The following is a 115,343-nucleotide window of genomic DNA, read 5'->3' on the forward strand; positions in this document are numbered from 1 at the left end:
CTCGCAGGCGAAATAGATGATCGCCGCGGCCAGCAGAAACAGAAATATCGAGAGAAACATGATGGGCAGCCGAGCGAGCAGACAACTTTGGCGCAACAAAGCGGCTCGCCCGGCTGGGGTGAACGCCATGTGGCCAAAGGTCTCGCCGGGCCCGAAGCACGCACCGGTTGACGGTGCTGCCAGGCTGCCAGCGCCATGGGGATAATCCACCAAGTTTGTTGACGCTGACTCCTTTGGGGAAACAAAGGATGGCTACTCCCCAATGACAGTGGCGCGATTGTAGCAGCGCCGCGCCAAACCGCCAGCGATGCCCATCCTGCCCGTGGGGTACAGTAAGCGAGTTGCCGCCTGCCCCTGTCTGCCCGCGATTATGAGCCTGCCTGCCGCCGATATTTCCGCCTTCGTGGCCCGCCGCCGCCGTGTCCTTGAGTGGATGCAAGCCCAGGGCGGCGGCGTGGCCGTCATCGCCACCGCACCCCAGGCGCTGCGCAATCGCGACGCCGACTACCCCTACCGCCACGATAGCGACTTCTACTATCTGACCGGGTTCATCGAGCCCGAGGCGTGGCTGATCCTGATTGCCGGCGCCGACACGCGCGCCGTGCTGTTTTGCCGCGCACGCAATGAGGCGCACGAGATCTGGGAAGGTCTGCGCGTGGGCCCGGAAGCGGCGGCGCAGCGCTTTGGCATGGACGACGCCCATCCGGTCGACAGCCTGGATGAGCTGGCGCCGCAATGGCTGCTGGACCAGCCCAACCTCTGGCTGTCCCAGACCGCCGGCGCCGCCGTCGGCGCGCGGGTGCAGTCCTGGATGCAGGCTGCGCGCGAGCAGGGGCGCTTTGGCGCCCGCCCGCCCGCGGCGCTGCGCGACCTCAATCCGCTGCTAGCCGACATGCGCGTGGTCAAGGATGCGGCCGAGATCGCCAGCATGCGGCGCGCCGCCCGCATCTCGGCCGGCGCGCATGCGCGCGCCATGCGCGCCGTCAGGCCGGGGATGCGCGAATACGAGCTCGAAGCCGAGTTGCTGTACGAATTCCGCCGCCATGGCGCCCAGGGCGTGGCCTACAACAGCATCGTGGCCTCCGGGGCCAATGCCTGCATCCTGCACTACCAGGCGGGCGATGCCGAACTGGGCGATGGCGAGCTCGTGCTCATCGATGCCGGCTGCGAGTACGACAGCTATGCCTCCGACATCACCCGCACCTTCCCGGTCAATGGCCGCTTCAGCGGCGCGCAACGCGCCCTCTACGATCTGACCGCTGCCGCGCAGCAGGCGGCGGTGGCCGCCACCACCCCCGGCCACAACTGGGACGATGGCCATCAGGCGGCGCTGCGCGTACTGGCCCAGGGCATGCTCGACGAAAGGCTGCTGCGCGGCAGCCTGGACGGCGTGCTCGAATCCGGCGCGTACAGCCGGTTCTACATGCATCGCACCGGCCATTGGCTGGGGCTGGATGTGCACGACGTGGGCGACTATCGAGAAGCGCCGACCTCGCCCGGGGTCCCCGGCCCGTGGCGCACGCTGCAGCCCGGCATGATGCTGACCATCGAACCCGGCATTTACGTCCGCCGCGCCGACGACGTGCCGGCCAAATTCTGGGACATCGGCATCCGCATCGAGGACGACGCGCTGGTCACGGAGACCGGCTGCGAGCTCATCACCCGGGGCGTGCCGGTCGACGCTCGGGAAATCGAAGCCCTGATGCGCGAATAGCGCCGGGCCGCCGGCTAGAAGACGTAACCGTCGAGCCAGCCCATGGCCGTCCAGACGTAGACCACCACCATGGCCACGGCCAGCATGGACACAATCCCGCCGGCCAGACAGGACAGCAAAGCCACCAATACCGCCGGCCAGCCCGTGCGCGACACCGGGCCCAGGCCCGGGTTATAGCGCTGATCGAATTTATGATCGGCCATCAGGCTGTAGACGGCAGCCTCGATGAAACCGGCGATTATGGGGATGAACAATAGAAAGAAGGCCGGGTTGTCCCACCACGAAGCGAAAGCGAGCGTACCGGCCAGACACAGCACGGCGTAGAGCGTCACGACCCAGGCGTGACGCCGGCCAAGATACCAGCCCTGCGCGCCGACCACGCCCAACAGACAGGCCAACAGCCCCGCGGTCACCTTGCTGCGCGGTGCGCGCGGGGGGGGTGCCAGTGTCTGCGCCTGGGTCATCGTCAGCCTCCGGAGCGGGCGGGCGGCGCCCGCGGATCGAGCCACATTCTAGGGCGGCCGCGCCGCAAGTTGAACCCCCGGGTAAAATCGCGCTATGAATCAATCGGTTTACGACATTGCGATCCTCGGAGCGGGCCCCGTTGGCCAGGCGCTGGCACTGCTGCTGGCGCGCGCCAGTGCGCACCCCGAACGCATCGCCTTGCTGGCTGGCCAGCCAACGCCGGCACGCACCTTGCCTGCGGCGGATCCCCGTGTCCTGGCCATGAACCATGGCAGCCGCGTGCTGCTCGACAGCCTGGGCGCCTGGCCGACGCAATTTGCCGACATCCGGCACATCCATGTGTCGCAGCGGGGCCGTTTGGGCCGCACGCTCATCGGCCATGAAGACTTCGGCGTGCCGCAATTGGGCAGCGTCGTGCCTTACGGCGCGCTGCACAGCCGTCTGGCCGAGCGCGTCGCGCAAAGCGGTGTGACGGTGCTCGCCGGGGAGGCGGCCCGCCTCGTGTCGCAGGACGCCGAGGGCGTCACGCTTTCGCAGGGCGAGACCGGTATTTCCTGTCGTATCGCCGTGCAATGCGATGGCGCCGCCGGCACCGACCTCAAGCGCGACTACGGCCAGCATGCCGTCATTACCAGCGCACGCGCCAGCCTGCCGCGCCCCGGTTGGGCCTGGGAGCGTTTCACGGCCGAAGGGCCGCTGGCCATGCTGCCCCATCCGCAGCAACCCGATAGCTACTCCGTCGTGTGGTGCGTGGCGCCCGAGCGCGCCCAGACTTTGGCCACCCTGGATGATGCGCAGTTCTCCGCCCAACTGAGCGCGGCGTTCGGCGAACGGCTGGGCCGCCTGACGAGCCAGGCTCCCCGCCATATCTTCCCCCTGGAACTCAAAGCCCGGCACGCCCAGGCGCAGGGGCGCGTGGCCACCATCGGCAACGCCGCCCAGACACTGCACCCCGTGGCAGGGCAAGGGCTGAATCTGGGCTTGCGCGACGCCGCGCAGCTGTCCCAATCGTTGCTGGGCTGGCAAAGCGGGCAAGACCCGCGCGAGCGGCTGCGCGATTTCGCGCGGGCCCGCAGCGCCGACCGCTGGCTCACCGCGAGCCTGACCGATCTCATGCCTCGCGTATTCGCCACCGGCCTGGCGCCGGTCGAGCACGCCTGCGGGCTGGCCCTGCTCTCGCTGGACCTCGCCGCCCCCTTGCGCGCGCCGCTGGCGCGCCATCTTCTGCAGGGGTTGCGCGTCTAGCTGTCGCTTCGAGCGCGTTCGTCACGGACGCCCTTCGCAATCGGCCTCTCAAAAGGGGGCTGGCGCCGCCATTGCCCGCCGAATTCACTTCGGGCGGGCTCTCGGAAATGGGGCCAGGCCCAAGACGGTTAAAATGTGAGCATGCGCATCGGCCCCTGGTCTCTTTCCAACAATGTTTTCGTCGCCCCCATGGCCGGGGTGACGGATCGTCCTTTCCGCCAGTTGTGCAAACGGCTGGGGGCGGGCTATGCCGTGTCCGAAATGGCGGCAAGCAATCCGCGCCTGTGGGACAGCGTGAAAACCTCGCGCCGCCTCAATCATGAAGGCGAGATAGCCCCTATTTCGGTGCAGATCGCCGGCGCAGACCCCGCGATGATGGCAGAAGCCGCCGTGTTCAATATCAACAAAGGCGCGCGCATCATCGATATCAATATGGGCTGCCCGGCCAAGAAAGTCTGCAATCTGGCCTCGGGATCGGCGCTGTTGCGCCACGAGGATCTCATCGCCCGCATCCTGGACGCCGTGGTGAGCGCCTGCGCTCCCCTGGGCGTGCCCGTCACGCTCAAGACCCGCACCGGCTGGGACCGCGAAAGCCGCAATGCCTTGCGCGTTGCCCGCCTGGCCGAGCAAAGCGGCATCGCCGCCCTCACGCTGCACGGCCGCACACGTTGCGACCTGTACACCGGCCACGCCGAATACGACACCATCCGCGACGTGAAGGCCGAGATCGGCATCCCGGTGGTGGCCAATGGCGATATCGACAGCCCCGAAAAAGCCCGCCAGGTGCTGGACTACACGGGCGCCGACGCGGTCATGATCGGCCGCGCCGCGCAAGGCCGGCCGTGGATTTTTCGCGAAATCGATCACTATCTGCGCACCGGCCAGACGCTGGCCGCGCCCAGCCACGCCGAAATGCGCGACCTGCTGCTCGAACACCTGGATGATCACTACCGTTTCTACGGCGAGCACACCGGGGTGCGCACGGCGCGCAAGCACATCGGCTGGTATATCGACACCCTGCCCGGCGCGGAATCCTTCCGCGCCCGCATGAACCTCATCGACAACACCGCCGATCAATTCCGCGCGGTGGCCGACTGGTTCGATCACTCGCTTATGGGTGCCGGCAATCCAAGCCATGCCGTCACCTCGAACTTGCTGGCGGCATAAGCGCCAGCCTCACCATAAAAATATCTGTACTCAAAACCAAATGAGCAAAAAAGATGTCCTGGAAGAATGCGTGCGCGCCAGCCTGGAGCGCTATTTCGAAGACCTGGGTGATTCCGAACCCCACGACATGTGGGACATGGTGATGCGCTGCGTCGAGCGCCCGGTACTCGAAGTGGCCCTGGAACGAGCTGGCGGCAATCAGTCGCGCGCTTCCGAGATGCTGGGCATCACTCGCAACACGCTGCGCAAGAAGCTGCTGGCCCACAACATCCAGCCCTGATCGCCCGATAGACGGATTTCCCTGTATCCGCATCCCTTGAAGGGATGCCCTGACCCACCACCATCATGAAAATCGAAACTGCTCTGCTTTCGGTGTCCGACAAGACCGGCATCGTGGAATTTGCCCGCGCGCTGGCCGCCCGCGGCGTGCGCCTGCTCTCGACCGGCGGCACCGCCCGCCTGTTGGCCGACGCCGGCCTGACCGTCACCGAAGTGGCCCAGCACACCGGCTCGCCGGAGATCCTCGATGGCCGCGTCAAGACGCTGCACCCGAAGATCCACGGCGGCCTGCTGGCGCGCCGCGACAGCCAAGAGCACATGGACACGATCGCCGCGGCCGGCATCGACCGCATCGACATGCTGGTGGTCAACCTCTATCCCTTCCGCGAAACCGTCGCCAAGCCGGATTGCTCCTTTGCCGACGCGGTCGAAAACATCGACATCGGCGGCCCGGCCATGCTGCGCGCGGCGGCCAAGAACCACGGCACGGAAGCCGGCGGCGTGACCGTCGTCATCGATCCGACCGACTACAGCCGCGTGCTGACCGAAATGGACCAGGCTGGCGCCACTTCCTACGCCCTGCGTCTGGAACTGGCCGCCAAGGTCTATGCGCACACCGCTTCGTACGATGGCGCGATCGCCGCCTACCTGACCAGCCTGGCCGACGCCGCGCCGGCCCAGGATGCCGTGCCGGCCCGCAACGAATGGCCCCGCACCCTGACTCTGCAGGTCCAACAGCAACAGGCGCTGCGCTACGGCGAGAATCCTCACCAGACCGCCGCCTTCTATGTCGATGCGCAGCGCCCCTCCGGCCTGCTGGGCAACTACCGGCAGCTGCAAGGCAAGGAACTCTCGTACAACAACATCGCCGATGCCGACGCGGCCTGGGAGTGCGTGCGCAGCTTCGACACCCCGGCCTGCGTCATCGTCAAGCATGCCAACCCCTGCGGCGTCGCCGTGGCCAGCGGCAACCTGGAGGCTTATCAAAAAGCCTTCAAGACCGATCCCACTTCGGCGTTTGGCGGCATCATCGCCTTTAACCGTCCGGTGGACGCCGCCACCGCCGAGGCGGTGAGCGCGCAGTTCCTGGAAGTGCTGCTGGCCCCCGCCTATGACGGCGCCGCGCTGGCCATCCTGGCCGCCAAGAAGAACGTGCGTGTGCTGGAAGTCCCGGCCGGCGCCGGCCAGAACGCTTTCGACGTCAAGCGCGTCGGCGGCGGCTGGCTGGTGCAGACGCCCGACGCCTTCCAGGTGCCGCGCGATGCCCTGAAGGTCGTCAGCAAGCGCCAGCCCACCGAAGCCGAGATGAACGACCTGGCCTTTGCCTGGAAGGTCGCCAAGTACGTCAAATCCAACGCCATCGTGTTTGTCGGCGGCGGGATGACGCTGGGCGTGGGCGCCGGCCAGATGAGCCGTATCGACTCGGCCCGGATCGCCTCGATCAAGGCCGAGAACGCTGGCTTGACGCTGCAAGGGTCGGCCGTGGCGTCGGACGCGTTTTTCCCCTTCCGTGACGGCCTTGACGTGGTCGTGGCCGCGGGCGCGACGTGCGTGATCCAGCCCGGCGGCAGCGTGCGCGATGACGAAGTCATCGCGGCCGCCGACGAGCATGGCATCGCCATGGTGCTGACCGGCACCCGCCACTTCCGCCACTGATGCGTGTCCTCGGCATCGACCCAGGCCTGCGCCGCACCGGTTTCGGTGTGATCGATGCCGAAGGCATGCGGCTGCGCTATGTGGCCAGCGGCACCATCGTGGTTCCGCCGGAACTGGCCCTGGCGCAGCGCCTGAAGATCATCCTCGACAATCTGCGCGAGGTGGCCCGCGAGACGCAGCCCGATGTGGCTGCCCTCGAAATCGTCTTCCTCAATGCCAATCCGTCATCGACGCTGCTGCTGGGCCATGCCCGGGGCGCGGCCCTGTGCGCCTTGGCCGAAAGCGCGCTGGATGTGCACGAGTACACGGCGCTGCAGATCAAGAAGTCCGTTGTGGGCACCGGCCGCGCCGCCAAAGAGCAGGTGCAGATGATGGTCAAGCATCTGTTGTCGCTCGACGGCACGCCCGCGCCCGACTCCGCCGACGCGCTCGCCTGCGCCATCTGCCATGCGCACACCGGCCCCCTGCAAAGCCGCCTCGCGCCGCTGACCAACGGCTCGCGCAGCGGCAAGGCAAGAGTGCGCAAAGGGCGCCTGCTGGGTTGAACGTATAGAATCGCGCCATCGGAGCCGCTGTATCAGGGGCCCCATCTTCAGGCAAGACTCTCCCCATGATTGGTCGCATCACTGGAATCCTGATCGAGAAAACGCCGCCCGTGGTCTGCGTGGATGTCAACGGCGTAGGCTATGAGATCGACGTCCCCATGAGCACGCTCTACGCGCTGCCGGAAAACGGCGCGCGCGTGACGCTGTTTACCCATTTGGTGGTGCGCGAAGACGCGCACCTGCTTTATGGTTTTGGCACGGCCAGCGAACGCGCCGCGTTCCGCGAGCTGGTCAAGGTCAGCGGCATCGGCGCGCGCACTGCCCTGGCGGTGCTGTCCGGGATGTCGGTGGCCGAACTCGCGCAAGCCATCACCCTGCAAGAAAGCGGCCGGCTCACCCGCGTGCCGGGCATCGGCAAAAAGACCGCCGAGCGCCTATTGCTGGAGATGCGCGGCAAACTGGGCGCGGACATCGGCGCCACGCCGCATGCCGTGCCCGACAGCCAGAGCGACATCCTCAATGCGCTGGTCGCGCTGGGCTATTCGGAGAAAGAATCGCTCGCCGCGCTCAAAACCCTGCCCGAAGGCATCAGCGTTTCGGACGGTATCCGTCAAGCGCTCAAAGCGCTGGCGCGCTGACTAGCGCCGGCCGAGGTAGGCCGGCGCTACCGCCTCGAGCGCCGTGGGCAGCAGGCCCAGGAGCGGGTCCGGCGCCTGGCTGGCAACACTGTCACGCGTGAGCGTATCCAGGTTGTCGCGCGAGAACAGCGGCTGCCCTGGCAGGCACTCGAACAGCGCAGCCTGCAGGCGTGCCACCGGCCCCGGCAAGGCCATGACGCTCCGGCGATGGCCGCTCCATTGCGCGCAGCGGCTGGCCAGTTCCGCGAGCGTGTAGACCGTCGGGCCAGCCAGCTCGACGCGGCGGCCGGCTGCCAGCGGGGTGGCCAGCAGATGGATGAGCGCCTGCACGACATCGCCCACATAGACCGGCTGCACGCGGCTGGCCGCGCCCGGCACCATGAGCACGGGCAGCCAACGCGCCAGCCGCGCAAACAAATTGGTGAAATTGTCTTGCGGGCCGAACACGACCGACGGCTGCAATATCGTCCAGCCGGCGTGCCTCGCCTCGGCATAGACCGCGGCCAGGGCGGCCTCGCCATCGCCCTTGGAGCGCAGATACATGCTTGGCCCCTGACGATCGGCGCCCAGGGCGCTCACGTGCAGCAGGCGACGCACCTGCTGCTGCAGGCAAGCCTGCGCCAGCCGCCGGGGCAACGTGACATGCGCCCGCGCAAAACCGCTGCCATAAGGCTTGCCGCGCCCGCCGTGCAGCACGCCCACCAGGTTGATGGCCGCGTCGCAGCCCCGTAGCAGCGACGCCAGCGCGGCGTCGTCATGCACGTCACGCTCGAGCACGGTCACCGTGGGCAACACCAGCAGTTCGCGGCCCTGGGCCAGCCGGCGCGTCGGCACGATCACGCGGTGCCCGGCCCGCGCCAGGCGGGCGGTCAATGCCCGGCCAATAAACCCCGTGCCGCCTGTGACCAGGATACGCATCTCATCCCCTTCCGGTAACTTGCCCGCATTCTGCCCCGGGGCGTACTGTCGCTGCAAGCCGCTGGAGCCGGAGGGCCGGACATGGGACAATGCTGTACAAGCAACCAGTCCCGACGCCTTTCCCCATGGCAATCCAGTCCGATTCGCTCTCATCCCGACCCGATGCCCACCGGCTGGTGACACCGGCGCCGGTCTCGCCCAATGAAGAATCCATCGAACGCGCCCTGCGGCCCAAGGCGCTGCAGGAGTATGTCGGCCAGCATCGCGCGCGCGAGCAGCTGGAGATCTTCATCGCGGCGGCGCGCAAGCGCGGCGAGTCGCTCGACCATGTTCTGCTATTTGGCCCCCCCGGGCTGGGCAAGACGACGCTGGCGCACATCATCGCCCACGAAATGGGCGTGCAACTGCGACAGACATCCGGCCCGGTGCTGGAGCGCCCGGGCGATCTGGCGGCCCTGCTGACCAACCTGGAGCGCAATGACGTGCTCTTCATCGACGAGATCCACCGCCTGTCTCCCGTCGTCGAAGAAATTCTTTATCCGGCGCTCGAGGACTTCCAGATCGATATTCTGATCGGCGAAGGGCCCGCCGCGCGCAGCGTCAAGCTGGACCTACAGCCGTTTACCCTGGTGGGCGCGACCACCCGCGCCGGCATGCTCACCAACCCCCTGCGTGACCGTTTCGGTATTGTTTCCCGTCTGGAGTTCTACAACACCGACGACCTGGCTCACATCGTCACGCGCAGTGCCGGGCTGCTCAATGCCGACATCACCGCCGAAGGCGCGCGCGAAGTCGCCCGCCGCGCGCGCGGCACGCCCCGCATCGCCAACCGGCTGCTGCGCCGGGTCCGCGATTACGCCGAGGTCAAAGCCAACGGGCGCATCGACACCGACGCGGCCAGCCAGGCGCTGGCCATGCTGGAGGTCGACCCTCAGGGGCTGGATCTGATGGACCGCAAACTGCTGGAAGCCATCGTGCATAAATTCGATGGCGGCCCCGTGGGCGTGGACAGCCTGGCGGCGGCCATCGGCGAAGAACGCGACACCATCGAGGACGTGATCGAGCCCTATCTCATCCAGCACGGTTACCTGCAACGCACGCCGCGCGGGCGCATGGCAACGCAAACCACCTGGCGCCACCTGGGGCTGCAGCCACCGGCGGGCAGCCAATCGGGCAGCGGCGACCTCTTCTCGCGCGAGGCCTAACGGGGCCGCGCCACGCAGCGCAGGATTTCCTCGCCATAGGCTTCGAGTTTGCGCGCGCCCACGCCGCTGACGTGTCCTAGATCCTCCTGGGTGTCTGGCATGGCCAGGGCGATCTCGCGCAGCGTGGCGTCATGGAAGATCACATAAGCGGGCACGCCGTGGCTGCGCGCCACTTCCGCGCGCCAACTGCGCAACGCTTCGAAAACCGGCATGCGGTCTGCCGGCAAGTCGATAACCGGCGCCTTGGCACGTGTATTGCCACGGCTGCGCGGCTTTTTTTCCGACTCGCGCCGCAGCATCAACTGCACCTCACCGCGCAGCACGGCACGGCTGTCTTCGGTCAGCGCCAGCGTGCCATACCCCTCGTGATCCACCATGAGCAGGCCCTTGGCGAGCAGCTGACGCAGCACGCCGCGCCAGGCGGTTTCGGACAAGTCGGCCCCCACGCCGAACACACTGAGCGACTCATGATCGTGCTGGCGAGTGCGGTCGCTGCTCTTGCCACGCAGGATGTCGACGATATGTCCCGCCCCGTAGCGCTGACCGCGTTCCTTGCCCAGGCGGTAGATGGCTGACAGGGCTTTCTGCGCGGCCACCGTGCCGTCCCAGGCTTCGGGCGGCTCCAGGCAGACGTCGCAATTGCCACAGGCCGTGATGGTCTGGCCGAAATAGGCCAGCAGGCGGACCCGGCGGCACTCCACCGTCTCGCATAGCCCGAGCATGGCATCGAGCTGCTGCCCCAGGCGGCGGCGATAGCTTTCATCGCCTGGCGACTCATCGATCATGCGCCGCTGCTGCACCACGTCCTGCAGGCCGTAGGCAAGCCAGGCCGTGGCCGGCAAGCCGTCACGCCCCGCCCGCCCGGTTTCCTGGTAGTAGCCCTCGACCGATTTGGGCAGATCGATGTGGGCGACAAAGCGCACATCGGGTTTGTCGATGCCCATGCCAAAGGCAATGGTGGCCACCATCACCACGCCATCTTCGCGCAGAAAACGCGACTGATTGCTGGCGCGTACCTGCGCGCTCAGACCCGCATGGTAAGGCAGAGCATGCACGCCCTGCTGACAGAGAAACTCCGCGGTTTCTTCGACCCGGGCACGCGACAGACAATAGACCACGCCGGAATCACCCTCGTGCTCACTGCGGATCAGGTCGAGCAACTGCCGGCGCACCTCGTTTTTCTCGACGATGCGGTAGCGGATGTTGGGCCGGTCGAAACTGGCCACGAAGTGGCGTGCCTGATCGAGGGCCAGACGCTGGGCGATCTCGGTGCGCGTGGTCGCCGTGGCGGTGGCCGTCAGTGCAATGCGCGGCACATCGGGCCAGCGCTCGTGCAACATCGACAGGCCGAGATACTCCGGACGGAAATCGTGTCCCCATTGCGACACGCAGTGCGCCTCGTCGATGGCGAACAAGGCGATGCGTCCGCGCTCGAGCAGTTGCAGGCAACGGTCCGTCAGCAACCTTTCGGGCGCGACGTAAAGCAGATCCAGCTCGCCCGCCACGAAGGCGCGCTCGACTTCGCGCACCTGCTGCCATTCCTGCGTGGAGTTCAAAAAGGCCGCGCGCACCCCCAGTTCCGTCAGGGCATCGACCTGATCCTGCATCAGGGCGATGAGCGGTGACACGACGATGCCCGTCCCTTCGCGAACCAGGGCAGGCACTTGATAACACAGGGATTTACCGCCACCGGTGGGCATGAGCACCAGGGCGTCGCCGCCGCTGATGACGTGCTCGACGATGGCCTGCTGGTCGCCGCGGAAGGATTCGTATCCGAAGACGCGCTGCAACACGCCAAGCGCGCGGGGATCAGACATAAGAAACGGAAAGGAATGCTTGCTTCATGGAGGGGCATTTTACGGCGCAACGCGACAAGCGTGCTCGGCGGCCTGGCACACCGGGCGCCGCCCGCCTCCCCCTCCGGGCAAAAGCGCTAAAAACCCAGCCAGTGGCCGCGCATGAAGGTATCCACCGGCATGGACAAGTTGGCCTTCCATTCGTAATCGCCCGACAGCAGATCGCGGTCGGCGCCCAGCGCGAACTGGACGTTAGGCGCGAGCTCCATACTATGTTGCAGCCCAACGCGGCGGTCATTGGGGTCGCCCCGGCCCAGCACGTCGGAAGTATAGGTGCCGCTCAAGGTACCCATGCCCCGCAGCGGCACGCCGGCCGACAGCGTGCTGCGCATCAAGCGCGTGGCCGCCGCACCGGAACTGTAAGAACTCAGATCGCTGAAACCAGCGCCGACATCTTCGCCGGTGAGCCCCACCTTGACGGTGTCGGCCATGGTGACGTTGTAGCCGAAGCGGTAGCGCCAGGCGTTGACCGAATCAAAGTTGCTCTGCGTAACGCCGGCCTCGAAAGTCCCCACCTCGCCGGCGTTGTAGCGCGTGCCCATGCCCCGGGTCGTCAGCCCCCGCGTAGTCTGCATCTGGCCTTCCACCGTGACGGCGCTGGTCAGGCCATAACGCACCGTCCCGCTGCCGGCCGACGCGCCGTAATCGACGGCTCCGGCCGTGGCCGACGGATCCATCAGGTTGAGCCGCCCGACCGAGGACGAGTAACCGAACTTGCCTTCGCCGATATTGCTGCTGCTGTCGAATTGATCGGAGATCTGCACGCCGCCCAACGCCGCCCCTGCGCCCCAAGCCGGCGAATTGGCCGTCAGGTTGCCCACCCCGACCGCCGGGCCTTCGGTGCCTCGGTACAACCAATTGCGGTCTCCGTAGCTGAGTGCGGGCCGCGCGTTGATGGCGGAAAACCAGCGCGGCTGCGGCAGCACCACCCCCTGGCTGAGCACCGGGCGTGAGCCCGCCAGCTCGCGGCGTTCCAGGTCCAGGGCGTAGGAAGGACTGACCTGCGGCACCTCGTACTGCGGAAACGCCCGCTGACAATCTGCCGGGGCTTCCTGGCCGGGCGTCGGCGCCAGATCGGCCGGCGCGGGGGGGCCGGACCACTCGGCGCAAGGGTCGGGCTCGGGGCTCAGCGCGTAGCCTTCGACCGGGCCGGGCAATTGCACCTGTTGCGGCATGGCGGGCGCGAGCACGCCGATACCGTAGCGCGCCGCCTCCCGAGTGGCCTGGCGCGCCTGGGGCGCGGCGGCATCGGCAGCGGCAGGCTGCGTGGCAGAATTATCGGGGACGGATTGATTGTCGCCAGACATGGCGCAGGCGCCCAGCGCCATATTGCCCGCCAGCGCGGCGGCCAGCACCGTGCGCGACATCCGTTTACGCTCGCGTTCGCGAATGACCATAACGCGAATTAGTGTAGAAATTCCCGAGCGCGACATCTGTAAACGAAGTTAATAAAACGACACGGGATTTCCCCGCAAGCGCCGATCGGCGGCTCGCTATTCTAGGGCCAATTTTGCTGGGGTTTATTTCAGATCGTTTCTTTCCACTTGTCGGATAAGCCCAAGCCCGGGCACTATCTCTGCATGGATAGCCCTCATACCAAATTGCTGGTCGTCGACGACGATCCGGCGCTGCGACAATTGCTGGCCGATTACCTCAATCGGCATGGCTACGACACCTTGCTGGCCCCGGACGCCAACGATCTGGCCGCGCGCATCACCCGCTACGCCCCCGACCTCCTGGTGCTCGACCGCATGCTGCCCGGCGGCGATGGCGCCGATGCCTGCCGCCGTCTGCGCGAGCAGGGGGAAGACATCCCCGTCATTCTGCTGACCGCTCGCGACGAGGCTGTCGACCGCATCATCGGCCTGGAAGCCGGCGCCGACGATTACCTGGGCAAGCCTTTCGATCCGCGCGAGCTGCTCGCCCGCATCGAGGCCGTTCTGCGCCGCAAGCGCGGCCCTTCGGCCCTGGTCAAGGACCAGCCCGTCAGTTTTGGGCCTTTTCTGTTCGACCCCACGACCCGCCAGCTGCTGCGCGACGGCACGACAGTCAAACTCACCGGCGGCGAAATCAATCTGCTCGAAGCGCTGGTACGCAATGCCGGCAAGCCGCTGTCGCGCGAACGCCTGCTCGCGCTGGCCCGCGATGACGACAGCGGCGAGCGCAATGACCGCGCCATCGACATCGCCATCCTGCGTCTGCGCCGCGCCATTGAAGACGATCCCAAGCAGCCGCGCTGGATCCAGACCGTCTGGGGTATCGGCTATCGATTCTCGCCCTGAACGGCGCCCGCGATGACCTTCCCGCTGTCCCGCATCCTGCCGCGCTCGCTGCGCACCCGGCTCATCCTGCTGGTGCTGGGATCGGTGTTGCTGGCGCAGGCCGCGACCTTGGGCACGGTCTCCTATTACCGGCATAAATTCATCGAGGACGTGGCGATCGGCTATATCGCCACCACGATACGCACGCTGCGCGCGGCGCTGGCCCAGGTCCCCAGCGAAGACCGGGCGGAGTTCGTGCGCGTGGCGTCGCAGAACCAATGGCGCTGGTGGGCCCGGGGCCTGCCTGCCGAAGCGCGTCTGCAACGCCTGAACCGCCCGCCCCCCGATCGCATGGGCCCGGATGGCATGTTGCCCCCGCCGCCCGACGGGCCGCCGGGCATGATGCGCCGGCGCTTCGACGACGATGACGACATGCGCCGCCGCCCGCCTCCGCCGCCTCACGATGACGTCCGGCGCGACCTGCGGCAACTGGTGCAAGAGCTCAACCTGCGCCTGAACGACGGCACCCGGGTGGCCCTGTCACGCGGGCCGCGGCCGGAGATCTTCATTTCGCTGGCGCCCAACACTGCCAGCGAAGATGTGCCCGCCCTACGCGAATGGCTGGTCATTCCGCTCGATCGCCTGGATCCCCCGGTGGCCACGCCCATGGTGGCTTTCTGGCTGGGCGGCCTGGGCTTGGTGCTGCTGCTGGCCGCGGGCTTCTCGTGGCATATCACCCGGCCGCTCACGCGGCTGGCCGATGCCGCCGACAGGCTGGCCGCCGGCCAGCCGCAGCGCGTCGAACCTTCCGGCCCGCACGAAACCCGCGTCCTGGGCGAGCGCTTTAACGCCATGCTGGATGCGCTGGCCGAGTCCGACTCCGTGCGCCGCACCCTGCTCTCGGGCCTGCCCCATGATCTGAAAGGGCCGTTGTCGCGCATGTGGCTGCGCATCGAGATGACCGACGATCCGACGCTCAAAGAGGGCTTGCGCAAGGATCTGCAAGACATGCAGCACATGGTGGATCAGTTCATCGGGTTTGTCCGTGGCACCGATCCCGCGGCCTACCGTTACGCGCCGCTGAACCTGAACGAATGGATCCGCGAACGCGTGCACAGCTGGAAAGGCGCCGGCACCGATATTTCACTGAGCACGGCCGACGACGATGGCCTGACCATACAGGGCGACGCGGTGGCTTTGGGCCGCCTGCTGGATAATCTGATCGGCAATGCGCTGCATCATGGCGCCCCGCCCATCGATGTACGGCTGCTGTGCGATACGCGCGACGCCATCATCGAAGTGGCCGACCACGGCGAGGGCATCGCGCCCCAGCGCCGCGCCGAAGCCTTGCGCCCCTTTGCCCGCCTGGACGGCGCCCGCACCCGCACCGGCAACGTTGGCTTGGGCCTGGCGCTGGCCGAGGCCATCGCTCGTGCGCACGGCGGGTCGCTCGAACTGGACAGCGACAACGGCGGCGGCCTGCTGGTGCGGATACGCCTGCCGCGCGCCTGACCCTGTCCGGAGGCTCAGCCCGGCGGCGGCAACAGGGCCGCGGGGCGGCGCTCCCGGCCGAATACCGACCGGTAGGCCAGGATATTGAACACCACCACCACCGGCACACCGATGACCACGCCCGCCATCACCAGGCGCATCGAGTCCAGCGCGCCACTGCCGTCCCAGATCGTCATGTCGTCCAGGATCAGGTAGGGGAAGAAACTGTAGCCCAGCCCTGCCAGCATCAGCAGATAGAGCATCACGCACAACACGAAAGGCAGCCAGGCGAAGCGGTCCGCCTTGCCAGGCAGGCGGGCGAGCAACATCTCGGCCACCACGAACCCCAGCAGCATCAGTACCCACACGCCCGCCGCGGCGCCCAGGTGCGCGGCGTTGCTCCACTTGTAGAAAATGCCCGCATTGGCCAGCCCCAGCGTGACGGCAATGGCCACCATGCCGGCCGCGGTCCAGCGGATGCCGTGGCGCGCCCATGAGACGGCGCGGCGCTGCAGTTCGCCGTCGATGCGCATGACCAGCCAGCAAGCGCCCAGCAGCGCGTAAGCGGCGACCGCGCACAGCCCGACGAACAGCGAGAACCAGCCATAACCCGCGTCGCTTTGATAGTCGGTGGCGATGCGCCCCAGCACCATGCCCTGCCCGATGGCCGCCAGCAGCGACCCGACCCAGAAGGCAAAGATCCAGCGCGGTTTGACCTCGGTGCTGGCACGGATGCGGAACTCGAACGCCACGCTGCGCAGCATGATGCCCAGGACCATGACGACCAGGGGGCCGTAGAGCTTGCCCATGATGGCGCCCCAGGCAAAGGGGAAGGCCGCGCCCAGCAAACCGATGCCCAGCAGCGGCCAGAACTCGTTGGCATCGCGCCAGGGGCTGAGCAGGCCCATCATGCGGCCGCGCTCTTCGGCGGGCGCAAATTGCAGCAGGATGCCGACCCCGATGTCGAAACCATCGAGCACGATGCCCGCTGCGATCAACAGCATGAGCAGGCCCATGAACACCATGGGCATCCAGAACGTGGGATCCTCCGGGCTCAGGCCCAGGGATGCGGCCAGGGTGGCGATCATGGTTTGCCTCCGATCTTGCGCACGGGCACCACCCCATAGCGCGCGGCGTGAAACAACATGCCGATGAAGGCGCTGAGCAGCAGCGCATAGAGCGCGCCATAGCCCGCCAGCCCCCACCACAGCGTCGAGGCCGGGACGGCGCTGAGGACTTCGGATTGCGTGACCGTGCGATTGACGACATAAGGCTGCAATCCCACCTGCGCCACCCAGATGCCCAGCACGACCGACAGGCCGCCGGAGAACATCATGCCGGTCAGCACGCGCAGCCACCAGCGCGGCATGGCGGCCGGGTCATAGCCGCGCCGAAAGCTCAGGCAGAAAGACAGCACCGCGGCCACGAACATCAACCCGCCCAGCAGCCATGCCGCGCGCAGCGCCAGAAAGACAAAGGCCACCGGCGGCGACATCCCGGAGAATTTATCCAGCCCGATGTAGCCCGTCTCGGCATCCTGGGCCAGCCAGCGCCCGCCGGCGCCGCTCCAACCCAGGGCGCCCCGGTTGCGTTGCGCCGCCGGGTCGGGCACGCCCAGCAGGACGACGGAAGGCGTCGTGCCGCTGTGCCAGTAACCGGCCAGCGCTGCAGCCTTGGCCGGCTGCAGCCGGGCCACCACCTCACCCAGGCCCCAGGCCGCGGGCGCCTGCAGCAAGGCGGCCGCCAATGCGATCACCAGCGCGGTTTTGTACGCCTGGCGTTCGCCGTCGACCAAAGGTCGGCGCAGGGCCTGCAAGGCCGTCACGCCCATGATGAGAAAGGCCGCAGCGAGGAATGCGCCCAAGACGGTCAGGCCCATGCGCCAGCCGAAGGAAGGATTGAAGATTACGCTGACCCAGTCATACACCTGATAGCGGCCATCGACGATGGCCGCGCCATCGGGGGTTTGCAGCCAGGATTGCAGGGCCACCGCCCACCCGACCGCGACCACCTGGCCGATGGCCACCATCAGCACGGCCAGGGTGTGGGCCAGATCGGAAACCCGGCGCTGCCCGAAGAGCATGACCCCCAGAAAGCAGGATTTCAGGATAAAGACCGACAAGACGCCAAAACCCAGCAGCGGGCCGGCCACATTGCCGATCTTGTCCATCAGGCCGGGCCACAGGCTGGCGAGCTGGACGAGCACCGGCATGGCGCTGGCCAGCGCCAGCACGAAGGACAAGGCGAAAATACGCACCCAGAACCGGTAAGCGGCCAGCCAGCCGCCCTGCCCGCTGCGGGCGCGCAACTTGAAAAACAGCAGAATCCAGGCCAGCGCCATGGAAAAGGCCAGGAACAAGGCCAGGAAGCTCAGGCTTGCCGTGAACTGGGTCCGGGCCAGCTGAAGAGGGGCGATATTCATGATGGGCGGTAGTGTAGAGCCACTTCCCCGAGCTTGGGAGGCCGGTTTGCAACGGAAGTCCTTCGCGAACGTGGCAAAATGGGTCTTTTGTGGCCGCATTTTTCGACTTCGCCCCGGAATGACCCAGACCCCCACGCCTCACGCAGCCAGCAACTACCTGCGCAACATCATCGAAGAAGACCTGGCGGCAGACCGCTTCCAGGGTAAGCGTTGGGCCGGCAAGCCCGGCCCGGCTTCCGTGCAGGCCGCGGGCGCGCCCGACCCGGCGCGCATCCGCACGCGCTTCCCGCCCGAGCCCAACGGCTATCTGCACATCGGGCACGCCAAGAGCATCTGCGTGAATTTCGGCATGGCCCAGGAATTCGGCGGCGTCTGCCACTTGCGCTTTGACGACACCAATCCTGAGAAGGAAGACCAGGAGTACGTCGACGCCATCATGGAGGCCGTGCAGTGGCTGGGCTTCGACTGGAAAGCCGATGGCAACGACAACCTGTTCTTTGCCAGCGATTACTTCGAGTTCATGTATGAATTCGCCGAAGCGCTGATCCAGGCCGGCCATGCCTTCGTCGATGAGCAAAGCGCCGACGAGATCCGCGCCCAGCGCGGCACCCTGACCGAACCCGGCACCAACTCGCCTTTCCGCGACCGCCCGGCGGCCGAGTCGCTGGCCCGTCTGCGCGAAATGCGGGATGGCGTGCATCCGGACGGCAGCCTGGTGCTGCGCGCCCGGATCGACATGGCCTCGCCCAACATCAATCTGCGCGACCCGGTCATGTACCGCGTGCGGCACGCCACCCACCACCGCACTGGCGACAAATGGTGCATCTACCCGATGTACAGCTGGGCGCATCCGGTCGAAGACGCCCTCGAAGGCATCACGCACAGCATCTGCACGCTGGAGTTCGAAGACCAGCGCCCCTTCTACGACTGGATCCTGGCGCGCCTGGCCGAACTCGGCAAGCTGGCCCGTCCCTTGCCTCATCAGTACGAGTTCTCCCGCCTTAACCTGACCTACATCGTCACCAGCAAACGCAAGCTGCTGCAACTGGTGCGCGACGGCCACGTGGACGGCTGGGACGACCCGCGCATGCCCACGCTGTTCGGCATGCGCCGCCGCGGCTACACCGCCTCGTCCATCCGCCTGTTCTGCGACCGCACCGCCGTCTCGAAGTCGGATTCGCGCATCGATTACAGCCTGCTGGAGCAGGCCGTGCGCGACGACCTGGACCCGGGCACGCCCCGCTCGGTCGCCGTGCTCGACCCGGTCAAGCTGGTCATCACCAACTATCCCGAAGGCCAGAGCGAAAACTGCAAGGCGCCCATCAATCCGCATGACCCCGAGGCCGGCCACCGCGAGTTTCCGTTCTCGCGCGAACTCTGGATCGAACGCGACGATTTCCGCGAAGAAGCGCCCAAGAAGTATTTCCGCCTTTTCCCCGGCAACCAGGTGCGCCTGAAATACGGTTATGTGGTGCGCTGCACCGGCTTTACCAAGGACGAAGCCGGCAAGGTGATCGAAGTGCAGGCCGAGTACCTGCCCGACACCAAGAGCGGCACGCCGGGCGCCGACAGCGTGAAGGTCAAGGGCAACATCACCTGGGTCAGCGCGGCGCACGCCGTGCCTGCCGAGGTGCGCCTGTATGACCGCCTGTTCGCCGACCCGCACCCGGATGGCGGTGACAAGGACTTCCTGACCTGCCTGAACCCCAACTCCATCCAGACCGTGCGCGCCTGGCTGGAGCCGGGCACCCGGATCGAGCCGGGTGCGACCTGGCAGTTCGAGCGCCTGGGTTACTTCACGGTGGACAGCCAGGACTCGCGTCCCGAGGCGCCGGTGCTCAACCGCATCGTCACGCTCAAGGACTCCTGGGGGGCCTGACCGCCGCGCCCTCCGCCGCTCGCGCAACGCCCCCGCCACGGGGGCGTTGTCGCATCCAGACGCCAAGCGTCACAAAGGCCTGGCAAACGCGTTTGCACTGCCACCGAAGGCGGTCAGCCGGGTTATCATGCCCGACATTCCTGACCGGTCCTCGCCCGCTGGCGGACCGACCGCAAGACACCCCTGATGACAACCGAACCCCTCGCCCTGGATTTCAAAAGCGCCACGCTCTATGCCATCCGCGTGGTGCTGCATAGCGCCGACCTCACATCGCTGCAGGAGGCGCTGGCCAGACGCATGGCAGACGCCGGCAGCTTCTTCGAGAATGAGCCCGTGGTGATAGACGCCAGCCGTCTCACCGAAAAAGTGGATTGGCCCGCGCTGGTTCGTGCGCTGGCGGCGCACAACCTGCCGCCCATCGGCGTGGTCGCCGAAGGCGCCAACCTGCAAGGCGCGCGCGAAGCCGGCCTCACGCCCGTGGAGCTGTCGGCCACCGCGCCGCGCGCGCCCCAGGTCGTCGACCCCGCGCCGCCCAATCATGTCTCGACGCCGGTGCCTGCCGCGCCGGAAGCCAGCCCGGCTGCCAAGCAGCAGATCAGCGCCGGGCTCAACGGCGATGCGCAGGCCGTGCCCACCCGCGCGGCGCGCGAGACGACCGCCGCGGCCAACCATACGCCCGCCGCGCCCCAATCCTCGACGGCCCTGGTCATCACCAAACCGTTGCGTTCGGGCCAGCGCGTCTACGCCCGCCACACCGATCTCGTGATCATCGGCATGGTGAGTCAGGGCGCCGAAGTCATCGCCGACGGCAATATCCATGTGTACGGGCCGTTGCGCGGCAAGGCCATGGCGGGCGCGCGCGGCGACACCTCCGCGCGCATCTTCACAACGCATCTGGATGCGGAGCTGCTGGCCGTGGCCGGCGTCTACCGCGTGGTCGAAGACCGGCTGGACCGCAACCTCCACAATCAACCCGCCCTGGTGCGGCTCAACGGCGATACATTGCATATCGAGGCGCTCAAAGGCTGAGGCCGCAGCGTCTCCCACACACTTGTAAGAAGCCATTAAGGGCTTTTTGCTTTACGATAACGCGATTTATACGAACATAAGGGTTTGATCGTCATGACACGTATTGTTGTGGTGACTTCCGGCAAAGGCGGGGTGGGCAAGACCACCACCAGCGCCAGCTTTTCCTCGGGCCTTGCCATGCGTGGCCACAAGACCGCGGTCATCGACTTCGACGTCGGCCTGCGCAATCTCGACCTCATCATGGGTTGCGAGCGGCGCGTGGTGTACGACTTCGTCAACGTGATTCAAGGCGAGGCCAGCCTCAAGCAAGCCCTCATCAAAGACAAGCAGCTCGAGAACCTCTTCATCCTGCCGGCTTCGCAAACGCGCGACAAAGACGCGCTGACGCAGGAAGGCGTGGGCAAGGTCATCGAAGACCTGAAGGAAATGGGCTTCGACTACATCATCTGCGACTCGCCGGCCGGGATCGAAACGGGCGCGCTGCTGGCGGCCTATTACGCCGACGACGCCCTGGTCGTGACCAACCCGGAAGTCTCCTCGGTGCGCGACTCGGATCGCATCCTGGGCATTCTGGCGGCCAAGTCGCGCCGTGCCGTCGAAGGCGACGAGCCGGTCAAGGAATACCTCCTGCTGACCCGCTACAACCCCAAGCGCGTCATCGACGGCGAAATGCTGTCCCTGGGCGATATCGAAGACATTCTGCGCATCAAGATGATCGGGGTCGTGCCTGAGTCGGAAGCGGTGCTGCAGGCGTCCAACCAAGGCCTGCCCGCCATCCACCTCAAGGACACCGATGTCTCCGAGGCCTACAAGGATGTGGTGGCCCGCTACCTGGGCGAAGAACGCTCGCTGCGCTTTACCGAATACGAAAAGCCCGGCTTCCTGAAGCGCCTGTTCGGAGGAAAGTAAGCAATGTCCTTCCTGTCGTTTCTGCTCGGCCAGAAGAAAGCTTCGGCCAGCGTCGCCAAAGAACGGCTCCAGATCATCCTGGCGCATGAGCGCTCGGGCCGGGGAGATTCTCCCGATTACCTGCCGCAACTGCAGCAGGAGCTGGTTGCCGTGATTTCCAAGTACGTCAAGATCAATCCCGACGATATCAAGGTCAACCTTGAGCGCCAGGACACCCTGGAAGTGCTCGAAGTCAAGATCGAAATGCCGCAGAGCGAAACACAGGCATCTGCCTGATACCGTCAGCCCCGGGCCTGGCTCGGGGGCTCAAAACAAACGCCCTGCGCTGGCGCGCAGGGCGTTTGTTTTTTGCGCAGCGCGCAGAGCGCTTACTTGCCGACCTGATCGCCGATCACGCCGCCAATCGCCGCTCCGCCAACGGTGCCGAGGATGCCGCCATTGGTGATGACCGCGCCGGCCACGCCACCCAGGGCCGCGCCGCCCACCGTACTCTTCTGGCGATGGCTCATGCTGTCCCAAGAGGAACAGCCCGCCATCGACGCGGCCATCAGGACCGCCAGGCATGCTTTGGATAGGGTTTTGATCTTCATAGGATTCTCCTGTTCTCGTGCCGGGGATCGCGCACTCGCGGCAGGTCTTACCCCCTACGCGCGTCGGGCGCGCCCCTTCTGGATGACCCATTCAGGATGACAAAAACCGAGGCCGCATGCTGTGAGCGTTGCCCAATTTGTGTATCGAGAAATGTAATTTCTCTACATCATGGACAAAATGTTTCTCGGCCGCCCTATTTGACCAGCTTCAACACTTCGCGAAAGCGCGGATGCTCGCAGGTTTCCATCCACTCGAAGATGGCCATTTCGCTGGTGACGATGTCGGCGCCCGCGGCACGCGCCCGGCGCAGGGCCGCATGATGATCGGCCGCCTTGCGTGAGCCGACCGCATCGGCCACCAGCACCGCGCGCCAACCTTGCTCACGCAACCCCAGCACCGTCTGCAGCACGCAGATATGGGCCTCGCAGCCCGTCAGCAAGACGGTTTTGCGCGCCGGCGGCAGCCAGGCCTCGAAGCCGGGCTCCCGCATGGCCGAGAAATGCATTTTCTGAAAGGTCGATTGCAGCTGCTCGCGCAGCGGCGCCACGGTGGCGCCCAGCATGCGGCTGTGGTGTTCGGTCGCCACCACGGGCACATCGAGCAGGCGCGCTGCCCGCGCCAGCTTGTCGGCCGTGGCCAGCACCGCCTCGCCGCGGTCTATCACCGGCATGAGGCGCTCCTGCATATCGATCACGAGCACGATGGATTGGTCGGCGCGCAGCAACATGGCAATCTCCGGCAGGCGGAGGGCCGCGCGGGCCCTCCGTTCGGGCAGGTTTACTTCAGGGCCTTATAACGCAGGCGCTTGGGCTTGGCGCCCTCGTCGCCCAGGCGGCGCTTCTTGTCGGCTTCGTACTCTTGGTAATTGCCGTCAAAAAAGACCACTTGCGAATCGCCTTCGAAGGCCAGGATGTGGGTCGCGATACGGTCCAGGAACCAACGATCGTGGCTGATGACCATGACGCTGCCAGGAAACTCCAGCAAGGCGTCTTCGAGCGCGCGCAGCGTTTCGACGTCGAGGTCGTTGGACGGCTCGTCCAGCAGCAGCACGTTGCCGCCGGCGATCAGGGTCTTGGCCAGATGCAGACGGCCACGCTCACCGCCCGAGAGTTGGCCCACCACCTTGTTCTGATCACCGCCCTTGAAGTTAAAGCGCCCCAGATAGGCACGCGATGGCATTTCGAACTTGCCCACGGTCAGGATGTCGGCGCCATCGGCCACGGCATCGAAAACCGTCTTTACGGCGTCCAGCGAGTCGCGTGATTGGTCGACATAGGCCAGCTTGACCGTCTGGCCCAGCTTGACCTCGCCCGAATCCGGCTGCTCGCGGCCGGCCAGCATGCGGAACAGCGTCGACTTACCCGCCCCGTTGGGACCGATAATGCCGACGATGGCGCCCGGCGGCACCTTGAAGCTCAGATCATCGATGAGCAGCCGGTCGCCATAGGCTTTGCTGACATGGTCGAACTCGATGGCCTCGTTGCCCAGACGATCACCCACCGGAATGAAGATTTCCTGGGTTTCGTTGCGCTTCTGGTATTCGTAGGAAGACAGCTCCTCGAAGCGGGCAATACGCGCCTTGGCCTTGGCCTGACGGCCCTTGGGATTCTGGCGCACCCATTCGAGTTCTTTCTTGATGGTCTTCTGGCGGGCCGATTCGCTGGCCTCTTCCTGCTTCAGGCGCGCTTCTTTCTGCTCGAGCCAGGAGCTGTAATTGCCCTTCCAGGGGATCCCATGGCCACGGTCGAGTTCGAGAATCCACTCGGCGGCGTTGTCCAGGAAGTAGCGGTCGTGGGTGACGGCCACGACGGTGCCCGGGAATTTGTGCAGGAACTGCTCCAGCCACTCGACGCTTTCGGCATCCAAGTGGTTGGTGGGCTCATCGAGCAGCAGCATGTCGGGCTTGGACAGCAGCAGGCGGCACAGCGCGACACGGCGCTTCTCGCCCCCCGACAGATTACCCACCGTGGCATCCCAGGGCGGCAGGCGCAGCGCATCTGCGGCGATTTCCATCTGATGCTCGATGTCGTCGGAGCCGCTGGACGCGGCGGCGGCGATCACGGCCTCGAGCTCGGCCTGCTCGGCGGCCAGGGCATCGAAATCGGCATCCGGCTCTGCGTAGGCGGTGTACACCTCATCGAGGCGTTTCTTGGCGTTGAAGACCGCGCCCAGCCCTTCTTCGACGGACTCGCGCACCGTGTGTTCGGGATTGAGCTGCGGCTCCTGCGGCAGATAGCCGATGTTCAGACCCGGCATGGGGATGGCTTCGCCCTCGATCTCCTTATCCACGCCGGCCATGATTTTGAGCAGCGTCGACTTGCCCGAGCCGTTCAGGCCCAGCACGCCGATCTTGGCACCGGGGAAAAAAGACAGGGAGATGTCACGCAGGATCTGCCGTTTGGGCGGCACGATCTTGCCGACGCGATTCATGGTGTAGACGTATTGGGCCATGGACTCGGTGAGAAGGATGCAGAGGAATACCGGATTGTAGGCGGTAACCGCCAGCGCCGGGACGACACGCTGCCGGCCGGGTCTGCCCGCTGGCTCAGGAAGAGGCCGCGGCCGCTGCCGGCCGCCGCAGGCGCACCTGAGCCAGGCTCACGCCGGCCAGGGCAAGCAGGCCGCCGACGATGTGGTAGCCATGCGGCCGCTCGCCCAAGGCCAGGGCGGCGATGGCCACCGTCGCCACCGGCATGAGGTTCAGAAAAATGCTGGCCCGGTTGGGGCCCAGATAGCGCACGCCCTGCATCCACAGAAAGGGCGCGAAAAGCGAAGGAAAGATCGCCGCGTACAACACGAGCGGCAGATTCTGCAGGTTCAGCGGCGAAGGCGCGGCGAACAGGAAAAAAGGCAATTGAAACAAGACCACGAAGGCGGCCTGCATGAACAGCGACTGCCACACGCCGATCTGCAGATGCCATCTGCGCAGCAGCACCCCGTACAGCGCATAGGACAACGCAGCCAGCGCCATCAAGCCGTCGCCCAGGCTGCCGCCGATGGCCAGCAACCGGGCGGGATGCCCCTCCCCTATCAGGATGCCCAGGCCGAATAGCGCGACCAGGGCGCCAAGCACGGCCATGACGGTGGGCGGCTCGCGCAACAACAGCGAACCGACCACGATGGTCATCAGCGGCACCGTGGAGGTGATGATGCCCATATTGGTGGCCGTGGTCGTGGCCGCCGCGACGTAAGACAAGCCCTGGAAGACCGCCATGCCCAATGCGCCCAGCACGGCCAGCCGCCACAACAGCGGCCGGATGCGCCCCCATTGCCGGACGACGCCCGGCAAGGCGAAAGGCGCCAACAGCGCCAGCGCGATCAGCCAGCGGTAAAAACTGATGGCGGCCGGCGAAATGACGCTGGCCGCCATCTTGGTCACCACCATATTGATGGACCAGATGAGCGCGGCCAGCAAAGGGAAGACCATGTAGCGGGCGGAAGCGGAAGGCATGACAGGCAAAAATAGGGGGAAACCCCCGGATAGTAGCGCGCAGGCCCGCCCGCCTTGGCCGTGGCCCTGCCAACAGCGCGGGAAAGCGCGACAATACGGTTTTCGCAACCCAACTGCCAGGTAACTCATGTCCGCATCCGCCAAACCTCCCGCCGCGCTCGCGCGTTTCAGCGAGCCCGAACTCGAGATGCTGGCCAAAACCGCCGACGCGCTGAGCGCCTATCTGGGCCAACCCGTGCTGGCGGAAGTGGCCGAGGGCGAGGAAGGCACCGAATGGGCCGCCTTCGGCGTGGCGCTGGACGCCGACGCCAAGGAAGAGGACGAGCGCCCCCATATGCAGATGGGCGGCCCGGGCGCCCGCATCCTGGGCGGGCGCGGCGGGCTGCCCGACACCGCCGCCCAGGCCTATGAGTGCCTCTACCTCTGGGCCATCCAGATCTCGCTCACCGAGGGCGAGCGCTTCATCAAACTCGATCAGGAAGGCGAGGAATGCGCCTGGTCGGACGTCCTGTCCGACGTGCTGCCATTTGACCTCAGCGAGAACGCCGAAGACGTCCTGGACGATGACGAAGCCGAGGACGACGATGATGAGGATGACCACCCGCACCACGACCATCACGGCCATCGCCACTGAGCCGGCAGCCCGCGGCTAGTCCAGCCGGCCCTCCTGCACGGCATGACAGGCCACGATCGCCCCGCTGGCTGCGGGCAAGGCCTGCGGCGCTTCACTTCTGCAACGCGCATTGGCTTGCGGGCACCGCGGGTGAAACGTGCAGCCGGGCGGCGGATTGAGGGGATTGGGAACCTCGCCCGCCACCGCGGTGCGCGATTTGCCCGTGCCGTTCAGGTCCGGGATGGCTTCCAGCAACATGCGCGTGTAGGGATGCTGCGGCCGCTGAAACAAGGCGTCGCGGCAGGCCACTTCGACCAGGCGTCCCAGATACATGACCCCCACCCGGTCGGCCACATGGTGCACCACGGCCAGATTGTGCGAGATAAAGAGGTAGGTCAGCCCCAGTTCGCGCTGCAGGTCCTTCATCAGATTGAGCACCTGCGCCTGCACCGACACGTCCAGCGCCGAGGTCGGCTCGTCGCACACCAGGAACTCCGGCCGCACGGCCAGCGCACGCGCAATCGAAATACGCTGGCGTTGCCCGCCTGAGAACTGATGCGGATAGCGGCTCTGATCGGCCGGATCCAGGCCCACCTGGCCTAGCAATTCCGCCACACGCTGCTCGCGCTGGACCGCGGTCATCGAGGTGTGGGTGAGCAGCGGCTCGGCAATGATGCGTCCCACGCGCCAGCGCGGATTCAGGCTGGCATAGGGGTCCTGGAAGATCATCTGCAGCCGGCGGCGCAACGCCTGGCCGCGCCGCCCTTGCATGTTCGACAAGGGTTGATCGGCGAAGGTGATGCTGCCTCGGGTCAGATCGTAAAGACCGACCAGCATGCGCGCCACGGTGGACTTGCCACAGCCTGACTCGCCCACCAGGGCCAGGGTTTCGCCGCGGGCGATCTCGAAAGACACGCCATCGACCGCCCGCAGCATGACCCGGGGTTTGCGTGCGAGTTTGCGCTCCAGCCAGGGCGCTGACACGTCGAACCAGCGCGCCGCGTCCTTGACCTGTACCAATGCATCACTCATGCCCTGCTCTCCTGCTGCAGCAGCCAACAGGCCGCGCGCGACGCGCCGGCCGGCACCAACTCGGGACGGTCACGGCCGCAGCGCTCCATGCGCCGGCCGCAACGCGGATTGAAGGCACAGCCCGGCGGAATCGCATTGAGCCGCGGCATGCTGCCGTCGATCTGGACCAATCGCCCGGCCGTGCCATCCAGCTTGGGAATGGAGCCCATCAGGCCGGATGTGTAGGGATGATGCGGGCGGTGGATGACATCACCCACCGGACCGAGTTCAGCCACTCTGCCGGCATACATGACGGCAACCCGATCAGCGGTCTCGGCGATCACGCCCATATCGTGGGTGATCAGCATGACGGCCGCCCCCTGCTCCCGGCAGAGTTTTTTCAGCAACTCGATGATCTGAGCCTGAATGGAGACGTCCAAGGCCGTCGTGGGCTCGTCGGCCACCACCAGCTTGGGCTCGGCGGCCAACGCCAGCGCGATCACCACGCGCTGGCGCATGCCGCCCGAGAACTGATGCGGGTAGTGATCGATGCGTTCGCGCGCGGCCGGAATCCCGGTCGCGGCCAACAAGTCGATGGCCCGCTCGCGCGCCTGTCGTGGCGTCAGCGTCAGGTGCGTGACAATGGTCTCGACCAGTTGCTGCCCCACGGTATAGAGCGGATTGAGCGACGTGAGCGGATCCTGGAACACCGCGCCGATCTGACGGCCGCGAACCCGGCGCATCTGGGCTTCCGGCAGGTTGTCGATGCGCCGGCCCTCGAGCAGGATTTCGCCGCCGCTGATCCGTCCGGGCGGCTCCAGCAGCCCGATGATGGCCGCGCCCGTCAGGGACTTGCCCGCGCCGGACTCGCCCACCACCCCCAGGATTTCGCCGGCGGCGAGGGAAAAAGAAACGTCATCCAGGGCCTTGAGCACGCCGCGCCGGGTGGGGAACTCGACCGACAGATGGTTGACCTGTAGCAATGGGCTCATGGCTGCCTCAATTCAGACGCGGGTTGAGGGCATCGCGCAGCCAATCGCCCACCAGATTGACCGACAACACCAGCAAGACCAGCGCGGCGCCAGGGAAAATGGTGATCCACCATTCGCCGGAGAACAGGAAATCGTTGCCGATGCGTATCAAGGTGCCCAGCGATGGGGCGGTCGGCGGCACGCCTACACCCAGAAAGGACAAGGTGGCTTCGGTAATGATGGCCGTGGCCAGGTGCACGGTTGCCAGCACCAGCACCGGGCCAGTGACGTTGGGCAGGACATGGCGGAACATAATCACCAGCGAGGGCACACCGATGACCCGGGCCGCCTGCACGTACTCGCGGTTCTTCTCGACCAGGGTGGAGCCGCGCACGGTGCGCGCATACTGCGGCCACCCCGCCAGCGCGATGGCGCCCACCAGGACCGGAAAGGCGATCATCTCATGCATGTCCCGCGGCACCACCGCCCGCGCCACGCCGTCGATCAGCAAAGCGATCAGAATGGCCGGGAAAGACAGTTGGACATCGGCCACGCGCATGATGAGCGCATCGATCCGCCCGCCGGCATACCCGGAAATCAAACCCAGCACCACCCCGATGAGCATCGACAGCGCCACCGACGCCAGGCCGATGAGCAGCGATACGCGCGTGCCATAGAGAATGGCCGAGTAGAGATCGCGCCCCTGGCTGTCGGTCCCCAGCAGATACTTGCCCTGGCCATTGCTGTCCCAGGCCGGCGGCAACAGCGCATCGAGCAACTCCACCGAAGCAAGATCAAAAGGATTGTGGGGCGCTACCCATTGCGCGCCGAAGGCGCCCACCAGCATGAGCAGCAGCACGACGCTGGCCACGATGGCCACGGGGGTGTGCCGCCAGGACCAGCACAGGTCGCCATCCCACCAACGTTTGAGTGTGGCGCGCATCAATGGCCTCCGCCCTGGCGCGAGAGCCCGGCACGCAGCCGGGGATCCACCACGAAATACAGCAGATCGACGGCCAGATTGATCAGCACGAAAATCAGCGCGATGAGACAGAGATAGGCCGCCATGACCGGGATATCCGCGAACTGCACGGCCTGGATAAAGAGCAGACCCATGCCGGGCCACTGAAACACCGTCTCGGTCACGATGGCAAACGCGATGATGCCGCCCAATTGCAGCCCCGTGATGGTGATGACGGGCACCATGGTGTTCTTCAAGGCGTGGCCAAAATGGATCGCCCGGCGCGTCAAGCCGCGCGCCCGGGCGAACTTGATGTAATCGGCCCGCAGCACTTCCAGCATTTCCGAGCGCACCAGGCGCAGCACCAGCGTCATCTGAAACAGCGACAGCGTGATGGCGGGCAGAATGAGATGCTTCCAACCGCTGACAGTCAGCAGGCCCGTACTCCACCAGCCCAGTTTTACCGTCTCGCCGCGGCCATAGCTGGGCAGCCATCCCAGATGCACGGAGAACACCAGGATCAGCAGGATGCCGATGAGAAAAGTCGGCAGCGACACACCCAGCAAGGAGCCTGCCAGCACCAGTTGCGCCACCCAGCCCTTGCGCCGCAATGCGGTGTACACGCCCAGGGGCAGGCCGACCACCAGGGCCAGACAGGCGGCGACCAGCGACAGCTCCAGCGTGGCCGGCAGACGGCTTTTGATCAGGCTGGACACCGGCTCGCTTTGCCGCAAGGAGATACCAAAGTCGCCCTGCGTGGCGTTACCGATGAAGCGCGCGAACTGCAGCGCGGCCGGGTCGTCCAACCCCAGCTTGTGGCGCAACTCGGTGCGCTCGGCGTCGGTGGCGTCCTGGCCGAGCATGATGGTCACCGGATCGCCCACATACTGAAACAGCACGAAAGCCAGCAAGGCGACGGCCACCATCACCGCGGCGGCCTGCAGGAGCCGGCGAAGAATGAATGCAAACATAGAAGCTCACTGCGAGGCGCGGCAGCTCGTGGGCCAGCCGCCGCGCGTGACGCGATGCAGATCAGTCGACCTTGACCCAGTCGGCCACCAGGCGATTGTCGGCGCGATGAATCACGCTGACATTCTTGCGCATCGCCCAGGGGATGACCTGGTCATGCAGCGGAATGTGCCCGAACTCCTTGGCATGCATTTCCAGGGCTTTGTGGATGTCGGCGTCGCGTTTGGACGTGTCGGTCTCGGTCTTGACGCGATCGATGATGGCATCGACCTCTTTATTGCTGTAGTTGCCGATGTTGTACATCCCGTCGGCGCCCTCGCCCTTGGTGTGAATGAGGTTTTGCAGCGTGTACATGGCGTCGAACGTCGGCACGCCCCAGCCGAACAGGTAGACGCTCGTATCGTGATTCTGCACCTTGGGGAAATAGGTCGCGCGCGGCATGGCGTTGAGCGACGCCTTGACGCCGACCTTGGCCCACATGCCCACGACGGCCTGGCAGATGGCCTCGTCATTGATGTAGCGGTTGTTCGGACAGTCCAGCGTGAAATTGAGGGTGCCGTCGTAGCCGGCATCCTTGAGCAGCGCGCGCGCTTTCTCCGGGTCATAGGGCACACGTTTGTGCAGATCCTCGGCCCAACCGTGCACCTGGGGCGCGATCATGGTGCCGGTCGGCGCGGACAAACCGCGCATCACGGCGCGCTTGATCGCATCGACATCGATGGCGCGGTAAAGCGCCTCGCGCACCCGCACATCCTGGAAGGGGTTCTTGCCCTTGATGTTCGAGTACAGCAGCTCCGGCCGCTTCTGGTCGTAACCGATATAGATAGTGCGGTACTCGTTGCCCTCGACCACCTTGGCCTGTTGCCGCAGGCGGTCCAGATCCTGCGCCGCCGGGTCGAGCACGAAGTCGATTTCGCCCGACAGCAGCGCGGCCGTGCGGGTGGCGTTCTGCTTGATGGGCGTGAAGACCACCTCGGTCACATTGCCCACCTTGTCTTTCTTGTTCCACCAATCGGGGTTCTCCTCGAAGGTGGTGCGCACGTCGACTTCACGCGACTTGAGTTTGTAAGGCCCGGTGCCGTTCGTGTTGCGCGCGGCGTAGGTTTCTTCCTTGTTGACGAAATCCTGAGGCTTGGCGACATTGTGCTTTTCCGCCCACGCCCGGTTCATGATGAACACATTGGGTAGTTGGCGCAGCAACACGGGGTTGGGCGCGGTCGTCTCGATCTCGATCGTGTGATCGTCGACCTTGCGCGCTTCCTTGATGCCGGTGGTGTAGGCCTTGTAATTGGACGTCGGCGCCATGGCCCGGTGGATGGAGAACACGGCATCGTCGGCGGTAAACGGCGCACCGTCGTGGAACTTGACCCCCTCGCGCAGCTTGAAGCGATACAAGGTGGGCGAGACTTGCTCCCAGGAGGTTGCCAGGCGCGGGACGACCTTGAAATCCTTGTCGTAGTCCACCAGCGGTTCGTAGACATAACTGTTGGCCGCGATGGTCATGCCCTCGTTCTGCGAATGCGGGTCGAAGGTGAGGATATCGCCTTGCGCGGCCCAACGCAGGGTTTTGGCCTGCGAGGCCAACGGCATGGCGACGGTGGCGGCGATCGCCAGCGCAATCAGGGTACGGCGCATAGGAACTCCTGACATTATTCTGAATGACCGGCGGATATTGCCGTAGCGCAGAATGCCGCGTCAATTCAGGGTTTGCGCGCATAGGCAGGCCTGTATCCCGGATCGCCGAAAAAGGCGGAAGGATATGCATATCGGGACGGGGAATATCGGCGCGCGCCCGGCGCCGGCGTCAGGACAAACCGCGCCCGCGATCACGCAGGTAGAGCAGATACCCCAAAGGCCACATGAGCCAGACCAGCATCCGGCCCAGCGGATGCGTCAGCCGATGGCTGCCGACCGCTGTCTGCCGGCCCGAATGCTCCAGCAGCAGCCGAAAGCGCGTATATCGCGCCGCGGCCAGCAAAAAGTCTTTGGGCCGGAAACGCAACTGCGCGGTGTGATGTTGCAGCATGTCCCAGGCCAGCAGATAAAGCCCCTGGGCATTGCCGCTCAGAGAGACCTGGCCTTGACTCAGGCTATCGGCAGACGCGTGATAGATGCGGACCACGCGATTGATGAAGCGGCTGCGATAGCCGGCTCGGGCAATGGCCCACCAGACCAGGCTCTCGGGCACGAAGCCGGGCGCATCCTGCGGAAAAGGAAACTGACGCAGCACATCGGTGCGCATGCAACCGAATTTTTCGCCCCGCACCCGCCGGCGGAAATACATATCCACCGCATCGCTGTCCAGGACATCCGCCGGAAAACGATCACCGACGATGCTGCCGTCAGGCCGGGCGCACAGGCCCGTGACAGCGACAAAGCCGGGGCGCTCGGCCACGGGAATATCGCGCCATGCCGCGTCCAGGATGGACAGGGCATCGGGCGTCATCTCGTCATCGCTGTCCAGCGCCACGATGAATTCGCCCTGGGCCTGCCTCACCCCCAGATTGAAGGCGGTTTTCTTGTGCTGGTTTTTTTGCCAGACATAACGGATGGGGAAAACGTTGTCCGCCTGCCATCGGCTCACGATCTGATGGGTATCGTCGGTGGAGCCATCATCGACGATGAGCCACTCGAAGTCGCGCAAGGTCTGCCCGACCAGAGACTGGTAGACACGGTGCAGCATGGCCGCCCGGTTATAGGTCGGCGTCAGAACGGTGAAGCGATAAATGGGTTTTTCCATGCGTTTGGGGCCTGTCGCTCACCAACTATGCCGTGATCTGCCAGTGAAACCTCTATGCGTCGAAGTTTAGGAAAGAAAAACCGCGAATTTGTGCCAATACAAAGCCAATTGAAATTCAATATATCAATATATTGCTGTGGCACGCAGATTCTGCGCGGTACACTTTGCCCTCGCGGACACCTGCAAGCGCCCACCCTATGGAACCGAATACCGTCCAGCTCAACGACATCGCACTGTTCGTCGAGGTCGCCAAGCGCAAAAGCTTCAGCCTGGCGGCCAGGGCGCTGCACATACCGACGTCGACCTTGTCGCGGCGCATCGGCCAGCTCGAGCGCGCGATCGGACTACGCCTGATCAACCGCAATACGCGGCGGCTGGAGCTCACTGACGCAGGGTCTATTTATCTGCGGCGCTGCCAGGGCCTCATCGACGAGGCGCGTCTGGCGCAAGAGCAGTTATTGTCATTGTCGAGCAAGCCCAAGGGGCGGTTGAGCATTTCCATGCCCTACAGCCTGGCCATCTGGCTGCTGCCCACTTCGCTACGCGCGTTCATGGATGCCTACCCGGACCTGGAATGCGAGTTCGACCTCAACATGAAGTCGACCGCGGACTCGCAAGGCGAGCCGTTCGACATCGTGCTGCGCTTTGGGCGCGAAGGCAGTGATTTTCACGACGACAACTCGGTTATCGTCGATGAGATCATCCGCCTGGACAACTACCTGTACGCATCGGACGCCTATCTGGAGCAGTACGGCGAGCCGCGCACGCCTGCCGACCTGACCCGGCACCAGTGCCTGCGCACCGCCATCGACGAAGCGCACTCTTTCTGGATTCTGAGCAACGGCAAGCAAACCGAGCGCATCGCCATCAGCGGCCACCTGGCCGGCAACAACATTAGTGTCATGGGCACGTTCTCGGGGCTAGGCCTGGGCATTACCCGCCTGCCTTTCTGCCAGGCGCTGGACCCCATCATCGAGCGGCATTCGCTGCGGCGAGTCTTGCCGCAATGGCATGTGCAACCGATCTCGATCTACGGCCATTTCCCGCAGCAGATCCTGCCAGCCAAGACCCGCGCTTTCATGGACTTCATCCGCCCGCAACTGGGGCCGGCGGATGGGGCTTCGCTGCCGCCGCACAAAGCGCCGGCCGTCGACAACGACGCCGCCGACCCCTCGCCGGCGCCGGCGTCTGCCGCCAAGCGCCGGGACCGCCCGCAGGCGCCGGACGCATCGGCGCACTGAGGCCGAGCCGCGCCCGGGCGCGTCAGCGTTTCTTGCGCAGATGCGGCAAGGTATAAGCCTGATCGCGATAGACCCGCTGCGGCCATAGCGCATGGGCTAGCGTCTTGCGGATCGCCTCCGGATCCGGCGGCACGATGGGCGTGTAGTCATCCCCCCCCAGGTACCGATATTGCGAGCCGGGTTTGCCGGGCTCGAGAATGGTGAGCGTCTGCTCCTGCAGCAAGCCATAGACGTCGCCGTATTGCATCACCGCACGCCCTCCGGCGGCGGGATCGGTGAGATCGGCGCCGATCATCGGATGCTCGCCCTCCACCCCCAGCAGCGACAGCAACGTCACCGGAAAATCAATCTGGCTGACCACCCGCTCGTCCACGCGCGGCCGCACCGAGCCGCCCAGAATCAAGGCCGGAATGTGGAAATGCCGCAAGGGGATGCGCTGCTTGCCGCCGACGCGCACATCGTGGTCGGCGGTCACGAGAAACACCGCGTCGTCCCAATAGGCGGATTGCCGCGCGCGATCGAAGAATCGCCCGATGGCCCAGTCGGCATAGCGCACCGTATTGCCCACGGTCGCCGGGTCGCCCACCGGCGTGATCCGCCCGGCGGGGTATTCCCACGGAGAGTGATTGCTGACACTGAAGGCCAGGATGAAGCACGGCTCATCCCCGGCCTGCTCGAGCACGGCGTGTACGCGATTGAACATGTCTTCATCGCTAGCCCCCCAGGTACCGACAAAGGCAGGGTTGTCGAAGGTCTTCAGGTCGTAGAGTTCGGTAAAGCCATTGCCCAGGAAAAAGGCCTTCATGTTGTCGAAATGCGCTTCGCCCCCATAGACGAAGCAATTGCGGTAACCCTGCTGACCCAACAGCTGCGCCAGCGTGAAAAAGCGCGACTGCGCGCCGGGCAGGCGCAGCGCAGCCTGTGACAGCGACGGCGGAAATCCCGCCGACAACGCTTCCAGCCCGCGCACCGAACGGGTGCCCGTGGCAAAGGCGCGCTTGAACATCCAGGCATCGGGTGCCAGGCGATCCAGCTCGGGGGTGCAGCCGCTGCCGCCCAGATGGCCGACGAATTGCGCCCCCAGGCTCTCTTCGACGATGAGCACCAGGTGGCGCTTTTTACGCGGCTTATCGGCCGGCACCTGCCTGTGCAAGGTGGGAATGGCAGGATCCATGGCCGGGCCCTCGATACGCGATGCGGCGCGCACCAGGGCCTGGATTTCCGCGTCGTCCATATCGCCATACGCCCGGCTGGCCGAGGCCTCGTTCTTGAGCGAGTACACGGAGAACATCACGTTGTAGAGCGAGTTCAGCGCCAGCGCGTTGACCAGGCCGTCGCCGCAAAAGGCCACCGTGGACGGATTGATGGGGCGATGCTTGAGCGTGCCGCGGATGACCAGCACGCAAAGCGCGATGCCCGCCAGGGTGAGCAGAGGCCGCCACCACCAGGCCAGCACCGGCTGCGCAAACAGCCAGTCCTGGCTGAACAGCCGCCAGCCCAGCAAGGCCAGCGCGGCCAACAGCGCCACCCCCAGAAAGAGCGCCAGCCGGTACTCTTTGAAGAGCATCGAGAAAACTTCACGGGGGTACTTCAGATAAATGACGTACAACTGATTGGGCCGGGTGTCGTACTCGATGACGTATTGCGGGGTGGAACACTCCAGCAGGCAGATGATCGACCAGGCGATGACCAGCCAGACACCATTGACGGCGATGGCGGCGGGCCAATGCCCCAGCCACGGCGCCAGCGCCAGCGGCAGGGCGACCATGATGCCGATCAAGTGGGCATCGATGCGCAGCCCGCCCACCACAATGCGCCAGGGCTGCCGTGCTTCGGCAACGCGCTTGCGCTGCCAGAGCATCAGGGCAAGCCGGCTCAGCGTCAGAAAGACGAAGGCCGCGACGATGAAGACGAAAATCTGAGAGTACATTCGCTGGTACCTGAACCCTGGGCGCGGTCTTGCGCCAAACCGAGACCTTAGAGGAAAAGCCGTCAAATTTTCATGATCGGCCGACGTTCAGCCAGGCGGCCGGTGCTGCAGCTTGGCCGCCCAACGCACGGCAGCGCCGGATTGTTTCATGGGGCCGGCGCCCGATCAACGCGTGCGAACCGGGCTAGCCCCCTGCGCCCGGGCCAATCTTGAGCGTCTCGCCCACCCAGAGCCTGGCAGCGTCCATCATACGGCCGACCGCAGAAGCGGGCGCGACCGCCTCGCCGGCCAGCAGGGGCGCTTGCCCCACGACCTGCCCGCCGACCAGCCAGCGCACCTGCCCGATCTGCTGGCCAGCCTGCAAAGGAGCGCGCAAGGGCGCGTTCAGGACGACCTGGCGCTCGGGGATCTGCCCGGCGGGCACGGCCAGATAAGGCGCATGGCGGGGAGCGTAGCTGACCTGATCGGCCGCGCCCATCCACACGCGTGCGTTCGCTGGCGCGCCCCACGCCGGGGCCAGATCGTAGGCTTGATAGCCCCAGTCGAGCAAGGCCTGACCTGCCTGGGTACGGCTTTTATCCGAATCCGTGCCGGTCACGACCGCGATCAAGCGCCGGGCCACGCCCTGCTCATCGCGGCTGGCCGTGGCAATGAGACAGTAGCCCGCGGCGCCCGTGTGCCCGGTCTTGATGCCGTCGACACTGCTGTCCTGCCACAACAGCCGGTTGCGGTTGCGCTGGCGAATGCCGCCGTACTCGAACTCGCGCTGGGCGTCGAACCGCGCCGCCCATTGCGGGAAATCGGCCACATAGCGCTGCGCCAACCGGGCCAGATCACGCGCCGTGGAGTAGGTCTGCGGATCGGGCAACCCTGCCGGGCTCGCAAACCGCGTGCGGGACAAGCCCAGCGCGGCCGCGCGCTCGTTCATGCGTGTCACGAAGGCCTCGACCGACCCGGCGCTGGCTTCGGCCAACGCCACGGCCGCGTCATTGCCAGACTGCACCATCAGCCCGGTAAGCAACGCCGCAACGCTGACCTGCTGCCCCGGCTCGAGAAACATGCGCGAACTGCCTGGCGGCACGCGCCAGGCGCGCGTGGAGATACGCACCGGCTGCTCGAGCGCCAGGCGCCCGGCGGCCAAGTCTTCGTAGATGAGATAGGCCGTCATGATCTTGGTGAGCGACGCCGGCTCGATGCGGCTGTCGGCCTGGCTGGAGGCCAGCTCCTGCCCGGTGGTGACGTCCAGCAGCAGCCAGGCGCGGGCATCGATCGCAGGCGGGGTGGCGGCCTGTGCGCTCACGGCCCACGCAAACAGGGCCAGGCCGAGGGGAATCTTCAGTTTCATACAGCTTAAGTGCGTCCGGCAGGACGCTTATCGTGGCGGCCCATCAAGGGAGGAAGGCAAGCCCCGGCCAGCCGGGGCGAACGGTTCGATCCGAACGGGCCGCGCGGAGTTCCCCGTCCTCATCGGGGCGGCGCAAGGGTGGTGGCCACTTTGACATAAATCAGCTCGGCCGCAAGTTCTATCAGGGTCTGCGTCAGGATGACGGCGGGCAGCACGGGCAGCGCACCGGGGATCGCCAGCCCCATGGGCAACACGACGAGCGAGTTGCGTGTGGCGGTACTGAAGGCCACCGCGCGCCGCTGCGCCAAGGGCAAGCTGCGGGCCAGCATCCAACCCAGCATCGGGGCGGCCAGGGCAAAAGCGATATAAAGGGGCGCGACCGCGCGTACGGCGCCCCACGCCTGGCTGATCTCGGGCGTCATGGCGGCGACCACGACCGCCAGCACTGCGGCGGTCGCCGGCACGGGCAGAATCCCCAGCCCGTGCACCACCCGCGCGCCAACGTGGCCGCGACGCCCCCAGGCCTGACACCCTGCCGCCAGTAGAAAGGGCAGAACGATCAGCGTGACAAAGGCCCGGAGAAAGGGCTCCCAAGCCATCCACTGTCTGGCCTGCGGGCCGAGAAACACCCCCAGATACAGAGGCAGAAGCAGCATCTGCACCGCCAGCAGCAGCGGCGTGGCGGCCAGCAGCGCGCGCGCATCGGCGCGACCGAGATGGGCGAAGGTCACCACATAATCGATGCAGGGCGCCAGCAATACCAACAATACGCCCAGCCGTATGACGGGATCGTCCGGCACCCAAGGCAGCAAGGCGGCCACCAGCAAGGGCACGGCGACGAAATTCGCCAGCAAGAGCACACGCACAAAACGCAGATCGCGCAAGGCGCCGCGTAACTGCGCCAGCGGCACCTGCAGAAAGGTCGCAAAGAGCATCAGCGCCAGCAAGGGCTCGATGGCCACCGACAGACGGCGCGTCCCCGGTGCGAGCCAGGCTGCGATCAAGCCCAGGAGGACCGCGCCGAAATAGATGGAGACCTGCTTGGCTTCCAGCTCCTGGCGCGACATCACGGCGCCAACCGGCGCAAAGTCAGCAAGCCCGCGCCAAAGCAGACAAAGACGCCCCCCATCAGCCGGTCCACCCACCGCACCACGCTCGCACGCGTGAGCGCGGCGCGCGCCTGGCGCGCCAGCAATGCGTAGATGTGCAGGGAGCACAACGACATCAACATGAAAATCCCGGTCAACATACAGAACTGCGGCATCAAGGGCTCGCCCGGCATGATGAACTGCGGAAACAGCGCCGCGAAGAAAAGTATCGGCTTGGGATTGGTGAGCGCCAGGCCCACCGCCTCGAGGAAGTAGGCCCGATTGGCGCGGCGCGGCAGGACGTCCTTATCGGCGATCACCAGAGGCGAGCGGCCGCGCAATTGTCTGAAACCCAGATAAAACAGATAGCAGGCGCCCAGAATCTTGACCGCGAGAAACAGGGCCGCCGAGGTGCGCAGCAATACCCCCAGGCCCAGCATGGAAGCGGCGGACAGGCAGAACAGGCCCGCCACATTGCCCAACGCGCCGAAGCAGACCGCCCGCATGCCCGGGCCCAGCGAATTGCGGATGGCCAGCACCGTTGCCGGCCCTGGGCTGACGACCGAGATGGCGGCAAGAGCGCAATAGGCCAATAGCACTTGGGTCTGCATGGTGATCTCCGGGGGGCAGCGAAGAATCTTAGCGCATAGTGCTCTACACTCAGGCCGGAAATAGGGAGCATGCCTGTGTCTGGACCACCTGCCACTGGATGGAAGCGCTATGCCTGGGTCGGCCTGGGATGGATCCTGGTCGCGCTGGGCTTCATCGGCGCCTTCCTGCCCGTGATGCCCACGACGATTTTTCTGATTCTGGCGGTGGGCTGCTTTGCCCGATCTTCCCCGGCGCTGGAGTCCTGGTTGCTGCAGCACCCGAAGTTCGGCACCCCGCTGCGGCAATGGCGTGAACAGGGCGCCATCAGCCGCAAGGGCAAGGGTTTTGCCGCGGCGGGCATGGCGCTGGGTTATCTGATGTTTCTCTGGGGCGCCCGCCCCGGCTGGCCGCTGGCCTGCGCCGTGGGCGCGGGCATGGCCGCCTGCGCGGCCTGGGTGATATCCCGCCCGGCGCCCCGGCCCTGAAAGCTCAGGCCGCCAGCGTCGCGTTGTCGATCACGAAGCGGTATTTCACGTCGCCCTTGAGCATGCGCTCATACGCCTCGTTGATCTCGTCGGCGCGCACCATTTCGATGTCAGCAAGGATGCCGTGCTCGGCGCAGAAATCCAGCATTTCCTGGGTTTCCGGAATGCCCCCGATCATCGAGCCGGACAGCGAGCGACGCTTCATGATGAAATTGAACACGTCCGGCGCGTCATGCGGTGTGGGCGGCGCGCCCACCAGCGTCAAGTTGCCGTCGCGCTTGAGCAGCACGAGCAGGCTGTCCAGATCGTGCGGCGCGGCCACCGTATCGACAATGAGATCGAAGCTCTTGGCGTGCGCGGCCATTTCATCGGCGTTGCGGGAATTGACGACTTCGTCCGCGCCCAAGGCCAGGGCGGCCTGGCGCTTGGACTCGGAGGTCGTAAAGGCCACCACTTGCGCGCCCATGGCATGAGCCAGCTTGATGCCCATATGACCGAGGCCGCCAATGCCGACAATGCCGACCTTCTTGCCCGGACCGGCCTGCCAGTGCCGCAACGGAGAATAGGTCGTGATGCCGGCGCACAGCAGCGGCGCCACGGCCGCCAGATCCTTCTCGGGATGGCGGATATGCAAGCCGTAACGCTCGTGAACCACGATCTGCTCTGAATAGCCCCCCAGCGTCCAGCCCGGGGCGTCGGCGATGGGCGAGTTATAGGTGCCCACCATGTCGTCGCAATAGTTCTCCAGCCCCAGTTTGCACTCCTGGCAATGCTTGCAACTATCGACGATACACCCCACGCCGGCCAGATCGCCGGGTTTGAAACCCGTCACCTTGTCGCCCACCGCGCTGACGCGGCCCACGATCTCGTGACCCGGCACGCAGGGAAACTGTGTGCCCGCCCACTCGGCGCGCACCTGATGCAGGTCGGAGTGGCAAATGCCGCAGTAGGCGATGTCGATCCGGATATCGTGCGGCCCCACGGCGCGGCGGCTGATATCGAGAGGCCCCAGAGGTTGGTCGCCCGCACGGGCGCCGTAGGCTTTGACACTCATATCCTGCTCCTTGAAAGATAGGCAGGCTGACAGCGACGCCAGCCTCATCCTGCAATTTATTCCTGTGGCGCGAATAGGGCCAGCCATTTGCGCAAGCCGGCCGATCTCCGTAGCGGTACGGAGGGCGGCCCGGTCCGGCCCCTGCAATAATGGGGGCATCGTGATCACACCCTCCCTCCTTTGGCGCAGCCTCGCGGCCTGGCTGCTGCTTAGCGTGGCCGGCATCGTACTGCTGGGCCGCTACGACTACCTATCGCAGCGCGACCGCTTTCTGCAGGGTGCGAGCATCGCCCATCGCATGCTCAGCCAAAAGGCCGTGCAGCACGAGGCCGTCCTCGAGACCCTAGGCGCGCTGTCGCACCCCCCCACGCCCGAACGCCTGTTGCCGGGCTTACGCCCGGCGTTGACGGAGCTGTTGGGGCTGGGCTGGCTGTCGGCGCAAGGATGGCAGGGCAGCCAGCCTGCCCCGCCGCAACTACAGCAAGCCGTCGAGCGCGCCCGTACGCTCGGTCACGCCGTCACCCTGCCGCAGGACGGCGGCCACTACTGGCTCGTCTCGCCCTCGTCGTGGAGCATGCTGATCGACGCCAACCGTCTGCTCTCGCCGAGCGACATCGCCGACGATATCGGCACGCTCGAGCTCGGCGTACGCGATGAAGCGCTGGCGCTGCGGCAGGCTGAGCGCGCACGCGGTCCGGTGATGACCGTCACCAAGACACTGGGATCGATCAGCCAGCCGTTTCCCATGCGGGCGACCCGCCATCTGGGTCCGGCGGACTGGCCCTGGCTGCCCTGGGCGGCGTGGACGCTGGCCAGCGCGTTGCTGATCGCGACGGCCCGTTATTGGCAGAACAGCCGTCGCCAGGCGCGACGCCAGACCGAGCAGGCCAGGCTGGCCGCGTTTTCACGCTTGAACACTCTGGGCGAGATGGCTGCCGGCATCGCACACGAATTGAATCAGCCGCTTACCGCCATCCTGGCCCAGACCCGCGCGGCCCAGCGCTTGATGGACGATCCCGACGAAGCCGCTGCCGTGCGCCAGGCGCTGGAAGCCAGCGCCCAGCAGGCTCGCCGTGCGGCCGACATCATCCAGCGGCTGCGCGCCCTGGTCGGATCCGGCGCGACGGCGGCCCGCCGGCCGTTGACACCGGACAGCCTGGCCAGCAATCTCGCGTTTTTATGCGAACCCGAACTCGCCCGGCACCAGATTCAACTGGCGTGGAGCAATGCCGCACCCGCCGCCCGCCCGCTGGGCGACCCGGTGGCGGTCGAACAGATTCTGCACAACCTGGTGCAGAACGCCATTGCCGCATTGGGCAAGCGCGCTCCGCCCCGGCACATCCGCCTGCATGGCGAGGTCCGCGATGGGCTTTATCGCTTCCGCGTGAGCGACAATGGCCCCGGCATCGCCCCTGCAGACTTCCCGCATATCTTCGAGCCTTTCTACACCACGCGCGGCGAAGGCATGGGACTGGGCCTGGCCCTGTGCGAAACCCTGGCCGGCGCCATGAATGCCCGCATCGAGGCGGCCAACCTGCCTGACGGCGGCGCCTGCTTCACCCTCAGCCTGCCCCTGGAGGCCACGTCATGAACGCATCCGATACGCCAATGGTGTACCTCGTCGATGATGACGATGCCGTGCGCGCGGCGCTGGCCATGCTGCTACGCAGTGTCGGCCTGCGCAGTGAGGGCTATGCCGATCCGCTGGTGTTTCTCGAACAGCCGCTGGCCCAGACGGTCGGATGCGTCGTGCTCGACATCCGCATGCCCGGTATCAGCGGCCTGGATGTCCTGAGCAAGCTGGCCGATCACAGCGACCTGCCCGTCATCATGCTCACGGGCCACGCCAACGTCGACCTGTGCCGCCGGGCCTTCAAAAGCGGCGCGATCGAGTTTCTGCAAAAGCCCGTCGATGACGATCTCTTTCTCGACAGCGTGCAGGCCGCCGTGCGCAGCCATAGCGCCAGCCGCGAGCGCGCGGCCGTGACCGAAGCGGCGCTGGCACGCGTGCAGCGCTTGTCGGCCCGCGAACGCGAAGTCGCTCAAGGGGTGGTGCAAGGGCTGGCAAACAAAGAGATCGCGCGCGCCTTCGATCTGTCGCCGCGCACGGTCGAGACGTATCGCGCCAACGTCTTTGCCAAGCTCGATGTCAGCTCGCTGGCACAACTCATCCGCCAGTACGCCCTGCTCCTGGATGCCCCACCTCCGTAGCGCTACGGAGATGGCTGCGTAGCCGGGCGTCTACCGCGCAAGCGTGCCGCCCCCTAAGCTGGAGTCTCTTGCTCATAAGGACTCCAGCCATGCAAAAAATCGCCTTCCTGCTCGCCTCCGCCGCCCTGACCAGCGCCACCCAGGCCGCCGTGCTCACCGAAAAGAACATCGCGCTCGAAGATGCGCGCCAACTGGCAGACGCGGCCGTGGCCGCCTGCCTGGCCAAGGGCTACCACGTCACCGCCTCGGTCGTGGACCGCGCCGGCGTGCTCAAGGCCTTGGCTCGCGCCGACAATGCCGGCCCGCACACCATCGAAGGCAGCCGGCTCAAGGCCTACACCTCGGCGTCGGCCAAGGCGCCGACGCTGGCAATGATGGAAAATGCCCAGAAGAACCCGGGCGCGGCAAACCTGACCGACATCCCGGGCTTTCTGCTGCTGGGCGGCGGCGTGCCCGTCAAAGCGGGTGATGCCGTGATCGGCGCCATCGGCGTGGCCGGCGCGCCCGGCGGCCATCTGGATGCGCAATGCGCCGACACCGCGCTGCAGGACAATGCTGCACGCTTCAAGTAAGCGATCGCGGCGCCCCGGCGGCCCCCTTTTTTCAGGCGTACGGCCTTCGCCGGCCGCCTGCCGCGGCCCCCTGCGCTGGCACCGCAAAAGAGTTGACACTTAATAGCCGTCCCTCTACCTTTACGGCCATGAAGGACAGGCCTATTACAACTATCGACAAGGACGGCATCGACGCACCGCTTACCGACGTGGTGTATCAACGGATGCTGGACAGTATTTACGCGGGCGCGCTGGCGCCCGGCAGTGTGATCAACGAGGTCGAGCTCGCGCGCGAGTTCGGCGTCAGCCGCGGTCCGGTGCGCGAAGCCGTGCGCCGGCTGCAAGGCATTCAGATCGTCACGCGCGAGCCTTATACCAAGGCTCGCGTGGTGACCATGACCGCCGCCTCCGCGCTGGAGCTGTTCCAGGTCCGCATGGGTCTGGAGGGCGTGGCCTGTTTTCTGGCCACGCAACGCATGAGCGATGCCGATATCGAACATCTGCAGCGCGATCTGGAATCCCACCAGCAAAGCCGCGCCGGACACGGCCCACCCGACCGCCATTTCGATCTGCACGAGCGCATCGTGCGCGCCAGCGGCAACCAGCGCATCATCACGGCGCTGTGCGACGATCTCTATCATCTGTTGCGTATCTACCGCCGCCACTCCGGCTCGGTGCTCGAGCGCAAGGACGATGCGCTCGAAGAACACTGGCAGATCGTGCGCGCCATCTCGCGCCGCGATGCACGGCTTGCCGAATCCCTGATGCGCTCACACATCGAGCGCGCCGCCAACCACGTCGCCAACCAGCTCGGCGGCTCCCAGTAAACAGGAAGTTCTCCCATGTCATCCCCGTTCGCCACCGGTCTGGCGGAAGTCTGCCGATTCGTCTCCGCTCTGAGCTGGGATGCCATCCCCGAACCGGTGCGCCAACGCGCCGTCGAGGTGGTCTGCGATGATCTGGCCGCCATGGCAGCCGGATCGCGTGAGCCGGAATTGCGCCGTTACGCCTCGCTGCTGTTGGCGCTGGGCAATGCCACCGAGGCGCCGCTGATCAGCCCCGCCCTGCCACGCGTCGGGCGCCTGGAAGCCGCATCGTGGAATGCGCTGGCCGGCAACTGGTGCGAACTCGACGAAGGGTTCCGGCTGGCGATCTGCCACGCCGGGATCTACACCTTGCCCGCCTTGCTGGCCGAAGCCTGCACCACCCGCGCCAGCCTGCGGCAACTGCTCACCGCCCTGACCGGCGCCTACGAACTGGTCACCCGCTGCGCGATGAGCTTTCATGTCATGCCGCCCCCCGTGCACGGCCATGCGCTCTGGAGCGCCGTGGGCGCGGCGGCGGCCGTCTCGCTGTTGCGCGGCTACGATGCGGCCACCTTGCAAAGCGCGGTCAGCGCGGCCATCACCACGGCCAGCATGGGCCCGCGCTCGCATTTGATGGCGGGAATACTCATCCGCAATGGCTGGGCCGCCGCCGGGTCGGTCAACGGCATGCAATGCGCTGACTGGGCAGAATGCGGCTTTGGTGGCGGCGCCCAGAGCATGGAGGAAGTGTGCGTGGGGATTCTTGGCGCCACGCTGCGCGAGGGCGAAATCACGCGCGATCTGGGCAGCCGCTGGTCCCTGACCCACGGCTACCAGAAGCTCTACTCCTGCTGCCAGCACGGCCATTCGGCCGTCCAGGCCTGCATCGCGCTGCGCGAGCAACACGCTATCGATCCGCAACGCATACGCCGCATCGACCTGGCCACCCATCCCCTGGCCCTGACGCTGGACACGGTCCATCCCGACACCACGCTGGGCGCACGCTTTTCCATGCCGCATATGGTGGCCGCCTCGCTGGCGCTGGGCACCGGCAGCGCGCAGGCCTTCAGTGACGCGACACTGAACGATCCCGTGATCTGCGCGCTGCGCGAGAAAGTGCGCATGCGCCTGGCCGAACACGCCATGCAACCGCCTCACGACCGCCCGGCATGGGTCGAGGTGGAAATGGAAGACGGCCAGCGCTTCACCGCCGAGTGCCTGAGCGCGATCGGCAGCCCCGACAACCCCGTGAGCGCCGACCAATTCCAGGCCAAGCTTGCCTCGCTGGCCGAAGGCATCCTGCCCGGCCTGCCGCAAGCCGTGTCGCCGCAAGCCTGGCGCCCGGCGCTGGATAGGGAAACCAGCGCCTGGCTGGCCGGGTTGGCCGCCTGATGCGGCGGGCTCAGTTCAGCCGGATACCTGCCGCCTTGATGACTTTGGCCCATTTGCGGGTATCCGCTGCAATGAGCGCCTGGAACTGCGCGCGGCTGGCCGGCTGAAAGTACGTGCCCAGAGACTGCAGGCGCGCATCGATGGCGGGCGCCTGCATGGTCTGGTTCACGGCCGCGTTGATCTTCTCGAGCACCGCCTCGGGCGTGCCCGCCGGCGCGAACACGCCGAACCAGGTGGTCGCCTCGTAATCGGCCAGGCCGGTCTCGGCGAGGGTGGGCGTATCGGGCAATTGCGGACTGCGCTGCGACCCGGTCACGCCCAAGGCCTTCAAATCACCCCGGCGGATGTACGGCAAGGACGACGGCAGGTTGTCGAACATCAGTTGCACCCGTCCGCCCAGCAAATCCACCATGGCTGGCCCGCTGCCCTGATAAGGCACATGCGTGATCTGTGTACCCGCCATGGCGTTGAACAGCTCACCGGCCAGATGCGTGGTGCCGCCATTGCCCGACGAGCCGAAGTTCACCGCGTTGGGGTGCGCCTTGGCGTACTGGATGAGCTCGGCGACGGTGTTCACGGGCAACGCCGCCGGCACGACCAGCACATTCATCGACTGACTCACCAGCGCCGCGGGCGCCAGATCCCGGGCGACGTCAAAGGGCATATTGGCAAACAGCGAAGGATTGATGGCAATGTTGCCCGCCGCGCCGAACAAGAGCGTGTACCCATCTGGAGCCGACTTGGCCACATAGTTGGAGCCGATATTGCCGCCAGCGCCGGGTTTGTTCTCCACCACGACGTTCTGCCCCAAGGCTTCGGTCAATTGGGACGCGACCAGGCGGCCCAGCGTGTCCACCGCCCCGCCCGGCGCAAACGGCACGACCAGACGAATCGGTTGGGAGGGCCAGGGGCTGGCCGCCATGGCTGCTGGCGTCGAGGCCAGGATGCCGCAAAAAGCCGAGATGCGCAGGAACTTACCGAAGGGTCCGGTCATGATGTTTCCGACAGTGGCAGTGAGGAATCGAACAAGGACGGCACGCGCCGGCCATCAACGCAAATCAACCAACGGCCAGGGCTGCAGATCCCGCAGCATGCGAATCAGCGTAGCCGGGCGTCCCGCGGCAAATGACAAAGAGAAGGCTTCCTCGGCCTTGCTGTCCAGCGCCGCGTCCGACAAGGGAAGATCGGCGGCTCCCAAGGGATCGGCCACCCATTTCGACAGCCGCTGGCCCGAGCGCAGGCACACCGTGACGCGCGCCGGCCCATAAGCCGGATATTGCGCGTCGCATTCATCATCGCGGGTCACCTCCACCCGTGAGGCGAGCGCGTTGATATCGCTGCGCGCGCGCGCCGCATCGGAAAACCCCGCCAGGGTCACTTCGCCGTCAAGGCAGGCCAGCGCCATCACCCAGGGGAAAGACAGTTGCGCGATCTCCAGGGTGTTCCAGGGCAAGGTCGCGTGCGGCATGGCGGCACCATAGGTCTGCACCTGCAGCGACGCCACGTCCGCGGCGCTCCAGCCGCCTTCGGCCCGCAGTGCCAGCAAGGCGTCGATGGCGGGATGGATATGGCGGCAACATGGGTACGGTTTGAGATAAGCCCGCATGATGGCCGGGGCGTTGCGCGGGCGAGCCTGGCTGCCGTCCCAACCCTCGATGCCCCCGAAGGCCTGCAGCATCCCGGATGGGCTTTCGATCACGCCGGCCGGCCCGAGCGCGCTGCCTTGTTGGGCCATGAGGGCCGCACGCAGCCCTTCGCGCGCCGCATGCGCCGGATGAAACTTTTTGACGTTGCCGCCGCCCTTCAGATAGGCGAACAGCCCGCCGCTGGCGCTGGCCGCCAGCCCCATGGCGCTTTCGATCTGCGCCGCGCTCAGGCCCAGCAGCGTGGCGCAGGCGGCCGCCGTGCCGACCACGCCGGCGACCGGCGTGGTTTGAAAACCGCGCCGGCTGGCATGGGGATGCAGGGCCTCGGCAATGCTGATCGCGACCTCATACCCGGCGGTCACCGCAGTCAGAAACTGTAGATAGTCGGCCCAGGTATGCCAGGCCAGCGCCAACACGGCCGGCACGACCGTTGTGCCCGGGTGGATGGATCCCTCGCGGTTGCCGTCATCCATCTCCAAGGCATGGCTGGCCATGGCCATCAGGCCCGCTGCCTCGACCACGGTCCACGTCTGCGGGCCGCCAAAGAGCGGGACCGTACCCGCCTTGGGATTGATGCTGCGCTCCAACTCGATGGCTGCCCGCACCAGGGGCTGACGCATGCCGGCGGCGCATGCCGCCAGGGTGTCGAGAGCGTGCCGCGCACTTTCATGCAGGCACTCTCGCGGCAGATGCGCGCGCCGCAGACCGGCGCACCATTGCGCCAGCGCCCGGGTGGGCCGGGCCGAGCTCATCAGGGTTATGTGTTCACTCATGATGTCGCCTCCTTGATCTCGGCACCCGCCGCCTGGCCGATCCGCAGCCCCAGTCCGAGCGCGGCCAGCAGGCCATTGCCCGACATATAGCCCAGACTGCCGCGATTGCCGCTGATGCCGCAGGCCGCGCCTCCGCCCGCCCACAGACCGGCGATAGGCGAACCATCCGCCCGCAATACCCGGCCATCGGCATCCACCGCCAGGCCGCCCTGCGTATGAAAAATGGCGGGACTGATGCGGGTGGCCGTCAGGGTGTCGCCCAACGGGCCCAAGCCCCATTGCGTGCGGCCAAACGGATCCGCCGCGCCCGCGGCACTGGCTCGCGCCACGTTCAAGGTGGCTTGCAGGCCGTCCGCATCGATGCCGCAACGCGCACTCAGCGCCTGCGCGGTACCCGTCAATACGCCGCCGTGGGTCACGAGTTCGGCGTACTCTTCCTGCCCCGCGGCGGTGACGTCGCGCACCTGTGTGTCGGCGATTACCCAGAAGGGCCCCGTGCGCTGCAGTTCGACGGCAGAGAAGGCCGAGTAGCCCATGCTTTCGTCGCCAAAGCGTTGGCCGGAAGCGTCGACGATGAACCCGCCCTTTTCGATCACGGTCCAGGTCACCAAGGCGCCGTGCGGGTCGGCCAGACTGGCATGACCCTGATAGGCCTTCATATTGGCCAGGCCCGCGCCCAGGGCTTCGCCCCAGGCAATGGCCTCGCCCTCGCTGCCCATGCCGCCCCCGTAGGGCGCGGCAGCCACCTCGGGGACGAAACGCGCCAGCAAGCGCCGGTTGGCGGCATACCCGTTGCTAGCCAGCACCACATGACGCGCCCCGATACGCGTGACCGCCCCATCCGGGGTGGCGCATTCAACGCAGAACCGCTCGCCGTCCAGGCGCCTGACATCGCTGACGCCATTGCTCCAGGCCACTGGAATGCCGAGGCGCTCGCACTCGCGCAACAGATCATCGACCAGGTCGGCGCCGCGCCGCGACGGGGGCGAATGCAGGCGATGCACGCGATGCCCGATATGTTTGTACGTCTCCACCAACGTCAACCGCACATTGGCCCGATCGACCAGCCACTCCACCAGGCGGGCGGACGTCTCCGTGAGCGCGCGGGTCAGATGCATGGCCTCGTGCTCGCCCGCGATCCGGCCGAGATCTTCCTGGAACATCTCGGGCGTATCGTGCACACCGGCGGCGCGCTGAAAACGCGTCCCGGACGCAGGAATGGAGCCGCTGGACAGAACGGTGTTGCCGCAGGCCCGCTCGGCTTTATCCAGCACGGCGACGCTGGCCTGTGGACATGCCTCGTGCAAGGCGATGGCTGCGGTCAGGCCGCAGCCGCCGGCACCGACGATGACCACATCGACATCCATATCGAAGCTCATGGCTTACTGCACCTGGGCGCCCGACACTTTGACAGCCGTCGCCCAGGCGGCGCGCTCGCGATCCAGCTCCGCCTCGAAGGCCCCGAGGGTCACGGGCATGACCGTCAGACCCTGGTTCTTCATCTTCGCGACCACATCGGGCGCGCTCATGGCCGACTTGATGTCAGCGGCGATTTTTTGCACCACGGGCGCAGGCGTGCCCTTGGGCGCGAACACCCCCGACCAGGGCGCTGCCGAGAAGCCCGGAAAACCCTGCTGGGCAATCGTGGGATAGTTGTTGCCGCTGTAATCCTTGTCGGTGGTCAGCGCGATCAGTTTGAGTTTGCCGGCCTTCACGTGTTCTTCCGCGGACGGGAAACCCGTGATGCCCACGGGCACGTGGCCCGCGATGATGTCATTGATGAGCGGGCTGGCGCCTTTGTACTGCACCGCCTGCATGGGGAAGCCGCCGCGCTCGCGCAACATCTCCATCGTCAGGTGCGAAGCCGTGCCATTGCCATCGGTGCCGTAGACCTGATACTTGCTGTCCTTTTTCGCCAGGGCGATCAACTCCTGGAGGTTGTTGGCCGGCACGTCGACGTTGGTGACGATGGCGTTGGGATACTGCACGATCTTCGAGATCGCCTCGAAGTCGGTCTTGGGGTTGTAGGGCAGATTGGGATAGAGCGCGCCCGCGATGCTGTGCGAACCCGTCACCCCCAACAGCAAGGTGTAGCCATCGGGGGCGGCCTTGGCGGCAAAGCCTGCGCCCACGGTGCCGCCGGCCCCGGCGCGATTTTCGATGACGACGGTCTGCTTCCACAGTTTGCCCAACGCTTCGCCTAGCACCCGTCCGGTGACGTCGGTCGGCCCGCCCGGGGCAAAGGGCACGATCAGCGTGACCGGGCGCGTCGGCCACTGCGCGGTCTGCGCCGAGGCGCCCGACACCGCCGTGAGGGCCGTCAAGGCCAGCAGCCCGATGGCGAAGCCGCGACGGCGCAAGCGGCTTGCCGCCGGGGAAGTCAACTGAGGGACATTCATTTCCAACTCTCCGATGTCAACAAGCTGCCTGAGGCAGTGGGCGGGGCTCAAGGAACGGTCGGCCCGCGCAGTGTTGACAGGCTATCAAGCAGAAAACAAAAGTGTCAACTCTTTGAGCGATACGGTAAAAACCTGGCTCGCACAGAATTCCTCGCAAATCCAAGGAGATAGCTTGGAGCCAGGCCCGTTATCACGGGGAAAACCCTAGACAAATGCCGTTGCGCAGCGCACCAACGCAGCGGATGCTTTTTGCTTTCAGTGCCGACAAAATACGCATCCGACTCGGGAAACCACCAATAGTGTTGACACTCAAGCCAGTCCCCACGCAGTATCGCTCCGGCAGCGCGAGACGCGCGCCCAATAAAAAGCGCCCCGCGAGGGGCGCCTGAAACCAGACCGGCCGCGGCAGATCAGAACTCTTCGAGAAACCGCATCCGGAAGCGGCGGCCCTTGATATTGCTGTTGGAGATGCGCGCGAAAGCCTGCTTGGCGATCTGACGATCCAGGGCCACGTAGGAAGTGAATTCCGTGATGTTGATCTTGCCGACTTGTTCGAACGTCAGCCCGCCGTCGCCGGTCAGGGCCCCCAACAAATCGCCCGGGCGCAGCTTGTCCTTCTTGCCGCCCTGGATGCTGAGCGTGATCATGGGCGCGCGCAAAGGCCGATCCGCCTTGGCGCGCAGCGCTTTGAGATCGGCCCACTTCAGCGGCGCGCCCTGATACTGCTCGATCAGATTGGCCCAGCGCATTTCTTCGGCCGAGCACAAACTCAAGGCCAGACCTTTCTGTTCGCCCCGACCGCTGCGGCCAATGCGATGCACGTGCACCTCGGTGTCCTTGGTCACGTCCACATTGATCACCGCCCCCAGGTTCTGGATATCCAGCCCGCGCGCGGCCACGTCAGTGGCCACCAGTACCGCGCAACTCTGATTGGCGAACTGGATCAGGATCTCGTCGCGCTCGCGCTGTTCGAGGTCACCGTTGAGCGCCTGCGCGCTGATGCCGGCGGCTTGCAGGCGCTCGACCAGATCATGACTGCGCACCTTGGTGTTGCAAAAGGCCAGGGTGGACACCGGACGGAAATGCGCCAGCAACGTCACCACGGCATCGAGCCGCTCGTCTTCGCCGATCTCATAAAAAATCTGTTCGATGCGGCTGGCGTCGTGCTGCGCCTGAACTTTGACTTCAGCCGGATTACGCAGAAAGCGGGCGCTGAGCTTGCGGATGTTGTCCGGATACGTGGCCGAGAACAGCAGCGTCTGCCGCTTGAGCGGGCAGTGCGAGGCAATGGCGGCGATATCGTCGTAGAACCCCATATCGACCATGCGGTCGGCCTCATCGAGCACGAGCGTCTTCAAACCCGACAAGTCCAGGCTGCCGCGCGCCAGATGATCCTGGATGCGCCCGGGCGTGCCCACCACCAGATGCGTGCCGCGCGCCAGCGACTCGGCCTGCGGCCGCGCCGCGGCGCCCCCGCACAGGGTCAGAATCTTAACGTTGGGAATCAACCGGGCCAGACGGCGCAACTCCTGCGCCACCTGATCGGCCAGCTCGCGGGTCGGGCACAAGATCAATCCCTGCGGCACCAGCCGGCCGACATCCAGGTTTTGCAGCGCGCCCAGCCCAAAGGCCGCCGTCTTGCCGCTGCCCGTCTTGGCCTGGGCAATCAGATCGCGCCCTTCGAGAATGAGCGGCAGGCTTTGGGCCTGAATGGGGGTCATCTGCTCGAAGCCCAGGCCTTGCAGGTTGTCCAGCAAGGCCGGCTGCAAGGGCAGCGAAGAAAAAGACGTGTCGGTCACAATACAGTCGGATGGCGACATCCGCAAAAACAGGGTTGACCGACAGTGTATGCGTTCGGCGCCCGCGCCGTCCGATCCGGCATGGCGCAGGCCGCCAGGCAAATTCAGATTGCAACGATATGAATAGAAGTCTGTCGGCCGTCGACGGGCAGACAGCACAGGCATTCACACGGCGCGACACCTGGCCTTATCATGGGGTCAGCCGCGAGCGCGGTCCCAGCCGAGAAAGGAGAGTCATTAGTGGTTCGATACGCACCGACAGCATCGCTCATTTCCCCGCCTCATGCTGCGCGCCGCAGGCGCCAGCAAAGTCAGCGCCCCTGGATGTTGGCGCTGCTGTTGGCCTTGATGCTGACGTGCCTATCGGTATTCTGGCCGCCCTCGGCCCAGGCGCAGGCCGCGCCTGCGCCCGCCGCGCAAGCGCCGGCCGCCGCCCCGGCCGAAACACTCACCCCCGCCGCACTGGCCGACCTGCTCGACAATCCCAACACACGTCAGGCGCTGGTCGAAGCCCTGCGGCAGCAGGCCAATGGCCAGGCCCCCGCGGCTACCGTCACGCCGCCGCCCGAGACGGTGGCCGAACCCGGATTGCAGGAACGCATGGCAGAAAACCTGCAGCGCTTCCTGACCAGCCTGGCCGCCGACATGGGCCAGGGCGCCGACGATCTGACTAAGCTCGCCTCCGGCCAGAGCCTGCGCATGGACGGCGATACCGCCACGCATGCCTTGCTGCCCTTGGGCCTGACGGCAGCGGCCACCATTGTGGCCTTCATCCTGTTGCGCCTGATCGCTCTACGCATCTACACCCGGATCGACGGCTGGGTCGCCCATTGCGCGACCGCCTCGACGACGCGCCCCTTGCCATTGCGCGTCCTGTATCGGCGCGCCGGCGCCATCCTCGGCGCCGTGGCCATCGACGCCGCAGTCGTGCTGCTGGCCGCCATGGCCGGCAGCGCCGCCGGCCTGTGGGGCACGCCTGGCCGGGGCACGCTCGACGCGCTGGCGGCGATCTTCCTGCGCGCCTTCGTGTCGGTCGAACTGGTCAAAGTGCTGATCCGTACGGTTTTCGCGGTGCGCCACCCTCACCTGCGCCTGCTGCCCATGTCCGACGAGCAGGCCCGTTACTGGAATGCCTGGCTGCTGCGGGTGGTGGGCATCGCCGGTTACGGCACCCTCCTGGTCGCCCCTGTCGTGGCGACGGTGCTCTCGCCGGCGCTGGGCCGCCTGGCCAGCCTGCTGATCATGCTGGCCGTGTACGTCTATGCCGTACGTGTCATCTGGCACAACCGCAACGCCGTGCGCACGCACCTGGAACATCGCGCGGTTCACGCCGCCACCTTCATGGGCACGCGCCTGCGTTTTCTGTCGCGCGTCTGGCATATCCTGGCCATCGGCTACTTCACCATTTTGCTGGTGCTCAGCCAGATCGACCCGATCAACGCGCTGCCCTTCATGGCGCGGGCCACCGTGCAAACTTTGTTGGTCATCGGCGTGGGCAGCCTCATCATCCTGCTGCTCAATACGGTGCTGGCCAAACCCATCCGCTTGCCGCACGATCTGCGCCGCAGGCTGCCGCTACTGGAAGCGCGCGTCAATGCCTATGTGCCGGCCACGCTGCGCTTTATCGGCTGGATCGTGCGCATCGTCATCCTGCTGCTCATTCTGGATGCCTGGCACGCGTTCGACCTGTCGCGCTGGCTGGCCTCCGACGGCGGCGCCGCAGCCATCCGCATGGTGCTCAATATCGCCATCGTGCTGCTCATCGCCACCCTGGCCTGGACGGTGATCGCCAGCGTCATCGAACACCGGCTAAGCCAGAGCGAAGGGCGCGGCATGCCCAGCGCGCGCGAGCGCACCTTGCTGGCGCTGTTTCGCAACGCGGCGCTGATTGTCATCGTCACCATGACGCTGATGGTGCTGCTGTCGCAGATAGGCATCGATGTCGGGCCGCTGATCGCCGGTGCCGGCGTGGTGGGTCTGGCCATCGGCTTTGGCGCCCAGAAGCTGGTGCAGGACATCATCACGGGCGTTTTCATTCAGCTCGAGAACGGCATGAACGAAAACGACGTGGTGGAAGTCGCCGGGGTGTTCGGCACGGTCGAGAAAATGACCATCCGCTCGGTCGGCATCCGCACGCTCGACGGCGGCTACCATCTGGTGCCGTTCTCCTCCGTGGATGTTGTGGCCAACCACATGCGTGATTTCTCCTACCACCTGGGCGAGTACACCATCGCGCACCGCGAAAGCGTGGACGACGCCATCGAGCACATGCGCGCCGCCTTTGCCGAGCTCACGGCCGACCCGGTCCTGGGCCCGGAAATTCTCGAAGACATGACGGTGGCGGGGGTCACGGCGGTCAACGACAAGGGCGTGACCATCCGCGTGTTGATCAAAACCACGCCCGGCATGCAGTGGGCGGTGCAGCGCGGCTACAACCGCCTGCTCAAGAAACACTTCGACGCGGCCGGCATCGAGCTGCCCTATCCGCATACCGTGGTGTATTTCGGCCAGGACAAACGCGGGCATGCGCCGGCGGCCAACGTGGTCATGCAGGCTGAGCGGCCCGACGAAGGGGAAAGCGCCGCCGCGCCCGGCCAGACGCGCCGTGCGCTCAAACCGGCCCGGCGCAGCGATGACAAGTCCGATGTCCTGGGCAACGAGCTGGAACTGCGCGACGAACCTCCGCGCGACTGATCACCGGATCCGGGCGGCCGTCCGCCAGGTCGCCTGCCCGGATCCGGCACCCCTCACTTTTTATTGACCCAATCCTCGGCGTCCTGGATGAACCAGGGCAGGTTCAGGCGCTCGCCCTCCCCGGCCTGGATGGTCAGGCGCTGCCCTGACGGCGCGGTGCCCGGCGACGCGGAGGAAGACGGTCGGCTGCGGTAGTCCATGTCGGCCTGCCGGGCGGGCGGCGACGCGCAGCCGGCCATCGACAGGCAGGCAGCCAGGGCGAAAACGCCCCAAGGGGCTCGGGCAAGGACGAACAAGGCGGACATGGCGATTCTGCTCACGACGGATGGCTTCGGCAGGAACTGCCGTGCCGGAAAACGCTGCGCAGGCGGCGGGCGGCCTGACCACGGGCCAAGCCACGGCCTGCCCCTGCCGGCGCGCACGATCCAATATATCGCGAACCCGACCGCGTAAACCCGTCTTGCCTGACAAGAGTCTGTTCTCTACAATAAATAATAGTTATCATTTGCAAGTATTTGCGATGTCCTCCCCCAAGCAGGCCCAAGTCGAGACGCTCTATGCGGACCATCACGGATGGCTGCAGGGCTGGATGCGCAGGCAACTGGGCAACTCCTTCGAGGCCGCCGATCTCGCGCATGACGTCTTCGTGCGCCTGCTGGGCCGGCCGGCCGCCATCGAAACCCGCGAACCGCGTGCCTATCTGAGCACCATTGCCCGGGGATTGCTGGTGGACCACTGGCGCCGCCGCGAGCTCGAACGCGCCTGGCTCGATGTCCTGGCGCGCACGCCGGAAGAGCTTGCCCCCTCGCCCGAAAGCCGCATGCTGGTGCTGGAAGCCCTCATCAAGATCGACCAGATGCTCGACACCCTCAAGCCCAAAGTGCGCCAGGCATTTCTCTGGGCCCAGCTCGACGGTATGCGCTGCCCGCAGATCGCCGAGCGCCTGGGGGTTTCCCTGGCCACCGCCGAGCGCTATGTGGCCACCGGCCTGCGCCAATGCTATGCCTACCGCTTCGGTGACGCGTGAGCGAAACCATCACCATTCCCGCCACCGTCGTCGACGAGGCCATCGCCTGGTCGGTCAAGCTGCATTTCGGTTCTCCTGACCCTGACACCTGTGCGGCCTTCGAGCGCTGGTTTCGCGCCGCGCCCACGCACGAACGCGCCTGGGCGCGCATGCAATCCCTGAATGCCGACTTCAACGCGGTGCCCCAGGGGCTCGCCCTCGATACCCTCACCGCCATGGGCGCGGCGCACGGCGAACGCAGACAACGGCGCCGCGCCGTACTCAAAGGCTTGCTGCTGGCGGGCGGTCTGGCTGGCACCACCTGGGCCGTGCGCGAACATACCCCCTGGCAGCGCGTCCTTGCCGATGTCAGCACGGGCGTGGGCGGCCTCGAACGCCTGCAACTGGCCGATGGCACCCTGCTCATTCTCAATACGGACAGTGCGGTCGACGTGCGCATGGACGGCGAGCAGCGGATGCTGGTGCTGTATCGCGGCGAAATCGCCGTCGAGACCGGCAAAGATCCGGCCTCGCCCATCAAAAGACCCTTCCTGGTGCGCACGCCCTTCGGTGCCGTGCAGGCGCTCGGCACACGCTTCGTGGTGCGGCTGGATCAGGATTACGCCCTGGTCAGTGTCCAGCAGGACGCCGTGGCCTTGCGCCCCAGCGGCAACGCGCCGGCCGTAATCGCCCAGGCCGGACAGACTTGGCGGCTGACCCGCGACGGCGCGCAGCAATTGAGCGAGCCCGCCATGGCGCCCGACGCCTGGGTCGCCGGCGCCATCGAAGGCAAAGAGATGCGGCTGGCCGATCTGCTGGCCGAACTGTCGCGCTACCGGCGCGGTCGCATCAGCTGTGCGCCCGAGGTCGCCAACCTGAAGGTCTCGGGCACGTATCACCTCAACGACACGGACCGGGCCTTGAGCTTCCTGGCGCAGACGCTACCGGTCCGGGTGCGCTACTGGACACGCTACTGGGTCGCGGTCAACCCGGCCTGAAACGGCATCGGGCAGGCCAGCCCGCGAAAATAATTAAAAATTTTTGAGGGGATTTGCGTTTTCGACCGGCCTACAGGGAAAGACCCTTCTCAATCTGGCCCACTCAAGACAACGCAATGACCCGCAACCGTACTTGCAACACCCCCCGCCTGGCGCCCGTGCCGACTGTCATCTCCACCGTGCTCTCTGGCGTGCTGTGCAGCGCTGCCTTGGCCTGGGCCGCCCCTGTGGCGCAGGCGCAAACCGCCGTCAGTGGCCAGGAAGCCGAATTCGCCTTCGCCATCGACGCCGGCGCGCTGGACCAGGCGCTGAACCAATTCGCCCGCACCGCGGGCGTGAACGTCTCGTTTGACGCCAGCCAGCTGTCTGGCCTGCAGACCACCGGTCTTCAAGGCCGTTATGGTGCTGCCGCCGGACTGCGCGCCTTGCTGGCCGGCACCGGTTTTGAAGGTGTGCGGCTGCCCAGCGGCGGCTATGCGGTGCGCCGCCTGCCGTCCGGCTCGGCCGCCATGCTCGAACCCGTGTCGGTGACCGGGCAGGAGTACCGCCTGCGCACCGAAGGCAGCGGCTCGTACACCGCCCCGGCCGTCACCATCGGCAAGGGTGAACAAAAGCTTCGCGATATCCCGCAGTCCGTCAGCATCGTGACCCGCCAGCGACTGGATGAGCAGAACCTCACCTCGGTGTACGACGCGCTGGAGAACACCACTGGCGTCACACTGCAACAAAGCCCCCAAGGCGGCAAATACATCTACTCGCGCGGTTTCGACAACAGTGTCATTCAGTATGACGGCGTTCCCTTGGAGCGCAGCATGTATGGCCGCGCCAGCAATTACTCGGGCGGCACCGCATTCTATGACCGCCTCGAAGTGCTGCGCGGCGCGGCCGGCCTGCTGCAAGGTTCGGGCTCGCCCGGCGGCGCGGTCAACCTGGTGCGCAAACGACCGCTGGAGGAAGACCGCTTCACGGTGGAAACCAAGGCCGGAAGTTGGGACCGCTATGGGGTGCAGCTCGATGGCAGCCGCCTGCTGAACGAGGACGGCAGCCTGCGCGGCCGCGCCGTGGTCGACCGCCAGAACAGCCACTCCTTCATCGACCGGGTGGATATGCAGAACACCACCTTCTACGGCACGGTCGAGTATGATTTTTCGCCGCGCACCCAGGTCAACCTGGGCTATAGCCATGAAGAGCTCAGCGGCCGCCCCACCATCTCGGGCCTGCCGCGCTACAGCACCGGCGAAGAGATCGATTTCAAGCGTTCGACCAGTTTCGCCGCCGACTGGAATCACCAGAAGTCCACCAACCAGGGTTTCTACGCCGACCTCACGCACGCCTTCAATGATGATTGGCGCCTGAAGGTCACCGGCGCCTACGTCCAGGAAAACCAGCGCCTCAAATATACGGCCTCGAGCCGGGCCGTCAATCCGCTGACGCAGATGGGCACGGTCAGTGTGGCGCGCACCGTGGCGGACATCGACACCTCGGGCCTGGACGCCAACATCACCGGCAAGTTCCAGGCCTTCGGACGCACCCATGAGGTCGTGCTGGGCAGCAACTATGGCCACAGCACCATCGACACCTCCTACGCCTACCTGGTGAACTACGCGACCTTCAACGCCTTCCACTTCAACTCGGACCTGCCGGAACCCAGCACCGCCGCGCTGCGCGCGGCGACCGACGAAGTGCGCAATGGCTCTAATCGCGAGCTGGGCTTCTACGGCACGACCCGCCTGCAATTGGCGGACCCGCTGAAATTCGTGGTTGGCGGCCGCTACAGCCGCTCCAACCGCATCTGGACCACCGACACCACCACGAGCGGCGTGCTGGTCAATGGCCAGACCCAGCAGAAGAACAACCACTTCACGCCCTATGCCGGCTTCATTCTCGACCTGACGCCGCAGTGGTCCACCTATGTCAGCTACACCGACATTTTCCAGGCTCAGATGCAGGTCAATGCACAGGGCCAGTCACTCAAGCCCGTCGTCGGCGACAGCTATGAGCTGGGCCTCAAGGGCGAGCTGCTGGATGGCCGCCTGAACACCGCCTTCGCGTTGTTCCGCATCGACCAGAACCACCGCGCGCAAGTCGACTACAACACCAGCCCGACGTGCTCGGACGACTACTACTGCTACACCGACGCGGGCAAGGTGCGCAGCCAGGGCTTCGATGCCGAAGTCAGCGGCGAACTGCTGCGCGGCTGGAATCTCTACGCCGGCTACACCTTCAACACGACCAAGTACATCAAGGACCAGGACAGCGAGGGCAAAGCCTTCGCCTGGCACACGCCCAAGCATATCTTCCGCCTCTGGACCACCTATCAGTTGCCGGGCGATTGGAGCGCCTTCACCGTGGGCGGCGGCGTCAACGTCCAAAGCTCGCAGTCGCGCCAGATCGGCGCCACCACGGTCCAGGCCAGCGGCCGCGCCGTGTGGAATGCCTATACCAAGTACCAGATCAACCGCAACTGGTCGGCCGCGCTCAACGTCAACAACATCTTTGACAAGACCTACTACAGCGCGGTGGGCAACCTCGTCAATGGCGTGCACTTCGGCGAACCCCGCAATGTCATGCTGACGCTGCGAGGCACGTACTGAGCATGAAGCCGGGCCTGCGCCAGCGCATGAGCTGGCTGCACACCTGGTGCGGACTGATAGGCGCCTGGCTGCTGTGCCTGATCTTTCTGGCCGGCAGCCTGAGCGTCTTTCGTGCGCCCATCTCGCGCTGGATGGACGCCGAGCCGCCCCTGCCGCTCACCCAGGCGCAACTGCCTCAGGATGCGGTGCTGACCTCGGCGGCGCGCTATCTCGCTTCCCAGGATGCCCATGCCCGGTTCTGGCGCATCGAACTGCCCGGCGAAACCTCCCGGGCCATGCGCCTGGTGTGGCGCAGCGCCAGCGGCGCCACGCATGAAGCGGCCATGGATCCGCGCGACGGCACGCTGTTGCCCCAACCCTGGGGCCGCAAAACCGAGGGCGGGCGGCACTTCATGACGCTGCACTACACCTTGCTGGCCGGCAATACCGGTTTCTGGCTGGTCGGCGCACTGACCATTGCCATGCTGGTGGCGCTCCTGTCCGGGATCATCGTCCATAAGCGCATCTTCAAGGATTTCTTCACGTTCCGGCCCGGCCCCGGGCAGCGCGCCTGGCTCGATGGCCACAACGCATCGGCCGTGCTGACACTGCCTTTCCAGTTGATGATTGCCTATACCGGGCTGGCCATCTTCTACACCAGCTATATGCCCGCGCCGCTGCGCGCGGTGTATGGCGAACAGGGACTGGCGCAATGGCAGGCTGACCTCGCTCGCGAGGCCGACTCGGGCCAGGCCGGCCGCTTGCCCGCGCGCCCGGCGTTGCAGGCAGGACCGCCCGTGCGCGAGCAATTGGGTCCATTGGTGCTGACCGCGCAAGCCGCCCTGTCCAGCCCGGCGCGCATGATCATGGTCGAACGCCCTGGCCAGGCACGCGAACGCATCAGCATCTATGCGCAACCCGACCCTGAACAGATGCGGCGCCAACTGACCAGCCCCGCCGGCCGGATGGTCTTTGACGGCGCCAGCGGCGCGCCGGTGCTGCTCGCCGCCGGCCAGCCGGCGCCCGATGCCGCCCATGAGGTCATGGAGCGGCTGCACGTCGCCACCTACGGCGGATGGACCATCAAGTGGCTTTACTTTCTCTGCGGCATGGCGGGAGCCATCATGATGGCCTCGGGCGCCATCCTGTTCGCCCTCAAACGGCGCAATAAGCCGGAATACGAATTCGGCGCGGCCACCCAGGCGTTTTACCGGCTTACCGACGCCCTGAACGTCGCGGCCATCGCAGGAGCCTGCCTGGCCTGTATTGCCTATTTCTACGCCAATCGCCTGATCCCGGCCGACCTGCCCGGCCGCGACATCTGGGAGATCAGAGCCTTTATGCTGGTCTGGCTCCTGAGCCTGGCCCATGCCTGCCTGCGTGCGCCCGAGCGTGCGTGGACAGAACAGTTCGCCTGCACCGCCCTCCTCTGCCTGCTGCTGCCCGTCCTCAATGCCGGGGTCACCGGGCAGCACGTGATCGGCTATGCGCAAAGGCATGAATGGCAAGCAGCCCTGGTGGAGGTGACCGCGCTGATGTTCGGCGGCCTGTTCGCGGGCTTGGCCTGGCGCTTGCGGCGCATCCCGCACAAAACCCGCAAGGCGCCACGCCCGGTGGCCCTGCCGCGCGGCTATCGATGGCAAGTGCTGGGCCGCGCATTGTGCGCCGTGCTCGGTGGCTACGCGCTGAGCAGCTTGGCCGCCACGCTTCTGGCTCGCACCCTCCCTTTGAGTACGGCCACCAGCCCGGCGATGGGCGTGGTCATCGGTAGCCTGTTGAGCTTTCTGATGTATGCATTGGCGGCGCTGTGGGTGTTTGCGGCCCGGCGCGCATGGCTGTGGCTTGTGCTGACCACCGCCGCGGCTGCCGCGCTGGCCTGGATGCTGCAACGGTCATGAGCCCCGCACTTGCCGCCGCCACCGCGCTCGCCCTGGTCTTCGCCGGCTTCGCTTGCCTGGCCCTGGCCATGGACCGGCATCATGAGCAGGCCACCGGCCTGGACACGCCGGCCCTGCGCCGCGCCCTGCTGCGTCTGAATGCCCTGGCACTAGGGGCTGCGGCGCTGGCCGTCTGCCTGCAAAGCTGGGGCAGCGTGGTCGCAATCCTGGTGTGGCTAGGGCTGCTGTCCTGCGGCGCGATACTGGTCACGCTCACGCTGAGCTATCTGCCGCGGCGGCTGCCGCTCATCGCCCTGGCGGCAGCCATGGCCGCCTTGGCCCTGCTGGGCCGCTAAGCCGCGGCCCGCCGCCTCAACCGGGCCGCCGGCCTTCGTAGGCGTCTTGCAGCAGCGCACGCAAGGCAAGGGGCTCCAAGGGACGCGGATTGGGGTAAGGCGTGCCCAAGGCAATCTGGCAGGCTTGATCCAGATCGTCCTCGCGCATACCGATATCGCGCAAGGCCGTTGGCGCCCCCAGGGAACTGGCCAGATCGAACACCCCCTTCGCGGCATCATCGGCCTGTAGCGCCGCGGCGATACGCGCCATGGCCTGCGGCGCGGCCGCCGCGTTATAGGCCAAGGCATGCGGCAGTATCACGGTATGCACCTCGGCGTGCGGCAGGTTGAAGCTGCCGCCCAAGGTGTGGCAGAGCTTGTGATGCAAGGCCATGCCCACATTGCCCAGCACCGTACCGCACAGCCAGGCGCCATACAGGGCGTCGGCGCGCGCCGAGCTCCATTGCAGCGCGTCGTCCGGGCGGGCAATGCGCGGCAAGGCAAGCGCCAGCGCGCGTATGCCTTCTTGCGCCATGAGATCCATAATGGGATTGCGGTCGGCGGCATACAAACCCTCCGCCGCGTGGGCAATCGCATTGATCCCGCTGGTCAGGCTCACCGCGACGGGCAACTCCTGACTGAGATCGGGGTCATACACCACGGTGCGCGGCAAGACCCGCGCATCCCGGCCGGTCTTCTTCAAGCCCGCCTCGGTCAGCCCGTAAATGGGCGTCATTTCCGAGCCGGCATAGGTCGTCGGCACCGCGATGACCGGCAGTCCGGCCTCCAGCGCGATGGCCTTACCCAAACCGATGGTCGATCCCCCTCCCACCGCGACAGCGCAGTCGGCCCGCAGTCGCAGCGCCATGGCGCGCGCCTGATGCGCCACCTCCACCGGCACATGCATGACGGCCTCAGCGAAGATGCCGGCCACCCGCGCCGGGCCGAGCAACGCCGCGACCTGCTCGGCCTGCCCCCGCTGCGCGGGGGTGCACAGCACGAGCGCGCGGCGCAGGCCCAAGGCGTCCAACTCCGCGGGCAACCGCGCCAGGCTGCCCGCGCCGAACACCACGCGCTGCGCCTGGCTGGTATAGGTAAATGCTTCCATGGTCTGCCGCTTAGCCTTCATTGCGCCACGATACCCTGCGATTTGATGAGCTTGCCCCAGCGGTCGGATTCGCTCTTGACCAGGGCGTTCATTTCCTCGCGGCCGCCGGCCACCACGTCAAAGCCCGATTCATGGATGCGTTGTGCCACGGCCGGATCCCGCAAGGCCTCGATCGTGATCCGGGACAATTTGTCCAATCGGTCCGACGGGGTATGGGCCGGCGCCACCATGCCCACCCACGAGTAGATTTCAAAGCCGGGATAGCTTTCCGCCACGGCAGGCGTATCCGGCAACGCCGGCACGCGCGCCGGCGCGGTGACGGCCAGCGCCCGCAGCTTCCCGGCTTGAATATGCGGCAGCACCAGGGGCAGGCTGGCGATCATCGAGTCCACATGGCCGCCCAACAGATCGGTGATGGCCGGGCCGCCGCCGCGATACGGCGTGTGCAGCCCGCTGGTGCCCGCGGTTTGATGAAACAACTCCGCCGCCAGATGATTGGAGCTGCCCGCGCCCACCGAGGCATACGACACATTGCCGCGCTTGGCTGCAGCCACATAATCGGCCAGCGAGCGATAGGGCGTGCCGGGCGACACCACCAGCACCATCGGCGAGCGCACCATGTAGGAAACGCCGGTGAGGTCCTTCTCCGTGGAGTAAGGCAGGCGGGGATAAATATGCTGCTCGGTCGCATAGGAGTCGAACACCATCTCCACCGTATACCCATCGGCGGGCGCCTTGGCCACGAGGGCCGTGCCTATCGTGCCCCCGGCTCCGCCGCGATTGTCGATCACCACGGTCTGGCCCAGCTTGTCCTGCAAGGATTGCTGCAACTGCCTGGCCACCTTGTCGACCGTCCCGCCCGCAGCAAAGGGCACGACCACGGTCAAGGGCTTGCTGGGATAAGTCTCTGCGGCCGCGGGGGCTGCGCCCGCGGCCCAGCCGAACAGGCCGCAAGCGGCTGCGGCCAACCAGGCCGAGGAATTGCGATGAATGAAGCGGGGGGCCATGAAGTCTCCTGAGGGCGTCGCCGTGAAGTCGCGATCTATGTGAAATTTGCAGAAATACGTCCGCAGCCGCTATCGTAAGAGCGAAACTCTCCACTTGCTCGCGCGCCTGGCGCCAAAACCCTTTGCACAACACGCACAAATGAAGGCAGCCAAATTCGCGGAAAACCTGTCGATATTCGTCGACGTGGCGCAAGCGCAAAGTTTTTCCGAAGTGGCGCGTCGCCGCGGCTTGGTCGCCTCGTCCGTGGCGCGCCAGATCGACGCGCTGGAAGCCGAACTGCAAGTGCCGCTGTTCGTGCGCTCCACCCGCGCGCTGGTCCCCACCGAAGCCGGCGAAGTGCTTTACGAGCGGGCGGTCAAGATCCTGCACGACATGACGGAAGCCCGCTCGGAGGTCATTTCGCTGGAGCAGCACGTCCAGGGCCTGCTGCGCGTGAGCTGCCTGCCGGCATTCGCGCGCCGCTATGTCGTGCCGATACTGGGCCGCTTGGGCGAATTGCATCCCCAGTTGCAAGTCGAACTGGCTCTCACAGAGCGGGTCGTCGACCCTGTCGTCGAGCGAATGGATGTCGTCGTGCGTGTCGGCCAGCAACCCGACAGCAGCCTGATCGGCCAACGCATCGGCAGCCACCGCTACCTGATGTGCGCGGCCCCGTCCTACCTTGAACGCCACGGCACACCCCGCCAGCTCTCCGACCTGGCCCGCCACCGGCTCATCGACCGGCGCCACAGCACGAGCGTGCGCGGCTGGCGCGAGATCGGCGATGGCTCATGGGCCGAACATGCCCGGTTTGTGCTCGAATGCGATGACTGCGATGCGCGCCGCCAGGCGGCGCTGGATGGCCTGGGCATCGCACTCATGCCCAACTGGTCCGCCGGCCCGGAAATCGGCCGCGGCAACCTGAGGCAACTCGCCCTCAAGGACTGCGCGCCCCCGGCCGACAGCGGCATCTATCTCTTGCGCGCCATGCCTCGCGCCAGCGCCCGCATCCGAGCCTTCACCGACGCACTCAGACGCCACATCGGCTCGCCCTCGGTCTGGGATGTCGCCATCGACACGGCCGCCAGCGGCCCGGCCCAGCCGTCACCTTAGCCCGGACACCACCGCGCGCAGGGCGCGGACACGATGGCGGCCGTATACGACGGACATCGCTCAGGCCCTGCGCAAGTTAATCCACCGACCCGGCAAGATAATCAGCGCGCGTATTAATCAGAAAAAATAAATCCGCGCGGCCAACATGCCATGGCGAAACTGTGAACCCGCCGCGTTGCGAGTAGAAGAACGCATTTACCGGGTCGTTACGCATGCGATGAGAGATCGACAATTTGTCACGTTTATGCAAAATCTTTGCGCCTTGTCTCTGAGCCCAAAAAATATAGGCAACTGTCTGCACCGAATAGCAACATTCTGGTATCTTGGCGCGTTCAGCACGCTAAGGCTCGTGTCAGGAATGGCATATGCACTGTCTTGATCCGACGCATCCGCTGAATCCTTTCAAAGCCCGAGCCGCCCCCGGCCGGGAGCGGGCTTCCGGATATGGCGCGGCGCGAGACGCGAAACGGCAGGCCCTGTTTCAAACGCAAGTTTCAGCAGCCTATGAGAACTTATGAGCAGCACTAAGCCCATCGACCAGAAACTCGGCCTTGTGGCGCTAGTCGCGATTGTCGTGAGCTCGATGATAGGAAGTGGCGTCGACAGCCTGCCGCAAAACATGGCGGCGACGTCCGCCCTCGGCCCCGTCATCATCGCCTGGCTGGTCAGCGGTTTTGGCATGTTCTTCATTGCCAGAACCTTCATGGTGCTGTCCGATCTTCGGCCTGACCTGCAGTCCGGTATCTACATGTACGCCCGCGAAGGGTTTGGGCCACTGAGTGCTTTCGTGGTGGCCTGGGGTTATTGGCTCATGACCCTTTTCAGCAACGTCGCGTTTGCTGTGATGGTGATGGACACGCTCAATTACTTCATGCCGGGCGACTTCACGGGCGGCAACAACCTGGCTTCCATTATCGGCGCCTCCATTCTCATCTGGGGCTTTCACGTCCTGGTGCTGGGCGGCACCAAGATGGCCGGCATGATCAATACCGTCGGCACCTTCGTGAAGCTCATCCCGCTGGTGGTATTCGTCGGCGTGGTGACCTACTTCCTCAACGCCGCGCAGTTCTCGACCGACATCTGGGGCCAGCATCCGGTGGGCGACGCCAAGCCGCTGGGCTCCATCCTCTCGCAGACGCTCTCGCCCATGTACGTAGCGTTGTGGTGCTTTATCGGCGTGGAAGGCGCGGTGGCTTTGTCGGGCAGGGCCCGCGACAAGAAAGACGTGGCGCGGGCAACCCTGATCGGCTTCATCCTCGGATTGCTCATCTGCCTGATCGTATCGGTGTTGCCGTTCGGGGTGCTGTCGCAACAAGCGCTCAGCCATATCCCCAATCCGTCTACCGCCGGCGTCATGAAGCAGTTGACCGGCGACTGGGGCGAATGGCTCATCAATATCGGCGTGCTGATTTCCATCCTGACCAGCTGGCTGGCGTGGACCATGATCTGCGCGGAGATCCCTCAAGTGGCGGGCCGCAACGGCACGTTCCCCAAGATTTTCGCCGCCGAGAATGACAAGGGCGCCGCCTCCACCGCCCTCTGGGTCAGCAGCGGCATCATGCAGTGCGTGATGCTGATGGTGTATTTCTCACAGCATGCCTGGCTCACCTTGCTGGGCATCTCCGCCATCTGCGTACTGCCCGCCTATTTCTCCTCGGCTGCGTATCTGGTCAAAACCTGCTTCAACGGCGACTACCAGCAACGTCAATCCAAGGGGCGCATGCTGGCGCTGTTCAGCAGCTTGGTCGGGGCAGCTTTCTGCCTCTTCATGTTGTACGCCAGCAATATTCAATATGTTGCGATGAGCCCGCTGTTGCTCACGCTGGGACTGCCGCTGTTTTTCTGGGCACGCCGCCAGGAAGGCGCTGCCGCTGCGGCCTTGAACCGCGGTGAAAAGGCCGCGCTCGCATTGCTGCTCGCCATCGACATTCTTGTCATCGCCCTGTACTTCATGGGCCATATCAAGCTGTAGCAGGTTGTTTTCCGCTGATTTCTTCTGATCAGTATCCGTGTCCGGATGCGCCGGACGGCCTCAACCGAGAGTCATGATATGAAGTTCAATCACCATTCGTTGCTAGTACTTTCCGACAGCCTGGAAGCCGGCCTCCCTGCCTCCCAGGCCATACAGGCGCTGGGCAAGGCGATCGCCGACAGAGGCTTCAGCATCCAGCAGGCCGCCAACCCCCAGGCCGCCCTCACCTACGTGCAGCAAAGCCCGCACTACAGCTTCATCGCCATTCTGTGGGACAGCGCCAACGCCGCCATCGTCAAGGAGTGCGAGGCGCTGGTGCAAAAGATCCGTGAACGCAATGCCAGCGTGCCCGTTTTCCTGCTTTCCGAAGCGGAAACCGTCAATGGCATCCCGGTCGCGGTTCTGAAGGAAGTCACCGAGTACGTCTACCTGTACTCCGAGACGCCGGAATTCACCGCCAATCGTGTCTACACGGCCGTGCATCGCTACGCCGAAACGCTGCTGCCGCCCTACTTCGGCACCCTGAAGAACTTCACCGAAGACGGCGACTACTACTGGGATTGCCCGGGGCACATGGGCGGCATGGCCTATCTCAAGCACCCGGTCGGAGTCGAGTTCATCAATTTCTTTGGTGAAAACATGATGCGCGCCGACATCGGCGTGGCCACCGCTGAAATGGGCGATTATCTGGTCCACGCCGGCCCGCCCAAGCAATCCGAAGAGATCGCCGCCGAACTCTTCGGCGCCAAATGGACGTTCTATGGCGTGGCCGGTTCCTCGGGTTCCAACCGCATCGTGGCCCAAGGCGCCGTCGGCGCCAACGAAATTGCCGTCGTCGACCGCAATTGCCACAAGTCCCTCAATCATGGCCTGACCCTGTCCCAGGCGCGTCCGGTCTATCTGACGCCCAGCCGCAACGGCTACGGCCTCATCGGACCGATCCCGGCCCAGCGCCTGCAGAAAGACAGCATCCGCAAGCTCATTCAGGACAGCGCGCTGACCACCGATGCCGTCAGCGCCGACCCCAGCTATGCGGTCGTCACCAACTGCACCTACGACGGCTTCATCTACAACGTCAACCAGGTCGTCGGCCAGCTCAGCGAAAGCGTGCCGCGCATCCACTTCGACGAAGCGTGGTACGCCTACGCCAAGTTCCATCCCTTGTACCGTGGCCGTTTCGCCATGGACGTGGCCGAAGACATGCCCAACCGCCCCACGCTGTTCGCGGTCCAGTCCACGCACAAGATGCTGCCGGCGCTGTCCATGGCATCGATGATTCACGTCAAGCCCAGCGACCGCGCGCCGCTGGACTTCGACGACTTCAACGACTCGTTCATGATGCACGGCACCACCTCGCCGTTCTACCCCATCATCGCGTCCATCGACGTGGCGGTCTCGATGATGCAGGGGCAGGCGGGTTACTCGCTGGTGCAGGAATCCATCGAGGAAGCCATCGCCTTCCGGCAGGCCGTGGTCAACGTCAAGGAGGAGCTCGCCGAAGCCGATGGCGAATCCTCCTGGTTCTTCGACGTGCTGCAACCCACCCAGGTCAAAGACCCCGCCAGCGGACAGGTCCACGCCTTTCACAAAGCGCCGATCGCATTGCTGAGCCAGACGCCCGATCTGTGGACGCTGAAGGCCGGCGACAGCTGGCACGGTTTTGCCGATGCCGATATCGGCCAGGCCGACTGCATGCTGGATCCGGTCAAGGTCAGCGTGACGTGCCCGGGCATCACCCCCGACGGTAAACATCTGCCGCAAGGCATCCCGGGCAGCATCGTCAGCAAGTTCCTGGACGACCGCCGCATCGAAGTCGCCCGCACCGGCGACTACACCCTGCTCATCCTGTTCTCGGTGGGGATCACCAAGGGCAAATGGGGCACGCTGATCGAAAGCCTGCTGACGTTCAAGAGGCTCTATGACACCGGCGCCAAGGCGACCGACGCCATCCCCTCGCTGGCGCATGCTTCGCCCAAGTATGCCGCCATGACCCTCAAGGAACTGTGCCAGCACATGCACGACAGCATGCAAGAGCTGGATCTGATGAAGCACAGCAGCGATGCGGTCAGCTCCATGCCTGAACCCGTGCTCACCCCGGCCGAGGCCTACCAGAAGGTGGTGCGCTACCAGACCGAACGCGTCAAGGTCGCCGACTTCGCCAACCGGATCGCCGCCAGCATGCTGGTGCCCTACCCGCCGGGCATTCCGGTTCTGATGCCGGGCGAGCGACTGCCCGCTGACGATACCGGCATCACCGGCTATCTGGAGGCCTTGCAGGAGTTCGACAAGCGCTTCCCGGGTTTCGAGCACGAAATCCAGGGGGTAAGCATCGACCAGAACGGCGACTACTGGGTCCGCGCCATCGTTGAAGAAGCGCGCAAGCCGCAGCCGGTACCCAAGCACATCAGCTTCAAGAGCCACCGCGTCTCCTCCATCAAGAAGGGACGGCAATAGAGCGGGTTGCCGCCCGGATCCTCCCGGGCGGCATTGTCTCCTCCATCGCAAGGCAAAGAAAATGACCGATAAAACTCAAGCAAGTGCAAGTTCGGACGCCTCGGCCAGCTCCGGCTCGGCCGGCGCGAAGCTGGGCATGCTGGCCCTGATCGCCATCGTGGTGGGTTCGATGCTGGGCGGCGGCGTCTACAGCCTGCCGCAGAACACCGCCGCCACGTCGGCGGTCGGCCCGGTTGTGATCGCGTGGATCATCGCGGGCATCGGCGTGTACTTCATCGCCAATGCCTTCCGCATGCTGTCCGACCTGCGCCCCGACCTGCATGCCGGGGTCTATATGTATGCCCAGGAGGGCTTCGGCTCCTTCATCGGCTTTAACGTGGCCTGGGGCTATTGGTTGATGACCTGCTTTGGCAATGTCGCCTTCGCGGTCATCCTGATGGATGCCTTCGATCAGATCTTTCCGGGGGTTTTCACCAACGGCAACAATCTGAACTCGATCATCTGCGGCTCCATCCTGATCTGGGGCTACAACTATCTGGTGCTGTCCGGCACCAAGGTAGCGGGCTTCGTCAACACGGTGGGCACCATCGCCAAGCTCGTGCCCCTGGTGCTGTTTGTGCTCATCCTCGGGCTGCTGATCGATTACTCGCAACTGCTGGACAATGTCTGGGGCACCTCGCCGCAGATCATGAGCGGCACCGGCAACAGCGCTACGCCCGTGTCCCTGGGCGCGCAGATCATGGCCCCCATGACCGTCACGCTGTGGGCGTTCATCGGTGTCGAGGGCGCGGTCGTTCTGTCCGGTCGCGCACGCAACCGCAGCGATGTCGGCAAAGCCACCCTACTCGGCTTTCTGGTGGCGCTCATCATCTACATCCTGCTGTCGGTGCTGCCCTTTGGCGCCATGACCCAGGTGGAGCTGGCCCAGGTCGCCAACCCGTCGACCTCCGGCGTGCTCGAACACGTCGTCGGCGCCGAATGGGGCAGCTGGCTGATGGATCTGGGGCTAATCATCTCGGTGTTGGCCGGCTGGCTGGCCTGGACCATGCTGTGCGCCGAAATCCCCATGGCGGCTGGCCAGAACGGCGCCTTCCCCAAGGCCTTCGCCCGCACCAATAAGAACGAAGCCGCCACGGTTTCGCTCTGGGTGAGCAGCGGTGTGATGCAGGCGGCGATGCTGTTGGTGTATTTCTCCAACAATGCCTGGAACACGATGTACAACATCAGCGCCCTGATGGTGGTTCCGGCCTACATCACCACCACCCTTTACATGACCAAGCTGTGCCTGACGCACGAGTACAAAAAGTATTCGAACAAGGGCATGACGCTGGGCCTGATCAGCGGCATCATGGGCGTGCTGTTCTGCCTGTTCATCCTCTACGCCAGCGCGCTGAACTACCTTGCCCTGGTGCCGGTGCTGCTGACGTGCGGCCTGCCCATCTTCATCTGGTCGCGCAAAGAGAAGAAAGACGGCAAACCCATCTTCGTCGGCCCGGAAAAGCTCTATGTGGCGATCCTGCTGATCGCCGACGTCATCGTGCTGTGGTTGCTGTATACGGGCAAGATCACGCTCTGATCTGACCGAGCCGCCACGCCCGGACGCAGGCCCGGTCTTTTACGGAAAGCCAGTTTTTCCTGAGAAGACCGGGCTTTTTTCTACTGCAGATTCCGTAATCCCGTTGCTGCGCGCCCGCGCAGCGGCGACCCTTCACGCCACCCATTCATGACACGAGCGCACACGTTTTGGGGTCTCTTGCTGCTTGGCGCCACCGCCGCCCAAGCGGCGGAATTCACGCCCAACGGCAGCCTGAGCCTGACCCAGACCTTCTATGGCAACTCAGGCAACTACAAGACCGCCAACTCGCATCCATCCGCCGTGCTGAACTATCAGTTCTCGCCCAAGTGGAGCGTAGACCTGGAGTGGGACCGAACCTGGAACCGCTACGCCTATACGGGTGGCCCCAAGCAGCAAAACAACGACTACAGCGAACCCTCCGGGACGCTGAGCTATGCCTACGGCAACCTGGGTGACTCCAAAGTCAATTGGTCGTCCTCCTTGAAGCTGGAGACTCAAAGCAATTTCAATCACACCAGCCAGGCCTATGGCATGGCGCAGACGGTCTTTGATTTCTCGGCCTACTTCCCAGCCAACGGCCCGGTCCGGCCCACGCAATTCGCGCTGGCGCCCATGTATATCCACGGCAAGGCCATCAGCGGCGCATCGGGCAAGGTCAATACCGCCGGGCTGGGACTGCTCACCAACTGGAACCTGCCTGCCCAATTTTCGCTAACGCTCAATGCCTATGTATTCAAGGATTGGTATAGCGGCAGCTTCGCCGTCAGCAACGACAGCACCACCTACACCAGCGCCACCTACTTCATGCTCTCGGCCTGGCTGGAGTACAGCAACACGCTGGCCAAACTCAATGCGCAGACCTCGCTGACCTTTAACTTCGCCGGCGGCCTGGATCCCTACGTCATGTCCAACCGGCGTGCGGCCTGGGATCCTTTCCTGGCCGGTGACGACATGTACCAATGGCTCTCGCCCACGGTCATGCAGGGCAACTACAAAAACGCTTACGACCTGTTCGCGCTGCCGCAACTCTCGCTGACCTACAACATCAACAGCAAGCTTTCGGCCAACGCCTTCGTACAGGTGAAGTATTCCAATCAACAATGGGGAAGCAGCGAGAAAGACTGGCGTCTGCAACCTCAGGTCGGCGCCGGCATCGTCTACCGCTTCTGAGCGCCCGACGCGAGGGCGGCCGACCGCCGCCTCCCGTCAAGCGACGCAGGAGCCCGGCGGACACACCTGCCTGCCTCGCTAGAACTGATAGCGCATGCCTGCTTCCACGGCGTAGGCGCGAAAATTCTGCTGACCCCAGTTACCCGCGACACTGGCCCAGCCTTTCCAGCCTTTGCCCAATCCAGCCGCCAATCCCGCCTTGAGTTCATAGCGCGACTTCGGATACATATTGTCGATACGGGTGCCGTCCAGATGGATTGAGGGATCGTTACTGGAACGCCACCAATTGAAGGCGGCAAAAGGCTGCACGACGCTCTCGCCGGGCTGACGATACAGCCGGGCGCCCAGCCGCGTCACCACGCCATCGGAATCCGCATCGCTGACGCGAACACCCGTCTCTTCGGTGAACGCGCTTTGGCGGTATCCCAGATAGATCAACTGCGCCTGGGATTGCACCACCCAACTGCCTGCGGCCAGAAGCGCATAACCGGATTCGGCGGATAGCGCCCAGCCATGCGCGTTGTAACGTTCGCGGTCCAGCAGGTCGCCTTCGATGTGATTGCTGAACGTCCCAATCTGCGCCCAGACGTCGGCATACGCACCCAGACGCTGCTGCCTGTCGGCATACTACGTTCCGTATGCCCCTACGCTCCACGCGTCGCTGCGGCCGGTGAAGCGAAACGGGTTGGCATCGGCGCGGGCGCGCGAACTCGCCCGACCATAGCTGGCCATGAGTCCGGCGGTCGCGCTGGCGGCGCCATCGGCAGCGAGGTACTGATAAATATCCGTCCCGCCATGCAGTACGAACTCATCAGTCTTGGCGCGCTGGTTGGCATCCCCCGTCTGGGCGCGGTAATGGCTGCCTTTCAGGCGTAGCCAGACCGCATGCGCTGGGCGCGCATCGGCAAGGGTAGAAGCTGGCGCAGCTACCTGCGGCCCATCGTATGGCGGGACGGCGCCGGTGCGCGGCCTATCTCGGCAGCGTCACCGTCACCACCAGGCCGCCGCCGTCGCGGCTGCGGGCCTGGACCGAACCGCCGTGAGCGGTTATGGTGCGATGCGCCACGGCCAGGCCCAGGCCGCTGCCGGTGGCCGAGGCCGAGCCTTCGACGCGGAAGAAGGCATCGAAGATCCGCTCCTGCAGCGCGACGGACACGCCGGGCCCGCGGTCCGCGACCGTCACGACCAGCTGGTCGGCGGCATCGATCGTGGCCGCGATCTCCACCGTCGTCCCGGCGGGGGAATACTTGACGGCATTGCGGATGATGTTCTCAAACGCGCGATAGACAAACTCACCTTTGACCTGCGAGACGAAGGACTCGCACAGCGTCGCGCTGACCGACTTCTGCGCGGCGACGGCCTCGAACTCCGCGTCCTCGACAATGGCTTGCAGCAGCTCGACCAGGTCGACGCGCTCGTACTGCCCCGGCATGGCGCCGGCGTCGAGCCGATGCAAGGTCAGCAAGGCCTCGATCAGCGTATCCAGTTTGTGGCTTTCGGACTCGATGCGGGCAACCATGGCCGGCACGGTCTGCGGCGACTGGCGCATCAAGCCGATAGCCGCCTGCATGCGCGTCAGCGGAGAGCGCAATTCGTGAGAAATATCATGCAGCAGCAAGCGCTGGGAGTCCATGGCGCGCTGCAGCTGTTCGGCCATGCGGTCGAAATCCTGCCCCAGCTCGACGATCTCGTCGCTCCACATGCCCTGCATCATGGGCGCCACGCGCGTGTCGAACTTGCCCTGGGCGGCACGGTGCAGCGCCCAACTCAGGGTACGTACGGGCCGCGACAAATACCATGCGAACAACATGCCGATCAGGAAAATGGCAATTAAGCCCGCCAGCAATGGCACACCCGGTATCGGCCCGACCATCCATTCATCGCGCGGCGGCGGCGGGGTGGGCCCGCTGGCCAGCACGATGTAGGCGAACGTACCGGCCATCGACAGCGCCATGCTGAGAAACAACGCCAGCACCAGCTTCCAGAACAGCCTGCCTGCCCGCGGGATCAGACCCATCATGCCTCCAGAAACTGATAGCCCTGCCCGCGCACGTTCTGGATCCACGGCTGCCCGTCAGGACGGTGGCCGAGCTTTTGCCGGATGGCACTGATGTGGACGTCGATACGGCGATCGAAGGGCGTCAGGGGCCGGCTGAACGCCTCCATGGAAATGACTTGCTTGCTGACCAGCGTGCCGACGTGGCGCGCCAGGACTTCGAGCAGCATGAACTCGGTGCCGGTCAATTCGAGCGGCTCGCCATGCCAGGTGGCCTGCCGGCTGCCGGGCCATAGTTCCAACGGCCCGGCCTTGAGACAGCGTGGTGCCTCCTGGGCGGCCGCGGTGGGCGTATCGGCCAGGGCAGCGCCCTGTGTGCGGCGCAGGATGGCCCGGATGCGCGCGAGCAGCTCGGCGGGGCTGCAGGGCTTGGCCACATAGTCGTCGGCGCCCAGGTTCAGGCCGATGACCTTGTCGATGTCATCGCCTCGCGCCGTGAGCATGAGAACCGGCAGCCGATGCTGCAGCCGGATGCGTTGCAAGGTCTCCAGCCCCGACAGCCCGGGCATCATGATGTCGAGCACGGCCAGGGAATAAGGGCGGCGCGCAAGCTCGCCGATCGCGCGCTCGCCGTCGCTGCAAGCGACGACCTCAAAGCCCTCATGCGTGAGGTACTGAGACAACATGGTCGTCAGTTCGACATCGTCATCGATCAGAAGAATACGCATGGGAAAGCCGGTTCAAAGTCCGTGGATGCGAAAAATTCTCTCACTTTCAAAGCCTTGTCACCACGTCAGCCGGCAAGCTTTTCGCAACTTAACACTTCTGAACCGCGCTTGATGGTGGCCCTGCCTACGATACGGCCATGAAAATCGCGCTGGATTCCGTCTCGCGGCCGCTGGCCGTGCTCAGCCTGCTGGGCGCATTGACCCTGACATTGCCCGCCTGCACGATGGTCGGCCCCGACTACCGCGCGCCCGACGCCGCGGCCCCCGCCACGTGGGAAGCACCGATGCCGCACGGCGGCCGGGAAGTCTCGCTGCGCAACTGGTGGGGCCAGTTCAATGACAAGACGCTGGACGCCCTCATCGCCGCGGCCATGAACGACAGCCCCACGCTGGACCAGGCCTGGGCCAACATCGAAAGCGCGCGGGCCAATGTCGACACGGCCCGCTCGGGCTTGTCGCCCACGGTTGACGCCAACGCGAGTCTGCTGCGTGCCCGCCAGCGTCAGGGGGAGGAGGTGGATACCTTGACCACCACGCGGTCGGCCGGTTTCGACGCCTCCTGGGAGATCGACCTCTTTGGCAAGATACGGCGCAAGGCTCAGGCCGCCGATGCCCGCCTGCAAGCCCGCGTCGGCGACTGGCACCAAGCCCGGGTAAGCCTGGCTGCCGAGGTGGCCGACGACTATGTGCAGTACCGCGGCTGCCAACTGCTGGGCGGCGCTTACGAGCAGGAACTCGCCTCCATGCAGAAAACCATGGCCGCGACGACCGCCTCCGTGGACGCGGGTTTCACCTCGCCGGCCAACGGCGCGCTGGCACGCGCCAGCCTGGCCAGCACGCGCGCCTCCTTGCAGGCGCAACGCGCCGAGTGCCAGTTACTGGTCAAGAGCCTGGTGGCGTTGACCGGCCTGCCCGAAACCGACCTGCGCCGCCAATTGGATCCGCAGGGCAGCCCGCCGCCTGGCCTGCCCGTGCCGGCGGCGTTCACGCTCGACGCCTTACCCGCCGATGTCCTGCGCCAACGCCCCGACATCGCGGCGCTCGAACGCGACCTGGCGGCGACCAGCGCCTCAATCGGCGCCGCGCAAGCCGACCTCTATCCCAGCCTGACCCTGTCCGGCTCCATCTCGCTGTCGGCCTCGCAATTGGCCAGCGGCGCCGCGAGCTGGTCCTTCGGGCCGGCCTTAAGCCTGCCGTTTCTGGATGGCGGCGCCCGGCGCGCCGCGGTGGCCAGCGCGCAGGCCGACTACCAAAGCGCCCTGGCGCAATACCGTCAGGGCGTACGCACCGCCATCAAAGAAGTCGAGCAGGCGCTGGTCCAGCTCGATGGCGCGGCATCGCGCGCCACGTTCGCCGCCGAGGCCGCGCGAGACTACCGCAGCTTCGAGCAGGCCACCGAAGTGCAATGGCAAGCCGGTGGCGCCAGCCTGCTCGATCTGGAAGAGGCCCGCCGGTCTGCCCTGAACGCCGACATCGAGCACATCACCTTGCTGCGCAATCAGGTGCAGTACTGGATCGCGTTGTACAAGGCCGCCGGCGGGGGCTGGACGGCGGATGCCGTCGTGCCGTCAAAGACACAGCCTTGAACAAGACCGGCCCGTCCGGCTGCCCCGCCTCACCCACCCGTATGCGTATGAAAAACCTCCTGGATCTGCCCTTCCTGCGTCTCTCCTGCCTCCTGCTGCTGGCCCTGAGTTTGAGCGCCTGCGACAAACCCAGCGATTCCGCCCCCGACGCGCAGACGCAGGCCAGTTTGCTGACGGTCGACATCGTCCAGGCACGCGAACAAGCCTGGCCGCGCAAGATCCAGGTCAACGGCGCCATTCAGGCCTGGCAGGAAATCATCGTCAGCCCGGAGACGGGCGGCCTGCGGGTCAGCGAGCTCCTGGTCGATGTGGGCGCCAGCGTCAAGCGCGGCGACGTCCTGGCGCGCCTTGCCGATGAGACCGTCGTGGCCGAGCAGCGTAAACAGGCCGCCACCGTCGCGCAGGCTCAGGCCGCCTACGAGCAGGCGCAGTCCGACTATCGCCGGGCGCGAGCCACAGAGAAAAGCGGTGCGCTGTCCGCGCAGAAGGTCGAGGAGTACCGCAACACGGAACGCACCGCCAAGGCCACGCTGCAAGCTGCCCAGGCGGACCTGGACACGGTCAGGATCAAACTGTCCCAAACCCGTATCGTGGCTGCCGATGATGGCCTGGTGGCCACCAAAACGGGCATCTTGGGCGACGTCGTGGCCAGCGGCACGGAACTCTACCGGCTGATACGCCAAGGCCGCCTGGAGTGGCGCGCCGAAGTCGACGCCAAACAGTTGGCCGGCATCAGCGTGAACGACGCCGCGCAGATCGACCTGCCCGACGGCCGCACCGTGGCCGGGCGGGTCCGGCTGATCGACCCCGTGCTCGCGGACGGCACGGCGCGCGCGGTGGTCTACGTGGATCTGGACCGCAACGCCGGGGCGCGACGCGGCATGTTCGCCACCGGCTTCATCCTCTCTGGAGATAGCCAGGCCCTGACCTTGCCACAGTCGGCCATCACCCGGCGCGATGGCCGCGCGTACGTCTGGTTGCTGCGCGACGACGATCACGTCATCAGCCGTGCGGTCACGCTGGGCCGCCAGCAAGGCGACCAGGTCGAAGTGATCTCCGGCCTCACGCCGCAGGACCGGGTTGTGCGCAGCGGCGGCGCCTTCCTGGCCGAGGACGCCAAAGTCAGCGTGGTCAGCGCGCAAACCGCCAAGGCCAGCCAATGAATATCTCGTCCTGGTCCATCCGCAACCCTGTCCCGGCGGTACTTGTCTTCATTTTGCTGACGGTCTTCGGCCTGATCGGCTTTTCCAAACTGCAGATCCAGGATTTCCCCGACACCGACCTGCCCACCGTCACCGTCACTGCCACCCTGGAAGGCGCGGCCCCCTCGCAATTGGAGACCGAGGTTGCTCGCAAGATCGAAGACAAGCTCGCCTCGCTGACGCGCCTAGACCACATCACCACCACCATCACCGACGGCTCGGTCGTGTTGTCCGTAAGCTTCACGCTGGACAAGGACAGTGAAGTGGCGGTCAACGAAGTCCGCAATGCCGTCGACAGCGCCCGAGGCGATCTGCCCAGCAGCATGAATGCGCCCACGGTCACCAAGCAGACCGCGGCGAACGCCTCGTTGATGACCTATGTCATCGACTCGGAACGCCTGGATGAATCCGACCTGTCCTGGTTCGTGGACAACGATGCCACCAAAGCCCTGCTCGCCGTGCCGGGCGTGGCGTCCATCAAGCGGCTGGGGGGCATAGACCGAGAAGTCATCATCGATCTGGATCCCGTGGCCATGGCCGGCCTGGGGGTAACGCCCTCGGATGTCTCCGACCGCCTCAAGGCAGTGCAGCGGGAAAGCTCCGGCGGCCAGGGCCATATCGGCGGGCAGCGTCAGTCTGCCCGCATGATTGCCACGGCCGAGTCCGTCGATGAGGTCCGCCAGATCGCCTTGCCGCTGTCCGACGGCCGCTGGGTCCGCCTGGATCAGATCGCCCGGGTCACGGATGGCCACGCCGATCGCGAAAGCAAAGCGCTGCACAAGGACAAGGAAGTGCTGGGCTTGCAAGTCACCCGGTCGCTGGGCTACTCGGACGTCGGTGTCGCCCGCGATGTCCGCGCGGCGATGGACAAGTTCGCCCGCGACAATCCGCAAGTCACCATCCGCGAAGTCAGCAATACCATCGAGCCCGTCATCGACAACTATCACGGCTCGCTGGAACTGCTGCTCGAAGGCGCCGTGCTGGCGATCATCGTGGTGTGGTGGTTTCTGCGCGATTGGCGCGCGACCCTGATCGCCGCCGTGGCGCTGCCGCTGTCCATCCTGCCCACCTTCGCGTTCATGTGGCTGGCCGGCTATAGCCTGAACATGGTGACCCTGCTGTCGTTGGCCCTCGTCGTAGGGATTCTGGTCGATGACGCCATCGTCGAAGTCGAAAACATCGAGCGTCACCTGCTCATGGGGAAACGGCCCTTCGAGGCGGCCATGGAGGCCGCCGACGAAATCGGCATGGCGGTCATCGCCACCACGTTCACCCTCGTCGCCGTGTTCCTGCCCACGGCATTCATGGGCGGCATCCCCGGCAAATTCTTCCGGCAGTTCGGCGTCACGGCCTCGGTTGCCGTGCTGGCCTCGCTGCTGGTGGCCCGGCTGCTCACGCCCATGATGGCCGCCTATCTGCTCAAGCCGCGCAACGCCGAGGACGGGCGCGGGCGCGAAGACGGACCGATCATGCGGCGCTATCTGCATCTGGCCGCCAGCGCCATGCGCCGCCGCAAGACGACCATCCTGTCCGCCCTGCTGTTCTTCGTGCTCTGCCTGGGCCTGGCCGCCTTCATCCCCACCGCCTTCATGCCGGCGCAGGACAAGGCGCAGACCACCATCACGCTACAAGTCGCGCCGGGCAGCACCTTGCAGGACACCACCGACATGGCCGAGCGCGCCGCCACCCTGTTGCGCGCCTTGCCCGAGGTCAAGGACGTGTTTGCGCTGGCCGGTAGCGCCAGCAGCGGCGGCATGGGCGGGACCACGACGGCCGACCTCACCAGCGCCACCCTCACGATAGACCTCGTGCCTCGCACCGAACGCCATGCCACGCAGTCCCAGGTCGAAGCCCAGATGCGCGCCCGCCTGCGCACGCTACCCGGCCTGCGGGTGGCCGTGGGCGGCGGCAACAGCGGCGAAGCGCTCGAACTGACCTTGGCCAGCGACGATCCCGAGGCGCTCAACCGCGCGGCCAGCCAGGTCGAGGCCGGGCTGCGCACCTTGAGCGGCATCGGCAATGTGACCTCCAGCGCCTCCCTGCAGCGCCCCGAAATACAGGTCCGTCCCAACCATGCCGCTGCGGCCCACCTCGGCGTAACCTCGGAAGCGCTGGGCGATGCCCTGCGATTCGCCACGTATGGCGATTACTCGACCGCGCTGCCCAAACTCAACCTGCCACAGCGGCAGATCAATATACGGGCCCGCATGTCGCCCGAGCTGCGACAGGATCTGAACGCCGTCGGCCAACTACGCGTGCAAGGACGCGACGGCCTGGTCAGCCTGGCCAGCGTGGCGGATATCGGCATAGGCAGCGGGCCCTCGCAGATCGACCGCATCGATCGGCTGCGCAAAGTCACCCTCACCGTCGAACTCAATGGACGGGCGATCGGCGAAGTGGAGCGCGAAGCTCGCGCGCTGCCCGCCATGCAAGCCCTGCCGGAATCGGTCAAACAGGTCGACCAAGGCGAGCTGCAGCGCATGAGCGAACTGTTCCAGAGCTTCGGTCTGGCGATGGCCATCGGTGTGTTCTGCATCTATGCCGTGCTGGTCCTGCTGTTTCATGACTTCATGCAGCCGGCCACGATCTTGTCGGCCCTGCCCCTGGCCCTGGCCGGCGCCCTCTTCGCCCTCTGGGCGGCGGAACAGGCGTTTTCCATGCCCGTGGTCATCGGCGTCTTGATGCTCATGGGCATCGTCACCAAGAACTCCATCCTGCTGGTGGAGTACGCCATCGTGTCGCGCCGCAAAGGCATGGCGCGCTTCGATGCGCTGATGGACGCCTGCCACAAACGCGCCCGTCCCATCGTCATGACCACCATCGCCATGGGCGGCGGCATGCTGCCCAACGCCCTCGGGCTGGGCGCCGAACCCAGCTTCCGCCAGCCTATGGCCATCGTGGTGATCGGCGGGCTGATCACCTCCACCGTCCTCAGCCTGGTGGTGGTCCCGGTGGTCTTCACCTATGTGGATGACCTGCTGCAATGGTTGAAAAAGCGGCTTCTTCCCACGCGGCATTGACGCCGCATCCGCGGGCCGGGAGAAAGCGGGCGGCGCCCGGGCGGACACCAACCGCCCCGCCTGCCGTCCGCCTCCCTAGGCTGTCGAGACCAGACATTTGCTCATGATGACGCTGCGATAGTTCGTATGCCGCCACTGGGCATACTCGATTTCACGATATCCCCGGGCGGCATACCAGGCGCGCAACTGCACGGCGGGCTCTGCGGTATCGAGCGCGATTTCCGCGGCGCCACAGCCACGCGCCCGGGCTTGCACCCAATGCAGCAGCCGGCTGCCCAGGCCGCAGCGCTGCAGCGCGGGTTCAACCCCGAACTGATGCAGACTGGCCACGTCCGGGCGATCCAGCCAGGGCGAGCCGCCTGTCTGCGACGGATCGGAAAACACCACCGTCGCCAGCAACGCGCCCCCATCCTCCAGCACATAACAGTCGCCGCGCGCCATGCGCTGGCGCGTCACGTCCGCGGATTGATCCACCGCCATGAAGCGCAGCCCGCTGGCCCCCAACGCCGCATAGGCTCGGTGTAACAAGGCCGTCAGGGCCTCCACATCGTCGGCAGCGGCCAGGCGGATACGCGCGGTACATGGGTTAATCGGCATGAGCCATCATAACGACAAGGCGGCGGAGGGTTAACTCACCGTTTTTCCTGCCACCATGAGCACGTGTTGCGCTCGTCGCACAAAAGGCGGATCGATCATTTTTCCATCCACCATGAAAGCGCCAACGCCTTCCTGTTCGAGACTGGCAGCAACGATCCGGGATGCATCCAGAATCTCCTCATCGCTAAAGCTGAATACCTCGTTCGCGATGGCAACCTGGCTGGGATGTACACAAGACTTGCCCAGAAAACCCAGTGATCTCGCCATCGCGGCTTCGGCTCTGAAACCCTCGGGATCCCGCAAGCGCGCGTAAGCCCCGTCCATCACATACTTGCCCGCCACGCCGGCGGCCAAACGCAGGGTCAGCATGATGCTACGCAGGATCTCCGGTTGATAGCGATCAATGCCCAACGGCTCGAACAGATCGGCCAATCCCAATTGCAGCCCCGCCACCCGGGGATCCGCCTGGGCCAGCGCCGCGGCGCAGGCCAAGGCCTGAGCTGACTCCACGGTGACGAGAAAATGGCCCTCAAAACCCGCCCCATCGGCTTCGCAAATGGCAGCGTTCAAGGCAGCCGGGTCGTCTATCTTGGGCAGGTTCAACAAGCCGATCGGTAAGCCCCGCAGTCTACGCAGGTCAGCCAGAAAGTCCGGCGTGTCGACGGCATTGACCCGCACGATGATCGTCTTGTGGCGCAAGGCCTGGGCTGCGGAGAACTCGGCCGAGCTCAGCCAGCGCGCCAAGGCTTCGCGTGCGTCTTGCTTACGTGCCGGCGCCACCGCGTCCTCCAGATCAAAGGACAATGCATCTGCCGGACCCGACATGGCTTTGTCGAAAAGCTCCGGGCGCGAGGCGGGCACGAATAATTTGCTTCTCATGGATAACTCCCTCTTTCTGGCCAGTGCGGTCAGCAAGACGCTGCCGCCCGGCGCCTGGGTTGGATGCGCTGCACGGTCAATGACCGCCGGCCAGGCCGGCCCGGATATCAGCCTTGACGCGCCCCGCCGGCAGCCAGCAAGCGCGAGATGTCTGCCTCGTAGAGTCCGGCCTCCTGCAGCACTTGCGTCGTATGCTCTCCCAGGCGTGGAGCTGGCATCCAGTCGTTTCGCATCCCGACAGAAACTTTGTTGGCAGGCTGAATTTCCAGGATTTCTCCCTCACTCGGATGCTGACGCTTGGCGAACAGACCCACCTCGCGCAAGTGCGGATCATCCAGCAGTGACTCCAGGGAGTTATAGGGTGCGGCAGGCACGTCCGCTTGCTGAAAAATCGTCATCCACTCGCCGGTCGTGCGCGATGCGAGCGCCTGCCGCCGTAGGGAGAAGTAGGCCTGTACGTTCTGGAACCGGGCACTCACCGTATTGAATCTCCCGTCAGACTTCAGCTCCGGCCGGCCGATCGCATCGAATAGCGCAAAGGCCTGTGCGTCGGTGTTCGCGGAGATACAGATATAGCCATCCCGCGTAGGGATGGGCCGGTTTTCTTTATCGAGCACACGAGGATCACCCGCCTCGCCCAGCGGCGGCACGAAGGTCTGCTGGTACATATGCTCGGTCATCACCTGCGTCACCATGTTTTCATACATGGGAACTTCGATGCTCTGCCCCTCGCCCGTGCGTTCGCGATGAAACAGCGCCATGGCGATCAATTGAACCGCGATCAGGCCTGCATTACGGTCTGCGAGCACATAAGGGACGTACTGCGGGGTTCCCGTGACACGTGCATTCAGATCCGCGACCCCGGAGACGCCCTGGATGATGGAGTCGTAGGCCGCCATGGCGCGGTAGCAGCCCGTTTGGCCAAAGCCGAACATGCCGCAATAGATGATGTCAGGCTTGATCGCGCTGACCTGCTCGTAGCTCAAGCCCAGCCGCTCCATCGAGGAGGGCCGGACATTCCACAACAGCACATCGGCGCCCTCGATCAGCCGGCGCAACGCCGCCAGGCCCTCCGCATGCTTCAAATCGAGGCAGATCGAACGCTTATTGCGGTTAAGGTGCAGGTACTTCGGAGCCATCCCCGGACTGCGGCCTTTGCCCGACAACGACCGCCCGATGTCTCCAGCCGGACTCTCCACCTTGATCACATCCGCGCCATGGTCGGCAAGGATCTGGGTCGCCAACGGGCCGACGACGACCGACGTCAGATCGATGATGCGGATCCCTTCCAGCATCCCGCCGCTCATGCGCTTTCTCCCGCAAGCACTGCCTCGACGGCCACCTCTCCGGCGGCGTCAAGCGCATAGATCGTCGTTCCTGTCTCTCGCTGTTCGGTCCGGATGTACAGAGGCTGGCCCGCGATCAACCCTTTCAGGTTGCGCGACACCGAGGTCGAGAATGCCAGCCCGGATTGCCGGGCTTGCTCCCAGAGCAGCAACAGGGTCAGCCCGCCGTTGACCACCAGCCCCGGATAGCCCTCCACGCCGCTGGCATAGTCGCGGTCATAGTGGATGCGATGTCCGTTGAACGTGATGGCCGAATACCGGAACAGCATCGTGGTGTCCGGGGTGATCGACGTGGCGCCCAGCGTCGGCATCTCCCGGCGGGCAGGCAGCTCGGGCGGTTTGTCCGCCGAGGCTTGGCGTGGAGGACTGGCCTGGCGATAGACGATGTCCTGCTCTTCAACAACGGCCGTGCCCTGCTCTCCGTCGATATCGTGGCGCAGCGTGACAAAGCACATCTCTCCGGAGCGCCCCCGTTTCGGGGTGATCGCCTGGATTCGCGTCCGCCTGACAACCTGCTCGCCGATGTGCAACGAGCGCTGAAACTGCACCCGTCTGCCGGCGAACATGCGTCTTGGCAGCATCACGGGCGGCAAGAAATCGCCCTTCTCCGGGTGGCCGTCCGTACCCAGCTGGCTCTGTCTGGCCGTTTCCCCGAACAGCATGCAGTACCAGTGCGCTGGCAGGGCGTCCCCGCCGGCCCACTGCCTGGGTTCCAGATCCAGCAGCGCGGCCATCCGGCGAGCCTGCGTCGCCGAGACCTCATCAGCGGCGCAACGCTCACGTCCCAGCCAGGGTTGCAGCGCGTCGATATCGATCATGGCTAGGTCACCTTCATGATCACAGTTTTGATCTGGGTGTAGTGCGCAAGCGCTTCCGCCCCCTTCTCCCTGCCATAGCCAGAGTTTTTGAAGCCGCCGAAAGGTGTTTCGACACTGCCGCCGTGATAGTTGTTGACATAGACCTGCCCGGCCTCCAGCGCCGCGCTGACGCGGTGCGCCCGGCCCACATCGCGCGTCCAGACCGCGGCTGCCAGGCCATACTCCGTGTCATTGGCGATGTCGATGGCCTCCTGCTCCGAGTCAAACGGGATGACCGACAGGACCGGCCCGAAGATTTCCTCCTGCGCCACGCGCATGGCGCGATTGACATTCGTCAGAATGGTGGGCGCGATGAACCAGCCCGTCGTCGGACCGCCCTGCGGGCGTCCTCCTCCGCACGCGATGGTCGCGCCCTCCTGGCGGGCGATCTCCAGGTATTGCTTCACGCGCTCATACTGGTCCCGCGTCGTCAACGGCCCCATCGTCGCACCGGCCATCGTGTCGCCTACGCGCTCCCGCCCGGCGATGTCGATCAGGCCCCGCACCACCTGATCATGCACGCTTCGCTGCACCAGCAGCCGCGACCCCGCCGAACAGATCTGGCCGGCATTTCCCATGATGGCGGCGTAGGCCGCGTCAATGGCCGCTGGCAGATCCGCATCCTCGAAGATGAGGTTGGGTGACTTGCCGCCGAGCTCCAGGCTCAGAGGAATGATACGTTCGGCGGCAATCGCGCCGACCGATCGCCCGGTCGCCACCGAGCCGGTAAAGGTCACTTTGCGAACCAGAGGATGGGACACCAGCGCGGCGCCGGCCACCCGTCCATATCCCGGGACGACATTCAAGACCCCCGGCGGCAAGCCTGCCTCGGCGGCGATGCGCGCCAGCTCCAGGCAGGAAAATGGCGTCTCCTCGGAAGGCTTGACGACGGTGGTGTTACCCGCAATGAGCGCCGGAGCGATGCCTCGCGCGGCCTGCTGCAAAGGAGAGTTCCAGGGCACGATATTGCCGCAAACCCCGTAAGGGGCGCGTACGGTAAACGTGTGCAAGGACGGGTCGCCCACAATGGTTTCGCCGCCCAGGGAATGCGCCAGGCTCGCGTAGTAATCGAAGTATCTCGCGGTCAGCCGCACATCATTGGCCGAACGGGATAGCGCCTTGCCGGTTTCCCGGGCCTGGATCTCCGCCAGGCTGTCGGCCTGCTCACGCAGCGCGGCCGCCACGGCACGCATATGGTCGGCTCTCGTCTCCACGGGAAGACGGCTCCAGGAACGATAAGCGGCCTGAGCGTCCTGCACAGCGCGATCGATGTCGCTTGCCGAGCCTTCCGCAATCGCCGTCAGCGGCTGCTCCGTGACGGGGCTGATTCGCTCGAAATACTTGCCCTCGGCAGGGGCCGTCCATTGGCCATGGATAAAGTGATCGTAACGGTCTTTCATTTGTGCTTCTCCATCCCTTCAGTTCATGACCATGCCGCCATCGACGGTGAGGTTTTGTCCTGTAACCAGCCGGCCATCTTCGCGGGCGAGATAGGCGACAGCCGCAGCAATGTCCGCCGGCTCGACATCGGCACGAATAGCCCTCGCGTCACGCACCTGCAGGCGTTGCTGTTCCCGCCCCGCATCCGCATCCTGCATGACGCCATCGCTCAAGGTGAAGCCGGGTGACACCGTGTTGACGCGCACCCCGAACTCGCCGAGTTCGCGCGCCAGCACGCGCGTCATTGCCTGCACCGCCCCCTTGCTGGCCACGTACTGCAACAAGCCCGCATTCCCCTTGGAGACCGAGGCCGATGAGATGTTGACGATCGCGCCGACACCCGCGGCCTTCATGGGCACGGCCGCGAAGCGGCAGCAATGCCATACGCCCTCCACGTTCACCTCGAAGACCCGTCGCCATTCCTCCAGAGGAATCTGATCGAAAGGCTTTTTCTTCAGGGAGGTATAGATGCCCGCATTGTTGACGAGGGCATCGAGCCTGCCGTGGCGCTCGACCACCTGCTCGATCATCCTTTGCACCTGCGAGGCGTCGCTCACATCGAGGTCGATTCCCCACGCGTCCGGCCCTAGCGCCTCGGCCGCTTTCTGCGCGTTACGCAAATCGGCCACCACGACGATGAAGCCATCGCACAGCAGCCGCGCGGCAATCGCGCGCCCTATCCCCTGTGCGGCGCCTGTCACCAGGGCGACACGGCGCCCAACGTGGTCAGGGCTCTTTGAATCCAAGTTCATGACTGCTCCGCTTTATCTCAATTCAGTTGGGCGCCCGATTCGGCAGCGATCGCGCCCCACTTCTTCTTTTCTGCAACGCAGAATTCCGCAAATGCCTCAGGCGAACTGATGACCGGTTCTGCGCCAATGTCCTGCAGCTGTTTGGTGATCTCGGCCGTCTTGAAGGAGACGTTGAGATCCTGTACCAGCTTGTCGACGATGGCCGAAGGCGTCCCTTTAGGCGCCCAAAGACCGTACCAGTTGGTCAGCTGGTAACCCGGGACACCGGCTTCCGCCATCGTGGGCAACTCCGGCAGAATCGAGGAGCGCTGCGGGGTGGTCACGGCGAGCGCGCGCAACTTTCCAGCCTTGACGAAAGCCATCGACGAGGTCATCGAATCGAACATGATCTGCACCTGGCCGCCGACCAGGTCCGTCAACGCTGGAGCGCTCCCTTTGTAGGGGACGTGCAGGATATCCAGGTGAGCCATCTGCTTGAACAATTCACCGGCAAGGTGCGGAGCGCCGCCATTCCCGGCGGAAGCAAAAGACACCTTGCCGGGATTCGCCTTGATATAGGCAATCAACTCCTGCACGTTCTTGACGGGCAGCGCAGGGTTGACCAGAAGCACCAGCGGCACGCTGACCAGTTGCGTCACGGGGGTGAAATCCTCGATGACGTCAAAGCTGACGTCCTTGAAGATGGCCGGATAGATGACATGCGCCGACGCATTCACCAGCAGCGTCGCGCCGTCGGGCTTGGCGTGCGCCACGGTCGCGGCGCCGACCATCCCTCCGGCGCCCGGCTTGTTCTCCACCACGAAGGATCCCCCGGACGTTTTGGCCAACTGGGACGCCGCCAGTCGGCCAGCGATATCCGTCGGCCCGCCGGGCGGGTAGGGAATGACGACCCGCACGGGCTTATCAGGATAGTTCTCAGCCTGCGCAGCAGGCGCACCCATGGAAATCAAGAACACGGCGCCGAGCGCAGCGGCCGCGCGCAAGGCAGGCCATACCGCCTGCGCCCGGGTGTTCGAGAGGGATATAGGCATTTGTCTCTTCCGCAAGAATAGTTATGTGTACGGGGAATGTCCTCAGCCGCAACTATCTGCCGTTTGCATCGAACTGTATAATGCATTTATCTAGATGATTTATGCATAACATGCATACTGGTATCGAAACCGAGCGTCGGCGGCTGGACATCCTGGGCGTTCAGGCCTTTGTGGCTGTCGCTGAATTGGCCAGCTTCAGCCGGGCGGCGGAGCACCTGCATTTGTCACAGACGGCGTTGAGCCGGCGCATCTCCAAACTGGAGGATGCCGTCGGCGGTCTGCTCATTACGCGCACCACGCGCAACCTATCGCTGACCCCTGCCGGCGCCGCGTTTCTGCCTCGCGCTCGGCGGATCGTGCGCGACCTGTCCGCGGCACTCCACGAGCTGCGTGACAGCGCCTTGAACGGTTACGGAAACGTCGTCTTCGGCTGCCTTCCGACCGTGACCGCGCATTTGATGTCCGACATCATTGCCGAGTACGGAAAACAGTTCCCCCGCAACCGCCTGCGGATTCTGGATCGATCGGCCACGGAGATCCGCCAGGCCGTTCTCGAAGGAGATGCCGAGTTCGGCATCTCGGTGTTGTCGTCAGATCATTCGGACCTGATGCGCACACCGCTCTACCGGGATCCGGTAGTGGTCGCCTGCCATGCCAAGCACCCGTTCGCCGGGCGGCGGCGGCTGCAATGGCGTGAGCTCGAAGGCCAGCAACTGATTGGGGTGGGGGCGCTAAGCGGCTTGCGGCTGCAAACCGAGAGTGTCATGCGCGAGGCCAAGCTGAACTTGTCTCCCGCGTATGAAGTGCAGCACCTCGCCACCGCGGTGGGTCTGGTGGCCAGAGGCGCCGGCATTGCGATACTGCCCCAAGGGGCGTTCGATACGGCCAACGGCAGGGATCTGCGCCTGATTCCGCTCGCCTCGCCCGCCGTCAGCCGGCAGATCGAGCTGTTCAAACGTCATGACCATGTTCTCAGCCCCGCTGCCGCGCCCCTCTACGACTTAGTACAACTGCGTCTGCTTGAGGTCACGGCCACCCCGGGCTGAGGCCTGCCGCGCATCACCCCGGCACGGTCGATCATCCACGCGGCGGCCGTTGGGGAAAGCTGCGCTCGAAAACGCCCTCGGCAATCCGGTTTTTCAAGATCTCAATCGACCCTCCGGCAATCATCCATCCGCGGCAGCGGCGCACGCAGTACTCGACCAGGGATTCTCGGCTATATCCCAACCCACCCAGGACCTGGAGCGCATCGTTGGCCACATCGAATCCGATCTGGTTGCAATAGGCCTTGGCGATCGCCGTCTCGGTGGCGGAGGGAAAGCCCGTGTCCGCCCCGATGGCCGCCCGGTAAAGCAACAACTGGGCGGCATCCAGTTTGATGCGCATGTCCGCGAACTTCCACTGCAAACCCTGAAACTCGCACAGCAGACGGCCGAACTGCTTGCGCTGCATCGCCCAGTTGCGGGCTTCTTCATAGGCATAACGGCCCAGAGCCAGCGACCGGGCGGTATTGCCGATCCGCTCGACATTGAAACCGGCAATCTGTTTCTTGAACCCGCCCTCACCCAACACCACCATATCGTCCGGGACAAAGACGTTGTCGAAGAAAATTTCTACCCACTCCTCGCCCGACATGAACGCCGAGCGTTTGCCGAGTTTCACGCCGGCATCTCGCGTGCCGATGAGCACCGAACCGATGCCGCCCGTGCCCGGACCAAACCGCACATAGGCCAGAATGACGCTGGCATGCGGCCCATGCGTGGTGAATATCTTGCTGCCGTTGATCCGCCAGCCGCCCTGGTCACGGCTGGCGCTGGTCTTGAGCTCCGTTACGGCCGAGCCTGCCTCGGGTTCGGTCATCCCCACGGAGATAAGCCCTTCTCCCGCAAGCAACCCGGTCAGGTACTTCTGCTTCTGCACCGGGCTGCCGTACTCGGCCAGTACGCGAATGGCGCCAAAGTTTCCCGCCTGAACCACGTCGGCGCTACGCGGGCAAACCGACGCCACCGTTTCGATGGCGATCACCGCATCCATCAGCGATCCGCCCACTCCGCCATCCTCTTGCGCCACAGTGATTCCCAGAAGGCCTTGCCCGGCCATCTTCTTGGCGATATCCCAAGGATAATCGTCGGAATGCGCGCGTTCGACGGCACCCTCGCGCAACTCGCGCTCAGCGAACCGGCGCACGGCCGTTTGGAAATCCTGTTGTTCCGAATTGAGTTTGAAGTCCATCTTTTATCCAATGACCAATAAGGGTACTTAAGCGCGATCAGGCCAGACGGACCAGACCGTCCACCGCGATCACGCCGTCGGCGCGCACAAACAAAGGGTTGATTTCTGCCTCTTCAACCTGCACACCGGTGAGCGAGGCCAGGTGCGAAAAGTCCACGATGGCGCGTGCAAGCGCCTCGCAGTCGCCCAACGGCAAGCCGCGAAAGCCACGTACGAGGCGGGTTTGGCGCACTTCGTCAATCATGGTGCGCGCCTCCTCCAGACTCACCGGCGCCAGGCGCAGGGAATAATCGGGTGCAAGCTCGGCGGCAATGCCACCGGCGCCCAGCAGGACCGTCGGGCCAACCTGAGGATCATGGCGATAGCCCAACATGACCTCGATCAGACGGCCCTCCATGGGCTGAACCAGCACGCCATCGACCTGTGCAGAAGGCGCCCTCCGCCGCACGGCGGCGAGCATCTCTGCCATGGCACGCTCCAAGGCCTGGTCATCGCCGATGCCGACGCGGACCGCACCCATTTCGGTTTTGTGCGCAAGCTCACGCGAGCAGACCTTGGCGACCACGGGGTAAGCGAAGCCATGATTCAACCCGCCGGGCGAGAGCAATGTCCCCTGGACAACGGGTACCCCCAGACCGCGGAACAAAACGCCGGCCTCTTGCTCGTTGAGCATGCCTTGCGTCGGCAGCCCTGCCGGCCAGGCCACCTCGCAACCGAGGGGCGGCCCGGCATGAACGGGAGAAAAAAACACCGACAACGCATCAGCGCAGGACTCGGGGGTGCGAAATGCGGCGATGCCGCCTTGCTGCAGCAAGGCCAGCGACTCCTGCGCTTCGGGCGCCAGGAAAACGGCCAGCGGCTTGTCTGCCGGCTTGGCCGCCTCCAAAAGGGGCTGCACGGCCAGGCCCGGATGAAACTGCGCCGAGGATCCGACCACACTGAGCACGGCGTCGCACCAGTCCGCGCGCAGGAGCGCCTCCAGAAGCATTTTGTACTGCGCACTGCTGGCCGCCAGCGTCAGGTCAATAACGGGCGTCTCCCGAATGCTCAACCCCTGCTCGGCGATCTGCCGCACGAAATCGGCGGGCGGGGCGACCGCCACCATACCGTGCAGCCCCAAGTTGTCTACCACGGTGGCCGCGCCGCCGCCCGTGGTGGTGATGACGGCCACGCGGGCGCGCCCATCCGCGCGGCCTGCCACGCCCGGCGTGCGCGCATAGCACGCGGCCAGCGGTGCCATTTCGAAGAGCGTCTCCAGGTACTGGACCCGCATGACCCCGTGAGCCTTCAGGAACGCGTCCACGGCCACATCGTTGCCCGCCATCGCGCCGGTGTGCGATTGCGCCAGGGCATCGCCCTGTTCTGAACGGCCCAGTTTGTAGGCGATGACCGGTTTGCCCGCGGCGCGGGCACGCTCCAGGGCACGGGCCATCGCCGGTGCGCTCCGCAACGTCTCGAGGAAAAGCAGAATGACCTGGCTGTCGGGATCATCGACCAAAGCGTCGACGACCTCTCCGACCGTAATGTCGCTTTCATTGCCCACGGAGACCGACTTGGAGAACCCAAAGCCACGGGCGGCGGCCCGCGAGATCAGTGACCCCATCATGGATCCGCTTTGTGACACCAACGCCAGACCGCCAGGCAACAAGGCGTCTGCCTCGAACGCCGCGTTGACCGACAGAATGCATCCGGAATGCAAATCGGCCAGACCGATGCTGTTGGGTCCCAGGATGCGCAAGCCCAGTTCCCGCGCGCGGCGCGCCAGCGCTTGCTGACGTGCCAGCCCTTGCGGGCCGGCCTCGCCGAAGCCATCCGAGTAGATGGTGACCACCCGCGCTCCTGCACGCGCGCATTGAGGCAGCAGATCCGTGACGGCATCGCCGGGAATCATGATGAACACATGGTCCACCGGCCCGGGGAGCTGCTCCAATGAGGGATAGGCGCGCTCGCCGAGTATCTCTGCGCGCGCCGCGTTGATGGGATAGATGGCGCCCGTATAACCGTGCTTGCGCAGAAAGCGCAACGGACGCGCGGTGTTCTTCCGGGTATCACCCGAGGCCCCCACAATCGCAACGGCGCGGGGGGACAGCAAGGCTTGGGCAAAGGAAAGAGGAGACATGTAGGTGGCAGTCATCATGGAAACCGGGAAAAAGGGCACTCACGCCCGGGGCCTATCCGCCGCCAGCCGCAGCGCACGCACGGACAACCCGTCCATGCGCCAGACGGCCTCGCACAGTGCCTGCGTGCGCTCGCTGCCCAGGACCGGCCCGGCCAACTCGGCGAATTTGTCGTTCAGATCGGCATCCGAGAGCGGCGACTCCGGGTCTCCCTTGCGATAGGGTGAAAAGTGCTTCAGCACGGCCCCGCTTCGCGTGGTGATGGTCAGCCGCGCGGCTCGCGTTTTCGGAAACCCGGCGCTCAGGTCCGGATCCGCGACCAACTGCAGCTTTCGCATCAGTTCGCGCACCTGCGCGTCCTCCAACCTCGCCGGGCCAAACGCATCCAGCCGCACGGAACCGTGCACCAGCGCATGCGCGACCACGTACGGAAGACTGAACTTCGCCTCGAATGCCGTGGCGGGATGGAAGTTTCCGGTGACGTCCAGTGCCGTTTGATACGCATCGACACGCAGGGTGGCGATGTCATCGGACCTCAGGCCGCCGGCTCGCAATGCCAGCGCCGCATCGATGGCCGCGAAGGTATGCCCGCAACAGCCATGGTTCTTTTGCGTGATCGACGCAATGTTGTAGCGCTGGCCGAACCCGGCCGTGGCGACGGACCAGTCAGGATGGCCCGCCAAAGCCGCGCCGAAGCCGACTTCCCCCTCCAGGATGTCCGCCACGCCGGTAATGCCATGGGCCGCGCCCAGCCCTGCCCGCACGCCGACCTCGGCGGCGTGCCCGGCGTGCAGGGCCTTGCTCATGGCGTCCGATCGGAACGCCTGCTGCAGTCCGCTGGCCAGGGTACCGGCCGTGGCCAGCGCGTGCATCATCACCTCGGCATTTCCCGGCGCGCGCAAGGCGGCAGCCGCCGCTGCGCTACCGAAACAACCGACCGTTCCGGTCGTATGAAAGAAACGGTAATGCGCGGGCTGCACCGCCGCCCCGATGCGGGTTGAAATTTCATAGCCCACCACAATTGCCTGCAGCAGCGCCAACCCGCTGGCGTTCTGTTCTTCAGCCAGTGCCAAAGCTGCCGCGATCGTCGGACAACCGGGATGGTAGATCGCATCGCGGTAGATATCGTCGAACTCGACGGCATGCGACACACTGCCGTTGATCCAGGCGGCCGTGGGGGCAAACGCGGTAGTCCCACAGCCAGGCAAACTCGACGCTCCCGCACCTAGCTCAATGCGATGCGCGTTAAGCAACTGGCGGCAAGGGGCCGTGCGGGTGCCGGGATACAAAGCCGACAACCAATCCAGGAATGCCCGCTTCGCGTGATGGATGACCTCGCCGGGCAGGCGGCGAACCGCATCTTGGGCGCCATACTCGGCGATCGTGTTCAACAGCATTCATCTCTCCACAGTTATTGCGGCGCAACACGCATGCGGCGCTGTTATGCCGTTCACTCTATGCGTGCCGGTCTCGCGAGGATTGATAAAAAGGAAAACGAGCGTTCTTGATCCGAGGGGAACGGAATTGGAGATAGTTGCTTTGCCAATTTTTCATACCTGCCCGGCGCTGCCGTCCGTAAGCTGCTCGGCAAGACCAGAAAAACAAACGCAATACCGAGGAGGAAGTAATGAGCGAGAACAAGACCCCGCTGGGTTTCATTGGCCTGGGCGTCATGGGGGAGCCCATGTGCGCGAACCTGGTACGCAAATCCGGCCATCCGGTTTACGTGACGGATATCAATCCCGAACCCGTCGCCCGTATCGGCGACTTGGGCGCGCACCCCTGCGCCTCAATCGTGGAAGTCGCCCAGAGCGCGGAGATCGTCTTTCTGTCGTTGCCCAGCATCGTGCAGGTGGAGCAGGTTTGCACCGGCCCGGGCGGCCTGGTCGAAGCGGCCGGGCGGGTGCGCATCATCGTCGACATGAGCACCAGCGACGTCACACGCACCCGGCAGCTGGCCAAGACGCTGCGGGATCACGACATATTGCTTATCGACGCCCCCGTGGCGCGCATGCGCGAAGCCGCTCGGCTCGGAACGCTGATGATCACCGTGGGCGCAACGCAACAGGATTACGAGGCCGTTCTGCCCTATCTGTCTTGCATGGGCAGCGATGTTTTGCTTTGTGGTGGTGTGGGAAATGGCCAGGTGGTCAAGATCATGAACAATATGGTCGTGTTCATGACCGTCCACGCCTTGGCCGAAGCGGTCACCATCGGGCGCAGCGCCGGGGTGGATGGCACCTTGCTGCTGGACGCGCTGAGCAAAGGGTCGGCCGATAGCTTCGTGTTGCGCAACCCAGGCCAGAAGGCGCTGGCGCCGCAATCCTTCCCCGAGAAGACCTTCCCGACCGAGTACGCCATCAAAGACATACTGCTGGCGCTGGAACTGGCGAACCAAGGCGACGTGGATGCCCGAGCAGCCAAGCTCACACACGATCTGCTCGAGCGCACCAGAGCGGCCGGCTATGTCAAGGAATACTACCCGGTGATGGTCAAGCTGATCGAGCGCGGCTACGCGTAAACGTATTTCGGGCGCGCGCCGCCCCTTCTCTTCGAGACAACCATGAACTCCTTGATCCGCAGGCTGGCCTTCCTGCTGCTTGCCGCCCCGCTCGGCCCTTGCGCCATGGCAGCCGAGTACCCGACCAAGCCCATCACGCTCGTGATCGGTTTTACCGCTGGCGGTCCTACTGACGCCGTTGGGCGCTATCTGGCCCGCCAGCTCGAAGCCGAGCTTGGCCAGACAGTCGTCGTAGAGAATCGCGCCGGGGCCAACGGCGTCGTGGCCGTCCAGGCCGTCAAGCGCGCCCCCAATGACGGCTATACCCTCATGCTGGGAAGTAGCGGCACCCTTTCTATCGAGCCCGTCTACAAGAAACGCGTTGACTATCAGGTTCTGAAGGACTTCCAGCCGGTCGGCCTGGTGGCCAGCTACCCCTATCTGCTGGTCGTGCCGTCCGGCTCTCCCTATCGAAGCGTACCTGACCTGATCGCCGGCGCACGGGCAAAGCCCGGCGCGCTGACGTTTGCATCTGCCGGTAGCGGCGCCGTGAACCACTTGGCAGGAGAATGGTTCAAGAGCGCGACCAAGGTCGACATTACCCACGTGCCTTACAAGGGTGATTCCGCCGCCATCGCTGATCTGGTGGCGGGCCGCGTGGACATGGCGTTTCTGAGTGCGATAGCGGCGCTGCCGCAAGTGCAGGCAGGGAAAATGCGCGCGCTGGCCATCGCCGCCGCCGAACCTTCCTCGCTTGCGCCCGGGCTGCCCACGGTCGCCGAGGCCGCGCACATTCCCGGTTTTACGGCCGAGCCATGGAACGGCGTGCTAGCGCCCGCCGGCACACCTGCTGCCGTGACACAGCGGCTGAACACGGCAATCAATAAAGTCATGAGCACACCCCAGGCGCGCGACACGCTGCTGACGTTGGGCCAGTACCCCATGACCGGCAGTCCCGAGGACTTTGCCCGGCACATCGGCACACAGACGGAGCGCTGGGCCGACGTCATGAAGACCAGCAAGATTGAGAAGGCGGACTAGATGGACTACCCCGAACTGACATTGCTGATCGACGGCGAACGCATTGCTGCCGGCCAGCGCCCTGCCATCGAGGTTCTTGATCCCGCCACACAGGCCGTGCTGGGCACGCTGCCCGTGGCGTCTGCCGATGACGTCGAGAACGCATTGCAGGCCGCCCATCGCGCGTTCGCGGGCTGGCGGGCGACGGCGGCACTGGACCGGGCCACCATTCTGCGCCGCGCGGCCACGCTCCTGCGCGAGCGCACACCGCGCTTGGCCTGGCTGATCACGCGCGAACTGGGCAAGCCCCTGGCCGAATCGGAGAAAGAAGTCGCCACCGCGGCAGAGATGTTCGAGTGGGGAGCGGAGGAGGCGCGCCGCACCTATGGGCGCTTGATCCCTGGCCGGGTGGGCGGCATCCGGCAGATGGCAGTGCCCGAACCCATCGGCCCGGTCGCGGCGTTTTCGGGCTGGAATGCGCCGGCCATCACGCCGTCCCGCAAGATCGCCGGCGCTTTGGCAGCGGGTTGCACCATCGTCATCAAACCCGCGGAAGAGACACCCGCCATCGCCCTGGAGATCGGGCAAGCCCTCAGCGACGCGGGCCTGCCCCGCGGCGTGCTGAATATGGTTTTTGGCGATCCCGGCACCATCTCCCGGCAATTGATCGAGTCGCCCTTGATACACATGGTGACTTTCACCGGCTCCACGGCCATCGGCCGCGACCTTGCCGTCATGGCGGCCAAAGGCCTCAAGCGCGCCACGCTGGAACTGGGGGGCCACGCCCCGGTATTGGTATTTGGCGACGCGGACCCGCAGTCCGCCGCCGATACCATCCTGGCCGCGAAGCTACGCAATGCCGGGCAGATCTGCACCTCGCCCACTCGCATGTTTGTTCACGAGAGCGTGTACGAGGCCTTTGTGCAGCGCATGGCCGCGGGCGCACGAGACTGGCGCGTGGGCAACGGGCTTGAGTCCGGGATCCAGATGGGGCCTTTGGCCAATCCACGACGCCTGGCCGCCATGGAAACCATGGTGGCGGATGCCCTGCACCACGGGGCAAAGCTGGTGGCGGGCGGCCATCGTCTGGACCTCCCGGGTTGGTTCTGGGCGCCAACCATTCTGCGCGATGCCAATCGGGATTGCCTGGCCTCGAATACCGAACCCTTCGGCCCGCTGGCCTTGGTCCAGCCCTTCCGGGACGCCGACGAGGCGTTCATGCTGGCCAATCGTCTGCCCTTCGGGCTGGCAGCGTATGCGTTCACACGCGACGCAGCCACGGCGCGCATGGCCTCCGAGCGCATAGAAAGCGGCGTGGTCTGCATCAATCATTGCCAGGCCTCTTTGCCGGAAACCCCTTTCGGCGGTTTCAAGGACAGTGGCCTGGGCAAGGAGGGCGGCGTGGAGGGACTGCAGGAATTCATGCAAGTCAAATATGTGAGCCAACTGTAAACCCGAGGCGGCCCCATACTGGCCGCAACGACCCGACGAGCAGCGCGGCAACCGACCGGGCAGCCAGACATCCCAAGGAGACAACCATGCAGAAAAAGATCACTAGCGCCATCGCGGCGGCCGCTATTGCAGGCGCTGCGCAGGCATCCGACGGCATCTCCGATGGCGTTGTGCGCATCGGCGTACTGACGGACATGTCGGGCGCCTACTCGGGCAATGTGGGGCCAGGATCGGTGTTGGCGACCAAACTGGCCATCGAGGAGTTTGGCGGCAAGGTGCTGGGCAAGCCCGTGGAAATGCTTTCGGCCGACCACCTCAACAAAACCGACGTGGCGGCCGGCCGCGCACGGGAGTGGATGGACCGCGAGAAGGTGGACGTCGTCACCGAGCTCGGCAATAGCGCCGTGGCGTTGGCGGTGATGAACATCGCCCGGGAGAAGGGCCGCATGACCATGGTCACCGGTGCCGGAGCCACCCGCATCACCGGCGAGGACTGCTCGCCCAATAACGTACAGTGGGTCTACGATACCTATGCACTCGCCAAGGTCGGCACGCTGCCCCTGGTCGAGGCTGGCGCGAAAAAATGGTTCTTCGTGACTGCCGACTACGCGTTCGGCCATTCGCTCGAGAACGACGGCATGCGTTTCGTCAAAGAAGGCGGCGGCACGGTGGCGGGCTCGGCCCGTTACCCCTTCCCGGGCAACGACTTTGCCTCCTTTCTGTTGTCCGCGCAGTCCAGCAAAGCGGACGCGGTGGCATTTGCCAGCGCGGGCGCCGATCTGCAGAACGAAATCAAACAGGCGCGCGAGTTCGGCCTGGCTCCGAAACAGAAGCTCGTGGCGATGCTGATGAGCATCACCGACGTGCACGGCGTCGGGTTGGAAGCGGGCCAGGGCATGACGTTCGCGGAGACTTTTTACTGGGACATGGACAAAGAAAGCCGGGATTTCGCGCAGCGCTTTTTCAAGGCATCCGGAAAGATGCCCACCGCCCTGCAGGCCGGCCAGTACTCTGCCGTGCTCAACTATCTGCGCGCCGTGGAGAAGTCCGGCTCGGACAATGTTGATGTCGTGATGAAGACGCTGCGCAGCATGCCGATTCACGATGCGTTCGCGCGTAACGCTCATCTGCGGGAAGACGGCAAGCTGATACACGACACCTATGTCGTCGAGGTCAAGGCCCCCAAGGATTCCAAAGCGGACTGGGACTACTACAAAATCGTCAAGACCGTGCCGGGCGAACAGGCATTCATGCCCTTGTCCGAGAGCCAATGCAAGCTGGTCAAGCCGTGACGGCGGTGGCGCAGCTGGCCAATGACCGGCCGGCTTATGAGGTGTATGCGATACGCTATGCCAGCGTAACGCGCCGCGCGGCCGATAACTTTATCTCCCGCGCGGACATCCATGACGGGCCCATGCCGCTGGATTTCTACTGCTGGCTGCTGCGCGGTCCAGCCGGCAATGTGCTGGTCGATACGGGTTTCAGCGCTTGCTCGGCGCGTGCGCGCCACCGTCGCTTCAGTCTGGAGCCCGCCGACGCGCTGGCCAGGCTGGGATTGGCGCAGGATGACATCGACGATGTCATCCTGACGCACCTGCACTACGACCATGCCGGCAACGTCGACGCTTACCCCAAGGCTCGCGTGCACCTGCAGGATGCCGAGATGCAATATGCCACGGGGCGCTATATGTGTTTTGCCGCAATGCGCCATTTCTTTTCGGTGGACGACGTGCAATCGGTGGTGCGCCAGGTCTATGCGGGCCGCGTCCGCTTTCATGATGGCGACGCTCAATTGGCGCCTGGACTTGAGCTCTACCGGATTGGCGGCCATACCCCCGGGCTGCAGGTGGTCCGTGTGCACACCCGGCGCGGCTGGGTCGTCCTGGCTTCCGATGCCTTGCATTACTACCGCAACTTCACCGACAACAATCCTTTTCCCGCCATCTTCCACATGGGCGATATGCTCGAGGGCTATGCACGTATTCACAGCCTGGCGGACTCCGAAGCCCACATCGTACCGGGCCACGACCCGGCGGTCGCCCAGCGCTATCCACTCGCTGCCGGCGAAGGTATTTACCGCCTGGACGTCCCGCCCCGGCAATAAGGACAGGACCATGCATGACCATGACTTCATTCTTCATCGTCTGGCCGATGCCGTGAACCGCCAGGACAGGCTGGTCCGGCGAGGGCGGCACCTGAACACCGTGTTTCTGTTGGAATGTGGCGCCACCCCCTATCTGATATCCATCGTGGCGGGCCGCATTCACGAAGTTCGCCGGGGCCCTTTTGTGATGCCGCGCTGGCAGTTCGCGCTGCGTGCCGCCGCCGCCGATTGGGCGCAATTCTGGACGCCGCTGCCCCCGCCCGGTTTTCACGATCTGATGGCGCTGGTGAAGTTCCGCCGTTTGCGCGTGGAGGGCGACCTCTACCCGCTGATGTCCAACCTCCTGTACTTCAAGGACGTACTCGCCTGCCCGCGCGTCGAAGGAGCGACTCTGTGACTACCCGCCAAGCCGTCTTCGAGCCCATCGTCGGCCGTTATCTGCACCTGCAACTGGCCGGGCGCAGCCACCGGGTTTACGTCGAGGAAGCGGGCAGCGGCACGCCGTTGCTCTGCCTGCATACCGCCGGCGCAGATTCACGCCAGTATCGCGCCGTCATGAACGACCCGGCCATCCTGGAATCCTTTCGTGTCATCGCCTTCGATCTGCCCTGGCATGGGAAGTCGTCTCCGCCTGAAGGCTGGCACCTCGAGGACTACCGATTGACCTCACATGACTATGCCCAGGCCATCATCGCCGTTGCCGACGCCATGCAGTTACAACGCCCTTTGGTCATGGGCTGCTCGATCGGCGGACGTATCGTGCTGCATCTGGCGCTTGAGCATGCTGACCGTTTCGGTGGCGCAATAGGATTACAGTCAGGCGCCCATGTCGACCCCTACTACGACCTTGAATGGCTGAACCGGCCGGATGTGCACGGTGGAGAAATCTGCGCAGGAATCGTATCGGGTCTGGTCGGCCCCGGCAGCCCCGATGTCCACCGCTGGGAAACCTTGTGGCACTACATGCAGGGAGGCCCTGGCGTATTCAAAGGCGACCTTCATTTCTACACGGCGGACGGCGACATCCGCGATCGGGTGGCGGCGATCGACACCCGGCGTTGTCCGCTGTGGCTGCTGACCGGCGAGTATGACTACTCTTGCACACCAGAAGACACTGCGTTCCTGGCCGGGCGCATCGCCGGATCGCACTGGCAGATCATGCAGGGCATGGGCCACTTCCCCATGAGCGAAGACCCCGAACGCTTCCTGACTTACTTGCGGCCGGTGCTCACCCAGGCTGCGCAAGCCCGACACGCGCGATGAACGTCGGCGCCTCGCAGGTGCAAGGCGCTACGCTGCCTGCGCCTGTGGGGCGGTCAACGCCGTGAGCAACTCGCTCACCGGGCGCGCCAATTGCGCCGTGTCTCTGACGCAGACATAGAACTGACGCTCGGCCCAATCGTCTTTCAGCCTGAGCAAGGCCAGCCCCATCGGCCCCAGGTAATGCCGCGCAATACCTTCGGGCACCACGCCGATACCCAAGCCCTCGCGGATCATCCGGCAGCGGGTCTCGAAGTTGGACACCTGCAGTTTGACATTGGGCGGGCGCGATAGCGTCTGTCCTGCGTAGGCTAGAAACTGATCCAGGGAATGGCGGGGAAAATAGCCCAGAAGATCGTAATCGAGCGCCTCTTCCAGATAGAGCTCTGAACGCTTGGCCAGCGCATGATGGGTGGGCACGACCAGACCCACCCGGTCCCGACGAAAAGGAAAAGACGCCACGCCCGGAACGGGATGATCGGCGTGATAGATACCGATATCCACGGTGGCGTCGGCCACCATGCGCGGGATGTCATAGCTGTGGCCTTCGAGCAGATCCACGCTCACATCGCTGCGCCCCGCCAGAAAGCGGCCCATCACACTGGGCAAGAACTGCAAAATGGTCGAGGGATTTGAGGCCAACCGGATCTTCGCCTGCCCGTCGAGCGAATAGCCATTGATGGCCTGCTCGGTCAACTGCACGCTGCGCAGAATGGCTTTGGCGCGCTGATACAGCAGCGCCCCCGCTGCGGTGGGTTCCACCCCTCGTCCATGACGGTGCAGCAATGTCCGGCCCAAATGGCGCTCGAGCTCGGCCACCCGCTTACTGGCTGCGGAAGTCACCAGGTTTTCCCGTTCGGCCGCTTTGGACAAGCTCTTTTCCTCGACGGCCGCGACGAAGATTTCCAACGCTGGGATGTCTAGCTTTTTCATGGGGCCAATATACCGTGGCCAGCGTGCCGCCTCACTACCGTCCGCCCCAAGACAAACCCGGGGCCGAAGAGACTGACACGCGCCGTGGCAAGCCGCAGGCCCGACGCCCTGTCGGATCCGGGGCCGCATGAAGCGCCAGACCTGCGCCCACAAGGACGCCACGCAGCGCACCGAGCCGCCCCGGAGCCGCAGCGGGCTACCTGCGGCGCCGGCGCGGCGCGGTGCCCCTTGCGCCTCAGCCAACCGCCTTCTTCTGCCCCTCCCAATAAGGTGCTCGCAGCGCCTTTTTGTCGATTTTCCCAAGATTCGTCAAGGGCAACTCGGCGACAAAGCTCACCGATTTCGGTGCCGTGACCGAGCCTTTGCGCTCCTTGACGAAGGCGATCAGATCCTGCTCGCTCGCCGTCAACGGCTGCCGCAGTACAACGATGGCCTTGACCGACTCACCCCATTTTTCGTGCGGCACGCCTATCACCGCGGCGGCGGATACCGCGGGGTGACTCGCCAGGACGTTTTCAACTTCCTGGGGGTAGATGTTGAAGCCCCCCGAAATGATCATGTCTTTCTTTCTATCCACGATGTGAAAGTAGCCGTCCTCGTCCTGATAGGCCATGTCCCCTGTTCGCAACCAGCCATCCTGGAACAACTCGCGTGTGGCATCGGGCTTATTCCAGTACCCCGGGGTGACATGGGGCGCACGCACCCACAACTCGCCAATACCTTGGCCACGATCCACTTTGCAGCCATCTTCGCCGGTCAGTTGGACCGAAACACAGGCATAGGGCTTACCCGCCGCGGTGAGCTTGTCGCCCCGGGGATGAACATGATCCTCGGCCGTCAAAGACAGGATCGTGCCGGGGACCTCCGTCTGCCCATAGTTCTGATGCAGGATGTGCCCAAACAGGCCGATCGCCTGGGCCAGCCGTGTCTCCGAGATGGGCGAGGCGGTGTAGATGATGCGCCTTAGCCGGCTGCGATCGATGCGCGCCAGGCGGGGATCATCCATCAGGGTGTAGAGCATGGTTGGCACCAGAAACAGCGTCGTGGCCTGGCCCTGGTCGATGGCATCCAGGACCCGGCCCACATCGAATCCATCATGGATCACCACGCAGCCCCCCTTTACCAGTACCGGGATAACCATCGCGCCGGCACCATGCGACAGCGGTGACGACACGAGCAGACGGGTCGCGGTGTCGAAGTTCTGCTCGGCGATATGCAGCAATGATGCGAAGGCCAGGGCGCGGCTCAATGTGATGACCCCTTTCGGCATGCCCGTCGTGCCACCGGTGTATATCAAGCGTATGTTGGCGTCGGGCCTGTCGCGAGCGATCAAGGGCTTGGGATCGAACTTTTCGACGGCTTGCCAGAAATCGGGAAGTTCTCTGCCGCCGTCATGTGAAGCGAGTTGCACCGGGTGAGAAGCGCTATGACGCATACTCACCCCCCGTCCGGCACGCGCACGGTCGACCACCAGCAGCACGGCACCACTATCGGCAAGCATGTAGCAGTGATCCTCGAGACTGCTGGAGTAATTCGGAATCACCGACACGTACCCCCCGATAAATGCGGCGGCCATCACGATGAACATCTCATGGCGATTCGCGGTGATCTGCATGACCGCATCGCCCGGCTGTAACCCAAGCGCCTCGAAATGCTGCAAGGTTCTGCTGATCTGCTGACCGATCTCCAGATATGTCACCGCCCTGCCCTGGCACACGAATGCCGGGCGTCTCGAGTGGCGCTCAATGGCGTTGACGATCATGTCCCCCACCCCAGCGGCCGAGAACAATTGAGAATTGGTATCCATGCGACTCATCCTTGCTGCCTGAAACTGACGCGTTTACTGCTCACCGAGCTTTTCTTCTTTGATGATTTTTCCCAACCGTTCGGACTCTTTACGCACCCGAGCCAGAAAGGCATCTGACGATGTCACTTCGATGTCGTAGCCCTCCGCCAGCAGTTGGTCTCTCAAAGGCTGGGCATTGAGCGATTTGCGAATGGCATTGCGCAGCCTATCGCCGGTCTCTTTCGGCAAGCCGGCAGGCGCGATAAGCCCCACCCAGGAAGACGCCTCAAAACCCGGATAGGTTTCGCCAATGGTTGGAACATCCGGCATCAGGGGCGAGCGCTCCTTCCCGCCTGTGGCCAGGGCCTTCAGCTTTCCTTCCTTCACATAAGGAAGAAAGAAGCCCAGCGTTCCTGAGGCATAGTCGTATCGCCCCGTCAACAGGTCCGGCAGGAACGACCCGCCTCCGCCCTGGTACGGAATAGGCAGAAACTCGGCCTCCGACAACCGGCCCAACAACAACGGATAGAGGTGATTGGACGTTCCCTGGCCGGTCGAGCCGAACGAGACACCGCCGGGCGTGGCTTTGGCCGTTTTCAGTAAGTCATCCAGGGACTTGTATGGTTTGCTCGTCACCAATACGTGCGGCGCCGACACCACCAGCGAGACGTAATCAAACGACTTGAACGTGTCGTAAGGCAGCGTTTTGAACATAAACGGATTGACCGCCTGAGAGTCAAAGACAATGCCCAGCGTTCGGCCATCTGGACGTGCTCTGGCCACCTCCGCTGTACCCAGCGTGCCGGACGCGCCGGGCTTGTTGACCACAACAAAAGTGCTACCCAGCTCCTGCGACAATCCGTTAGCGACGATGCGGGCGATACGATCGGTAGTGCCGCCAGCGGAATACGGCACGATGATCTGTGTGGGCTTATCGGCGTCGGCCGCCTGGGCGGCGGAAGTGATGGTCACGGCGAGCGCAAGCGCACCCGCGCGAAGGGCAAACATGCTCATGGTTCTTGTCTCCAGTTTTTCTTAAAGTCAGGTCTCACGCCTGGTGTGAATCGGGAGCCCGTGCATGGGTTCTCCGGCCGGTCAATAAAGGTCACGCCGGGGCTGCGGGAGAAAAAACGGGTCCGTCGTAAGTGATCGCCTGCTCTGCGTGATGACACATCAGAAAGCCGATGGGGCGGGAGGCCTCTTCGTGCAGATGCGCAAGCAGGCCCGCCGTGCGCGCCAGAATGGGAATACCTTTGAGCGCACCAACTGGAAAGCCAACCTGAAGGAGCACGGCAGGAATCGACCCGGATGCATTGATCGGCAAGCGGCGTTGATAAATCTCTGGAATCAGATGCTCAACGATGGTGAGCGCGTCCAGATACGCCCCCGTGACGCCGTGCTCAGCCGCCAGCGCCAACAAGCGTTGCGTACGCGGATCTCCCGCAGCGTGCAGGGGGTGCCCATAGCCCGGTACCGTCAGGCCTGCCGATTTGCGCTGCATCAACTTATCAGCGGCCACGTCCTGCAACGATTTTCCAGAGCCGGCGCTGGTCTGCACGATATCGTCGAGGAACCGGCCGCACAATTCCGACGTCCCCATCACCACGCTGCCGGCGCCCAGGATACCGGCGGCGACCGCCGCCTGAAGGGCCGCGGGCTCCACGTCGTAGGTCATGCGGGCGGCCTGCACGGTGGGGGTCAATCCATGCTCGGCCAAGGTGACCAATGTTGCATTGACAAACAGACTCTGCTGCGCCGTCGGTGCCTCCCCCGTCAGCAGGAAGAAATAGAAATCCGCGAAGCTCATTTTCCCGATCAACTCCGAGCAGAGGTCTTTGCCGCGGATGGTGATCGACGCTGCGTCAGCGGTGGATATGGCCGTGTATGGCTCGTTCTGTTTTCCTATTCTCACTTTTCGTCTCCCGATGGATGCGAGCCATTCTAGGAACATTGCCTGCATTGACAAAATAACTTGTCTGCATGGATATAATCGATGCTGTCTATAGCTCCCAATGGACGAAGGGGCACGCGTGGAACTCAGACACCTCCGCTATTTCGTGGCTCTGGCAGAACGGCTCAATTTCACCGCAGCTGCCCAGCAGGTTCACGTCACGCAACCCACCTTGTCGCACCAGATCAAACAGCTGGAAGATGAGCTCGGGCTGGCGCTTTTCGACCGCAGCGAACGCCGCGTCAGCCTGACGGCCGCGGGCGTGTTGTTTCTACCGAAGGTGATCGAGGCCCTGCGGACCTTGGACAGCGGCACGGCATTGCTCAAGGCGGCAACCACGGCGCTATCAGGCCGCCTCCATGTGGCTACCTCGCAAACCTTCAATATCGTTATCGTTCCGCAGACCGTTCTGCTCTACAAGCAGCAGCACGAAAACGTTCGGATCACCATCGAAGAGCTGACGCTTGCAGACATGGCTAGCGCATTGCGCGCCGGCGAGATTGATCTGGCCATCGCGTACCAGCCCGTCGACAGCCACGATCTGTTGTTCGAGCCCCTGTGCAACGAAGAGCTCGTTCTGGTTGTTCGCGCGGACCATCCCTTGGCCAAGCGAAAACGCGTGCGCATGATCGAATTGCACGGCCGCGACATGGTGATGCTGCCCCAGCGCTTCAAAACCCGTCAGCTTCTGCAAGAAGCATTCGACTCCGCCGGCACCGTGCCGCACGTGACGATCGAGTCCGGCACCATACCGTCGCTTTTGAACCTCGTTCGAGACACAGGGGCACCAACGATTCTGTCGCGTTACGCCATTCCGCCTGATTCGACCTTGAAGACCATCCCTCTGGAGAATCCTCGCCCGATGCGTACAACCGGGTTGATATGGAGCCGCGATCGCCAACAGACGCCGATTCAAGCCACTTTCGGCGCTCTCTTGCGAAGCGTCACCATGAACTATCTCGCCAAGTAAGCGACATTTTTCGCCGTCTTGCGGAATGCAGCCGGCCGGCGACGCCCAGAACTCGCCACGCCGGCAGCATTCCGCGCAAGGACACGGCCAGTAGGGCAAGCCAACTCCCGGACACTGAAGCGCCGGGCCGTTGCTGGTCTGCCAGTGCCGCATAAAGCGCCCTGCCTGCGCGCACCCGCGCGTTTTTTCATGACTTGGGCCGAGCCGTCAACCCTGAACCGCCAATCGCGGCAAGCTTGCAACACTGGCCGGCCCCATCGTGACCCCCGGGGCGGCACGGGCGGCACCATCGTTATAATTGAGAATTATTGTCAATCGTATTTATATCGGCCTGCGGCTTCGCAGCTTATTTTTATGAACGTCCCCGCTGACGACATCGCCGCCCTCTATCAAACGGAGGTGCAGCGCCTGCGCGCATTCGTGCGCCGCATCATAGGCTGCCACGGCGCGGCCGAGGACGTCGTCCAGCAAGCGTTCGCGAACCTGTTGCGCAAGGGCGCGAGCGACGAACAGCTCAATCGCGGCTACGTCACGCAGGCCGTGCACAACCTGGCGCTGAACCATCTGCGCGACACGCGGCGCCGCGCCGAGGTCGAGTTGACGGGCGTCGAGACAGAGCACATCGCCGATTCGCGGCCATCGCCCGAGAGGATCGTATCTGCCCGCCGGGAACTGCAACGTCTGCTGCAGGCGATCGCCGCGCTGCCCGAGCGCCGCCGGCAGGCCTTCGTGCTCAAGCGCCTCGAGGGCCTCTCTTACGAAGAAATCGCCGAGCGCATGGGCACGACCCGCAACACCGTGATTTCTCAGGTGGTTGCGGCCATGGCGCAACTCGACGCCTTGCTGGAGCGGGCCTGAGTCATGGCAATCCCTGAGCAGGATCCGGTGTACTTCGCCGCCCTCGAGTGGCTGGCGCGCCTGAACGACGAGGATGTCGCCGAGAAGGACAAACGCGGTTTCACGCGCTGGCTCGACGCCGATCCGGCCCATCCAGTGGCCTACGCGCGCGCGCAGGCGCTCTGGAACCGCTTTGAGATGGTGCGCCCCGCGGCGGACCGCATGCGGCGGCGCCGGGCCGTGCTGACCGCGCTGGCCGGCGTGGCCACGCTGCCCGTCCTGTATGCGCTGTCGCGCCAGCATTTTCTGGCGGATTACCGCACTGGCGTGGGAGAGAACCGGCGCGTGGTGCTGGCCGACGGCAGCACCATGGAGCTGGGCAGCGATACCGCAGTGTCCGTGCAATACAGCGAGCGCCAGCGCCTGCTCACGCTGCATCGCGGGCAGGCGTATTTTCAGGTAGCCGCCAATGCCGGCCGCCGTTTCTCGGTGCAAGCCGCCGACGGCGTCACCACCGCCTTGGGCACGCAATTCGATGTCAAGATCCTCGATGACCTCGTCACGGTGTCGGTCACGGAACACGCCGTCGCGGTGCAGCCCGGCTCCGGCGCGCAAGCGGTCACCGTGGAGGCGGGCTGGCAAATGCAATACGGGAAGTCGGGCGGCAGCGCGCCGGTGCATTTCGACCCGGCCGCCGCATTGGCCTGGCGGCAAGGCAGGCTGGTGTTCAACGACGTACCGCTGGCCACCGTGCTCGACGAGTTGCAGCGGTATCAGCGCGGCCCGATTTTCCTGATGGATGCCCATCTGGGCGGCCTGCCGGTGACCGCGGCCTTCAATGCCACCGATCCGCAGCAAGCCTTGCGCGGCTTGGCGGAAACCTTTCCGATCCGCCTGCGCGCCGTGGCCGGCTACGCCACGCTGGTCTACGCGCGCTGAGCCAGCCCCGAAGAAACGACTTGTTACACAAAGATCGCCAGACGCGATCATTACTTTGCCGCTGCCGGGTGTTTCAGAGAGAGAGGACGCGCAATTCGCCGTCGCAATACTGAACCACCTACAAGGGCAACCTCCATGCCGGCCGCAGCACATCACCCCCTCCGCCACCAGCTTGGCGCCACTCCAGCGGCCGGTCGCCACCGCCTGCACCGACTCGCGGTCGCGCTCCTGACGGCCGCCGCCTGGACGGCAGCGCAGCCCGCCGCCCAGGCCCAGACCGAGCCCGCCAGCGCCAGCCGCGCCCGGCAGGTTTTCGATATTCCCAGCCAACCGCTGGCCAGCGCCTTGCTGTCCTACACGGCCGCCACGGGCCAGCAATTGGTCATGAGCGGGGATATCGCGCGCGGCAAAACCGCGCCGGCCTTGCGCGGCACTTACACCGCGGATGAGGCCCTTACGCGTCTGCTGGCCGGCTCCGGTCTGGGCTGGCGCCAAAGCGCAGGCACGCTCATCGTTTCGCCGCTGCCCGCAGCAGCAGGCGAAGCCGCAACGCTGGAGCCGATTCCTGTCAAAGGCGTGGGCGAGAGCACCGGCTATGTCGCTGACACTTCGCGCGCCGGCACCAAGACCGATGCCCGCCTGATCGACACGCCGCAATCGATCTCGGTGGTCAACCGCCAGCAGATGGATGACCAGGCCGTGCAGAACGTGCGCCAGGCCTTGCGCTACACCCCCGGCCTGACCGCCGAGTATCGGGGCGCCGGCGGCTCGCGCTACGACACCGTGATCTATCGCGGGTTTGGCGGCGGGGTGAACTACGACTACTCGTATCTCGATGGTATGCGTCTGCTGGGCGCCAACTACGCCATCCCGCAGATCGACACCTATACCCTCGATCGCATCGAAGTGCTGCGCGGCCCATCCTCGGTGTTGTTTGGCCAGGGTACGCCCGGCGGTCTGGTCAACCTGGTGAGCAAGATGCCCACCACGACGCCGTTGCACGAAATCGAGCTGCAGGCAGGTACCCACAGTTTCTCGCAGGCGGGCTTCGACTTTGGCGGCCCCGTCGACGACGACGGCAAAGTGCTCTATCGCCTGACCGGCGTGGCGCGCACCAGCCACACCCAGATCGACTACCAGAAAGACGAACGCCTTGCGATCGCGCCGGCCATCACCTTCCGGCCCAATGCCGACACCTCGCTGACCATTCTGGCGCAGTATCAGCATGACCCTTACGGCGGCTACTACGGCTTTCTGCCGGCGGTCGGTACGGTCAAGGATCTGCCCAATGGCGGGCGCATCGGTCGCAGCTTCTTTGACGGCTCGCCGCAGTTTGACGAATTCAAGCGCACGCAAACGTCCATCGGCTATGTACTCGACCACCGCTTCAATGATGTCTGGTCGGTGCAGTCCAACTTCCGCTACATGCAGATGGATGTGGACTACAAAAGCGTCTACACGACAGGCCTGAACGTCACGGATCCGGCCAACCCGCTGTTGACACGCCGCGCCATCATCAATCACACCAAGCTGGACGCCGTCACCGCCGACAACCACGCCCAGGCCAAGTTCACCACGGGCGCCGTCGCGCATACCGCGCTGTTCGGTATCGACTACCAGCGCATGAGCGACCGCGAAGAGCAAGGCATGGGCGCAGCGCCGTCGCTGTCGATCAACAACCCGAACTATTCGCTGCCCATTACGACTCCGGCCATCACCACGCGCAGCAAGCAGAACGTGGATCAACTGGGCCTGTATGCACAGGATCAGTTGAAGTTTGGCCGCTGGACCGTGCTGGCCGGCATCCGCCAGGATTGGACCACCAACGATAGACTCAACCGTATCAGCGGCGTGAGCACCGATCAATCCGACCATGCCTTCACATGGCGCCTGGGATCGGTATACGAGTTCGAAAACGGCGTGGCGCCATACGTCAGCTACTCGCGCTCGTTCCAGCCTGTGGCCGACGCCGACGCCAACGGCAATCTGTTCAAGCCCACCAAGGGTGAACAGTACGAAGCCGGGGTGAAGTATCAACCGCCCGGGCAGGATGCGTTCATCAGCGCGGCGGTTTACCAGTTGACCCAGACCAACGTCCTGACGACCGACCCGGCCAACACCAACTACAGCATCCAGACTGGCGAGGTCCGCTCGCGAGGCCTGGAACTCGAAGGCAAGGCCACGCTGACGCGCAACCTGGACCTGCTGGCGTCGTACACCTACATGAACAACGTCAACACGCGGAGCACCACCGCGCAGGACAAGCACCCCACCTACGTGCCGCGCAATACCGCCAACGCGTGGCTGAACTACACCTTCCGCACTGGCACGCTTACTGGCTTGAGCGTGGGCGGCGGCGTGCGTTATGTCGGCACGAGCTATGCCAACGCCGACAACACCATCAAGGTCTCGCCCTTTACCGTGATGGATGCCGCGATTCGTTATGACGTGGGCCAGGCGATTCCCTCGCTCAAAGGCCTGACCGCGGCGATCAACGCCAGCAACCTGTTCGATCATGAGTACGTGTCGGCGTGCGCCACGGCGACCAAGTGCTTCTATGGTGCCGGACGCACGGTCATCGGCACGCTGACCTACCGCTGGTAACGCGCCCCTCCCCCCATGAGCGCCGACACCCCCTCGCGCCTGCGGATCTGGCAATGGACCCATACGTGGTCCAGCCTGATCTGCACCGTGTTCCTGCTGATGCTCTGCATCACGGGCCTGCCGTTGATCTTCCACGACGAAATCGACGCATGGTTCGACGCGCCGGCCGACCTGCCCGCCTCGCGGCTGGAGGCCAGCGTGCAGGACGCGGACGCGATGGCGGCGCTCGTGCGTCAGCAGTACCCGACGCGCGACATCCGCTTCATCGTCTGGCTGGATGAACCCCATCAGTATCGCGTCGGCCTGAGCCCTGCGCCGGGGAAAAAGCCGTTCGCCCTGGTGGACGATCGCGGGCCGGCCCTCGCCGGCGAAGCGTGGAGCGAGAAAGACTGGCGCCACGGCGGCCCGATGGCGGTGCTGCTTCGATTGCACGCGGACATGCTGATGGGCATTCCGGGCAACCTGATACTGGCCGCCATGGGCTTGCTGTTTGTCGTGTCGCTGGTGTCGGGCGTGGCGCTATATGGGCGCTTCATGCGCAAAACGGCATTCGGCACGGTCCGCAAGCAACGCTCGCGTCTGCTGCGCATGCTGGATCTGCACAACTTGCTCGGCATCGTGATATTGGTGTGGATGGCCGTCGTCGGTTTGAGCGGCATCATCAACACGCTCGATGTCTTCGTCTTCAATGCCTGGCGCGAGCACGCCGCAACCGATCCGGCGCACGCCCCGCCCCTCGGCCCGGCTCAGGCCCGACCGCTCCAGGCCGCCGTCGACGTCGCCAAACGCATGCTGCCCGACCGCGACGTCTGTCTGCTGGCGTTACCGGGGTCGATTTTCTCCTCCGACGACGCCTACACAGTGTTCATGCAGGGCCGCACCACATTGACGCGCCATCTCCTGCAGCCTGTCGTGGTGCGCACCGCTGACGGCGCCCTGCTCAGCGCCGGCCCGCCGCCCTGGTACATGTGGCTGCTCGAGGGTTCGCGGCCGCTGCATTTCGGCAACTATGGCGGTCTGCCACTGAAGCTGATCTGGGCGGTGCTGGATCTGCTGACCATCGCCGTTCTGGTCACGGGCCTCTACCTTTATCTGCCCAAGAAGCGCCGGCCTGTGCACGGTTGATCGCTCGGAGTCCCGAGGTCTGCCGGCTGCGCGATCGACATCGCCGCCGCAGCCCGATGCGCTGCAGCGACCTCCCGCTGCTGACTCGCCGCGCCAGTCTCACGCGCAATACCTCCTTCTCCACACCGGCGACCGCCGGCGTGCGGACCCGCACCGCTACGCTGACTCCGCATCGGCGGACACGCTCGGCACAACGCCCTGAAGCTCTCGCCCGCGCTCGGATACGCCACGAGCAATAGACCTTTCTTCCGCCCTGCGCGAGCAAAACTTGCGCATATGAATATCACTATCTGTTGGTTGGGACTCACCATGCACGGCACGTAATCTACGCCACCTTAATTACTAAAAGCTACGGTTGCGCCGCAGCGACTATCCAGAATGTCAGATCTGCTCGATCTCTACCGGACCATGGTCCGCATCAGGGCGTTCGAGGACGCCGCCGAGATCGCGAGCCAGGGCGGGGTTCAGGCTTGGGGGCTCAGCGCCTCGGCCAAACCCGCCCTGGTACGCGGTCCCCTTCATCTGTCCACGGGCCAGGAAGCGGTTGCAGCGGGAGTCTGCGCGCATCTCAAGCGGACCGATCTGTTGACCTCCACGCACCGCGGCCACGGCCATACTCTGGCCAAGGGAGCCGACTCGCACCGCATGATGGCGGAGCTCTTCGGTCGCACGACCGGCTACAACAAAGGCAAGGGCGGCTCCATGCACATCGCCGACTTTTCGGTCGGCATGCTGGGCGCCAACGGTGTCGTGGCCGCTGGCATACCGATTGCCGTGGGCGCAGCCCACGCGCTCAAGCTGCGTGGGATCGATGCCATCGCAGCGTCTTTCTTCGGCGATGGTGCGATCAATCGCGGCCCGTTTCTGGAGGCGCTCAACTGGGCTGTCGTTTATCACCTACCCGTGCTGTTTGTGTGCGAAGACAACCAGATCTCCGCGACGACGCAATCGGCGCCGATGATCGGTGGCGAAGGGGCCAGCCACCGCGCCGCCGCCCTCGGCGTGCCAGGTGTGAAGGTCGATGGCAACGATGTCGAGGCGGTGTCCCAGGCGGCGCAAAGCCTGATCGCCGAGATCCGTGCCGGTAGCGGTCCGCGACTGCTTCACGCCCTGACCTATCGCCATAAAGGCCACGTGTCCGTCGACTCCGGCGCGTATCGCGACCCGGAGGACGTCAAACGGGGCCTGGCCGGCGACCCGATCAAGCGCAGCCGGTTGCGGCTCGAAGCCCTGGGGCTGGGCGACAAAGCCGTCGCCATCGAACGCGCCGCCAAGGAAGAAATCGACGCCGCGCTCGCCAACGCGGAAGCCGCCCCCTTCCCTGTGCCTGAAGACGCCTATGAAGACATCAGCAACACCGGAGCGGGAGTGTGGCAATGAGCCCCATACAGCATTTGGAAAAAACGGCCGCCGACACCTCCGTCCGGACGCTTAGCTATGCACAGGCCGCCGCGCTGGCATTGACCGAGGCCATGGATGCCGACCGTAACGTCATCGCGCTGGGCGAGGATCTCGGCCGCGGCGGCGTCTTCGGGCAATACCGGGACCTCGAGAATCAGCCCCTGGTCAAGCGTTTCGGCGCCGACCGCATCGTCGATACCCCGATTTCCGAGGCAGCCATCGTCGGCGCCTCCGTCGGCATGGCGCTTTCAGGATTGCGGCCCGTGGTCGAGTTACGGGTCGTCGACTTCGCACTTTGCGCCATCGACGAGATCGTGAACCAGGCGGCCAAGAACCGCTTCATGTTCGGCGGGCAAGGCCGGGTCCCGCTGGTGGCGCGCCTGCCCATCGGGCTGTGGAATGCCTCGGCGGCACAACACTCACAATCCCTGGAGGCGTGGTTCGCGCATATTCCGGGCCTGACGGTAGTCACGCCGTCTACGCCTGCCGATAACTACGCCCTCCTGCACGCCGCACTGGAGTCTGGCGATCCCGTGATCTATATGGAGCACAAAGAACTCTGGGGTAGCAGTGGTGATGTCACACCCGGCAGCCGCGCCGCGCTGGGTAAAGCACATGTCGTGCGCGAGGGCAACGACCTGAGCATCGTGACCTGGTCACGGCAAGTCGCGCATGCCCGCACGGCCGCCGAGACGTTGGCCAGCGAAGGCATCGAGGCCGAGGTGATTGATTTGCGCACGCTATGGCCCTGGGACCGCGACGCTGTGCTGGCATCGGCCGCCAAGACCGGACGCGTTCTTGTCACGCACGAAGCGGTGCAGGTCGCCGGGTTCGGCGCAGAAATCGCCGCCACCGTCGCCGAACACGGTCGCGCGCGAGTCGCCCGACTCGGTGCTCCACGCATACCCGTGGGCTATGCGCCCGCCCTGGAAGATGAATCCCGCGTAGGCCCGGCCCGGATCGCCCAGGCCGCGCGTGAGTTGCTCAAACGTTAACCCCTGACATCGGATATCCCTCCATGAAAAGCCTCTTCAAGACCCTGATGCTGGCGGCATCCATCGCGGCCATCTCGCCCGCCGCCCTGGCGCAGACGCCCTACAAGCCCGAATTTCGCCTCTCTACCAATGTCAACAACGCGTTCCCGCTTGGCCGCGGCGCCGAAACCTGGGCCAAACTGGTCAATGAGCGCACGCAAGGGCGTATCAACGTGAAGTGGTACCCGGGTTCATCCTTGGTCGGCGGAGAAACCACCCGCGAGTTCACCGCCCTGCGGCAAGGCTCCCTGGATTTCAACGTGGCGTCGGTCATCAACTGGGCTCCGCATGTCAAAGAACTGAATCTCTTCTTGCTGCCCTTCCTGGTGCCTGACGAGAAGGCCTTCGATGCGCTGATCAACGGCGAAGTGGGCAAGGACCTGTTCGCTATCATCGAAAAGCGCGGTGTCGTGCCGCTGGCATGGGGCGAGAACGGCGCGCGCGAAATCAGTAACTCCAAGCATGAAATTCGCACGCCCGCCGACCTCAAGGGTTTGAAGTTCCGAACCGTCGGGTCGCCGATCTTCAACGACATTTACACCTCGCTGGGTGCCAACCCGACGCAGATGTCGTTTGCCGATGCGCAACCCGCCTTGCAAAGCGGGGCGGTGGATGGGCAGGAGAACCCGATCTCTTTGTTCGTCGGCGCGAAGATGAGCGGGCTGAATCAGAAGTACCTCACCAAGTGGAACTACATCGACGACCCGCTGGTATTCGCGGTATCGGCCAAAGCCTGGGAAAGCTGGAGCCCTGCCGATCGGGAGATCGTGCGCCAGGCAGCCATCGAGGCCGCCAAGGCTGAGATCGCCGACACCCGTAAGGGCGTGAGTGCGGGCGACGACAGCCTTATTCAACAAGCCACCGCAGCAGGCACCAAGGTGACGATACTCAGCCCCGAGGAACAGCAGGCTTTTGCCACTGCCACCCAACCGGTGGTCGAGAAATGGACGCCCACCATCGGCGCCGATCTCGTCAAGAAAGCGCAAGACGCCGTCGCCGCCAGCCGGAAATGAACCAGCCACTGCCCCCCTCTGGTGAAGCGCCGCACGCCGCGCGGCCCTTTCACATCGAAGAGGCCATCGCGGCCTTGATCATGGCGCTCTTGTGCCTGATCACCTTTGCCAACGTGCTGACCCGCTACTTCACCGACGTCTCGTTTGCCTTTACCGAGGAGTTCTCGGTATTCCTCGTCGTCGTCATGACGTTTGTCGGTGCGGCCACCGCGTTCACGCGCGGGCATCATCTTGCCATCACATTTCTCGTTGACAAGCTGCCCGCGCGCGGGCGGCGATGGCAGCGCCGGTTTGCGCTGCTGTGCGCGCTGATCATGTTCGGCGTGCTGCTCTGGTACGGCGGCTTGATGTGCTGGGATGACTACGAGACCGAGGTGACCTCCCCCGGGCTGGGTGTGCCCCAGTGGTGGTACACGATCTCCATTCCCGTTCTCTCCGCTTTGGTGATCGTGCGCCTGCTGCAATTGCTAC

Annotated in this window: 99 protein-coding genes, 1 pseudogene and 1 riboswitch (2 of these 101 running past the window's edge); of the genes and pseudogenes, 53 read left to right on the forward strand and 47 right to left on the reverse strand. The window is 65.0% G+C overall.

Features of this window, described 5'->3' with window-relative positions:
* Positions 1–60, reverse strand: the 5' portion of a protein-coding gene (locus tag CAL22_RS16915; RefSeq protein WP_094816736.1) for a sodium:calcium antiporter. The gene continues 939 nt to the left of window position 1, outside the view; 60 of the gene's 999 nt are visible here — the first part of the coding sequence; it begins with the start codon at positions 58–60; its stop codon lies beyond the left edge, outside the window.
* A gap of 47 nt (positions 61–107) precedes the next feature.
* Positions 108–273: riboswitch (yybP-ykoY riboswitch) on the reverse strand.
* Positions 274–370: 97 nt separating this feature from the next.
* On the opposite strand from CAL22_RS16915, the gene CAL22_RS16920 reads away from it, so the two are divergent.
* On the forward strand, positions 371–1,714 hold the full coding sequence (locus CAL22_RS16920) for an aminopeptidase P N-terminal domain-containing protein (RefSeq protein ID WP_094815259.1): 1,344 nt from the start codon (positions 371–373) through the stop codon (positions 1,712–1,714).
* A 14-nt stretch (positions 1,715–1,728) separates the two neighbouring features.
* Here CAL22_RS16920 and CAL22_RS16925 read toward each other — a convergent pair whose 3' ends face one another.
* Positions 1,729–2,178, reverse strand: a complete 450-nt coding sequence (locus CAL22_RS16925; protein ID WP_208622024.1) for a TM2 domain-containing protein — start codon at positions 2,176–2,178, stop codon at positions 1,729–1,731.
* A 94-nt stretch (positions 2,179–2,272) separates the two neighbouring features.
* Here CAL22_RS16925 and CAL22_RS16930 point away from each other — a divergent pair, with 94 nt between their 5' ends.
* The 6 genes from CAL22_RS16930 to ruvA all read left to right on the forward strand — a co-directional run bounded on the left by CAL22_RS16930 (position 2,273) and on the right by ruvA (position 7,709).
* Positions 2,273–3,424: a UbiH/UbiF/VisC/COQ6 family ubiquinone biosynthesis hydroxylase gene (locus CAL22_RS16930; protein ID WP_094815261.1), complete on the forward strand. Its 1,152-nt coding sequence runs from the start codon at positions 2,273–2,275 to the stop codon at positions 3,422–3,424.
* A gap of 141 nt (positions 3,425–3,565) precedes the next feature.
* On the forward strand, positions 3,566–4,591 hold the full coding sequence (gene dusB, locus CAL22_RS16935; protein ID WP_094815263.1) for a tRNA dihydrouridine synthase DusB: 1,026 nt from the start codon (positions 3,566–3,568) through the stop codon (positions 4,589–4,591).
* A gap of 40 nt (positions 4,592–4,631) precedes the next feature.
* Positions 4,632–4,871, forward strand: a complete 240-nt coding sequence (locus CAL22_RS16940) for a helix-turn-helix domain-containing protein (RefSeq protein ID WP_029578960.1) — start codon at positions 4,632–4,634, stop codon at positions 4,869–4,871.
* A gap of 65 nt (positions 4,872–4,936) precedes the next feature.
* Positions 4,937–6,526 carry a bifunctional phosphoribosylaminoimidazolecarboxamide formyltransferase/IMP cyclohydrolase gene (purH, locus tag CAL22_RS16945; RefSeq protein ID WP_094815265.1) on the forward strand — a complete coding sequence of 530 codons (1,590 nt, stop codon included), beginning with the start codon at positions 4,937–4,939 and terminating at the stop codon, positions 6,524–6,526.
* Positions 6,526–7,071: a crossover junction endodeoxyribonuclease RuvC gene (gene ruvC / locus CAL22_RS16950; RefSeq protein WP_094815267.1), complete on the forward strand. Its 546-nt coding sequence runs from the start codon at positions 6,526–6,528 to the stop codon at positions 7,069–7,071. Before purH ends, ruvC begins: the two co-directional genes overlap by 1 nt.
* A 65-nt stretch (positions 7,072–7,136) precedes the next feature.
* The gene (gene ruvA / locus CAL22_RS16955) at positions 7,137–7,709 is read left to right on the forward strand and encodes a Holliday junction branch migration protein RuvA (protein ID WP_094815269.1); all 573 of its coding nucleotides are present in this window, start codon (positions 7,137–7,139) and stop codon (positions 7,707–7,709) included.
* On the opposite strand, the gene CAL22_RS16960 is transcribed toward ruvA, so the two are convergent.
* Positions 7,710–8,627, reverse strand: a complete 918-nt coding sequence (locus CAL22_RS16960; RefSeq protein WP_094815271.1) for a complex I NDUFA9 subunit family protein — start codon at positions 8,625–8,627, stop codon at positions 7,710–7,712.
* Between the two features lie 125 nt (positions 8,628–8,752).
* Here CAL22_RS16960 and ruvB point away from each other — a divergent pair, with 125 nt between their 5' ends.
* On the forward strand, positions 8,753–9,832 hold the full coding sequence (gene ruvB / locus CAL22_RS16965; protein WP_094815273.1) for a Holliday junction branch migration DNA helicase RuvB: 1,080 nt from the start codon (positions 8,753–8,755) through the stop codon (positions 9,830–9,832).
* Here ruvB and recQ read toward each other — a convergent pair.
* Together recQ and CAL22_RS16975 are read right to left on the reverse strand one after the other, a co-directional pair.
* On the reverse strand, positions 9,829–11,649 hold the full coding sequence (gene recQ, locus CAL22_RS16970) for a DNA helicase RecQ (RefSeq protein WP_094815275.1): 1,821 nt from the start codon (positions 11,647–11,649) through the stop codon (positions 9,829–9,831). The genes ruvB and recQ overlap by 4 nt on opposite strands.
* A gap of 116 nt (positions 11,650–11,765) precedes the next feature.
* Positions 11,766–12,995, reverse strand: a complete 1,230-nt coding sequence (locus CAL22_RS16975; protein WP_094816740.1) for a fimbrial protein — start codon at positions 12,993–12,995, stop codon at positions 11,766–11,768.
* A 273-nt stretch (positions 12,996–13,268) separates the two neighbouring features.
* Between CAL22_RS16975 and CAL22_RS16980 the strand changes: the two genes are divergently transcribed.
* Together CAL22_RS16980 and CAL22_RS16985 are read left to right on the forward strand one after the other, a co-directional pair.
* Positions 13,269–13,970, forward strand: coding sequence for a response regulator (locus CAL22_RS16980; RefSeq protein ID WP_094815277.1), 702 nt, complete (start codon positions 13,269–13,271; stop codon positions 13,968–13,970).
* 12 nt (positions 13,971–13,982) lie between these two features.
* Complete coding sequence (locus CAL22_RS16985; protein ID WP_094815279.1) at positions 13,983–15,461, forward strand: sensor histidine kinase; 1,479 nt, start codon at positions 13,983–13,985, stop codon at positions 15,459–15,461.
* A gap of 14 nt (positions 15,462–15,475) precedes the next feature.
* On the opposite strand, the gene CAL22_RS16990 is transcribed toward CAL22_RS16985, so the two are convergent.
* On the reverse strand, positions 15,476–16,528 hold the full coding sequence (locus tag CAL22_RS16990) for a cytochrome d ubiquinol oxidase subunit II (RefSeq protein ID WP_094815281.1): 1,053 nt from the start codon (positions 16,526–16,528) through the stop codon (positions 15,476–15,478).
* Complete coding sequence (locus tag CAL22_RS16995; RefSeq protein ID WP_094815283.1) at positions 16,525–17,862, reverse strand: cytochrome ubiquinol oxidase subunit I; 1,338 nt, start codon at positions 17,860–17,862, stop codon at positions 16,525–16,527. Before CAL22_RS16995 ends, CAL22_RS16990 begins: the two co-directional genes overlap by 4 nt.
* 118 nt (positions 17,863–17,980) lie before the next feature.
* Between CAL22_RS16995 and CAL22_RS17000 the strand changes: the two genes are divergently transcribed.
* From CAL22_RS17000 to minE, 4 genes are all read left to right on the forward strand, one after another.
* Positions 17,981–19,741 carry a glutamine--tRNA ligase/YqeY domain fusion protein gene (locus tag CAL22_RS17000; RefSeq protein ID WP_094815285.1) on the forward strand — a complete coding sequence of 587 codons (1,761 nt, stop codon included), beginning with the start codon at positions 17,981–17,983 and terminating at the stop codon, positions 19,739–19,741.
* Positions 19,742–19,927: 186 nt separating this feature from the next.
* Positions 19,928–20,770 carry a septum site-determining protein MinC gene (gene minC, locus CAL22_RS17005; RefSeq protein WP_094815287.1) on the forward strand — a complete coding sequence of 281 codons (843 nt, stop codon included), beginning with the start codon at positions 19,928–19,930 and terminating at the stop codon, positions 20,768–20,770.
* A gap of 93 nt (positions 20,771–20,863) precedes the next feature.
* Positions 20,864–21,679 carry a septum site-determining protein MinD gene (gene minD / locus CAL22_RS17010; protein WP_094815289.1) on the forward strand — a complete coding sequence of 272 codons (816 nt, stop codon included), beginning with the start codon at positions 20,864–20,866 and terminating at the stop codon, positions 21,677–21,679.
* 3 nt (positions 21,680–21,682) lie between these two features.
* A complete protein-coding gene (gene minE / locus CAL22_RS17015) occupies positions 21,683–21,955 on the forward strand; it encodes a cell division topological specificity factor MinE (protein WP_005015207.1) in 273 nt (90 codons plus the stop codon).
* Positions 21,956–22,047: 92 nt separating this feature from the next.
* Here minE and CAL22_RS17020 read toward each other — a convergent pair whose 3' ends face one another.
* The 4 genes from CAL22_RS17020 to CAL22_RS17035 form a co-directional block, all read right to left on the reverse strand.
* Entirely contained in the window at positions 22,048–22,269 is a 222-nt protein-coding gene (locus CAL22_RS17020) for a glycine zipper 2TM domain-containing protein (RefSeq protein ID WP_094815291.1), read from the reverse strand.
* Between the two features lie 194 nt (positions 22,270–22,463).
* On the reverse strand, positions 22,464–22,997 hold the full coding sequence (locus tag CAL22_RS17025; RefSeq protein WP_167383670.1) for an isochorismatase family protein: 534 nt from the start codon (positions 22,995–22,997) through the stop codon (positions 22,464–22,466).
* Between the two features lie 50 nt (positions 22,998–23,047).
* Positions 23,048–24,721 (reverse strand): energy-dependent translational throttle protein EttA, encoded by a 1,674-nt coding sequence (gene ettA / locus CAL22_RS17030; RefSeq protein ID WP_094815294.1) that lies wholly within the window; start codon positions 24,719–24,721, stop codon positions 23,048–23,050.
* 94 nt (positions 24,722–24,815) lie between these two features.
* Entirely contained in the window at positions 24,816–25,697 is an 882-nt protein-coding gene (locus tag CAL22_RS17035; protein ID WP_094816742.1) for a DMT family transporter, read from the reverse strand.
* A gap of 151 nt (positions 25,698–25,848) precedes the next feature.
* On the opposite strand from CAL22_RS17035, the gene CAL22_RS17040 reads away from it, so the two are divergent.
* Positions 25,849–26,355, forward strand: a complete 507-nt coding sequence (locus CAL22_RS17040; RefSeq protein WP_094815296.1) for a hypothetical protein — start codon at positions 25,849–25,851, stop codon at positions 26,353–26,355.
* A 15-nt stretch (positions 26,356–26,370) separates the two neighbouring features.
* Here CAL22_RS17040 and CAL22_RS17045 read toward each other — a convergent pair whose 3' ends face one another.
* From CAL22_RS17045 to CAL22_RS17070, 6 genes are all read right to left on the reverse strand, one after another.
* Positions 26,371–27,366: an ABC transporter ATP-binding protein gene (locus tag CAL22_RS17045; protein WP_094815298.1), complete on the reverse strand. Its 996-nt coding sequence runs from the start codon at positions 27,364–27,366 to the stop codon at positions 26,371–26,373.
* Positions 27,363–28,337: an ABC transporter ATP-binding protein gene (locus CAL22_RS17050; RefSeq protein ID WP_094815300.1), complete on the reverse strand. Its 975-nt coding sequence runs from the start codon at positions 28,335–28,337 to the stop codon at positions 27,363–27,365. The genes CAL22_RS17045 and CAL22_RS17050 overlap by 4 nt, the downstream gene beginning before the upstream one ends.
* A 7-nt stretch (positions 28,338–28,344) precedes the next feature.
* Positions 28,345–29,259 (reverse strand): ABC transporter permease, encoded by a 915-nt coding sequence (locus CAL22_RS17055; protein WP_094815301.1) that lies wholly within the window; start codon positions 29,257–29,259, stop codon positions 28,345–28,347.
* The gene (locus CAL22_RS17060) at positions 29,259–30,248 is read right to left on the reverse strand and encodes an ABC transporter permease (protein ID WP_094815303.1); all 990 of its coding nucleotides are present in this window, start codon (positions 30,246–30,248) and stop codon (positions 29,259–29,261) included. Before CAL22_RS17060 ends, CAL22_RS17055 begins: the two co-directional genes overlap by 1 nt.
* Before the next feature lie 61 nt (positions 30,249–30,309).
* Positions 30,310–31,881, reverse strand: a complete 1,572-nt coding sequence (locus CAL22_RS17065; protein WP_094815305.1) for an ABC transporter substrate-binding protein — start codon at positions 31,879–31,881, stop codon at positions 30,310–30,312.
* Positions 31,882–32,050: 169 nt separating this feature from the next.
* Positions 32,051–32,986 carry a glycosyltransferase family 2 protein gene (locus tag CAL22_RS17070; protein WP_094815307.1) on the reverse strand — a complete coding sequence of 312 codons (936 nt, stop codon included), beginning with the start codon at positions 32,984–32,986 and terminating at the stop codon, positions 32,051–32,053.
* Between the two features lie 197 nt (positions 32,987–33,183).
* Here CAL22_RS17070 and CAL22_RS17075 point away from each other — a divergent pair, with 197 nt between their 5' ends.
* Entirely contained in the window at positions 33,184–34,227 is a 1,044-nt protein-coding gene (locus CAL22_RS17075; RefSeq protein WP_094815309.1) for a LysR family transcriptional regulator, read from the forward strand.
* Positions 34,228–34,249: 22 nt separating this feature from the next.
* On the opposite strand, the gene CAL22_RS17080 is transcribed toward CAL22_RS17075, so the two are convergent.
* The 4 genes from CAL22_RS17080 to CAL22_RS17095 form a co-directional block, all read right to left on the reverse strand.
* Positions 34,250–36,157, reverse strand: a complete 1,908-nt coding sequence (locus CAL22_RS17080; protein WP_094815311.1) for an LTA synthase family protein — start codon at positions 36,155–36,157, stop codon at positions 34,250–34,252.
* A gap of 184 nt (positions 36,158–36,341) precedes the next feature.
* Entirely contained in the window at positions 36,342–37,502 is a 1,161-nt protein-coding gene (locus CAL22_RS17085) for a D-alanyl-D-alanine carboxypeptidase family protein (protein ID WP_094815313.1), read from the reverse strand.
* A gap of 119 nt (positions 37,503–37,621) precedes the next feature.
* The gene (locus CAL22_RS17090; protein ID WP_167383671.1) at positions 37,622–38,569 is read right to left on the reverse strand and encodes an arsenic resistance protein; all 948 of its coding nucleotides are present in this window, start codon (positions 38,567–38,569) and stop codon (positions 37,622–37,624) included.
* Positions 38,569–39,201 (reverse strand): LysE family translocator, encoded by a 633-nt coding sequence (locus tag CAL22_RS17095; protein ID WP_094815317.1) that lies wholly within the window; start codon positions 39,199–39,201, stop codon positions 38,569–38,571. Before CAL22_RS17095 ends, CAL22_RS17090 begins: the two co-directional genes overlap by 1 nt.
* Before the next feature lie 75 nt (positions 39,202–39,276).
* On the opposite strand from CAL22_RS17095, the gene CAL22_RS17100 reads away from it, so the two are divergent.
* Positions 39,277–39,666, forward strand: a complete 390-nt coding sequence (locus CAL22_RS17100; RefSeq protein ID WP_244193920.1) for a YbaN family protein — start codon at positions 39,277–39,279, stop codon at positions 39,664–39,666.
* 4 nt (positions 39,667–39,670) lie between these two features.
* On the opposite strand, the gene CAL22_RS17105 is transcribed toward CAL22_RS17100, so the two are convergent.
* Positions 39,671–40,720: an NAD(P)-dependent alcohol dehydrogenase gene (locus CAL22_RS17105; protein WP_094815321.1), complete on the reverse strand. Its 1,050-nt coding sequence runs from the start codon at positions 40,718–40,720 to the stop codon at positions 39,671–39,673.
* 160 nt (positions 40,721–40,880) lie between these two features.
* Here CAL22_RS17105 and CAL22_RS17110 point away from each other — a divergent pair, with 160 nt between their 5' ends.
* From CAL22_RS17110 to CAL22_RS17130, 5 genes are all read left to right on the forward strand, one after another.
* Complete coding sequence (locus CAL22_RS17110; RefSeq protein ID WP_244193921.1) at positions 40,881–42,311, forward strand: sensor histidine kinase; 1,431 nt, start codon at positions 40,881–40,883, stop codon at positions 42,309–42,311.
* Entirely contained in the window at positions 42,308–42,931 is a 624-nt protein-coding gene (locus tag CAL22_RS17115; RefSeq protein WP_094815323.1) for a response regulator transcription factor, read from the forward strand. Before CAL22_RS17110 ends, CAL22_RS17115 begins: the two co-directional genes overlap by 4 nt.
* An 89-nt stretch (positions 42,932–43,020) precedes the next feature.
* Entirely contained in the window at positions 43,021–43,503 is a 483-nt protein-coding gene (locus tag CAL22_RS17120; protein ID WP_094815325.1) for a GlcG/HbpS family heme-binding protein, read from the forward strand.
* Positions 43,504–43,631: 128 nt separating this feature from the next.
* Entirely contained in the window at positions 43,632–44,309 is a 678-nt protein-coding gene (locus CAL22_RS17125) for a GntR family transcriptional regulator (RefSeq protein ID WP_094815327.1), read from the forward strand.
* 15 nt (positions 44,310–44,324) lie between these two features.
* Positions 44,325–45,680 carry an MmgE/PrpD family protein gene (locus CAL22_RS17130; protein WP_094815329.1) on the forward strand — a complete coding sequence of 452 codons (1,356 nt, stop codon included), beginning with the start codon at positions 44,325–44,327 and terminating at the stop codon, positions 45,678–45,680.
* 10 nt (positions 45,681–45,690) lie between these two features.
* Here CAL22_RS17130 and CAL22_RS17135 read toward each other — a convergent pair whose 3' ends face one another.
* The 5 genes from CAL22_RS17135 to dbpA all read right to left on the reverse strand — a co-directional run bounded on the left by CAL22_RS17135 (position 45,691) and on the right by dbpA (position 52,297).
* A complete protein-coding gene (locus tag CAL22_RS17135; protein ID WP_244193922.1) occupies positions 45,691–46,674 on the reverse strand; it encodes a Bug family tripartite tricarboxylate transporter substrate binding protein in 984 nt (327 codons plus the stop codon).
* A gap of 54 nt (positions 46,675–46,728) precedes the next feature.
* The gene (locus CAL22_RS17140; protein ID WP_094815331.1) at positions 46,729–48,099 is read right to left on the reverse strand and encodes an MmgE/PrpD family protein; all 1,371 of its coding nucleotides are present in this window, start codon (positions 48,097–48,099) and stop codon (positions 46,729–46,731) included.
* Entirely contained in the window at positions 48,096–49,478 is a 1,383-nt protein-coding gene (locus CAL22_RS17145; RefSeq protein WP_094815333.1) for an FAD-dependent oxidoreductase, read from the reverse strand. The genes CAL22_RS17140 and CAL22_RS17145 overlap by 4 nt, the downstream gene beginning before the upstream one ends.
* Before the next feature lie 3 nt (positions 49,479–49,481).
* Entirely contained in the window at positions 49,482–50,498 is a 1,017-nt protein-coding gene (locus CAL22_RS17150; protein WP_094815335.1) for a Bug family tripartite tricarboxylate transporter substrate binding protein, read from the reverse strand.
* A gap of 410 nt (positions 50,499–50,908) precedes the next feature.
* Positions 50,909–52,297 carry an ATP-dependent RNA helicase DbpA gene (gene dbpA, locus CAL22_RS17155; protein WP_094816748.1) on the reverse strand — a complete coding sequence of 463 codons (1,389 nt, stop codon included), beginning with the start codon at positions 52,295–52,297 and terminating at the stop codon, positions 50,909–50,911.
* 324 nt (positions 52,298–52,621) lie between these two features.
* Here dbpA and CAL22_RS17160 point away from each other — a divergent pair, with 324 nt between their 5' ends.
* Entirely contained in the window at positions 52,622–54,991 is a 2,370-nt protein-coding gene (locus CAL22_RS17160; protein WP_094815337.1) for a mechanosensitive ion channel domain-containing protein, read from the forward strand.
* Between the two features lie 53 nt (positions 54,992–55,044).
* Here CAL22_RS17160 and CAL22_RS17165 read toward each other — a convergent pair whose 3' ends face one another.
* Positions 55,045–55,296, reverse strand: a complete 252-nt coding sequence (locus CAL22_RS17165) for a hypothetical protein (protein WP_094815339.1) — start codon at positions 55,294–55,296, stop codon at positions 55,045–55,047.
* Positions 55,297–55,511: 215 nt separating this feature from the next.
* Between CAL22_RS17165 and CAL22_RS17170 the strand changes: the two genes are divergently transcribed.
* From CAL22_RS17170 to CAL22_RS17190, 5 genes are all read left to right on the forward strand, one after another.
* Positions 55,512–56,018, forward strand: coding sequence for a sigma-70 family RNA polymerase sigma factor (locus tag CAL22_RS17170; protein ID WP_094815341.1), 507 nt, complete (start codon positions 55,512–55,514; stop codon positions 56,016–56,018).
* Complete coding sequence (locus CAL22_RS17175) at positions 56,015–56,995, forward strand: FecR domain-containing protein (RefSeq protein ID WP_094815343.1); 981 nt, start codon at positions 56,015–56,017, stop codon at positions 56,993–56,995. Before CAL22_RS17170 ends, CAL22_RS17175 begins: the two co-directional genes overlap by 4 nt.
* A gap of 116 nt (positions 56,996–57,111) precedes the next feature.
* A complete protein-coding gene (locus tag CAL22_RS17180; protein WP_094815345.1) occupies positions 57,112–59,589 on the forward strand; it encodes a TonB-dependent siderophore receptor in 2,478 nt (825 codons plus the stop codon).
* Between the two features lie 2 nt (positions 59,590–59,591).
* Positions 59,592–61,466, forward strand: a complete 1,875-nt coding sequence (locus CAL22_RS17185; RefSeq protein WP_094815347.1) for a PepSY-associated TM helix domain-containing protein — start codon at positions 59,592–59,594, stop codon at positions 61,464–61,466.
* On the forward strand, positions 61,463–61,801 hold the full coding sequence (locus tag CAL22_RS17190) for a DUF3325 domain-containing protein (protein WP_094815349.1): 339 nt from the start codon (positions 61,463–61,465) through the stop codon (positions 61,799–61,801). The genes CAL22_RS17185 and CAL22_RS17190 overlap by 4 nt, the downstream gene beginning before the upstream one ends.
* 16 nt (positions 61,802–61,817) lie before the next feature.
* Here CAL22_RS17190 and CAL22_RS17195 read toward each other — a convergent pair whose 3' ends face one another.
* Complete coding sequence (locus tag CAL22_RS17195) at positions 61,818–62,888, reverse strand: maleylacetate reductase (RefSeq protein WP_094816750.1); 1,071 nt, start codon at positions 62,886–62,888, stop codon at positions 61,818–61,820.
* A gap of 17 nt (positions 62,889–62,905) precedes the next feature.
* Positions 62,906–63,895 (reverse strand): tripartite tricarboxylate transporter substrate binding protein, encoded by a 990-nt coding sequence (locus tag CAL22_RS17200; RefSeq protein ID WP_094815351.1) that lies wholly within the window; start codon positions 63,893–63,895, stop codon positions 62,906–62,908.
* 139 nt (positions 63,896–64,034) lie between these two features.
* Between CAL22_RS17200 and CAL22_RS17205 the strand changes: the two genes are divergently transcribed.
* The 5 genes from CAL22_RS17205 (at position 64,035) to CAL22_RS21370 (ending at position 72,160) form a co-directional block, all read left to right on the forward strand.
* Entirely contained in the window at positions 64,035–64,988 is a 954-nt protein-coding gene (locus CAL22_RS17205) for a LysR family transcriptional regulator (protein ID WP_094815353.1), read from the forward strand.
* 514 nt (positions 64,989–65,502) lie between these two features.
* Positions 65,503–66,960 (forward strand): basic amino acid/polyamine antiporter, encoded by a 1,458-nt coding sequence (locus tag CAL22_RS17210; RefSeq protein ID WP_094815355.1) that lies wholly within the window; start codon positions 65,503–65,505, stop codon positions 66,958–66,960.
* A 78-nt stretch (positions 66,961–67,038) separates the two neighbouring features.
* Entirely contained in the window at positions 67,039–69,414 is a 2,376-nt protein-coding gene (locus CAL22_RS17215; protein ID WP_094815357.1) for an Orn/Lys/Arg decarboxylase N-terminal domain-containing protein, read from the forward strand.
* Between the two features lie 61 nt (positions 69,415–69,475).
* Positions 69,476–70,990 (forward strand): basic amino acid/polyamine antiporter, encoded by a 1,515-nt coding sequence (locus CAL22_RS17220; RefSeq protein ID WP_244193923.1) that lies wholly within the window; start codon positions 69,476–69,478, stop codon positions 70,988–70,990.
* A gap of 147 nt (positions 70,991–71,137) precedes the next feature.
* Positions 71,138–72,160 (forward strand): FomA family porin-like outer membrane protein, encoded by a 1,023-nt coding sequence (locus CAL22_RS21370; protein ID WP_244193924.1) that lies wholly within the window; start codon positions 71,138–71,140, stop codon positions 72,158–72,160.
* Between the two features lie 78 nt (positions 72,161–72,238).
* Here CAL22_RS21370 and CAL22_RS17230 read toward each other — a convergent pair.
* The 3 genes and pseudogenes from CAL22_RS17230 to CAL22_RS17245 form a co-directional block, all read right to left on the reverse strand.
* Positions 72,239–73,030 (reverse strand): annotated as a pseudogene (locus tag CAL22_RS17230) (autotransporter outer membrane beta-barrel domain-containing protein).
* A 100-nt stretch (positions 73,031–73,130) separates the two neighbouring features.
* A complete protein-coding gene (locus CAL22_RS17240) occupies positions 73,131–74,180 on the reverse strand; it encodes a HAMP domain-containing sensor histidine kinase (RefSeq protein ID WP_244193925.1) in 1,050 nt (349 codons plus the stop codon).
* On the reverse strand, positions 74,177–74,884 hold the full coding sequence (locus CAL22_RS17245) for a response regulator transcription factor (RefSeq protein WP_094815365.1): 708 nt from the start codon (positions 74,882–74,884) through the stop codon (positions 74,177–74,179). Before CAL22_RS17245 ends, CAL22_RS17240 begins: the two co-directional genes overlap by 4 nt.
* A 137-nt stretch (positions 74,885–75,021) precedes the next feature.
* On the opposite strand from CAL22_RS17245, the gene CAL22_RS17250 reads away from it, so the two are divergent.
* From CAL22_RS17250 to CAL22_RS17260, 3 genes are read left to right on the forward strand one after another with little or no spacing between them, the layout of a single operon-like run.
* The gene (locus CAL22_RS17250) at positions 75,022–76,470 is read left to right on the forward strand and encodes an efflux transporter outer membrane subunit (RefSeq protein WP_094815367.1); all 1,449 of its coding nucleotides are present in this window, start codon (positions 75,022–75,024) and stop codon (positions 76,468–76,470) included.
* 47 nt (positions 76,471–76,517) lie between these two features.
* Complete coding sequence (locus CAL22_RS17255; RefSeq protein ID WP_167383672.1) at positions 76,518–77,633, forward strand: efflux RND transporter periplasmic adaptor subunit; 1,116 nt, start codon at positions 76,518–76,520, stop codon at positions 77,631–77,633.
* Positions 77,630–80,692 (forward strand): efflux RND transporter permease subunit, encoded by a 3,063-nt coding sequence (locus CAL22_RS17260; RefSeq protein WP_094815371.1) that lies wholly within the window; start codon positions 77,630–77,632, stop codon positions 80,690–80,692. The genes CAL22_RS17255 and CAL22_RS17260 overlap by 4 nt, the downstream gene beginning before the upstream one ends.
* A gap of 75 nt (positions 80,693–80,767) precedes the next feature.
* On the opposite strand, the gene CAL22_RS17265 is transcribed toward CAL22_RS17260, so the two are convergent.
* The 7 genes from CAL22_RS17265 to CAL22_RS17295 all read right to left on the reverse strand — a co-directional run bounded on the left by CAL22_RS17265 (position 80,768) and on the right by CAL22_RS17295 (position 87,594).
* Positions 80,768–81,289 (reverse strand): GNAT family N-acetyltransferase, encoded by a 522-nt coding sequence (locus CAL22_RS17265; RefSeq protein WP_094815373.1) that lies wholly within the window; start codon positions 81,287–81,289, stop codon positions 80,768–80,770.
* Between the two features lie 30 nt (positions 81,290–81,319).
* The gene (locus CAL22_RS17270; protein ID WP_094815375.1) at positions 81,320–82,168 is read right to left on the reverse strand and encodes an HpcH/HpaI aldolase/citrate lyase family protein; all 849 of its coding nucleotides are present in this window, start codon (positions 82,166–82,168) and stop codon (positions 81,320–81,322) included.
* 107 nt (positions 82,169–82,275) lie between these two features.
* Positions 82,276–83,475 (reverse strand): CaiB/BaiF CoA transferase family protein, encoded by a 1,200-nt coding sequence (locus CAL22_RS17275; protein ID WP_094815377.1) that lies wholly within the window; start codon positions 83,473–83,475, stop codon positions 82,276–82,278.
* On the reverse strand, positions 83,472–84,332 hold the full coding sequence (locus CAL22_RS17280; protein WP_094815379.1) for an FAS1-like dehydratase domain-containing protein: 861 nt from the start codon (positions 84,330–84,332) through the stop codon (positions 83,472–83,474). The genes CAL22_RS17275 and CAL22_RS17280 overlap by 4 nt, the downstream gene beginning before the upstream one ends.
* A 2-nt stretch (positions 84,333–84,334) precedes the next feature.
* Entirely contained in the window at positions 84,335–85,771 is a 1,437-nt protein-coding gene (locus CAL22_RS17285; RefSeq protein ID WP_094815381.1) for an aldehyde dehydrogenase family protein, read from the reverse strand.
* An 18-nt stretch (positions 85,772–85,789) separates the two neighbouring features.
* Entirely contained in the window at positions 85,790–86,563 is a 774-nt protein-coding gene (locus tag CAL22_RS17290; RefSeq protein ID WP_094815383.1) for an SDR family NAD(P)-dependent oxidoreductase, read from the reverse strand.
* 17 nt (positions 86,564–86,580) lie between these two features.
* The gene (locus CAL22_RS17295) at positions 86,581–87,594 is read right to left on the reverse strand and encodes a Bug family tripartite tricarboxylate transporter substrate binding protein (RefSeq protein WP_094815385.1); all 1,014 of its coding nucleotides are present in this window, start codon (positions 87,592–87,594) and stop codon (positions 86,581–86,583) included.
* 110 nt (positions 87,595–87,704) lie between these two features.
* On the opposite strand from CAL22_RS17295, the gene CAL22_RS17300 reads away from it, so the two are divergent.
* A complete protein-coding gene (locus CAL22_RS17300) occupies positions 87,705–88,640 on the forward strand; it encodes a LysR family transcriptional regulator (protein WP_167383673.1) in 936 nt (311 codons plus the stop codon).
* 31 nt (positions 88,641–88,671) lie between these two features.
* Here the strand turns inward: CAL22_RS17300 and CAL22_RS17305 are convergent, their stop codons facing one another.
* Genes CAL22_RS17305 through CAL22_RS17315 form a run of 3 tightly spaced genes read right to left on the reverse strand, consistent with a single transcriptional unit; the run spans position 88,672 to position 93,340 of the window.
* A complete protein-coding gene (locus CAL22_RS17305; protein ID WP_094815389.1) occupies positions 88,672–89,826 on the reverse strand; it encodes an acyl-CoA dehydrogenase family protein in 1,155 nt (384 codons plus the stop codon).
* Positions 89,827–89,863: 37 nt separating this feature from the next.
* Positions 89,864–91,945, reverse strand: a complete 2,082-nt coding sequence (locus tag CAL22_RS17310) for an acetate--CoA ligase family protein (RefSeq protein WP_244193926.1) — start codon at positions 91,943–91,945, stop codon at positions 89,864–89,866.
* A 39-nt stretch (positions 91,946–91,984) separates the two neighbouring features.
* Complete coding sequence (locus CAL22_RS17315; protein WP_094815391.1) at positions 91,985–93,340, reverse strand: MmgE/PrpD family protein; 1,356 nt, start codon at positions 93,338–93,340, stop codon at positions 91,985–91,987.
* A 230-nt stretch (positions 93,341–93,570) separates the two neighbouring features.
* Here CAL22_RS17315 and CAL22_RS17320 point away from each other — a divergent pair, with 230 nt between their 5' ends.
* From CAL22_RS17320 to CAL22_RS17350, 7 genes are all read left to right on the forward strand, one after another.
* The gene (locus tag CAL22_RS17320) at positions 93,571–94,464 is read left to right on the forward strand and encodes an NAD(P)-dependent oxidoreductase (protein WP_094815393.1); all 894 of its coding nucleotides are present in this window, start codon (positions 93,571–93,573) and stop codon (positions 94,462–94,464) included.
* Between the two features lie 42 nt (positions 94,465–94,506).
* Positions 94,507–95,484: a Bug family tripartite tricarboxylate transporter substrate binding protein gene (locus CAL22_RS17325; protein ID WP_094815395.1), complete on the forward strand. Its 978-nt coding sequence runs from the start codon at positions 94,507–94,509 to the stop codon at positions 95,482–95,484.
* The gene (locus CAL22_RS17330; RefSeq protein ID WP_094815397.1) at positions 95,485–96,915 is read left to right on the forward strand and encodes an NAD-dependent succinate-semialdehyde dehydrogenase; all 1,431 of its coding nucleotides are present in this window, start codon (positions 95,485–95,487) and stop codon (positions 96,913–96,915) included.
* Between the two features lie 86 nt (positions 96,916–97,001).
* A complete protein-coding gene (locus tag CAL22_RS17335; protein ID WP_094815399.1) occupies positions 97,002–98,207 on the forward strand; it encodes an ABC transporter substrate-binding protein in 1,206 nt (401 codons plus the stop codon).
* A complete protein-coding gene (locus tag CAL22_RS17340; protein WP_094815401.1) occupies positions 98,186–99,019 on the forward strand; it encodes an N-acyl homoserine lactonase family protein in 834 nt (277 codons plus the stop codon). Before CAL22_RS17335 ends, CAL22_RS17340 begins: the two co-directional genes overlap by 22 nt.
* 10 nt (positions 99,020–99,029) lie before the next feature.
* A complete protein-coding gene (locus tag CAL22_RS17345; protein WP_094815403.1) occupies positions 99,030–99,416 on the forward strand; it encodes a hypothetical protein in 387 nt (128 codons plus the stop codon).
* Positions 99,413–100,282: an alpha/beta fold hydrolase gene (locus CAL22_RS17350; RefSeq protein WP_094815405.1), complete on the forward strand. Its 870-nt coding sequence runs from the start codon at positions 99,413–99,415 to the stop codon at positions 100,280–100,282. The genes CAL22_RS17345 and CAL22_RS17350 overlap by 4 nt, the downstream gene beginning before the upstream one ends.
* 27 nt (positions 100,283–100,309) lie before the next feature.
* Here CAL22_RS17350 and CAL22_RS17355 read toward each other — a convergent pair whose 3' ends face one another.
* The 4 genes from CAL22_RS17355 to CAL22_RS17370 all read right to left on the reverse strand — a co-directional run bounded on the left by CAL22_RS17355 (position 100,310) and on the right by CAL22_RS17370 (position 104,958).
* The gene (locus tag CAL22_RS17355) at positions 100,310–101,212 is read right to left on the reverse strand and encodes a LysR family transcriptional regulator (protein WP_094815407.1); all 903 of its coding nucleotides are present in this window, start codon (positions 101,210–101,212) and stop codon (positions 100,310–100,312) included.
* Positions 101,213–101,447: 235 nt separating this feature from the next.
* A complete protein-coding gene (locus tag CAL22_RS17360; RefSeq protein WP_167383674.1) occupies positions 101,448–103,019 on the reverse strand; it encodes an AMP-binding protein in 1,572 nt (523 codons plus the stop codon).
* Between the two features lie 33 nt (positions 103,020–103,052).
* Positions 103,053–104,012 carry a Bug family tripartite tricarboxylate transporter substrate binding protein gene (locus CAL22_RS17365; RefSeq protein WP_094815411.1) on the reverse strand — a complete coding sequence of 320 codons (960 nt, stop codon included), beginning with the start codon at positions 104,010–104,012 and terminating at the stop codon, positions 103,053–103,055.
* Positions 104,013–104,103: 91 nt separating this feature from the next.
* Positions 104,104–104,958, reverse strand: a complete 855-nt coding sequence (locus CAL22_RS17370; RefSeq protein WP_244193927.1) for a citryl-CoA lyase — start codon at positions 104,956–104,958, stop codon at positions 104,104–104,106.
* Between the two features lie 70 nt (positions 104,959–105,028).
* On the opposite strand from CAL22_RS17370, the gene CAL22_RS17375 reads away from it, so the two are divergent.
* From CAL22_RS17375 to CAL22_RS17415, 9 genes are all read left to right on the forward strand, one after another.
* Positions 105,029–105,919 (forward strand): LysR family transcriptional regulator, encoded by an 891-nt coding sequence (locus tag CAL22_RS17375; protein WP_167383675.1) that lies wholly within the window; start codon positions 105,029–105,031, stop codon positions 105,917–105,919.
* Positions 105,920–106,273: 354 nt separating this feature from the next.
* Positions 106,274–106,777, forward strand: coding sequence for an RNA polymerase sigma factor (locus tag CAL22_RS17380; protein ID WP_094815415.1), 504 nt, complete (start codon positions 106,274–106,276; stop codon positions 106,775–106,777).
* Positions 106,778–106,780: 3 nt separating this feature from the next.
* A complete protein-coding gene (locus CAL22_RS17385) occupies positions 106,781–107,695 on the forward strand; it encodes a FecR family protein (protein WP_094815417.1) in 915 nt (304 codons plus the stop codon).
* Positions 107,696–107,830: 135 nt separating this feature from the next.
* Positions 107,831–110,299: a TonB-dependent siderophore receptor gene (locus CAL22_RS17390; protein ID WP_094815419.1), complete on the forward strand. Its 2,469-nt coding sequence runs from the start codon at positions 107,831–107,833 to the stop codon at positions 110,297–110,299.
* Between the two features lie 15 nt (positions 110,300–110,314).
* Entirely contained in the window at positions 110,315–111,424 is a 1,110-nt protein-coding gene (locus CAL22_RS17395; protein ID WP_094815421.1) for a PepSY-associated TM helix domain-containing protein, read from the forward strand.
* A gap of 378 nt (positions 111,425–111,802) precedes the next feature.
* Positions 111,803–112,804 (forward strand): thiamine pyrophosphate-dependent dehydrogenase E1 component subunit alpha, encoded by a 1,002-nt coding sequence (locus CAL22_RS17400; RefSeq protein WP_244193928.1) that lies wholly within the window; start codon positions 111,803–111,805, stop codon positions 112,802–112,804.
* Positions 112,801–113,820: an alpha-ketoacid dehydrogenase subunit beta gene (locus CAL22_RS17405; RefSeq protein WP_094815423.1), complete on the forward strand. Its 1,020-nt coding sequence runs from the start codon at positions 112,801–112,803 to the stop codon at positions 113,818–113,820. Before CAL22_RS17400 ends, CAL22_RS17405 begins: the two co-directional genes overlap by 4 nt.
* Positions 113,821–113,867: 47 nt before the next feature.
* Positions 113,868–114,872: a DctP family TRAP transporter solute-binding subunit gene (locus CAL22_RS17410; protein ID WP_244193929.1), complete on the forward strand. Its 1,005-nt coding sequence runs from the start codon at positions 113,868–113,870 to the stop codon at positions 114,870–114,872.
* On the forward strand, positions 114,869–115,343 hold the 5' portion of the coding sequence (locus tag CAL22_RS17415; RefSeq protein WP_094815427.1) for a TRAP transporter small permease. The gene runs 17 nt beyond the window's last position; only the first 475 of its 492 coding nucleotides appear in the window; it begins with the start codon at positions 114,869–114,871; its stop codon lies beyond the right edge, outside the window. The genes CAL22_RS17410 and CAL22_RS17415 overlap by 4 nt, the downstream gene beginning before the upstream one ends.

The sequence above is a fragment of the Bordetella genomosp. 12 genome, assembly GCF_002261355.1.
Taxonomy (GTDB): Bacteria; Pseudomonadota; Gammaproteobacteria; order Burkholderiales; family Burkholderiaceae_B; genus Bordetella.

Coding starts and splice junctions, on each gene's coding strand:
- CAL22_RS16930 (WP_094815261.1), top strand. CDS start 2,273: ATGAATCAATCGGTTTACGACATTGCGATCCTCGGAGCGGGCCCCGTT.
- CAL22_RS17025 (WP_167383670.1), bottom strand. CDS start 22,997: ATGTTGCTGCGCGCCGACCAATCCATCGTGCTCGTGATCGATATGCAG.
- CAL22_RS17095 (WP_094815317.1), bottom strand. CDS start 39,201: ATGCAGACCCAAGTGCTATTGGCCTATTGCGCTCTTGCCGCCATCTCG.
- CAL22_RS16985 (WP_094815279.1), top strand. CDS start 13,983: ATGACCTTCCCGCTGTCCCGCATCCTGCCGCGCTCGCTGCGCACCCGG.
- CAL22_RS16980 (WP_094815277.1), top strand. CDS start 13,269: ATGGATAGCCCTCATACCAAATTGCTGGTCGTCGACGACGATCCGGCG.
- CAL22_RS17260 (WP_094815371.1), top strand. CDS start 77,630: ATGAATATCTCGTCCTGGTCCATCCGCAACCCTGTCCCGGCGGTACTT.
- CAL22_RS17315 (WP_094815391.1), bottom strand. CDS start 93,340: ATGCTGTTGAACACGATCGCCGAGTATGGCGCCCAAGATGCGGTTCGC.
- CAL22_RS21370 (WP_244193924.1), top strand. CDS start 71,138: ATGACACGAGCGCACACGTTTTGGGGTCTCTTGCTGCTTGGCGCCACC.
- CAL22_RS17310 (WP_244193926.1), bottom strand. CDS start 91,945: ATGTCTCCTCTTTCCTTTGCCCAAGCCTTGCTGTCCCCCCGCGCCGTT.
- CAL22_RS17240 (WP_244193925.1), bottom strand. CDS start 74,180: ATGATGGGTCTGATCCCGCGGGCAGGCAGGCTGTTCTGGAAGCTGGTG.
- CAL22_RS17360 (WP_167383674.1), bottom strand. CDS start 103,019: ATGGATACCAATTCTCAATTGTTCTCGGCCGCTGGGGTGGGGGACATG.
- CAL22_RS17170 (WP_094815341.1), top strand. CDS start 55,512: ATGTCCTCCCCCAAGCAGGCCCAAGTCGAGACGCTCTATGCGGACCAT.
- CAL22_RS17140 (WP_094815331.1), bottom strand. CDS start 48,099: ATGAGTGAACACATAACCCTGATGAGCTCGGCCCGGCCCACCCGGGCG.
- CAL22_RS17220 (WP_244193923.1), top strand. CDS start 69,476: ATGACCGATAAAACTCAAGCAAGTGCAAGTTCGGACGCCTCGGCCAGC.
- CAL22_RS17285 (WP_094815381.1), bottom strand. CDS start 85,771: ATGAAAGACCGTTACGATCACTTTATCCATGGCCAATGGACGGCCCCT.
- ruvA (WP_094815269.1), top strand. CDS start 7,137: ATGATTGGTCGCATCACTGGAATCCTGATCGAGAAAACGCCGCCCGTG.
- CAL22_RS17405 (WP_094815423.1), top strand. CDS start 112,801: ATGAGCCCCATACAGCATTTGGAAAAAACGGCCGCCGACACCTCCGTC.
- CAL22_RS17365 (WP_094815411.1), bottom strand. CDS start 104,012: ATGAGCATGTTTGCCCTTCGCGCGGGTGCGCTTGCGCTCGCCGTGACC.
- CAL22_RS17410 (WP_244193929.1), top strand. CDS start 113,868: ATGCTGGCGGCATCCATCGCGGCCATCTCGCCCGCCGCCCTGGCGCAG.
- CAL22_RS17130 (WP_094815329.1), top strand. CDS start 44,325: ATGTCATCCCCGTTCGCCACCGGTCTGGCGGAAGTCTGCCGATTCGTC.
- CAL22_RS17040 (WP_094815296.1), top strand. CDS start 25,849: ATGTCCGCATCCGCCAAACCTCCCGCCGCGCTCGCGCGTTTCAGCGAG.
- CAL22_RS17080 (WP_094815311.1), bottom strand. CDS start 36,157: ATGTACTCTCAGATTTTCGTCTTCATCGTCGCGGCCTTCGTCTTTCTG.
- CAL22_RS17105 (WP_094815321.1), bottom strand. CDS start 40,720: ATGAGTGTCAAAGCCTACGGCGCCCGTGCGGGCGACCAACCTCTGGGG.
- CAL22_RS16960 (WP_094815271.1), bottom strand. CDS start 8,627: ATGCGTATCCTGGTCACAGGCGGCACGGGGTTTATTGGCCGGGCATTG.
- CAL22_RS17195 (WP_094816750.1), bottom strand. CDS start 62,888: ATGGAAGCATTTACCTATACCAGCCAGGCGCAGCGCGTGGTGTTCGGC.
- CAL22_RS17075 (WP_094815309.1), top strand. CDS start 33,184: ATGGAACCGAATACCGTCCAGCTCAACGACATCGCACTGTTCGTCGAG.
- CAL22_RS16975 (WP_094816740.1), bottom strand. CDS start 12,995: ATGTCTGGCGACAATCAATCCGTCCCCGATAATTCTGCCACGCAGCCT.
- CAL22_RS17215 (WP_094815357.1), top strand. CDS start 67,039: ATGAAGTTCAATCACCATTCGTTGCTAGTACTTTCCGACAGCCTGGAA.
- CAL22_RS17390 (WP_094815419.1), top strand. CDS start 107,831: ATGCCGGCCGCAGCACATCACCCCCTCCGCCACCAGCTTGGCGCCACT.
- dusB (WP_094815263.1), top strand. CDS start 3,566: ATGCGCATCGGCCCCTGGTCTCTTTCCAACAATGTTTTCGTCGCCCCC.
- CAL22_RS17280 (WP_094815379.1), bottom strand. CDS start 84,332: ATGATCGATATCGACGCGCTGCAACCCTGGCTGGGACGTGAGCGTTGC.
- CAL22_RS17385 (WP_094815417.1), top strand. CDS start 106,781: ATGGCAATCCCTGAGCAGGATCCGGTGTACTTCGCCGCCCTCGAGTGG.
- CAL22_RS17370 (WP_244193927.1), bottom strand. CDS start 104,958: ATGCAGGCAATGTTCCTAGAATGGCTCGCATCCATCGGGAGACGAAAA.
- CAL22_RS17290 (WP_094815383.1), bottom strand. CDS start 86,563: ATGAACTTGGATTCAAAGAGCCCTGACCACGTTGGGCGCCGTGTCGCC.
- CAL22_RS17185 (WP_094815347.1), top strand. CDS start 59,592: ATGAAGCCGGGCCTGCGCCAGCGCATGAGCTGGCTGCACACCTGGTGC.
- CAL22_RS17150 (WP_094815335.1), bottom strand. CDS start 50,498: ATGAATGTCCCTCAGTTGACTTCCCCGGCGGCAAGCCGCTTGCGCCGT.
- CAL22_RS17120 (WP_094815325.1), top strand. CDS start 43,021: ATGCAAAAAATCGCCTTCCTGCTCGCCTCCGCCGCCCTGACCAGCGCC.
- recQ (WP_094815275.1), bottom strand. CDS start 11,649: ATGTCTGATCCCCGCGCGCTTGGCGTGTTGCAGCGCGTCTTCGGATAC.
- CAL22_RS17325 (WP_094815395.1), top strand. CDS start 94,507: ATGAACTCCTTGATCCGCAGGCTGGCCTTCCTGCTGCTTGCCGCCCCG.
- CAL22_RS16925 (WP_208622024.1), bottom strand. CDS start 2,178: ATGACCCAGGCGCAGACACTGGCACCCCCCCCGCGCGCACCGCGCAGC.
- minE (WP_005015207.1), top strand. CDS start 21,683: ATGTCCTTCCTGTCGTTTCTGCTCGGCCAGAAGAAAGCTTCGGCCAGC.
- CAL22_RS17400 (WP_244193928.1), top strand. CDS start 111,803: ATGTCAGATCTGCTCGATCTCTACCGGACCATGGTCCGCATCAGGGCG.
- CAL22_RS17135 (WP_244193922.1), bottom strand. CDS start 46,674: ATGACCGGACCCTTCGGTAAGTTCCTGCGCATCTCGGCTTTTTGCGGC.
- CAL22_RS16990 (WP_094815281.1), bottom strand. CDS start 16,528: ATGATCGCCACCCTGGCCGCATCCCTGGGCCTGAGCCCGGAGGATCCC.
- CAL22_RS17000 (WP_094815285.1), top strand. CDS start 17,981: ATGACCCAGACCCCCACGCCTCACGCAGCCAGCAACTACCTGCGCAAC.
- ettA (WP_094815294.1), bottom strand. CDS start 24,721: ATGGCCCAATACGTCTACACCATGAATCGCGTCGGCAAGATCGTGCCG.
- CAL22_RS17070 (WP_094815307.1), bottom strand. CDS start 32,986: ATGGAAAAACCCATTTATCGCTTCACCGTTCTGACGCCGACCTATAAC.
- CAL22_RS17295 (WP_094815385.1), bottom strand. CDS start 87,594: ATGCCTATATCCCTCTCGAACACCCGGGCGCAGGCGGTATGGCCTGCC.
- CAL22_RS17265 (WP_094815373.1), bottom strand. CDS start 81,289: ATGCCGATTAACCCATGTACCGCGCGTATCCGCCTGGCCGCTGCCGAC.
- CAL22_RS16995 (WP_094815283.1), bottom strand. CDS start 17,862: ATGAATATCGCCCCTCTTCAGCTGGCCCGGACCCAGTTCACGGCAAGC.
- CAL22_RS17045 (WP_094815298.1), bottom strand. CDS start 27,366: ATGAGTGATGCATTGGTACAGGTCAAGGACGCGGCGCGCTGGTTCGAC.
- CAL22_RS17165 (WP_094815339.1), bottom strand. CDS start 55,296: ATGTCCGCCTTGTTCGTCCTTGCCCGAGCCCCTTGGGGCGTTTTCGCC.
- CAL22_RS17145 (WP_094815333.1), bottom strand. CDS start 49,478: ATGAGCTTCGATATGGATGTCGATGTGGTCATCGTCGGTGCCGGCGGC.
- CAL22_RS17060 (WP_094815303.1), bottom strand. CDS start 30,248: ATGTTTGCATTCATTCTTCGCCGGCTCCTGCAGGCCGCCGCGGTGATG.
- CAL22_RS17055 (WP_094815301.1), bottom strand. CDS start 29,259: ATGCGCGCCACACTCAAACGTTGGTGGGATGGCGACCTGTGCTGGTCC.
- CAL22_RS17380 (WP_094815415.1), top strand. CDS start 106,274: ATGAACGTCCCCGCTGACGACATCGCCGCCCTCTATCAAACGGAGGTG.
- CAL22_RS17035 (WP_094816742.1), bottom strand. CDS start 25,697: ATGGTCTTCCCTTTGCTGGCCGCGCTCATCTGGTCCATCAATATGGTG.
- CAL22_RS17275 (WP_094815377.1), bottom strand. CDS start 83,475: ATGAGCGGCGGGATGCTGGAAGGGATCCGCATCATCGATCTGACGTCG.
- purH (WP_094815265.1), top strand. CDS start 4,937: ATGAAAATCGAAACTGCTCTGCTTTCGGTGTCCGACAAGACCGGCATC.
- CAL22_RS17065 (WP_094815305.1), bottom strand. CDS start 31,881: ATGCGCCGTACCCTGATTGCGCTGGCGATCGCCGCCACCGTCGCCATG.
- CAL22_RS17190 (WP_094815349.1), top strand. CDS start 61,463: ATGAGCCCCGCACTTGCCGCCGCCACCGCGCTCGCCCTGGTCTTCGCC.
- CAL22_RS17320 (WP_094815393.1), top strand. CDS start 93,571: ATGAGCGAGAACAAGACCCCGCTGGGTTTCATTGGCCTGGGCGTCATG.
- CAL22_RS17300 (WP_167383673.1), top strand. CDS start 87,705: ATGCATACTGGTATCGAAACCGAGCGTCGGCGGCTGGACATCCTGGGC.
- CAL22_RS17020 (WP_094815291.1), bottom strand. CDS start 22,269: ATGAAGATCAAAACCCTATCCAAAGCATGCCTGGCGGTCCTGATGGCC.
- CAL22_RS17330 (WP_094815397.1), top strand. CDS start 95,485: ATGGACTACCCCGAACTGACATTGCTGATCGACGGCGAACGCATTGCT.
- minC (WP_094815287.1), top strand. CDS start 19,928: ATGACAACCGAACCCCTCGCCCTGGATTTCAAAAGCGCCACGCTCTAT.
- CAL22_RS17335 (WP_094815399.1), top strand. CDS start 97,002: ATGCAGAAAAAGATCACTAGCGCCATCGCGGCGGCCGCTATTGCAGGC.
- CAL22_RS17050 (WP_094815300.1), bottom strand. CDS start 28,337: ATGAGCCCATTGCTACAGGTCAACCATCTGTCGGTCGAGTTCCCCACC.
- CAL22_RS17355 (WP_094815407.1), bottom strand. CDS start 101,212: ATGAAAAAGCTAGACATCCCAGCGTTGGAAATCTTCGTCGCGGCCGTC.
- CAL22_RS17245 (WP_094815365.1), bottom strand. CDS start 74,884: ATGCGTATTCTTCTGATCGATGACGATGTCGAACTGACGACCATGTTG.
- CAL22_RS17085 (WP_094815313.1), bottom strand. CDS start 37,502: ATGAAACTGAAGATTCCCCTCGGCCTGGCCCTGTTTGCGTGGGCCGTG.
- ruvC (WP_094815267.1), top strand. CDS start 6,526: ATGCGTGTCCTCGGCATCGACCCAGGCCTGCGCCGCACCGGTTTCGGT.
- CAL22_RS17340 (WP_094815401.1), top strand. CDS start 98,186: ATGCAAGCTGGTCAAGCCGTGACGGCGGTGGCGCAGCTGGCCAATGAC.
- CAL22_RS17210 (WP_094815355.1), top strand. CDS start 65,503: ATGAGCAGCACTAAGCCCATCGACCAGAAACTCGGCCTTGTGGCGCTA.
- CAL22_RS17255 (WP_167383672.1), top strand. CDS start 76,518: ATGAAAAACCTCCTGGATCTGCCCTTCCTGCGTCTCTCCTGCCTCCTG.
- CAL22_RS16940 (WP_029578960.1), top strand. CDS start 4,632: ATGAGCAAAAAAGATGTCCTGGAAGAATGCGTGCGCGCCAGCCTGGAG.
- CAL22_RS17345 (WP_094815403.1), top strand. CDS start 99,030: ATGCATGACCATGACTTCATTCTTCATCGTCTGGCCGATGCCGTGAAC.
- CAL22_RS17125 (WP_094815327.1), top strand. CDS start 43,632: ATGAAGGACAGGCCTATTACAACTATCGACAAGGACGGCATCGACGCA.
- CAL22_RS17395 (WP_094815421.1), top strand. CDS start 110,315: ATGAGCGCCGACACCCCCTCGCGCCTGCGGATCTGGCAATGGACCCAT.
- CAL22_RS17205 (WP_094815353.1), top strand. CDS start 64,035: ATGAAGGCAGCCAAATTCGCGGAAAACCTGTCGATATTCGTCGACGTG.
- CAL22_RS17090 (WP_167383671.1), bottom strand. CDS start 38,569: ATGTCGCGCCAGGAGCTGGAAGCCAAGCAGGTCTCCATCTATTTCGGC.
- CAL22_RS17270 (WP_094815375.1), bottom strand. CDS start 82,168: ATGAGAAGCAAATTATTCGTGCCCGCCTCGCGCCCGGAGCTTTTCGAC.
- CAL22_RS17200 (WP_094815351.1), bottom strand. CDS start 63,895: ATGGCCCCCCGCTTCATTCATCGCAATTCCTCGGCCTGGTTGGCCGCA.
- CAL22_RS17250 (WP_094815367.1), top strand. CDS start 75,022: ATGAAAATCGCGCTGGATTCCGTCTCGCGGCCGCTGGCCGTGCTCAGC.
- CAL22_RS16920 (WP_094815259.1), top strand. CDS start 371: ATGAGCCTGCCTGCCGCCGATATTTCCGCCTTCGTGGCCCGCCGCCGC.
- CAL22_RS17115 (WP_094815323.1), top strand. CDS start 42,308: ATGAACGCATCCGATACGCCAATGGTGTACCTCGTCGATGATGACGAT.
- minD (WP_094815289.1), top strand. CDS start 20,864: ATGACACGTATTGTTGTGGTGACTTCCGGCAAAGGCGGGGTGGGCAAG.
- CAL22_RS17180 (WP_094815345.1), top strand. CDS start 57,112: ATGACCCGCAACCGTACTTGCAACACCCCCCGCCTGGCGCCCGTGCCG.
- CAL22_RS17160 (WP_094815337.1), top strand. CDS start 52,622: ATGTTGGCGCTGCTGTTGGCCTTGATGCTGACGTGCCTATCGGTATTC.
- CAL22_RS17305 (WP_094815389.1), bottom strand. CDS start 89,826: ATGGACTTCAAACTCAATTCGGAACAACAGGATTTCCAAACGGCCGTG.
- ruvB (WP_094815273.1), top strand. CDS start 8,753: ATGGCAATCCAGTCCGATTCGCTCTCATCCCGACCCGATGCCCACCGG.